The organism is Tropicimonas sp. IMCC6043 (assembly GCF_004146235.1).
Classification (GTDB): Bacteria; Pseudomonadota; Alphaproteobacteria; order Rhodobacterales; family Rhodobacteraceae; genus Tropicimonas.
Window position 1 is genome coordinate 1 of the sequence record NZ_SELO01000014.1, and the last position, 108,497, is coordinate 108,497.

111 protein-coding genes and 3 pseudogenes are annotated in these 108,497 nt (G+C 66.6%); 58 read left to right on the forward strand and 56 right to left on the reverse strand.

Annotation, left to right across the window (positions count from 1 at the left end; genetic code table 11):
• A pseudogene (locus tag EU800_RS28395) lies at positions 1 to 127 on the forward strand (IS481 family transposase); the annotation flags it as partial.
• A 151-nt stretch (positions 128 to 278) separates the two neighbouring features.
• Complete coding sequence (locus EU800_RS28400) at positions 279 to 611, forward strand: nuclear transport factor 2 family protein (RefSeq protein ID WP_129633254.1); 333 nt, start codon at positions 279 to 281, stop codon at positions 609 to 611.
• A 10-nt stretch (positions 612 to 621) separates the two neighbouring features.
• Here EU800_RS28400 and EU800_RS28405 read toward each other — a convergent pair.
• Positions 622 to 741, reverse strand: a pseudogene (locus EU800_RS28405) (hypothetical protein); the annotation flags it as partial.
• Positions 742 to 1,230: 489 nt separating this feature from the next.
• On the reverse strand, positions 1,231 to 3,030 hold the full coding sequence (lepA, locus tag EU800_RS28410) for a translation elongation factor 4 (protein ID WP_165354670.1): 1,800 nt from the start codon (positions 3,028 to 3,030) through the stop codon (positions 1,231 to 1,233).
• A gap of 251 nt (positions 3,031 to 3,281) precedes the next feature.
• Here lepA and EU800_RS28415 point away from each other — a divergent pair, with 251 nt between their 5' ends.
• The 6 genes from EU800_RS28415 (at position 3,282) to EU800_RS28440 (ending at position 6,999) form a co-directional block, all read left to right on the forward strand.
• Entirely contained in the window at positions 3,282 to 3,560 is a 279-nt protein-coding gene (locus EU800_RS28415; RefSeq protein ID WP_129633258.1) for an acylphosphatase, read from the forward strand.
• 200 nt (positions 3,561 to 3,760) lie between these two features.
• Positions 3,761 to 4,348, forward strand: coding sequence for an imidazoleglycerol-phosphate dehydratase HisB (hisB, locus tag EU800_RS28420; protein WP_129633260.1), 588 nt, complete (start codon positions 3,761 to 3,763; stop codon positions 4,346 to 4,348).
• Positions 4,348 to 4,989: an imidazole glycerol phosphate synthase subunit HisH gene (hisH, locus tag EU800_RS28425; RefSeq protein ID WP_129633262.1), complete on the forward strand. Its 642-nt coding sequence runs from the start codon at positions 4,348 to 4,350 to the stop codon at positions 4,987 to 4,989. The genes hisB and hisH overlap by 1 nt, the downstream gene beginning before the upstream one ends.
• A 120-nt stretch (positions 4,990 to 5,109) precedes the next feature.
• Complete coding sequence (gene hisA, locus EU800_RS28430) at positions 5,110 to 5,829, forward strand: 1-(5-phosphoribosyl)-5-[(5-phosphoribosylamino)methylideneamino]imidazole-4-carboxamide isomerase (RefSeq protein WP_129633264.1); 720 nt, start codon at positions 5,110 to 5,112, stop codon at positions 5,827 to 5,829.
• Positions 5,830 to 5,860: 31 nt separating this feature from the next.
• Complete coding sequence (gene hisF, locus EU800_RS28435) at positions 5,861 to 6,622, forward strand: imidazole glycerol phosphate synthase subunit HisF (protein WP_129633266.1); 762 nt, start codon at positions 5,861 to 5,863, stop codon at positions 6,620 to 6,622.
• Between the two features lie 62 nt (positions 6,623 to 6,684).
• Positions 6,685 to 6,999, forward strand: a complete 315-nt coding sequence (locus EU800_RS28440; RefSeq protein ID WP_129633268.1) for a phosphoribosyl-ATP diphosphatase — start codon at positions 6,685 to 6,687, stop codon at positions 6,997 to 6,999.
• A gap of 3 nt (positions 7,000 to 7,002) precedes the next feature.
• Here EU800_RS28440 and EU800_RS28445 read toward each other — a convergent pair whose 3' ends face one another.
• The 4 genes from EU800_RS28445 to EU800_RS28460 form a co-directional block, all read right to left on the reverse strand.
• Complete coding sequence (locus tag EU800_RS28445; protein ID WP_129633270.1) at positions 7,003 to 7,440, reverse strand: CoA-binding protein; 438 nt, start codon at positions 7,438 to 7,440, stop codon at positions 7,003 to 7,005.
• A gap of 200 nt (positions 7,441 to 7,640) precedes the next feature.
• Positions 7,641 to 7,907, reverse strand: coding sequence for a hypothetical protein (locus EU800_RS28450; protein ID WP_129633272.1), 267 nt, complete (start codon positions 7,905 to 7,907; stop codon positions 7,641 to 7,643).
• Between the two features lies 1 nt (position 7,908).
• Positions 7,909 to 8,697 carry a 23S rRNA (guanosine(2251)-2'-O)-methyltransferase RlmB gene (gene rlmB, locus EU800_RS28455; RefSeq protein WP_129633274.1) on the reverse strand — a complete coding sequence of 263 codons (789 nt, stop codon included), beginning with the start codon at positions 8,695 to 8,697 and terminating at the stop codon, positions 7,909 to 7,911.
• A gap of 64 nt (positions 8,698 to 8,761) precedes the next feature.
• Complete coding sequence (locus tag EU800_RS28460) at positions 8,762 to 9,367, reverse strand: hypothetical protein (protein WP_129633275.1); 606 nt, start codon at positions 9,365 to 9,367, stop codon at positions 8,762 to 8,764.
• A 110-nt stretch (positions 9,368 to 9,477) separates the two neighbouring features.
• Between EU800_RS28460 and EU800_RS28465 the strand changes: the two genes are divergently transcribed.
• Positions 9,478 to 10,347, forward strand: a complete 870-nt coding sequence (locus EU800_RS28465) for an S-methyl-5'-thioadenosine phosphorylase (protein WP_129633277.1) — start codon at positions 9,478 to 9,480, stop codon at positions 10,345 to 10,347.
• 16 nt (positions 10,348 to 10,363) lie between these two features.
• On the opposite strand, the gene EU800_RS28470 is transcribed toward EU800_RS28465, so the two are convergent.
• Positions 10,364 to 11,284, reverse strand: coding sequence for a bifunctional helix-turn-helix transcriptional regulator/GNAT family N-acetyltransferase (locus tag EU800_RS28470; protein WP_129633279.1), 921 nt, complete (start codon positions 11,282 to 11,284; stop codon positions 10,364 to 10,366).
• Between the two features lie 250 nt (positions 11,285 to 11,534).
• Between EU800_RS28470 and ffh the strand changes: the two genes are divergently transcribed.
• The 15 genes from ffh to EU800_RS28550 all read left to right on the forward strand — a co-directional run bounded on the left by ffh (position 11,535) and on the right by EU800_RS28550 (position 22,346).
• A complete protein-coding gene (gene ffh, locus EU800_RS28475; RefSeq protein WP_129633281.1) occupies positions 11,535 to 13,052 on the forward strand; it encodes a signal recognition particle protein in 1,518 nt (505 codons plus the stop codon).
• 4 nt (positions 13,053 to 13,056) lie between these two features.
• A complete protein-coding gene (locus tag EU800_RS28480; RefSeq protein WP_129633283.1) occupies positions 13,057 to 13,578 on the forward strand; it encodes a GNAT family N-acetyltransferase in 522 nt (173 codons plus the stop codon).
• 45 nt (positions 13,579 to 13,623) lie between these two features.
• The gene (locus tag EU800_RS28485; RefSeq protein WP_129633285.1) at positions 13,624 to 14,139 is read left to right on the forward strand and encodes a GNAT family N-acetyltransferase; all 516 of its coding nucleotides are present in this window, start codon (positions 13,624 to 13,626) and stop codon (positions 14,137 to 14,139) included.
• The gene (locus EU800_RS28490; RefSeq protein ID WP_129633287.1) at positions 14,136 to 14,669 is read left to right on the forward strand and encodes a GNAT family N-acetyltransferase; all 534 of its coding nucleotides are present in this window, start codon (positions 14,136 to 14,138) and stop codon (positions 14,667 to 14,669) included. Before EU800_RS28485 ends, EU800_RS28490 begins: the two co-directional genes overlap by 4 nt.
• Positions 14,666 to 15,760 carry a GNAT family N-acetyltransferase gene (locus tag EU800_RS29100; RefSeq protein WP_129633289.1) on the forward strand — a complete coding sequence of 365 codons (1,095 nt, stop codon included), beginning with the start codon at positions 14,666 to 14,668 and terminating at the stop codon, positions 15,758 to 15,760. Before EU800_RS28490 ends, EU800_RS29100 begins: the two co-directional genes overlap by 4 nt.
• Positions 15,761 to 15,908: 148 nt before the next feature.
• On the forward strand, positions 15,909 to 16,514 hold the full coding sequence (locus EU800_RS28505; RefSeq protein ID WP_129633291.1) for a GNAT family N-acetyltransferase: 606 nt from the start codon (positions 15,909 to 15,911) through the stop codon (positions 16,512 to 16,514).
• A complete protein-coding gene (locus EU800_RS28510; RefSeq protein ID WP_129633293.1) occupies positions 16,507 to 16,803 on the forward strand; it encodes a chorismate mutase in 297 nt (98 codons plus the stop codon). Before EU800_RS28505 ends, EU800_RS28510 begins: the two co-directional genes overlap by 8 nt.
• Positions 16,804 to 16,849: 46 nt before the next feature.
• A complete protein-coding gene (gene rpsP, locus EU800_RS28515) occupies positions 16,850 to 17,266 on the forward strand; it encodes a 30S ribosomal protein S16 (RefSeq protein ID WP_129633295.1) in 417 nt (138 codons plus the stop codon).
• Between the two features lie 163 nt (positions 17,267 to 17,429).
• Positions 17,430 to 17,936 (forward strand): ribosome maturation factor RimM, encoded by a 507-nt coding sequence (rimM, locus tag EU800_RS28520; RefSeq protein ID WP_129633297.1) that lies wholly within the window; start codon positions 17,430 to 17,432, stop codon positions 17,934 to 17,936.
• A complete protein-coding gene (locus EU800_RS28525; protein ID WP_129633299.1) occupies positions 17,933 to 18,862 on the forward strand; it encodes a hypothetical protein in 930 nt (309 codons plus the stop codon). The genes rimM and EU800_RS28525 overlap by 4 nt, the downstream gene beginning before the upstream one ends.
• Positions 18,855 to 19,685 carry a tRNA (guanosine(37)-N1)-methyltransferase TrmD gene (gene trmD, locus EU800_RS28530; RefSeq protein ID WP_129633301.1) on the forward strand — a complete coding sequence of 277 codons (831 nt, stop codon included), beginning with the start codon at positions 18,855 to 18,857 and terminating at the stop codon, positions 19,683 to 19,685. The genes EU800_RS28525 and trmD overlap by 8 nt, the downstream gene beginning before the upstream one ends.
• A 98-nt stretch (positions 19,686 to 19,783) precedes the next feature.
• A complete protein-coding gene (locus EU800_RS28535; RefSeq protein WP_129633303.1) occupies positions 19,784 to 20,257 on the forward strand; it encodes a DUF1203 domain-containing protein in 474 nt (157 codons plus the stop codon).
• 270 nt (positions 20,258 to 20,527) lie between these two features.
• A complete protein-coding gene (rplS, locus tag EU800_RS28540; protein ID WP_129633305.1) occupies positions 20,528 to 20,899 on the forward strand; it encodes a 50S ribosomal protein L19 in 372 nt (123 codons plus the stop codon).
• A gap of 11 nt (positions 20,900 to 20,910) precedes the next feature.
• The gene (gene rpmE, locus EU800_RS28545; RefSeq protein ID WP_129633307.1) at positions 20,911 to 21,132 is read left to right on the forward strand and encodes a 50S ribosomal protein L31; all 222 of its coding nucleotides are present in this window, start codon (positions 20,911 to 20,913) and stop codon (positions 21,130 to 21,132) included.
• Positions 21,133 to 21,305: 173 nt separating this feature from the next.
• Positions 21,306 to 22,346, forward strand: coding sequence for a M42 family metallopeptidase (locus EU800_RS28550; RefSeq protein WP_129633309.1), 1,041 nt, complete (start codon positions 21,306 to 21,308; stop codon positions 22,344 to 22,346).
• On the opposite strand, the gene EU800_RS28555 is transcribed toward EU800_RS28550, so the two are convergent.
• From EU800_RS28555 to EU800_RS28570, 4 genes are read right to left on the reverse strand one after another with little or no spacing between them, the layout of a single operon-like run.
• Positions 22,330 to 23,322 carry an FAD:protein FMN transferase gene (locus tag EU800_RS28555; protein ID WP_129633311.1) on the reverse strand — a complete coding sequence of 331 codons (993 nt, stop codon included), beginning with the start codon at positions 23,320 to 23,322 and terminating at the stop codon, positions 22,330 to 22,332. The genes EU800_RS28550 and EU800_RS28555 overlap by 17 nt on opposite strands.
• Complete coding sequence (locus EU800_RS28560; RefSeq protein ID WP_129633313.1) at positions 23,303 to 25,504, reverse strand: PepSY domain-containing protein; 2,202 nt, start codon at positions 25,502 to 25,504, stop codon at positions 23,303 to 23,305. The genes EU800_RS28555 and EU800_RS28560 overlap by 20 nt, the downstream gene beginning before the upstream one ends.
• Before the next feature lie 11 nt (positions 25,505 to 25,515).
• Positions 25,516 to 25,986 carry a DUF2271 domain-containing protein gene (locus tag EU800_RS28565; RefSeq protein WP_129633315.1) on the reverse strand — a complete coding sequence of 157 codons (471 nt, stop codon included), beginning with the start codon at positions 25,984 to 25,986 and terminating at the stop codon, positions 25,516 to 25,518.
• A gap of 39 nt (positions 25,987 to 26,025) precedes the next feature.
• Complete coding sequence (locus EU800_RS28570) at positions 26,026 to 26,421, reverse strand: hypothetical protein (protein ID WP_129633317.1); 396 nt, start codon at positions 26,419 to 26,421, stop codon at positions 26,026 to 26,028.
• A gap of 137 nt (positions 26,422 to 26,558) precedes the next feature.
• Between EU800_RS28570 and EU800_RS28575 the strand changes: the two genes are divergently transcribed.
• From EU800_RS28575 to EU800_RS28595, 5 genes are all read left to right on the forward strand, one after another.
• On the forward strand, positions 26,559 to 27,218 hold the full coding sequence (locus EU800_RS28575) for a response regulator transcription factor (RefSeq protein ID WP_129633319.1): 660 nt from the start codon (positions 26,559 to 26,561) through the stop codon (positions 27,216 to 27,218).
• Positions 27,215 to 28,612, forward strand: coding sequence for a HAMP domain-containing sensor histidine kinase (locus tag EU800_RS28580; RefSeq protein ID WP_129633321.1), 1,398 nt, complete (start codon positions 27,215 to 27,217; stop codon positions 28,610 to 28,612). Before EU800_RS28575 ends, EU800_RS28580 begins: the two co-directional genes overlap by 4 nt.
• 161 nt (positions 28,613 to 28,773) lie before the next feature.
• Positions 28,774 to 30,699 (forward strand): DUF3604 domain-containing protein, encoded by a 1,926-nt coding sequence (locus EU800_RS28585; RefSeq protein ID WP_129633323.1) that lies wholly within the window; start codon positions 28,774 to 28,776, stop codon positions 30,697 to 30,699.
• 124 nt (positions 30,700 to 30,823) lie between these two features.
• On the forward strand, positions 30,824 to 31,666 hold the full coding sequence (locus tag EU800_RS28590) for a peptidyl-prolyl cis-trans isomerase (protein WP_165354667.1): 843 nt from the start codon (positions 30,824 to 30,826) through the stop codon (positions 31,664 to 31,666).
• On the forward strand, positions 31,663 to 32,673 hold the full coding sequence (locus EU800_RS28595) for a HupE/UreJ family protein (RefSeq protein ID WP_129633327.1): 1,011 nt from the start codon (positions 31,663 to 31,665) through the stop codon (positions 32,671 to 32,673). The genes EU800_RS28590 and EU800_RS28595 overlap by 4 nt, the downstream gene beginning before the upstream one ends.
• Before the next feature lie 78 nt (positions 32,674 to 32,751).
• Here EU800_RS28595 and EU800_RS28600 read toward each other — a convergent pair whose 3' ends face one another.
• From EU800_RS28600 to EU800_RS28680, 17 genes are all read right to left on the reverse strand, one after another.
• Entirely contained in the window at positions 32,752 to 33,171 is a 420-nt protein-coding gene (locus EU800_RS28600; protein WP_129633329.1) for a DUF2160 domain-containing protein, read from the reverse strand.
• On the reverse strand, positions 33,171 to 33,968 hold the full coding sequence (locus EU800_RS28605) for a carbohydrate ABC transporter permease (protein WP_129633331.1): 798 nt from the start codon (positions 33,966 to 33,968) through the stop codon (positions 33,171 to 33,173). Before EU800_RS28605 ends, EU800_RS28600 begins: the two co-directional genes overlap by 1 nt.
• Positions 33,965 to 34,825 (reverse strand): carbohydrate ABC transporter permease, encoded by an 861-nt coding sequence (locus EU800_RS28610; protein WP_129633333.1) that lies wholly within the window; start codon positions 34,823 to 34,825, stop codon positions 33,965 to 33,967. The genes EU800_RS28605 and EU800_RS28610 overlap by 4 nt, the downstream gene beginning before the upstream one ends.
• Positions 34,822 to 35,901 (reverse strand): ABC transporter ATP-binding protein, encoded by a 1,080-nt coding sequence (locus EU800_RS28615; RefSeq protein ID WP_129633335.1) that lies wholly within the window; start codon positions 35,899 to 35,901, stop codon positions 34,822 to 34,824. The genes EU800_RS28610 and EU800_RS28615 overlap by 4 nt, the downstream gene beginning before the upstream one ends.
• The gene (locus EU800_RS28620; RefSeq protein WP_129633337.1) at positions 35,894 to 36,976 is read right to left on the reverse strand and encodes an ABC transporter ATP-binding protein; all 1,083 of its coding nucleotides are present in this window, start codon (positions 36,974 to 36,976) and stop codon (positions 35,894 to 35,896) included. The genes EU800_RS28615 and EU800_RS28620 overlap by 8 nt, the downstream gene beginning before the upstream one ends.
• A gap of 113 nt (positions 36,977 to 37,089) precedes the next feature.
• The gene (locus EU800_RS28625; protein WP_129633339.1) at positions 37,090 to 38,826 is read right to left on the reverse strand and encodes an ABC transporter substrate-binding protein; all 1,737 of its coding nucleotides are present in this window, start codon (positions 38,824 to 38,826) and stop codon (positions 37,090 to 37,092) included.
• Positions 38,827 to 38,975: 149 nt separating this feature from the next.
• Complete coding sequence (locus tag EU800_RS28630; RefSeq protein ID WP_242500575.1) at positions 38,976 to 39,851, reverse strand: DUF6206 family protein; 876 nt, start codon at positions 39,849 to 39,851, stop codon at positions 38,976 to 38,978.
• 127 nt (positions 39,852 to 39,978) lie between these two features.
• Entirely contained in the window at positions 39,979 to 40,344 is a 366-nt protein-coding gene (locus EU800_RS28635; protein WP_129633341.1) for a rhodanese-like domain-containing protein, read from the reverse strand.
• A gap of 229 nt (positions 40,345 to 40,573) precedes the next feature.
• Positions 40,574 to 41,401: an ABC transporter ATP-binding protein gene (locus EU800_RS28640; protein ID WP_129633343.1), complete on the reverse strand. Its 828-nt coding sequence runs from the start codon at positions 41,399 to 41,401 to the stop codon at positions 40,574 to 40,576.
• Between the two features lie 63 nt (positions 41,402 to 41,464).
• On the reverse strand, positions 41,465 to 42,751 hold the full coding sequence (locus EU800_RS28645; RefSeq protein WP_129633345.1) for an ABC transporter substrate-binding protein: 1,287 nt from the start codon (positions 42,749 to 42,751) through the stop codon (positions 41,465 to 41,467).
• A 191-nt stretch (positions 42,752 to 42,942) separates the two neighbouring features.
• Positions 42,943 to 44,019 carry a branched-chain amino acid ABC transporter permease gene (locus EU800_RS28650; protein ID WP_129633347.1) on the reverse strand — a complete coding sequence of 359 codons (1,077 nt, stop codon included), beginning with the start codon at positions 44,017 to 44,019 and terminating at the stop codon, positions 42,943 to 42,945.
• Entirely contained in the window at positions 44,019 to 44,285 is a 267-nt protein-coding gene (locus EU800_RS28655; protein WP_129633349.1) for a hypothetical protein, read from the reverse strand. Before EU800_RS28655 ends, EU800_RS28650 begins: the two co-directional genes overlap by 1 nt.
• 35 nt (positions 44,286 to 44,320) lie before the next feature.
• On the reverse strand, positions 44,321 to 45,280 hold the full coding sequence (locus EU800_RS28660) for a branched-chain amino acid ABC transporter permease (RefSeq protein WP_129633351.1): 960 nt from the start codon (positions 45,278 to 45,280) through the stop codon (positions 44,321 to 44,323).
• A 9-nt stretch (positions 45,281 to 45,289) separates the two neighbouring features.
• On the reverse strand, positions 45,290 to 46,105 hold the full coding sequence (locus EU800_RS28665; protein ID WP_129633353.1) for an ABC transporter ATP-binding protein: 816 nt from the start codon (positions 46,103 to 46,105) through the stop codon (positions 45,290 to 45,292).
• Entirely contained in the window at positions 46,102 to 48,036 is a 1,935-nt protein-coding gene (locus EU800_RS28670) for an AMP-binding protein (RefSeq protein ID WP_129633467.1), read from the reverse strand. Before EU800_RS28670 ends, EU800_RS28665 begins: the two co-directional genes overlap by 4 nt.
• A gap of 200 nt (positions 48,037 to 48,236) precedes the next feature.
• Positions 48,237 to 48,809 (reverse strand): L,D-transpeptidase, encoded by a 573-nt coding sequence (locus EU800_RS28675; protein ID WP_129633355.1) that lies wholly within the window; start codon positions 48,807 to 48,809, stop codon positions 48,237 to 48,239.
• A 138-nt stretch (positions 48,810 to 48,947) separates the two neighbouring features.
• Entirely contained in the window at positions 48,948 to 49,604 is a 657-nt protein-coding gene (locus EU800_RS28680; RefSeq protein WP_129633357.1) for a peroxiredoxin, read from the reverse strand.
• Positions 49,605 to 49,744: 140 nt separating this feature from the next.
• Here EU800_RS28680 and EU800_RS28685 point away from each other — a divergent pair, with 140 nt between their 5' ends.
• A complete protein-coding gene (locus tag EU800_RS28685) occupies positions 49,745 to 51,184 on the forward strand; it encodes an aldehyde dehydrogenase family protein (protein ID WP_129633359.1) in 1,440 nt (479 codons plus the stop codon).
• Between the two features lie 231 nt (positions 51,185 to 51,415).
• A complete protein-coding gene (locus tag EU800_RS28690; RefSeq protein WP_129633361.1) occupies positions 51,416 to 52,756 on the forward strand; it encodes a mechanosensitive ion channel family protein in 1,341 nt (446 codons plus the stop codon).
• 34 nt (positions 52,757 to 52,790) lie between these two features.
• On the opposite strand, the gene EU800_RS28695 is transcribed toward EU800_RS28690, so the two are convergent.
• The 4 genes from EU800_RS28695 to EU800_RS28710 are packed head-to-tail and all read right to left on the reverse strand — an operon-like array spanning position 52,791 to position 55,440.
• Positions 52,791 to 53,438, reverse strand: coding sequence for an RluA family pseudouridine synthase (locus tag EU800_RS28695; protein ID WP_129633363.1), 648 nt, complete (start codon positions 53,436 to 53,438; stop codon positions 52,791 to 52,793).
• A complete protein-coding gene (locus EU800_RS28700; protein ID WP_129633365.1) occupies positions 53,435 to 53,821 on the reverse strand; it encodes a GFA family protein in 387 nt (128 codons plus the stop codon). The genes EU800_RS28695 and EU800_RS28700 overlap by 4 nt, the downstream gene beginning before the upstream one ends.
• On the reverse strand, positions 53,811 to 54,269 hold the full coding sequence (locus EU800_RS28705) for a GAF domain-containing protein (protein WP_129633367.1): 459 nt from the start codon (positions 54,267 to 54,269) through the stop codon (positions 53,811 to 53,813). The genes EU800_RS28700 and EU800_RS28705 overlap by 11 nt, the downstream gene beginning before the upstream one ends.
• A 10-nt stretch (positions 54,270 to 54,279) precedes the next feature.
• Positions 54,280 to 55,440: an acetyl-CoA C-acyltransferase gene (locus EU800_RS28710; protein ID WP_129633369.1), complete on the reverse strand. Its 1,161-nt coding sequence runs from the start codon at positions 55,438 to 55,440 to the stop codon at positions 54,280 to 54,282.
• Positions 55,441 to 55,529: 89 nt separating this feature from the next.
• Between EU800_RS28710 and EU800_RS28715 the strand changes: the two genes are divergently transcribed.
• From EU800_RS28715 to EU800_RS28725, 3 genes are all read left to right on the forward strand, one after another.
• Positions 55,530 to 55,874 (forward strand): STAS domain-containing protein, encoded by a 345-nt coding sequence (locus tag EU800_RS28715; protein ID WP_129633371.1) that lies wholly within the window; start codon positions 55,530 to 55,532, stop codon positions 55,872 to 55,874.
• Positions 55,874 to 56,416 carry an ATP-binding protein gene (locus EU800_RS28720; protein ID WP_129633373.1) on the forward strand — a complete coding sequence of 181 codons (543 nt, stop codon included), beginning with the start codon at positions 55,874 to 55,876 and terminating at the stop codon, positions 56,414 to 56,416. The genes EU800_RS28715 and EU800_RS28720 overlap by 1 nt, the downstream gene beginning before the upstream one ends.
• Before the next feature lie 136 nt (positions 56,417 to 56,552).
• Positions 56,553 to 58,133 (forward strand): gamma-glutamyltransferase family protein, encoded by a 1,581-nt coding sequence (locus tag EU800_RS28725; protein ID WP_129633375.1) that lies wholly within the window; start codon positions 56,553 to 56,555, stop codon positions 58,131 to 58,133.
• A gap of 32 nt (positions 58,134 to 58,165) precedes the next feature.
• On the opposite strand, the gene hspQ is transcribed toward EU800_RS28725, so the two are convergent.
• Positions 58,166 to 58,492, reverse strand: a complete 327-nt coding sequence (gene hspQ, locus EU800_RS28730; protein WP_129633377.1) for a heat shock protein HspQ — start codon at positions 58,490 to 58,492, stop codon at positions 58,166 to 58,168.
• Between the two features lie 392 nt (positions 58,493 to 58,884).
• On the opposite strand from hspQ, the gene EU800_RS28735 reads away from it, so the two are divergent.
• On the forward strand, positions 58,885 to 59,466 hold the full coding sequence (locus EU800_RS28735; RefSeq protein ID WP_129633379.1) for a transglycosylase SLT domain-containing protein: 582 nt from the start codon (positions 58,885 to 58,887) through the stop codon (positions 59,464 to 59,466).
• A 10-nt stretch (positions 59,467 to 59,476) separates the two neighbouring features.
• On the opposite strand, the gene EU800_RS28740 is transcribed toward EU800_RS28735, so the two are convergent.
• The 4 genes from EU800_RS28740 to EU800_RS28755 all read right to left on the reverse strand — a co-directional run bounded on the left by EU800_RS28740 (position 59,477) and on the right by EU800_RS28755 (position 65,735).
• Positions 59,477 to 60,070: an outer membrane lipoprotein carrier protein LolA gene (locus tag EU800_RS28740; protein WP_129633469.1), complete on the reverse strand. Its 594-nt coding sequence runs from the start codon at positions 60,068 to 60,070 to the stop codon at positions 59,477 to 59,479.
• A 132-nt stretch (positions 60,071 to 60,202) separates the two neighbouring features.
• A complete protein-coding gene (locus EU800_RS28745) occupies positions 60,203 to 63,073 on the reverse strand; it encodes a DNA translocase FtsK (RefSeq protein WP_129633381.1) in 2,871 nt (956 codons plus the stop codon).
• A gap of 17 nt (positions 63,074 to 63,090) precedes the next feature.
• Positions 63,091 to 64,272 (reverse strand): aminotransferase class I/II-fold pyridoxal phosphate-dependent enzyme, encoded by a 1,182-nt coding sequence (locus tag EU800_RS28750; RefSeq protein ID WP_129633383.1) that lies wholly within the window; start codon positions 64,270 to 64,272, stop codon positions 63,091 to 63,093.
• Between the two features lie 134 nt (positions 64,273 to 64,406).
• Entirely contained in the window at positions 64,407 to 65,735 is a 1,329-nt protein-coding gene (locus EU800_RS28755) for an amidase (protein WP_129633385.1), read from the reverse strand.
• 89 nt (positions 65,736 to 65,824) lie between these two features.
• Here EU800_RS28755 and EU800_RS28760 point away from each other — a divergent pair, with 89 nt between their 5' ends.
• Positions 65,825 to 67,054, forward strand: coding sequence for a UbiH/UbiF/VisC/COQ6 family ubiquinone biosynthesis hydroxylase (locus tag EU800_RS28760; RefSeq protein ID WP_129633387.1), 1,230 nt, complete (start codon positions 65,825 to 65,827; stop codon positions 67,052 to 67,054).
• Positions 67,055 to 67,134: 80 nt separating this feature from the next.
• Here EU800_RS28760 and EU800_RS28765 read toward each other — a convergent pair whose 3' ends face one another.
• The 5 genes from EU800_RS28765 to EU800_RS28785 form a co-directional block, all read right to left on the reverse strand.
• Positions 67,135 to 67,323, reverse strand: a complete 189-nt coding sequence (locus EU800_RS28765; protein WP_129633389.1) for a Trm112 family protein — start codon at positions 67,321 to 67,323, stop codon at positions 67,135 to 67,137.
• Positions 67,320 to 67,958 carry an LON peptidase substrate-binding domain-containing protein gene (locus EU800_RS28770; RefSeq protein WP_129633391.1) on the reverse strand — a complete coding sequence of 213 codons (639 nt, stop codon included), beginning with the start codon at positions 67,956 to 67,958 and terminating at the stop codon, positions 67,320 to 67,322. The genes EU800_RS28765 and EU800_RS28770 overlap by 4 nt, the downstream gene beginning before the upstream one ends.
• Positions 67,959 to 67,984: 26 nt before the next feature.
• Positions 67,985 to 68,905 (reverse strand): tetratricopeptide repeat protein, encoded by a 921-nt coding sequence (locus tag EU800_RS28775; protein ID WP_129633393.1) that lies wholly within the window; start codon positions 68,903 to 68,905, stop codon positions 67,985 to 67,987.
• 70 nt (positions 68,906 to 68,975) lie between these two features.
• Positions 68,976 to 69,764, reverse strand: a complete 789-nt coding sequence (locus tag EU800_RS28780) for an exodeoxyribonuclease III (RefSeq protein WP_129633396.1) — start codon at positions 69,762 to 69,764, stop codon at positions 68,976 to 68,978.
• 320 nt (positions 69,765 to 70,084) lie between these two features.
• Complete coding sequence (locus EU800_RS28785; RefSeq protein WP_129633398.1) at positions 70,085 to 70,771, reverse strand: response regulator transcription factor; 687 nt, start codon at positions 70,769 to 70,771, stop codon at positions 70,085 to 70,087.
• Between the two features lie 164 nt (positions 70,772 to 70,935).
• Here EU800_RS28785 and ribA point away from each other — a divergent pair, with 164 nt between their 5' ends.
• Together ribA and EU800_RS28795 are read left to right on the forward strand one after the other, a co-directional pair.
• A complete protein-coding gene (gene ribA, locus EU800_RS28790) occupies positions 70,936 to 72,018 on the forward strand; it encodes a GTP cyclohydrolase II (protein WP_129633400.1) in 1,083 nt (360 codons plus the stop codon).
• Positions 72,015 to 72,509, forward strand: coding sequence for a L,D-transpeptidase (locus EU800_RS28795; RefSeq protein ID WP_129633402.1), 495 nt, complete (start codon positions 72,015 to 72,017; stop codon positions 72,507 to 72,509). Before ribA ends, EU800_RS28795 begins: the two co-directional genes overlap by 4 nt.
• A gap of 92 nt (positions 72,510 to 72,601) precedes the next feature.
• On the opposite strand, the gene EU800_RS28800 is transcribed toward EU800_RS28795, so the two are convergent.
• The 3 genes from EU800_RS28800 to EU800_RS28810 all read right to left on the reverse strand — a co-directional run bounded on the left by EU800_RS28800 (position 72,602) and on the right by EU800_RS28810 (position 75,968).
• Entirely contained in the window at positions 72,602 to 73,255 is a 654-nt protein-coding gene (locus tag EU800_RS28800; RefSeq protein ID WP_129633404.1) for a YggS family pyridoxal phosphate-dependent enzyme, read from the reverse strand.
• Positions 73,245 to 74,729, reverse strand: a complete 1,485-nt coding sequence (locus EU800_RS28805) for a sulfotransferase (protein WP_165354668.1) — start codon at positions 74,727 to 74,729, stop codon at positions 73,245 to 73,247. Before EU800_RS28805 ends, EU800_RS28800 begins: the two co-directional genes overlap by 11 nt.
• A 102-nt stretch (positions 74,730 to 74,831) precedes the next feature.
• Complete coding sequence (locus tag EU800_RS28810; RefSeq protein ID WP_129633407.1) at positions 74,832 to 75,968, reverse strand: porin; 1,137 nt, start codon at positions 75,966 to 75,968, stop codon at positions 74,832 to 74,834.
• A 252-nt stretch (positions 75,969 to 76,220) separates the two neighbouring features.
• Here EU800_RS28810 and EU800_RS28815 point away from each other — a divergent pair, with 252 nt between their 5' ends.
• From EU800_RS28815 to EU800_RS28845, 7 genes are all read left to right on the forward strand, one after another.
• A complete protein-coding gene (locus EU800_RS28815) occupies positions 76,221 to 76,715 on the forward strand; it encodes a DUF3576 domain-containing protein (protein WP_129633409.1) in 495 nt (164 codons plus the stop codon).
• Positions 76,716 to 76,796: 81 nt separating this feature from the next.
• A complete protein-coding gene (gene leuS / locus EU800_RS28820) occupies positions 76,797 to 79,547 on the forward strand; it encodes a leucine--tRNA ligase (RefSeq protein ID WP_129633411.1) in 2,751 nt (916 codons plus the stop codon).
• Entirely contained in the window at positions 79,534 to 80,034 is a 501-nt protein-coding gene (gene lptE, locus EU800_RS28825; RefSeq protein ID WP_129633413.1) for an LPS assembly lipoprotein LptE, read from the forward strand. The genes leuS and lptE overlap by 14 nt, the downstream gene beginning before the upstream one ends.
• Positions 80,031 to 81,062, forward strand: a complete 1,032-nt coding sequence (gene holA / locus EU800_RS28830; RefSeq protein WP_129633415.1) for a DNA polymerase III subunit delta — start codon at positions 80,031 to 80,033, stop codon at positions 81,060 to 81,062. Before lptE ends, holA begins: the two co-directional genes overlap by 4 nt.
• Positions 81,063 to 81,131: 69 nt before the next feature.
• A complete protein-coding gene (locus EU800_RS28835) occupies positions 81,132 to 81,737 on the forward strand; it encodes a glutathione S-transferase family protein (RefSeq protein ID WP_129633417.1) in 606 nt (201 codons plus the stop codon).
• 71 nt (positions 81,738 to 81,808) lie between these two features.
• A complete protein-coding gene (locus EU800_RS28840; RefSeq protein WP_129633419.1) occupies positions 81,809 to 82,438 on the forward strand; it encodes a ribonuclease HII in 630 nt (209 codons plus the stop codon).
• Positions 82,439 to 82,529: 91 nt separating this feature from the next.
• A complete protein-coding gene (locus EU800_RS28845; RefSeq protein ID WP_129633421.1) occupies positions 82,530 to 83,642 on the forward strand; it encodes a site-specific DNA-methyltransferase in 1,113 nt (370 codons plus the stop codon).
• A 168-nt stretch (positions 83,643 to 83,810) separates the two neighbouring features.
• On the opposite strand, the gene EU800_RS28850 is transcribed toward EU800_RS28845, so the two are convergent.
• Positions 83,811 to 85,013: a bifunctional 2-polyprenyl-6-hydroxyphenol methylase/3-demethylubiquinol 3-O-methyltransferase UbiG gene (locus EU800_RS28850; protein WP_129633423.1), complete on the reverse strand. Its 1,203-nt coding sequence runs from the start codon at positions 85,011 to 85,013 to the stop codon at positions 83,811 to 83,813.
• Positions 85,014 to 85,723: 710 nt separating this feature from the next.
• Positions 85,724 to 86,722: an A/G-specific adenine glycosylase gene (locus tag EU800_RS28855; RefSeq protein ID WP_129633471.1), complete on the reverse strand. Its 999-nt coding sequence runs from the start codon at positions 86,720 to 86,722 to the stop codon at positions 85,724 to 85,726.
• A gap of 151 nt (positions 86,723 to 86,873) precedes the next feature.
• On the opposite strand from EU800_RS28855, the gene EU800_RS28860 reads away from it, so the two are divergent.
• Positions 86,874 to 87,416, forward strand: a complete 543-nt coding sequence (locus EU800_RS28860) for a DUF721 domain-containing protein (protein WP_129633425.1) — start codon at positions 86,874 to 86,876, stop codon at positions 87,414 to 87,416.
• The gene (locus EU800_RS28865) at positions 87,413 to 88,066 is read left to right on the forward strand and encodes a DsbA family protein (RefSeq protein WP_129633427.1); all 654 of its coding nucleotides are present in this window, start codon (positions 87,413 to 87,415) and stop codon (positions 88,064 to 88,066) included. Before EU800_RS28860 ends, EU800_RS28865 begins: the two co-directional genes overlap by 4 nt.
• A gap of 55 nt (positions 88,067 to 88,121) precedes the next feature.
• Here EU800_RS28865 and EU800_RS28870 read toward each other — a convergent pair whose 3' ends face one another.
• Positions 88,122 to 89,351: a DNA methyltransferase gene (locus EU800_RS28870; protein ID WP_129633429.1), complete on the reverse strand. Its 1,230-nt coding sequence runs from the start codon at positions 89,349 to 89,351 to the stop codon at positions 88,122 to 88,124.
• A gap of 165 nt (positions 89,352 to 89,516) precedes the next feature.
• Between EU800_RS28870 and EU800_RS28875 the strand changes: the two genes are divergently transcribed.
• The 4 genes from EU800_RS28875 to EU800_RS28890 all read left to right on the forward strand — a co-directional run bounded on the left by EU800_RS28875 (position 89,517) and on the right by EU800_RS28890 (position 93,612).
• Positions 89,517 to 90,464 carry an ABC transporter permease gene (locus tag EU800_RS28875; RefSeq protein ID WP_129633431.1) on the forward strand — a complete coding sequence of 316 codons (948 nt, stop codon included), beginning with the start codon at positions 89,517 to 89,519 and terminating at the stop codon, positions 90,462 to 90,464.
• Positions 90,461 to 91,282, forward strand: coding sequence for an ABC transporter permease (locus EU800_RS28880; protein WP_242500577.1), 822 nt, complete (start codon positions 90,461 to 90,463; stop codon positions 91,280 to 91,282). The genes EU800_RS28875 and EU800_RS28880 overlap by 4 nt, the downstream gene beginning before the upstream one ends.
• Entirely contained in the window at positions 91,279 to 92,841 is a 1,563-nt protein-coding gene (locus EU800_RS28885; protein WP_242500578.1) for an ABC transporter ATP-binding protein, read from the forward strand. Before EU800_RS28880 ends, EU800_RS28885 begins: the two co-directional genes overlap by 4 nt.
• Positions 92,842 to 92,913: 72 nt before the next feature.
• On the forward strand, positions 92,914 to 93,612 hold the full coding sequence (locus EU800_RS28890) for a Crp/Fnr family transcriptional regulator (protein ID WP_129633436.1): 699 nt from the start codon (positions 92,914 to 92,916) through the stop codon (positions 93,610 to 93,612).
• Between the two features lie 34 nt (positions 93,613 to 93,646).
• Here EU800_RS28890 and EU800_RS28895 read toward each other — a convergent pair whose 3' ends face one another.
• From EU800_RS28895 to EU800_RS28910, 4 genes are all read right to left on the reverse strand, one after another.
• Entirely contained in the window at positions 93,647 to 95,617 is a 1,971-nt protein-coding gene (locus EU800_RS28895) for a VWA domain-containing protein (RefSeq protein ID WP_129633437.1), read from the reverse strand.
• Positions 95,614 to 96,147 (reverse strand): RNA polymerase sigma factor, encoded by a 534-nt coding sequence (locus EU800_RS28900; RefSeq protein WP_129633439.1) that lies wholly within the window; start codon positions 96,145 to 96,147, stop codon positions 95,614 to 95,616. The genes EU800_RS28895 and EU800_RS28900 overlap by 4 nt, the downstream gene beginning before the upstream one ends.
• A 170-nt stretch (positions 96,148 to 96,317) precedes the next feature.
• Positions 96,318 to 96,881, reverse strand: a complete 564-nt coding sequence (locus EU800_RS28905; protein ID WP_129633441.1) for a DUF1523 family protein — start codon at positions 96,879 to 96,881, stop codon at positions 96,318 to 96,320.
• A gap of 10 nt (positions 96,882 to 96,891) precedes the next feature.
• Positions 96,892 to 97,158 (reverse strand): hypothetical protein, encoded by a 267-nt coding sequence (locus EU800_RS28910; RefSeq protein ID WP_129633443.1) that lies wholly within the window; start codon positions 97,156 to 97,158, stop codon positions 96,892 to 96,894.
• Positions 97,159 to 97,311: 153 nt separating this feature from the next.
• Here EU800_RS28910 and EU800_RS28915 point away from each other — a divergent pair, with 153 nt between their 5' ends.
• From EU800_RS28915 to EU800_RS28925, 3 genes are all read left to right on the forward strand, one after another.
• Entirely contained in the window at positions 97,312 to 98,604 is a 1,293-nt protein-coding gene (locus tag EU800_RS28915; RefSeq protein ID WP_129633445.1) for an acetylornithine deacetylase/succinyl-diaminopimelate desuccinylase family protein, read from the forward strand.
• Between the two features lie 204 nt (positions 98,605 to 98,808).
• A complete protein-coding gene (locus tag EU800_RS28920; protein WP_242500579.1) occupies positions 98,809 to 100,410 on the forward strand; it encodes an MFS transporter in 1,602 nt (533 codons plus the stop codon).
• Between the two features lie 204 nt (positions 100,411 to 100,614).
• Entirely contained in the window at positions 100,615 to 101,217 is a 603-nt protein-coding gene (locus tag EU800_RS28925) for a sulfotransferase family protein (RefSeq protein ID WP_129633449.1), read from the forward strand.
• An 88-nt stretch (positions 101,218 to 101,305) separates the two neighbouring features.
• On the opposite strand, the gene purD is transcribed toward EU800_RS28925, so the two are convergent.
• Positions 101,306 to 102,577 carry a phosphoribosylamine--glycine ligase gene (purD, locus tag EU800_RS28930; RefSeq protein ID WP_129633451.1) on the reverse strand — a complete coding sequence of 424 codons (1,272 nt, stop codon included), beginning with the start codon at positions 102,575 to 102,577 and terminating at the stop codon, positions 101,306 to 101,308.
• 70 nt (positions 102,578 to 102,647) lie between these two features.
• Between purD and xseA the strand changes: the two genes are divergently transcribed.
• A complete protein-coding gene (xseA, locus tag EU800_RS28935) occupies positions 102,648 to 104,204 on the forward strand; it encodes an exodeoxyribonuclease VII large subunit (protein ID WP_129633453.1) in 1,557 nt (518 codons plus the stop codon).
• A 28-nt stretch (positions 104,205 to 104,232) separates the two neighbouring features.
• Here xseA and EU800_RS28940 read toward each other — a convergent pair whose 3' ends face one another.
• Positions 104,233 to 104,703, reverse strand: coding sequence for a hypothetical protein (locus EU800_RS28940; protein WP_242500580.1), 471 nt, complete (start codon positions 104,701 to 104,703; stop codon positions 104,233 to 104,235).
• Between the two features lie 104 nt (positions 104,704 to 104,807).
• Between EU800_RS28940 and ftsY the strand changes: the two genes are divergently transcribed.
• On the forward strand, positions 104,808 to 105,935 hold the full coding sequence (gene ftsY, locus EU800_RS28945; RefSeq protein WP_129633455.1) for a signal recognition particle-docking protein FtsY: 1,128 nt from the start codon (positions 104,808 to 104,810) through the stop codon (positions 105,933 to 105,935).
• Positions 105,936 to 106,170: 235 nt separating this feature from the next.
• On the opposite strand, the gene EU800_RS28950 is transcribed toward ftsY, so the two are convergent.
• Complete coding sequence (locus EU800_RS28950; RefSeq protein WP_129633457.1) at positions 106,171 to 106,662, reverse strand: MgtC/SapB family protein; 492 nt, start codon at positions 106,660 to 106,662, stop codon at positions 106,171 to 106,173.
• Between the two features lie 30 nt (positions 106,663 to 106,692).
• Between EU800_RS28950 and EU800_RS28955 the strand changes: the two genes are divergently transcribed.
• Positions 106,693 to 107,607: a DMT family transporter gene (locus EU800_RS28955; RefSeq protein ID WP_129633459.1), complete on the forward strand. Its 915-nt coding sequence runs from the start codon at positions 106,693 to 106,695 to the stop codon at positions 107,605 to 107,607.
• Between the two features lie 51 nt (positions 107,608 to 107,658).
• A complete protein-coding gene (locus EU800_RS28960) occupies positions 107,659 to 108,270 on the forward strand; it encodes an inner membrane-spanning protein YciB (protein WP_129633461.1) in 612 nt (203 codons plus the stop codon).
• Between the two features lie 105 nt (positions 108,271 to 108,375).
• Here EU800_RS28960 and EU800_RS28965 read toward each other — a convergent pair.
• Positions 108,376 to 108,497 (reverse strand): annotated as a pseudogene (locus EU800_RS28965) (IS5/IS1182 family transposase); the annotation flags it as partial.

The window sequence follows — 108,497 nt, forward strand, 5'->3', positions numbered from 1 at the left end:
CTTCGCCCGAAGGCTCAAGACCCTCAGCGGTCTCACGCCATACGAATACATCTGCAAGATCTGGACTTCAGAGCCAGACAGATTCAATGTCGATCCGATCCACCAAATGCCGGGACTGAACACCTAGGATCCGCGCCCGCGCCACGCGATACCGGCCCGGAACCGCTCCTTGCACGGGACGTCTCCCGAGACCCGGTAAAAAAGAATCCTTGCGGCAGCGAGGATATCGGAGTCATCGTTCCGTTTACTCTAGGGAAACTTTTGAACAGGAGCGAAAGATGGCAATCTTCGACGCAATGAACGAGGCTGTACAGAACAAGGACACGCAGGCCTATATCGACCTCTATGCGGACGACGCCGTCTTCGTGCGGCACCAAAGCGGAAAGTCGATGAGCAAGGCGGAATTTGCCGACATGATCGGCAAGATGATGGCCTCGGACAAGACGGTCATGCGCGAGCGGCGCAAGATCTACGAGAACGATGACATTCTCGTGGTCCATTCGGTCAACGACTATCCCGACGGGACGCGGGAAGCGGTGCTGATGGCCTGCATGCTGAAGGACGGCAAGATCACCCGGGTCGAGACCGGGGCGACACCACTGGAGAAGTGAAGAAGCGGCGTCAGGACTCCATCTTCAGCGCGGTGATGAAGGCTTCCTGAGGGATGTCCACCTGGATGGACTGGCGCATCCGCTTCTGGCCCCCCATCTGCTGTTCCAACAACTTTCTCTTCCGGGCGGCGTGGCGGCGCTTACTCGGATTGCCCGGCATCCCTTTGGCTAGCTGCTGAAAAGGATCTTGGACGGCCTCTCTGGTCGACCTGCGCCATGTCTACGACGGCATGTTTCCTTCAGTTCAACGAGAGAGATTCTGAAGGCACGGTTCTGGCGCTAATCGGCCTTGCCGAGTGAGTGCTTCGGCAGCCTGTTAAACCCCATCGTCGGATAGCCTCGTTCCGCCCGGCCGCAGGCCGGGCCGCGCCCGACCCTCCCCCCGGGAGGGCGCATGGTCGACGTCCCGCACCGAAGCAGCGATTTGCAGAGCGACGCCGCCTCGCACCGGTCGAGCGTTGCCTGCGCCCACCCAGGGTCGGGCGCGGCCCTTTGCGCTTTGATCGGGCGTTGGGAAGGGCGCGAGCTGAGACGGTGCGCTGCGCTTCGACGGTATTGGCACGCAATTGGCTGCGCCAATCGCTTTCGCCCACCTTCAAAAATGCAGAAAATGGACAGTCTAGCTGTCCATTTTCAAGGCATTTATGAACGCTTCCTGCGGAATATCTACTTTCCCGAACTGCCGCATCCGCTTCTTGCCGGCCTTTTGCTTCTCCAGAAGCTTCTTCTTCCGGGTGGCGTCGCCGCCATAGCATTTCGCCGTGACGTCCTTGCGCATCGCCGAGAGCGTCTCGCGGGCGATCACGCGGCCGCCGATGGCCGCCTGGATCGGGATCTTGAACATGTGGCGCGGGATCAGCTCCTTGAGCTTCTCGCACATGGCCCGGCCGCGCATCTCGGCGCGGTCGCGGTGGACCATCATCGACAGCGCGTCGACCGGCTCCTCGTTCACCAGCACCTGCATCTTGACGAGGTTGTCGGTGCGGTAGCCCGCGAGCTGGTAGTCGAAGCTGGCATAGCCCTTGGTGACGGATTTCAGCCGGTCGTGGAAATCGAAGACGACCTCGTTCAACGGCAGGTCGTAGACCACCATGGCGCGGGTACCGGCATAGGACAGGTCGAGCTGGACGCCGCGGCGGTCCTGGCAGAGCTTCAGAACGTCGCCCAGATACTCGTCCGGCACCATGATGGTCGCCTTGATGCGCGGCTCCTCGATATGGTCGATATCGGCGGGGTCGGGCATGTCCGCCGGGTTGTGCAGTTCGATCTGCGCGCCCGACCGCAGATGGATCTGGTAGATCACCGAAGGCGCGGTGGTGATGAGGTCGATATCGTATTCGCGTTCGATCCGGTCGCGCACGACTTCGAGATGCAGCAGGCCGAGGAAACCGCAGCGGAATCCGAAGCCGAGCGCGGCGGAGGTCTCCATCTCGTATGTGAAGGAGGCGTCGTTGAGGGCGAGCTTCTCGATCGCCGTGCGCAGGTCCTCGAACTCGGCATTGTCGACCGGGAAAAGGCCGCAGAAGACGACCGGCTGCGCCGGCTTGAAGCCCGGCAGCGGCGCCGCGCAGGGTTTCTTCTGATGCGTGATCGTGTCGCCGACGCGGGTGTCACGGACCTGCTTTATCGAGGCCGTGAGAACGCCGATCTCGCCCGGGCCGAGCTCGGCGATGTCCTGCATCTGCGGGCGCAGCACGGCGAGCTTGTCGACGCCGTATTTCGCGCCCGTCTGCATCATCAGGATATTGTCGCCCTTGCGGATGACCCCGTCCATCACGCGGATCATGACGACAACGCCAAGATAGGAATCATACCAACTGTCGACGAGCATCGCCTTGAGCGGCGCATCCCGGTCGCCCTTGGGCGCGGGCAGACGGGTGACGATGGCCTCCAGCACCTCGGGGATGCCGACGCCGGTCTTGGCGGAGATCAGGCAGGCATCGGAGGCGTCGATGCCGATCACGTCCTCGATCTGGGTGGCAATGCGCTCGGGCTCTGCCGCCGGCAGGTCGATCTTATTAAGGACGGTGACGATCTCGTGGTCGGCGTCGATGGCGGTATAAACATTGGCCAGCGTCTGAGCCTCGACGCCCTGCGTGGCATCGACCACCAAGAGCGATCCCTCGACCGCCCGCATCGAGCGGGAGACCTCGTAGGCGAAATCGACGTGGCCCGGCGTGTCGATAAGGTTCAGGATATAGGTCTGACCGTCCCGCGCGGGGTATTCGATGCGCACCGCGTTGGCCTTGATGGTGATGCCGCGCTCGCGCTCGATATCCATTGCGTCGAGCATCTGCTCCTTCATGTCGCGCTCGGCCACCGTTCCGGTGAGCTGGATCAACCGGTCGGCAAGGGTGGACTTGCCGTGGTCGATATGGGCGACGATGGAAAAATTGCGGATATGGGCGAGATCGGTCATGGCCGGCATATGAGGAGAATCCGGGCTCTGGTCAAGCAGGATCGGTGCAGGAAGCGCCGGGGCGCGGCGCGGCATCGGCGCCGTCCCGGCACGGGTTCCCGGAACCAGAATTTCAACGGGTTAGAGAAACGTTTCGAGGGGCTGTCGGGCCTGTCCCCGACCGGGAGGCGGAAGGCCGGGCGGCTTTGCGCACAAGATTGCCGTGTGCCAGGGTGGGTCGGGACGCCGGATGCGCAGGAAAGGAGACCGGAATGGCGGAACGGGTGACGATGGCGGTCCGGGTGCGCGGCCGGGTTCAGGGCGTGGGCTTTCGCGCCTGGACGGCGGCGGAGGCGCGAGGGCACGGGCTCGACGGCTGGGTCAGGAACGAGGCGGACGGCTCGGTCCGCGCGCTGGTTGCCGGGCCGCAGGATCGCGTGGCCCGCCTCCTCGTGGCGCTGGAACAGGGACCGCCTGCGGCGCGGGTGGCGTCGGTGGAAACCGAGGAAGCGGCAGAGGACGCGGGGTCGGGGTTCCGGGTGACGCGGTAAGGCGCGCTTTCAGGCAGGGCACCCCGGCCGTCTCACGGGCTGCCGTCCAGCCATGCCGGGTGACAGGGAAGGTGCCGGTCCTGCCCCCGTCGGGGCTTCCGCAGCGACGCATTCGCCACAACGCCCCGCGCAGCGTCTGCTTTCTCTTGGAACGGCAGGCCGGCGGCGCTATGGAACCCGGGTCAGACCGGAGGGACGGCATGCGCAAGGCGACACTCGAACGGGCCACGACCGAGACGAAGATCTCGGTCGAGATCGACCTGGATGGAACGGGGCGTTACGACGTCGCGACCGGGGTCGGCTTCTTCGACCATATGCTGGAACAGCTCGCCCGCCATTCGCTGATCGACATGGTGGTGCGCGCCGAGGGCGACCTGCATATCGACGATCACCATACCGTCGAGGACACCGGCATCGCGCTCGGCCAGGCGCTCGTCGCGGCTCTCGGCGACAAGCGCGGCATCCGCCGCTATGGATCCTGCATGTTGCCGATGGACGACGCGCTGGTCCGTGCCGCGCTCGACCTCTCGGCGCGGCCCTGGCTCGTCTTCAATGTGGAGTTCCCGAGCGCGAAAATCGGGACGTTCGACACCGAGCTGGTCCGCGAGTTCTTCCAGGCGCTCTCGACTCACGGCGGCATCACGCTCCACATCGACGCGCTGCACGGGCTCAACAGCCACCACATCACCGAGGCCGCCTTCAAGGCGGTGGCACGCAGCCTGCGCGAGGCGGTCGAGCCCGACCCGCGCAAGGCCGATGCGATTCCGTCCACCAAGGGGATGCTCTGATGCCACTGACGGTGGTGGTCGATTACGAGAGCGGCAACCTGCACTCGGCCGAGAAGGCCTTCCAGAGAATGGCGGCGGAGACGGGCGCGGGCGAGGTCATCGTCTCCGGCCGCCCCGAGGACGTGGCGCGCGCGGACCGCATCGTGCTGCCCGGCGACGGCGCCTTCCCGTCCTGCAAGGCGGCGCTGGAGGGGCATTCGGGGTTGCAGGAGGCGATAGAGGAGGCCGTTATCGGCCGCGGCCGGCCGTTCATGGGCATCTGCATCGGCATGCAGATGATGGCGAGCGTCGGCCGGGAATACCGCGATACGCCCGGTTTCGGCTGGATCGGCGGTGAGGTGGTCCTCATCGAACCCTCCGACCCGACGCTCAAAGTGCCGCATATGGGCTGGAACGACCTCGTGGTGACCGAACGGCACCCGGTGCTCGAGGGCATAGAAACCGGCGATCACGCCTATTTCGTCCATTCCTACCAGGTCCGGGTGGAGAACCCCGCCCATCGGTTGGCCCATGCCGATTATGGCGGCGAGGTCACCGCGATCATCGGTCGGGACACCGTGATCGGCACGCAGTTCCACCCCGAGAAGAGCCAACGGGCGGGGCTGCGGATGATCTCCAACTTCCTGACCTGGGCGCCCTGAAGACTTGGCGAAATCGGCATCCGGCTCCGTGTCGCGGCCGACACGGACGTCAGGTCACTTTGCATTCGTGCGCGCGCCGTGGCAGAGAACGGCGCGTGGGAGAAAGAAAGGACCGGAAGTATGATCCTCTACCCCGCCATCGACCTCAAGGACGGCCATTGCGTCCGGCTGCTCAAGGGCGACATGGAGAAGGCGACGATCTTTGGCGACGATCCCGCCGCACAGGCGCGACAGTTCGCCGAGGCCGGCTGCAAATGGCTGCATCTGGTGGATCTCAACGGCGCTTTCGCCGGTCGACCGGTCAATGCGGAGGCGGTCGAGGCGATCCTCAGAGCCGTCAAAGTGCCAGTGCAGCTCGGCGGCGGCATACGCGATATCGCCACGATCGAGATGTGGCTCGCGAAGGGCGTCTCCCGGGTGATCCTCGGCACCGTCGCGGTCGAAAACCCCGAACTCGTGCGCGAGGCGGCCTCGCTTTTCCCCGGCAAGGTGGCCGTCGGGCTCGACGCGCGAGGCGGCAAGGTGGCGACCCGCGGCTGGGCGGAGGAAACCAACATGACCGTCACCGCGCTTGCCGACCGGCTGGAGGATGCAGGGATCGCCGCGATCATCTATACCGACATCGACCGGGATGGTGCCATGCAGGGCCCCAACGTGGCCGCAACGGCGAAGCTGGCGCGCTCGACGACAATCCCGGTGATCGCCTCCGGCGGCGTCTCCTCGCTCAAGGACATCATCGCGCTGCGCGATGCCGCCGAGATCGCTGGCGTGATCTCGGGGCGGGCGCTTTATGACGGCGCGCTGGACCTAGGCGAGACGCTCTCCGCGCTGGCCGCCTGAGCCCGCGCCCGATCGAGGAACACAAGACAGCATGTTGAAAACCCGCATCATCCCCTGCCTCGACGTCAAGGAGGGCCGCGTCGTCAAGGGCGTCAACTTCGTCGACCTGATCGACGCAGGCGACCCGGTGGAGGCGGCCAAGGCCTATGATGCGGCCGGCGCCGACGAGCTCTGTTTCCTCGACATCAACGCCACGCATGAGAACCGCGGCACGATGTACGACCTCGCGACGCGGACGGCGGAGCAATGCTTCATGCCGCTGACCATCGGCGGCGGGGTGCGCTCGCCAGAGGACGTGCGCGCGCTGCTGCTCGCCGGCGCCGACAAGGTGAGCTTCAACTCCGCGGCGGTGGCCGACCCGGACGTGGTGGCGCGCTCGGCCGAGCGTTTCGGCAGCCAGTGCATCGTGGTGGCGATCGACGCCAAGACTGTCGCTCCGGGAAAGTGGGAGATCTTCACCCATGGCGGGCGTCGGCCGACCGGGATCGACGCGGTGGAGTTCGCGCGGACGGTGGTTGCCAAGGGGGCCGGCGAGATCCTTCTTACCTCGATGGATCGGGACGGCACGCGGGCCGGTTTCAATATCCCGCTGACCCGCGCGATCTCGGACGCTGTCCATGTTCCGGTGATCGCTTCGGGAGGGGTGGGCACGCTCGACCATCTCGTGGAGGGCGTGACCGAGGGCGGCGCAAGCGCGGTGCTCGCCGCCTCGATCTTTCATTTCGGGGATTTCACGATCCGCGAAGCCAAGGAGCACATGGACGCGGCGGGGATTCCGGTCCGGCTCGACTGAGGCCGAACGATGTCCGGTGGGCCAGTCCCGCGGGATATTTTCGAACAGAAGAAGAGGCAGGGATGAGCGCGATCGAGCGGCTTGCGGACGTGATAGAGGCGCGGAAAGGCGCCGATCCGGATTCGTCCTGGACGGCGAAGCTCCTGGCAAAGGGGCCCGAGAAATGCGCCGAGAAATTCGGCGAGGAGGCCGTCGAGGCGATCATCGAGGCGGTGAAGGGCGACAGGGCGCGGCTGACCGCGGAAGCGGCGGACGTGCTCTACCACTTGCTGGTCATGCTGGCGGCGCGCGATGTGCGCCTGGCCGATGTCGAGGCGGAACTGGCGCGGCGCGAGGGGACGTCCGGCATCGCGGAGAAGGCAGCGCGCCCGGAGTGAGGCTCAGGCGACCCGCCAGCCGGGCGGGAAGAGCCGCGGGATGTCGATCATTGGACAGCGGTTCTCGATGACATCAACGCCCTGCGCCCGTGCCAGAGCAGCGGCCTCGGCATTGGCAAGACCGAGTTGCATCCAGATCGTCCCAAGCCCCGGAAGATGTGCCAGTGCCGCGGCGACCGTGGCCGGAATCTCCTCGGAGCGGCGGAAGATGTCGACCATGTCGACTGGGTCGGTGATGTCGGAGAGGCTGGCGACCACGGTCTCGCCAAAGAGCGTCTGGCCCGCGAGGCCGGGATTGACGCCGATCACGCGATAGCCGCGGTCGACGAGGAAGCGCGAGACATAATGGCTGGGCCGCGTGGGATTGGCGGAGGCGCCGACGCAGGCAATGGTGCGGGTGCGCTCCAGGACGGCGCGCAAGGTCGGATCAGGATCGGTCATGTGCCTCGCATGCCCACAGTCTGGTCGAAAGAAAAGCGCCCGGACGAACCGGGCGCAAGTTGCGGAACGAGGGACAGTGCAGCGAGTTGCGTTGTTCCAAAACGTCAACTCATAACAAGGATGTAGGTCGAAAACCGCGATATCCAAGGGAATGTAATATAAGTGTGAACGAAACGGTAACACGGCGCGAGAGCAGAGCCTCAGTCGAAGAGGTCGCCGATCTCGTCGAGAATGTCTTCGAATAGTTTCCCAACCTTCTTCTTTCCGATTTTCTTCTTATATTTCTTTGGTTTGGAGATATTTTTCGAAGGGGATTTCCGGCCGGTCTTCTGCGGACGGAACGACTTAAGCTCGCTCAGCGGTGCACCGCAGGCAGCGCAGGCCAGTTCGTGCCGGCCCTGATCGAGGACCAACGCCGCACGGGTGCCGCAGTAGCAGCATGTCGCGACCTTGGTGTTGCGATACATCTCAGGCTCCGTCTTGCGTCTGTCTGGTTGCATATAGGGCGATCGCGGCAGCGTTGGAGACGTTGAGCGAGCCGAAACTGCCCGCCGCTTCGATTCGGACGAGCCCGTCGCAGGTATCCCGGGTGCGGGCACGCAGCCCCGGTCCTTCGGCGCCCATGACGAGGCCGAGCGGGCGGGCGGTGGCCCCGACGGCGGCCTCGGCGATGCCCTGGTCCGCCTCGCCGTCGAGACCGATGAGCCAGTAGCCCATCTCGCGCAGCTCCAGCATCGCGTCGGCGAGGTTGCGCACCCGCAGATAGGGTTGGCGCTCCAGCGCGCCCGATGCGGCCTTGGCCAGCGCCCCGGTCTCGGGGGCCGAGTGGCGCAGGGTTCCGATCACCGCGCGCGCGCCGAAGACTTCGGCCGAGCGCAGGATGGCGCCGACATTATGCGGGTCAGTGACCCGGTCGAGCAGCACAACGCGGGGCGCGCCCGGCCCCGGCGCGCAGAGATCTGCGAGCTTTCCCCAGTCGAGCGGACGGACTTCAAGGGCCGCGCCCTGGTGGACGGAGCCTTCGTCGAGCGGCACCGGGAACTTGCGCGCATCCGCGATCTCGGGGTCCATGCCACTTGCGCCTATGGCCTCCGCCAGCTTGTCGGCGGCATTCTTGGTCACAACGAGGCGCAGCCGCTCGCGGGCGGGGTTCTCCAGCGCGTCGCGCACCGCGTGCAGGCCGAACAGCCAGAGCGTTTCGGCGCTCGCGGCGCGTCTGGCACGTTCCTTTTCGACGACCCAGGCAGGTTTTTTCATATTCGCATCCTTCCGCCTCCCCCCCTGCCCGCGCATGGGCGAAATGGCAAGCCGGTCCGCGCGGTCAGCGGCCGGTACGGCGGACATAAAGATAGAGCAGGATGACCCAGTTGGTGAGAAAATGGATGGCGAGGCTGCCCAGGGTGACGAAGAGGATCCAGAGCGTTTCCGTCCCGCTCATCGCCACCCAGTCCGCGGCAATGGCCCGGAGCGCATAGCCCAGCGCCACGAGCGGCATGGCCCGGACCGCTTCGGCGTCTCGCGTGGCCCAGACAGACGGAAAGTGGTGGATGTCCTCCGGCCAGAAACGCAACACCGCAAGGATGCAGGCGGACATGGCGAGCAAGTAGACCGTGTAGCACTTCTGGACTGTCGCGGCGTCGGGCGAAAACAGCAGAGCGGCACAGAGGAATATCCCGAGCGTGTAGAGCGCCATCCAGCCGGAGAGGTCGTCGGGACGTAGCTCCTCCTTCAGGTTGAAGAGAACGTTCCGGACGATCAGCACGGCAAAGCCCGACGCTGCGGCAATGGGCAACGGCGCGAGGGGCCGACCGAGCAGCGTGCCCGTCCAGCCGCGGAAGACCAGGAACGTCACAAGTGTCACCAGGAACGGTGCCGCACCGATGGCTGTCGGGCGAGGCACGAGGGTGATCGTACGCAGGAACCACATGCGCTTTCCCTGCCGCGTCAATCCGGCGAAATTAGGGAAGCCGCGCGGCTTTCCTACCCCAATCGGGCGCAGTATGGTCCGGCCAGATCGGGCAGGGAATGGGTCGTGACATGGAGACGATGATCGGCGTGATCGGGGGCAGCGGACTCTATGGGTTCGACGGGCTGGAAGAGGCATGCTGGCAACAGGTCGATACGCCCTGGGGAGCGCCCTCGGACGAGATCCTGACCGGCATCGCGGGCGGCGTGAAAATGGCCTTCCTGCCCCGCCACGGCCGCGGCCATGTCCATTCGCCGACATCCGTCCCCTACCGCGCCAATATCGACGCGCTGAAGAGGCTCGGGGTAACGGACGTCGTCTCGGTCTCCGCCTGCGGCTCGTTCCGGGAGGAGATGGCGCCGGGACATTTCGTCATCGTCGATCAGTTCATCGACCGCACCTTTGCCCGCGAGAAGAGCTTCTTCGGTCCGGGCTGCGTGGCGCATGTGAGCCTGGCGCATCCGACCTGCGAACGGCTCGGGCAGGTCTGTTTCGACTCCGCGCAGGCGCAGGGCATCACTGTGCATCGCGGCGGCACCTATCTCGCGATGGAAGGGCCGCAATTCTCCACGCTCGCCGAATCAAAGCTCTATCGCGAGGTCTGGGGCTGCGACGTGATCGGCATGACCAACATGCCCGAGGCCAAGCTCGCCCGCGAGGCCGAACTCTGCTACGCCTCGGTCGCTATGGTCACCGATTACGACAGCTGGCATCCCGACCATGGCGAAGTCGACATCAGCGACATCATCCGGACGCTGACGGCCAATTCAGAGAACGCCGCCGGCATGATCGCCCGTCTGCCGGAAGCGCTCGCGGGCGCGCGCGCGCCCTGCCCGCATGGCTGCAACCGGGCGTTGGAATTCGCCATCATGACCTCTGAGGAAAAGCGCGATCCGGTGCTTGTCGACAAGCTCGGCGCGGTGGCGGGGCGGGTGCTCTAGTTCCGGAGCACCGAAGTCACAGGCGGAGTTCCCAGCTCTGGTCCACGGCATCGCGGCCGAACGCCCGGGCCGGCTTGCTGACCACCAGGCGGAAGCCGTTTCTTTCGTAGAGCCTGCAAGCGGATTCGAGCCCCTGTTGGGTCCAGAGAACCATCGTCTCGAAGCCCTGGGCACGCGCATGGCGGATGGCGGTGTCGACCAGCATCTGTCCGATTCCCTTTCCGCGCGCAAAGGGCTCCACCAGCATCAGCCTCAGGCGCGCGGTCGTGTCGTCTTCGCGCACCACGAACACGCTCCCGAGCCTCAGCCCCTCCGACTCGGCGATCCAGCCCTTCTCGGCCGGCTCCTCCCTGTTCGCAACGAAACCGGACAGGATGCCGGCCACGAGCGCCTCGAAGCTCATGTCGAAACCCTCGCTGGCGGCGTAGAGTTCGCCATGCCTCTTGATGATCCAGCCAATATCCCCGGTCTCGATCTCCCTGATCCGGACCTCGGCCTCGGGCGGCCAGGAGAGAACGCCCTCGATGGTGTTCATGGCCTCCAGTACCTGGTCGACCGTCGCGTCGGGCAGAGTCGCGATCATCTCCCCCACTGCCTCTGACGCCGTCCGGACCAGTCGCGCAAATGTCGTCCTGCCGTCTTCGGTGAGGCCGAGCAGGTTGACGCGCGCATCTCGCGGCGACGGAGTTCGCGTGATCAGGCCGCGCCGCTCCAGCTTCTTGATGACGCGGCTCATATACCCCTCGTCGAATCCGAGCACTCCGGCCAGCTCGCGGGCGCTCGTCCTCTCCCGGCTGCCGATCTCGAAGAGGAGCCTGGCGTTGGTCAGGCCGAGCCCGTCGAAGCTCACACGATCCAGCAACCCGATCCGGGTCGTGTAGAAGCGGTTGAATGCGCGAATGCGACCGATCTTGTCCATGGCGGGAATGACTGTCACGAATACTTGCTAAAGGCAAGTATTCTCATGACCCGCCAACGCCCGCCGAAGCGCGCGGATTTCTTGACAGCCCCGCGCGAGGGGCCTAAAGACCGCGGCGATACCCGGAAGTGCGAGCTTCCGGTCCCTCGGTCGCGAGGGATCGCCACCAGTCAGCGCGTTGCGCCCACTGGTGCGTTTGTCGTTTCGGAACCGGCTCCCTACATCGGGGCCAAGGGCAGCAACCAGGAGGCCGAAGGAGGGCCGGGGCATGTTCGAGACACTATCTGATCGCCTCTCCGGCGTGTTCGAGCGGCTGACGAAGCAGGGCGCGCTCTCCGAGGAAGACGTCAAGACCGCGCTGCGCGAGGTCCGCGTGGCGCTGCTGGAGGCGGACGTGTCGCTGCCTGTGGCGCGCGAGTTCATCAAGGCGGTTCAGGGCAAGGCCACCGGTCAGGCGGTGACCAGATCGGTCACACCGGGCCAGCAGGTGGTCAAGATCGTCCATGACGAGCTGGTGCATTTCCTCGCCGGCGACACCGAGACACCGGGCGAGCTCAAGATCGACAACCCGCCCGCGCCGATCCTGATGGTCGGCCTGCAGGGCTCGGGCAAGACGACGACCACCGCCAAGCTCGCCAAGCGACTCTCCGAACGGAGCGATAAGCGGGTGCTGATGGCCTCGCTCGACGTCAACCGCCCGGCGGCCATGGAGCAGCTCGAGATCCTCGGCCGGCAGGTCGGCGTCGACACGCTGCCGATCGTGAAGGGCCAGTCGCCGGTGGAGATCGCCAAGCGCGCGAAACAACAGGCGACGCTCGGCGGCTACGACGTCTACATGCTCGACACCGCCGGCCGGCTCTCGATCGACGAGGCGCTGATGTCCGAGGTCGAGGCGGTGCGCGACGCCACATCGCCGCGCGAGACGCTGCTGGTGGTCGACGGCCTCACCGGCCAGGACGCCGTGCACACGGCGGAAAATTTCGACCAGCGGATCGGCATTTCCGGCGTTGTGCTCACCCGGATGGACGGCGACGGCCGCGGCGGCGCGGCGCTCTCGATGCGCTTCGTGACCGGCCAGCCAATCAAGTTCGTCGGCCTCGGCGAAAAGATGGACGCGCTCGAGGAGTTCCACCCCGAGCGGATCGCCGGCCGCATCCTCGGCATGGGCGACATCGTCTCCCTCGTCGAAAAGGCGCAGGAAACGCTCGAGATCGAGCAGGCCGAGCGCATGATGAAGCGCTTCCAGAAGGGTCAGTTCAACATGAACGACCTTCGGAGCCAGCTCGAACAGATGCTCAAGATGGGCGGGATCGAGGGCGTGATGGGCATGATGCCCGGCATGGCCAAGATGAAGAACCAGGTCGCCGAGGCGGGGTTCGACGATTCCATCCTGCGCCGGCAAATCGCACTCATCCAGTCGATGACCAAGAAGGAGCGCGCCGCGCCGCAGATCCTTCAGGCGAGCCGCAAGAAGCGGATCGCCCAGGGCGCGGGGCTCGAGGTCAGCGAGCTGAACAAGCTTCTGAAACAGCACCGCCAGATGGCGGACATGATGAAGAAGATGGGCAAGAAGGGCCTGCTGAAACAGGCCATGGGCTCGATGTTCGGCAAGGGCGGCGGGATGCCCAAGGATCTCGGCGACATGAACCCTGCCGACATGGAAAAGGCCGCCAAGGCGCTCGGCAAGCTGCCGGGCGGCATGGGCGGCATGGGAGGCGGCGGCCTGCCCGGCCTCGGTGGCGGAGCATTGCCGCCGGGCCTCGCCGGCTTCGGGAAGAAGAAGTAGAGCCATGCGCACGCCCGTTCTCGAAACCGCCCGCCTGTTCCTGCGCCGCCCGACCCGCTCGGATCTTGGCACCGTCTTTGCCCGGCTGAAGGCCGGCGACCGGCATGTCGCGAGCGCGGCCCTCGCCGGAGAAGGCGCACTGGCCCAGGCGGTGATGATCGCCTGTCATTGGGACCTCAGCGGCACCGGCCTCTTCGCGGTGCTGCCCAAGGGAAGCGACGCGCCGATCGGGCTCACGGGCCCCTGGAAGGCCACCGGCTGGGCGCAGCCCGAGTTGGGCTTCCTGTTCCACGACACACCCGATGCCGACACGCTGGCGCCCGAGGCGCTGCGATGTGCCCGAGGCTATAGCGAAGCGGTGATCGGCTGGCGCGAGATCACCACCCTTGTCCGCAGCGAAGACCGTCGCGCGGCGGCGCTTCTCCGTGCCAGCGGTGCAATCGCCGACCCGTTCGGCGACGCACCGGAGGGCGCGCTGAGCTTCTGCCACCCGGTCCGCAGCAGCGACCGGAGACGCGCGGCGTGACAGGCCGCAGCCGTCATAACACCCGCGATGCGGGAGGGACGCGCCATGGCTGACGCGCCCGTGCTCACCACCGAGCGGCTCGTTCTGCGCGCCCAGCGGATGGAGGATTTCGAGCCTTTTGCCGCCATGCTCGCCTCCGAGCGCGCCGTCTACATGGGCGGCCCCTGCTCGCGCCGCAAAGCCTGGCTGTGGTTCGCTGCCGACACCGGGTCCTGGGCGCTGCGAAATCTCGGCGGCTGGAGCGTCGAACGGCGCGAGGATGGCGCTGTGGTCGGCCAGGTCGCCGTCAACCAGCCGGATTTCTACCCCGAGGTCGAGATAGGCTGGATGCTCTACCCCGCCTACCTGCGCAGCGGCTACGCGCTGGAGGCCGCAACAGCGGCGCGGAACTGGGCCTTCGGCCCACGCGGGCTCGACACGCTGGTGAGCTATATCGATCCGCCCAATGCCCGCTCGATCCATCTCGCCGAACGCCTCGGGGCAGTTCGCGACGATGAAGCCGCGCGGCCGGACTCGAACGATCTCGTCTATCGCCACCCGGATCCCGGAGGCAGTGCATGAACCGGATCCATGTCGATGTCCCCGTGCTCGAGACGGAACGCCTGTGCCTGCGGGCGCCGCGGCCCGAAGACTACGCAGGGTTTCGGGATTACTACGCCTCGGAAAGGTCCATCTACACCGGCGGCCCGCTCGGCGAGCGCGACGCCTGGCGCGGTTTCGCAGGCCAGCTTGGTCACTGGGTGATTCATGGCTACGGGATGTGGACGATCACCTTGCGTGGCGACACGGTTCCGCTGGGCTTCGCGGGACTGTGGAACCCGGGGACATGGCCCGAGGCGGAAATCGGCTGGAGCCTCTACGAGGGCGCCGAAGGCCGCGGGATCGCGTTCGAGGCCGCGAGGGCCGCGCTCGGCCATATCTTCGGACCGCTCGGCTGGGAGACCGTGGTCAGCTATATCCACAGGGACAATGCCCGCTCTATCACGCTGGCCGAACGCCTCGGCGCAACTCGCGACGACAGCGCGGCGCGCCCGGCCCACGCCCCGGACTGCCTGGTCTACCGCCACCCCCGCCCGGGAGGCGCCGCATGATCGAACGGCTCGAGACCGACCGGCTCATCCTGCGCCGCCCGACGCCCGAGGATGCGCAGGCCTATATCGCCTACTACGCCTCCGACTGGCGCGCCACGCATGGCCCGGTGATGCAGGCAAGCGGCGCACGGCGGCGCTATCAGCGCATCCTCGCCCATTGGGAGAAGAACGGCTACGGCCGCTTCGTGATCGAGCGAAAGGGAGAGGACGGCGCCCTCGGCCTCGCCGGGCCGCACTGGCCGGATTCCTACCCCGAGGCCGAACTGACGGGCCAGCTCTGGACCCGCGATGCAACCGGCAAGGGATACGGCGTGGAAGCTGTGATCGCCGCGCGCAGCCATGCCTACACGGCCCTCGGCTGGACATCGGCCGTCACCTATGTCCATTCAGAGAACCACCTTGCGGTCAGAATGGCGCGCAAGCTGGGTGCGCGGATCGACGCCTCGGTGCATGCCCCTGCCGCGCTCTACGGCCACGACGCCTGGCGCCACCCCTCGCCGGAGGAGCTCTCCTCCACCGGCGTTCACCACCCCGTGCGCCGCAGCCGCATCGCCCGGCCGCGCAAGCCCGCCGCACCGGTGCTCACGACGCCGCGGCTCACGCTGCGGCCCTACCGCTTCGAGGATTTCGAACCCGTCGCTGCCTTCCTTGCCTCCGACCGCGCCCGGCCGATGCACGGGCCCTATTCGCGCGAGGCCGCCTGGGCCTGGTTCACCAACAACGTCGCCCAGTGGTCGCTCTTCGGCTATGGGGGGCTGATGATCGAGGCGCAGGGGCGCACGGTCGGTCAGGTGTCGATCAATTCCGGACTGGCGTTTCCCGAACCGGAACTCGGCTGGTTCCTCTTCGACGGCAACGAAGGCCAGGGCTTTGCCACCGAGGCGGCTCGCGCTTTGCGCGACTTCGCCTACGAGAGCGCCGGGCTGGAAACGCTGGTGAGTTATTGCACACCGGAGAACGCCGCCTCGATCGCACTGGCCGAGCGCCTTGGTGCGACCCTGGACCCTGAGGCTCCGCGCCCGGCCCCTTCGGTTGTCGTCTATCGCCATCCGGCGGCGGATGCCGATGGCAGCCCGGAGGCCTATGCATGAGACGACGTCTTTGCACCCCCCTGCAGGTCCCTTCGAAGAGACGTGCCAAAGAGGCTCGAGTTTCCTTTGCCGCCTGGAACGTTTCGCCGACCGCTCTCGCCGACGCGAGTGTCCCCCATGTCTATCGCCACGGGAAGGGAGTCGCCTGATGGGCCATCGCGACATCCCCGTCCTCTCTTCCGAACGCCTCGTCCTGCGCGGGCCGGAACCGGACGACTACCCGAATTTCCGCTCCACCTTCTCCTCCTACCGCTCGCGCTTCATGGGGGGGCCGCTCAACGCCTACGAGATCTGGATGCTCTACGCCGCCGAGATCGGCCATTGGGAGATCCGCGGTTTCGGCATGTGGATGATCCACCTGCGTGAGACCGACCAGACGCTCGGCATGGCCGGCGGCTGGTTCCCGCCCAAATGGCCCGAGCGCGAGATCGCCTGGTTCATCTGGCCGGAGGTCACCGGTCATGGCTACGCGCTGGAAGCCACCCATCTGGCGCGCAAGTATTTCTACGAGAAGGCCGGCTGGGACACCGCCGTTTCCTATCTCGACCCGAAGGACCTCGACTCCATCCGGCTGGCCGAACGGCTCGGCGCGGTCAAGGACAAGGACGCCGCCTCGGTCGATGGCAACGACGTCGTCTATCGCCATCCGAGCCCGGCGCGGCTCCGCGACGGTCAGCTCCGCGACGGCATCGAGTTCGAGATCCGCTCCTATTACGACCCGCTGTTCAAGCCGAAAGGATACGCCATTGACTGACGCAGCAGCCAAGGCCGCGGCGCTCCTCAAGGAGCACCGCGCGAGCATCGACAGGCTCGACGCGATCCTCGTCTACACGCTCGCCGAGCGTTTTGCCCATACCCAGGCGGTGGGCAAGCTCAAGGCGGCGCACGACCTTCCGCCGTCCGATCCCGCGCGCGAGGCGCAGCAGATCGAACGTCTCGAAGATCTGGCGAAAGAGGCCGACCTGGATCCCGATTTCGCCAAGGCCTTCCTGAATTTCGTCATTCAGGAGGTCATCCGACACCACAGGAAACACCAGGAATGACGACCGGACACCCGGTCCAATCACAGCCATTCAAAGGAGAAACACAATGGCCATGAAAATCCGACTCGCCCGTGGCGGTTCCAAGAAACGCCCCTTCTACTCGATCGTCGCCGCCGACAGCCGCATGGCCCGCGACGGCCGCTTCATCGAGAAGCTGGGCTCCTACAACCCGCTTCTGCCGAAGGATTCGGAAGATCGCGTGAAGATGAACATGGAGCGCGTGCAATACTGGCTCGACCAGGGCGCCCAGCCGACCGACCGGATCACCCGCTTCCTCGAGGCCGCGGGCGTGAAGGAGAAGACCGAGCGCTCGAACCCGAACAAGGCGAAGCCGGGCAAGAAAGCCACCGAGCGCGCCGAGGAGAAGGCTGCCAAGGCTGCCGCTGCCGCCGAGGCCGAGGCTGCGGCCGCGGACGAACCCGAGGCGCCCGCCGAGGAAGCCGAAGAGGCGTCGGCCGAGTAATCGGCCGGCCCGCGCGGCATGATCCGGCTGGCGATATGGGGCCTGCTCTTCGGGGCCGGCCTCTGGTGGGGCATCAGGTTGCATGGCATCGTCATGGACGACCGCTGTCTCGATGCCGGCGGCCGGATCTCTGACCGCGGGATATGCCTGGGAGTGAGCGAGGATGGCTGATCGCGTCTGCGTCGGTGCCATCGCCGGCGCCTTCGGTGTCGCGGGGGAGGTGCGGCTGAAGAGCTTCTGCGCCAATCCCGACGACATCGCCTCCTATGGGGCGCTCTACACCGAGGATGGTGATCGGTCCTTTACCGTGACCATCTCCCGACCGGTCAAGAACGGCCTCGCGGCGCGCCTTTCGGGCATCGCCACGAAGGAACAGGCGGATGCGCTCCGGGGCATCCGCCTGATGGCCGACCGCGCACGCATGCCCGACCTGCCCGAGGACGAGTTCTACCATGCCGACCTGATCGGGTTGGAGGTGCGCGACACCGGCGGCGCGCTTCTCGGCCATGTTCGCGCGGTGCAGGAATTCGGCGCCGGCGACATGCTGGAGGTTCACGGCCCCGGCCTCAAAACCACGGTGCTCCTGCCCTTCACCCGCGAAGCGGTGCCCACCGTCGACATCGCCGCCGGCCGCATCGTCGCCGACCCGCCCGAGGGGCTTTTCGAATGAGGCGTGAGGGCCTCTGGCTCGCCAGCGCGCTCTTCTATGCCGCGCCGGTCGGGGCGGGGCTCTCTGGTGCGAGCTATTTCGCGGCGCTGCCCTTTGCGGCCCTGTTCCTGCTCTGGGTCCTCGTGATGCGCGCCGAGCCGTTTCGGGACGGCGCGGCCTTCGTGTTGCCGACCCTCGTGCTGCATGTCGCCTTGGCCTCGATGCTCCTCGGCTTCGGACAGTTGCTGCGTGCCCTTCTCGGTGTCGAGGCGCAGTCCAGGCTCTCGCCCTGGCTGGCAATGGGACTCGGCGGGGTCGCGCTCGGGCGCCTTCTCTGGCAGCCGAAGAAGGAAGCGGAGATCGAGTTTTTGATCGAGATCGCCCTGAAGAAGCTCAACGATTTCGCCGACGATGCCGAGGAGATCCTCGAGCAGGAGCCGGACCTCCCGCTCAGCCACCCGACCGAGGCGGAGGCCGCGGCGCTGGCGCAGGCGATTGGCAAGCTGGATGCGCTTGCGCCGGAGGGGGCGCCGGAGGCCGCGTTGCGCAGGTATCTGCGCCCGCTCGAACGGGAAGTGCGGGCGCATGTCCTCCTCGATGCGGTGCTCGCCCGCGCCGAGGCCAGCGGCACGCGGCGGGACCGGCAGGCGGCGCTCCTGCTGGCCACAAACGGCCCGCTCGCCTGGTCCGAGCTGGGCCGGCGACGGGTCGCCGCGGTCTTTGACCTGATCGTGGCGGCGGCCGACGTGCCAGAGCTTGCCCGGTTTCTGACCCGGGCTCCGGACCTGCTCGCGGCGTATCCCGCGACCGTGCAGGACTTCCCCGCCGTGCCGCGGCTCCTAGACATCGCTGACCAGATCGAGGCATCCGAACCCGACCTCGCGGAGGCGCTTGTGCAGCTGGCGCATGATATCGAGGATCTTGGGCGGGAGCCGGAAGATGGTTGAGCGTGCAAAATCCCATGGGCGGCTGTCGATCCGCCCGAGCCTCGTGCCACGCGACCTGATGGACGAGACGACCGAGCTTGCCGGCGCCTGGCGGGCGACGATCATCACGCTCTTCCCCGACGCATTTCCCGGCGTGCTGGGGGAATCGCTCACCGGCAAGGCACTGAATGACGGGCTCTGGGCGCTGCGGACGATCGACCTGCGACGCTTCGGCGAGGGCCGGCACCGCAATGTCGACGACACGCCGACCGGCGGCGGCGCCGGCATGGTGCTCCGCCCGGACGTGGTGGCGCGCGCTCTCGACGAGGCGGCGCGCGGCACGCCGGTCGACCGGGCGCATTGGCCCGTGGTCTATCTCTCGCCGCGGGGGCGGCGTTTCGACCAGGCAACCGCGCGGGCCTGGGCCGCGGCCGAGGGCGTGACGCTGCTCTGCGGCCGTTTCGAGGGCGTCGACCAGCGGGTGCTCGACGCTTATGGGGTCGAAGAGGTGAGTCTCGGCGATTTCGTCCTTACCGGAGGCGAGATCGCGGCACAGGCGATGATCGACGCCGTGGTGCGGCTCCTTCCCGGTGTGCTCGGCAATCAGGCCTCGACCGAGGAGGAAAGCTTCTCCGAGGGCCTGCTGGAGCATCCGCAATACACGCGCCCGAACGACTGGCAGGGTCGGCAAGCGCCGGAGGTGCTGCTCTCGGGACACCATGCCCGGATCTCCGAATGGCGCCACGCTCAGGCAAGGGCGCTAACGCGGGAGCGGCGGCCGGACCTCTGGAAAGCCTGGTGCACGGCGCACGGAATCGACCCCGAGAGCGGCGAACCCGGCTGACGAGCCCCTCGCGCACAGGCTGAAACCGCAGGAAGCGGGTCGCGCCGGCGGGCACGCCGCGGCTATCCGTTCACCGAACAGATGCCGAGGAATATCCCATGCCTTTCCAGATCCAGGCCCTGCCCATGACCCCCTTTCTCCCGCTTGTCGGAGCTTCCGACGCGGAACTCGCGGCGCGGAATGGCCGCCGCGTCGTCGCCGAGAGCGACTCCGGCTACCCCTGCCGTGTGAGCCTGCGGGACGCCGCGGCCGGCGAGACGCTCCTGCTGGTGAATTTCGAGCATCTGCCGGGCGCCTCGCCCTTTCGCGCCTCCCACGCGATCTTTGTCCGCGAGGCGGCGGTTGAGGCCAGCCCGGCGCCAGGAGACATCCCCGCTTCCATTGCTTCGCGCCTCCTGTCGGTTCGCGGATTCGACGCGGCGGATATGCTGCAGGACGCCGATGTCGTGGAGGGAGCGGCGCTTGCCGAGCGTCTCGAACGGATGTTCGCCGCCCCCGAGATCGACTACATCCACGTTCATTACGCGAAGCAGGGCTGCTTTGCCGCGAAGGTCACGCGCACGGAGGGATGACCGCATCCGCGAGGCTTGCAAAGCAGGGACGGCTGGCCTAAACAGCGCCATCCCGAGCGGGCGACCGACTCGGGTGGTTTCGTTTTGACGCCGGATCGAACGGGCGGGCCTTCTTCGGCCCCTACCCGCCGGCGCCCGAAACGCGGCCACGAAAGGAAAGACGACCTGACCTCCGGCGGGCGCAGATGCGGACCCGATGAAGACCAGGAGCTCCGGGGCGGCGCAAACACTTTGCGGAGCAACCGCAAGCAGTCACAAGGAGCGTTTCAGATGGATCTGATCGCGGAACTGGAGGCCGAACAGATCGCCTCCCTCGGGAAGGAAATTCCCGATTTCAAGGCCGGCGACACGGTGCGCGTCGGCTACAAGGTCACCGAGGGCACGCGGAGCCGGGTGCAGGCCTATGAAGGCGTCTGCATTTCGCGCAAGAACGGGTCCGGCATCGCCGGTTCTTTCACTGTCCGCAAGATCTCCTTCGGCGAAGGCGTGGAGCGTGTGTTCCCGCTCTACTCGACCAATATCGAAAGCATCACCGTCGTGCGCCGCGGTCGCGTCCGCCGCGCCAAGCTCTATTACCTGCGCTCGCGCCGCGGCAAGTCGGCCCGGATTGCGGAAGACAGCACCTACAAGCCGAAGTCGTAAGGAGCGCCGCGATGAAAAAGAACCTGCATCCCGAGTACCACCTCATCGACGTCAAGCTGACCGATGGCACGGTGGTCCAGATGAAATCGACCTGGGGCAAGGAAGGCGACCAGCTGTCGCTCGACATCGACCCCTCCGTCCACCCCGCCTGGACCGGCGGCTCGACCAAGCTGATGGACAGCGGCGGCCGGGTGTCGAAGTTCAAGAAAAAATACGAGGGCCTTGGCTTCTGAGCCACGGATCCTTGACGGAACGAAGCGCCGCCCCTCGGGGCGGCGTTTTCGTTTCGGGGGCCAGCCGGAGGGAGAAAGGGCCGGAGTGCGACAGGCGGCATTTGGCGATTCAACGACCGCCGCAAATGCTGTAGAGCGGAGGCCGACATGCATTGCCTGAAGTGGATCACGCCATGAATATCGACCTTCTCAAACGCCTTTGCGAAACGCCCGGCGTGCCCGGCCACGAGCACCGCGTGCGCGAGTTGATCCTAGCGGAGACCGAGGGCCTCTTCGACCATGTCGAAACCGACCCGATGGGCTCGCTTCTCTGCCGACGCGACGCGCGCGGCGGCGCGGCGGCGCCGCTCAAGGTCATGCTGCTCTGCCACATGGACGAGATCGGTTTTCTCGTGAGTCACATCACCAAGGAAGGCTTCCTGCACGTCCAGCCGGTCGGCGGCTTCGACCCGCGCACGCTCTTCGCCCGAAGGGTGCTGGTCTGCACCGAGGCGGGCGACCTGCCCGGCGTGATGAACGCCTCCGGGCCGGGCGTGCACATCACCAAGCCCGACGACCGAAAGAAGGTCCCCGACACGCACGAGTTCATCGTCGACATCGGGCTCGGCGCCGCGGCGGCCGAGCGGGTGAAGATCGGCGACATGGTGGTGATGGACGAGCCCTTTGTGGAAATGGGCGAGAAATGCGTCTCCAAGGCGCTGGACAATCGCGTCGCCTGCTGGCTCGGGATCGAGGCCATGCGCGGCCTCGGCGAGGCCGCCAACGCGGCCGAGATCCACGTCGCCTTTACCGCGCAGGAAGAGGTCGGCCTCCGGGGCGCACGCACCGCCGCCTTCCGGGTGCAGCCCGATATCGGGCTCGGCGTCGACACGACGCTGGCCTGCGACACCCCCGGCGTGCCGGAACAGGATCGGACCACCGAGCAGGGCAAGGGATTCGGCCTGCATGTCCGCGACAGTTCCTTCATCGCCGATACCGGGCTGGTTGCCGAGATCGACGCCCTAGCCCGCGCCGAGGGTATCCCGTTCCAGCGCACCATGCTGCGCTCGGGCGGACAGGACGGCGCGGCGGCACAACAGGCCGCTGCCGGCGCCCGTGCTGTGGGGATCGTCGTCGGCACGCGCTACATCCACACGATCTGCGAGATGATCGACCTGCGCGACCTTGCGGCGGCGCGCGACATCCTCGTCGCCTATCTCAAGCAGGCGGGGTAACGGCGGCAGGTCGTTCAGGCTGCCCGAACGCCGCAAAGACCGGACCGGTGCGCGTCTGCGCGAGCTGCGCTCCGTCCCGGTCGAGAAACAGCACGGAGAGGCCGAGGCGCTGCGCCAGTTCGGAGCCACGGTCGCGGCCGAGCACCATCATCGCCGTTGCCCAGGCATCGGCCAGAAGGCAGGTCGGCGCGACCACCGTGACCGAAGCCGGGCTGTCGGCCAGCGGCGCGCCGCGGGCAGGATCCATGGTGTGTGACCATCGCCGGCCGCCAAGGTCGATCCAGTGCCGATAGTCGCCCGAGGTGGCGACGGCGGCGTCGCCGAGGGTCAGGACCGAATGCGCGGCACGATGGCCATGGTCGGGTCGTTCCACGCCGATGCACCACGGCGCGCCGCCCGGTTGCGACCCGAGCGCACGGAGCTCACCGTCGATCGAGAGGAGCGCATGCGCGATGCCGAAGCTGCATGCGGTCTCGGTCAGCCGGTCCACGCCAAAGCCCTTGGCGATCCCGCCTAGGTCGAGCACCAGCGGCGCGTGCTTGCGGGCTCGGCCCCGGGCTATGTCGATCTCCAGCACCTCATAGGTCGGGCGGCGCGGCGCGTGCAGCGCGGCGCGGATCCGGTCCTCCGCCGCCTCGGCCGCGCCGAACCCCCAGGCCCGGACCGCATCGCCCAGCCCCATGTCGAAGGCTCCGCCCGATGCGCGGCCGATCGCGAGCCCGGCGTCGAGGACGGTGAGAAGACCGGCCGGTCCGTCGACCCACCGGCCGGTCTCGGCGCGGTTCAGCCGCATCAGGTCGCTGTCCTCCGACCAGGTCGACATCTGGCGGTCAACATCGCCGACAGCAGCCGCCAACGCCGCCCGGAGTCGGGCCGGTTCGAGATCTGGTGCGGCATAGACAATCGCAGACCAGCGCGTGCCCATCGTCGGACCGTTGAGCGCGTGGCGGACGAGATCAGTAGACATCTTCGACATACCTTCCCTGCGCCTTGAGGGCGATCGGTCCGAGATTGGATGGGGCAAGGATATCCTCGAGCGCGGCGGCAACGCCCGCGGCCATGTCGCGGCCGCCACAGACCATGATCCGTGCGCCATCGGCAATCCGCCGGCGCAGGGCGTCGGCATCCCGGCGCAGCGCGTCCTGAACGTAGGAACGATCCACGCTGCGGGAGAAGGCTGTCACGACCGAGCTGAGCTTGCCCTCCTTCTGCCAGCGGTGGAGATCCTCGCCATAGAGCAGGTCGCTGGACCTGTCGCGGGCGCCGAAATAGAGGTGCATCGGCCGGCGCGCGGTATTGGCGCGGGCAAAGCCCGCCAGCGGGCCGATCCCGGTGCCCGCGCCAATCAGGATCAGCGGCGCTTTGTCCTCGACCGGGTGGAACCCGGCATTCCGGCGCAGGAAGGCGCGGATCGTCTCGCCCGGCTCCAGCGCGGTCAACTGACCGGAGCAGAGGTCGCCCGGATGCCTGCGCACGCAGATCTCGATGAACCCGTCGGTGCTGCCGGAGGCGAGCGAGTAGTAGCGCGGCACCGTGTCGCCTTCGGGAATGACGCCGATAAGATCGCCGGCCTGGAACCGCGCAAAGCCGCGTCCCGTCAGACGGGCCCAGAACGAGCAGCGCGGCAACGCGAAACGCAGGATCGCGGTGGGCGCCTGCACCGCCTCGCCATAGTCGCGACGCGACAGGAGCGGCAGCAGGACACCGCGCGTCTCGGCGGCCTCGCCGTCGAGCGGCAACGCGACCCCGAGGGCCTCGGCAAGCGTGGCGCCCCAGCGGGCAAAGTCCTCGTGCGATTGCCTGTCCACGCGGCCGAGCGGCATCATCTCGCGCCGGCCGGCCGCGCGGACCGCGCTCCGGACCTGCTCGGTGAAGGCGCAGAAGCGTGGAAAGGCGCTGTCACCGAAGCCCAGGATCGCAACCGGGGCGGCGGGTGGCCGTGGCAAAGCGTCGAGCCGATTGAGGAAGCCCCGGGCCGAGGCCGGTGCGTCGCCATCGCCGGAGGTCGCGGCGAAGATCAGGATACGGGTGGCGCGGAGGTAGCGTTCAGGCGCGAAGTCCGACATGGCGGCGACATGGGTGGCGCTGCCGGTCCCGGTCAGCGCCTTGCGCAGCGAGTCGGCGAAGCCCCAGGTGGTGCCGCCCTCGGAACCGACGAGGAGGATCGTGTCGGCCTCTTCCGCGGTAACCCGGACCTTTCTGCCTCTCGGCAGCAGCGACCGGCCGGATTGCAGCAACCAACCTGTCAGCGACAGAACCGGAACGCTCAATGCGCAGAGCCCGAGGACCATGCCGAGCCAAGCCGCGCCCTCGCCTTTATGCAGCATCTGGATCGTGTCGGAGACCCGGTCGAGCCGCGTTTTCCCGGCCCATGCCAGCAGCGCGCCGCTGCCTTGGTCGACGTAGCCGATGCCGGCTGTAGTCTCGATGGTGAAGACATCGCGCAGGTCCCCGATCCGGGGCAGGGTCAGCGCGCGAAGATCCGCCAGCTGGATCTCCTTCAGTGCCGTCAGCATGGCCGGAGAGACCCCGCCCACACCGCTCACCGGAGGCAGCGCCGGTAGTGCGCCACCATGCGGAACAAGGCCGGTATAGCCGGCGAAGAGCCAGAGCCCGGTGAGCGCCGAGAGCAGGAGGCCGATCCCGGCTGCGCGCGCAATCTCGAGATGCAGCCGCTGTGGCAACGGCCCTTTCAGCGGTCCGAAGAGCCGGCGCCAGCCGCCCATCCGGCGCGCGGCGAGCAGGAAGCCGGAGACCGAAAGGATCACCATGAAGAGGCTGACAAGCGCCACGGCGATCCGGCCCGCGTCCCCGGCGAAGAACGCGCGGTGCATGTCGACGAACCAGCTTTCCACCGGTGAGCGGACAAGCGGGGCAAGGATCGTCCCATTCGCCGGGTCGATGACCCATTGCGACGCGGTGCCGTCGTCATAGGCGTAGGCGGTGATCCGGCCCGAGGGCGCGCGCCGGATCTGTTCCAGGCCCGGCACCACATTCTGAACCTGCGCGACGAAGCTGCCGACATCGGTCACCGGAGTGGCCGGCGTCGACACCGCCTCTGCTGCCGGATAGAGCGAAAGGACGGCACCGCTCAGCGCCGTGACGGAGACCAGCAGGGCGAGGACGAGCCCTGCCCAACGGTGCAGCGGACGGATCATCGGCCCCTCCCCTACATGTCGTAGCTGAACTGGGAGATGTAGGTCCGGCCCGTCACGAGCTGGCCGGCGCCGTCCGTGGTCAACGGCACCACGATCTCGGAGGGGCTGTTGCGCATGTCCTCGACCGAAGCGTCGATATGCAGCTCGTACCCGGCATCGAACAGCGCGTCGGCAAGATCGAAGCTCACCGTAAGGGTCTTGCCGGACCCGACGCTGGCTCCGGTGATCCCGTTCACCTCTGCCGTATTGCCGCCGGTGGCGCGGTACCAGTCGGTGAGGCTTTCGTAATACTTGGCTTTCGGACCGGCCATCCACAGCGAGCCAACATAAGCCCCTCCGGCGTCTGTGACGTAGTAGGCCAGATAGGCCCCGTTACCACCGTACTCGTTCAGCGTCGTGGTAAATGCCACGTCCCTGGCCAGGGCAATGCCGGGCGCGGTAAGCGCGGTGGTCAGCGCAAGGGCGGCAAGTAGCGTCTTCATTGTCTGGTATCTCCTTTGGTCGGAATGGTCTTGGCGGGTTCAGTTCGTCTGCACCCTCGGCGCCGTATCGCTGTTGAAGAGGCCGTTGGTGGGCGGTGGCGTGGTGCCCGCCCGCGCCGGGCCGGCGCCGCCGCGACGATAGTCGTCGTCGTCATCATCTTCATCGTCGTGATCGTCGTCCCAGAAGCGGCCGAAGAACCAGCCATGGTCGTGGACGTCCCTCTCGCGATGGCCGTGCCGCTCGCCATGTCCATGCGTCCCGGAGCGTTTCCACGCGTCCCCGTCGGCGGGCGCGCTGGCAGAGGTGGTGGCACAGGGCGCGACCGCGGCCTGATCGCCCAATGGTTGACCTGTTACCGGGCTCTGCGCCTGAGCCGAGGCGCTCAGGGTCGTGACGGCAAGTGTTGCAAGAAGCAGTCTTGGAAGGGTCGGCATGTGAGTCTCCTGCGTGATCTGATGCCCACTGGATCGCCTCCCTTCCTGATCGCTTCCTGACGAGGCCGCGGAAATCGCGTCAGCTTCCCGTAAGGTTTCGGGCGCATTAGGGTGCCCGAGGAAATCCGGAGCCACGCATGCGCATCCTGTTGATCGAAGACGACACGGTTCTCGGGGCCGCGGTCCATGACCAGCTCAAGGCGGACGGACATTCCGCCGACTGGGCCACACGGCTCGACATGGCGCAGGACGCACTGGCCGTCGGCCCGTTCGAACTCGTGCTGCTGGACCTGATGCTGCCCGACGGGCGCGGCATCCCATTTCTCAGGGTCATGCGGGCGCGGGGCGACGTCACGCCGGTGATCATCCTGACCGCGCTCGACCAGGTGTCGGACCGGATCGAGGGGCTGAACGCGGGGGCGGACGACTACATGGTCAAACCCTTCGACCTCTCCGAACTGTCGGCGCGCATCGGTTCGGTGGCGCGGCGCTATGCCGGCAATCCGAATCCACTCGTTCATGTCGGCCCGCTTGAGATCGACCTTGCCGCCCGAACGATCCGGCGCGAGGGCAGGCCCGTCGTGCTGACCGCCCGGGAATGGGCACTGTTCGAGGCGCTCGTCCAGGCTCCGAGCCAGGTGCTGTCCAAAGGTCAGCTCGAGGAACATCTCTACAGCTTCGACGACAGTATCGAGAGCAATACGATCGAGGCGCATGTGAGCCGCCTGCGCAAGAAACTCGGCCGCACGGCGATCGAGACCGAGCGCGGGCTCGGCTACCGGCTGGGTCGGTCATGACAGGGCCGCGCTCGCTCCAGCTTCGGCTCGCGCTCGCGATCGGGCTGGCGGTCACCCTGCTGTGGCTCGCTGCGGCCGGTGTCACGGCGCACCGGCTGCGGCACGAACTGGACGCGGAATTCGACGGCGCGCTGCGCGACACGGCGCACCGTCTGCTGCTGCTGACCGGACGCGAGGAGAGCAACTTTCGCGTCCGCACGCATGGCCACGAGCGGGATGACCGGTCCGACCATGACGACGATTTCGACGACGACGATGAAGCCAGCAAGGAGGATGCGGGCAAGGCGCTTTCCGGCGACGCCTACAGCTATCTCATCCGCGACGAGTCCGGAGCGGTCATAGTGGCCTCCGAGGGCGCCGACCCGGCCGATTTCCCGCCTTTCGAGCACGAAGGCTTCCTCCGCACCGGCGACCGAACCCTCTTCTACGACCGCGCCCGACGTGGCGACACGGTCCTGACCATCGCCGTGTCCGAGCCCAGCTCGCGCCGCACCATGGTCGCCGGCGAGATCGCGGTGAGCCTGAGCCTGCCGTTGCTGCTGGTGATCCCGCTGAGCCTCGTGGCCATCTTCCTCGTGGTCAGGCACAGCCTGGCGCCGATGCGACAATTGCGCGACGACCTTGGCCAGCGGAGCGCCAATAACCTCGCCCCGCTCGACGATCGCGGCCTCCCGGCCGAGCTGACGCCCATCGTCGGCAGCCTCAACGCCCTCCTCGCGCGGCTCGGCGGTGCCTTCGAGGCCGAGCGCAGCTTTGCCGCCAACGCGGCGCACGAGTTGCGCACGCCGGTGGCCGGCGCCATCGCCCAGGCGCAGCGACTGAAGGCCGAGACGGAGGATGCCGCGGCGGCGGCACGCGCGGGCGAGATTGAAACCACGCTGAAGCGGCTGAACAACCTGTCGGAGAAACTCATGCAACTGGCCCGCGCCGAAGGCGCGCGGCTGCGCACTGGACAGCCGACCGACCTGCGCCCGGTCCTGCGCATGATCGTCGACGATTTCGAACGGCTCGGCGCCTCCGGGCGAATGGAGACAAGCCTCGTAGAGCGACCGGTCCTGTCGGATCTCGACCCGGACGCTTTCGGGATCCTCTCCCGGAACCTGATCGAGAACGCGCTGAAGCACGGCGCTCCCGGCGAGCCGGTTGCCGTCTCGCTGTCGGACCGTGCGGTCCTCACGGTCTCGAACCACGGCGCTGTCATCCCGCCCGACGCGCTCGAGCGGCTGACCACCCGGTTCACCCGCGCCAATGGCAAGGTCGGCGGCAGCGGGCTCGGCCTCGCCATTGTTCGAATCATCGCGGACAGGGCCGATGCGACACTCGAATTTCATTCGCCCGTGCCGGGCGGTCCGGACGGCCTTGAGGTGCGCGTGTCCTTTCCCTCTGCCGGATAGGCGCGCGCCGCGACGGGACGTGACGCTGTCGGCAATCAGAGGGGCAGGATCGGCGGCCCGAAACCCGCTTGGCGGACTCGCAATCCATGTTACCCTTTCGCTACGGAATGCGGGCTGGTCGCACACAGGGCCGCTGATCCGAGCCGAACAGGGAGGCCACCATGATCCGTCGCATCTCTGTCGCCGCAATCCTCGCAAGTCTTGCGATGCCTGCGGCGGCACAGTTTCACCCCAACCCCGAAACGCTCGAAGGGCTCTATCCGGGCCGGGCCTATTCGCCCTATGCCAGCCGGGGCTTTCCGAGCCGGGTGTTCTGGGGCGACACGCACCTGCACACGGGCTATTCAATGGATGCCGGGCTCTTCGGCAACACCACCGGGCATGACACCGCGTATCGCTTTGCGCGCGGCGAGGAAGTTACTGCTGCTTCCGGTCAACCGGTCAAGCTCTCGCGGCCGCTGGACTGGCTGGTGCTGGCCGACCATTCCGACGGCATGGGCATGATCTTCGACCTGCAGAAGGGTACGCAGAACATTCTCGCCTCCGAACAGGGACGGCGCTGGCACGATGCGATGGTGGCCGGCGGCGAAGAATCCGCCATGGCGGCGCTGGACCTCATCACCAATTTCTCGCAAGGCACGATGGACGAGGCCCTGCTTCTCGACTACTCGCCCGGCTCGCCGATCTATTCCTCGATCTGGGACACGGTGGTCGCCAAGGCCGAGGAGTACAACGATCCGGGCAGTTTTACGGCCTTCATCGGCTATGAATGGACCGCGCTGGTCGCGGGCAACAACCTGCACCGGAACGTGGTCTACCGCGACAACGGAGACAGGGCGCTGATGATGGAGCCGATGGTCACGCAGGCGCCGGTTGGCTCGACAGACCCGCTGGATCTCTACGCGTGGCTGGAAACCTTCGAGGAGAAGACCGGCGGCAACGTCTTCGCGCTTGCGCACAACGGCAACCTGTCGAACGGGATTATGTTCCCGACCGAGGCGCAATATACCGGCGCGCCGATCGACGAAAACTATGTGCAACTGCGCGCGAAATGGGAGCCGCTCTACGAATACACCCAGATCAAGGGCGACGGCGAGGCCCACCCCTACCTCTCGCCCGAGGACCCGTTCGCGAATTACGAGACCTGGGATGTCGGCAACCTGGACCTGACCCAGGCCAAGACGCCGGAAATGCTCAAGCACGAATACGCCCGCGAAGCGCTCAAGCAGGGCATGGCGCTGGAGACGAAGCTTGGCACAAACCCCTACAAGTTCGGGGCGGTGGGCTCGACCGATAGCCACACTTCGCTGGCGACGGCGGATTCCGACAACTATTTCGGCAAGGCCACCAATGCCGAACCCTCGCCGACCCGGATGATGCATCCCTTCACCAAGACCGATATCGGCGCCTTCGAGGGCTATCAGCTCGTGGCGTCCGGCTATACCGGCGTCTGGGCCGAAGAGAACACCCGCGCATCGCTCTGGGACGCAATGGCCCGCCGCGAGACCTATGCCACCACCGGCCCACGGATGATGGTGCGCTTCTTCGGTGGATGGGATTTCACCGAAAACGACCTGCGGAGCCGGCAGCCCGCCTTTGCCGGCTATGAACGCGGCGTGCCGATGGGCGGAGACCTGCGCCCGGCTCCGGACGGGGCGGCTGCCCCCACCTTCATGGCCTATGCGCTGCGGGATCCGATCGGCGCCAATCTGGACCGCATCCAGATCGTGAAGGGCTGGTTGGATGCCGACGGCGAGTTGCATGAGCAGGTCTACAACGTCGCCTGGTCCGAGGGCCGCGAGCCAGATGCCGACGGCGCACTGCCGCCGGTCGGCAACACCGTCGACCTGGAGGCGGCGGGATATCTCAACACCATCGGCGCCGCCGAACTGGCCGCGGTCTGGACCGACCCGGATTTCGACCCCGCCGAGAAGGCGTTCTACTACGTCCGGGTACTCGAGATCCCGACGCCACGCTGGGTGGTCTACGACGCGGTGCGCTTCGGCGTCGAGATCCCCGAGGGCGCAGAGACCACGCATCAGGAACGCGCCTATACCTCGTCGATCTGGTACACGCCCGAAGGCTGAACCGCCGGGTTTCGTCCCACCCCGCTTCACCGGCCGGGCCGCTGCCTTCAAGGTGCGGCCCGGCCCTTGACGTCGGCGAGCAAGCGTCGGAACCATGGGAGCTATTCAGTCCGAGGCGCCCTGCATGCGACTTTTTCGAGAACCGCTCTTTCACTTCTTCCTGCTCGGACTGGCGATCTTTGGCTGGTACGCCTGGATCAACCCAACGGAACCCTCCGCCGGCGACGCCGGCACCATCGTCCTCGACACAAGCGATGCCGAGCGGCTGGCCGCGCAATTCCGCGCGACCTGGCAGCGCCCGCCTACGGAGGCAGAGCTCGCCGGCCTTTTGCAGGCGCTGGTGCGGGAGGAAGTGCTGGTGCGGGAGGCCCGTTCGCTCGGACTCGACCGCGGCGACGGTGTGGTGCGCAATCGGCTGGCCCAGAAAATGGAGTTCCTGACCAGCTCCGTCGCCAGCGCGATGCAGCCGGAGGACGAAGTGCTTCGGAAACATCTGGAGCGCTATCCGGAACGGTTCACGGCGCCCGGCCGGCTGGCTCTCGAACAGGTCTATCTCGGCGAGGCGCCCGGCCCCGGGAACATGTCAACCGCGCTCGGCGCGCTCCGGGACGGCGCCGACCCGGCGGAGATCGGCATGCGCAGCCTGTTGCCCGCAACGGTGCCGCTGTCGCCTGCGCCGGCCGTCGAGGCGATCTTCGGCGGCGGTTTCGCCGAGGCGCTGGACGCGCAACCCCAGGGCGAATGGTCCGGCCCAATCGGTTCGGCCTATGGCGCGCATCTGGTGCGTGTCACCAACCGAACCGCGCCACTGCTGCCGCCCTTCGACGAGATCCGCGACCGGGTGCTGCTCGACTGGCGCCGGGAGATGACGGAGGAACTCGCCCGCAGCCGCTACGAAGCACTTGTAGCGCAATATGAGGTGATCCTGCCGGACCTCTCCGAGCTACCGGACGGAACTGTCAGATGATCCTGCGCCGCGCCGCCCTCGCCCTTCTCCTGCTTCTGGGCTCGCTTGCCGAGGTATCCGGCCACGCTCTTCAGCCCGGCTATCTCGACCTGCGGCAGCTCACGGCAGACACCTGGCAGGTGTTCTGGCGCAAGCCGGATGTCAATGGCGCACCGATGGCGATCGACGCCGCGCTGCCTGACAGCTGCATGCCGGCTGTCGGTCCCGACCCCGCTTTCGACGGGTCGGCCTGGGTCTCGGCCTGGGTCGCAGACTGCCCCGGCGGACTCGGCGGGCGCGAGATCGCCATTCCCGGGCTCGAGCTTCAGCGCACGGACGTGCTGGTGCGCCTTCAGCCGCACGACCGCAGCGCGACGACGCAACGGCTCACCCCCGAGGCGCCGAGCCATGTCCTGCCAGAAACCCCCAGTACCTGGGGCGTGTTCCAGAGCTATTTCCGGCTCGGTTTCGCCCATATCCTAGAGGGGCTCGACCACCTGCTCTTCGTGTTTGCGCTTATCATCCTGGTGCGCGACCGCTGGCGGCTGATCGGCGCGATCACCGCTTTCACCGTGGCGCATTCGATCACGCTGGCATTGGCGGCACTTGGCCGGATCTCGGTTCCTGGCCCGCCGGTGGAGGCGACAATAGCCCTCTCGATCGTTTTTCTGGCGGTGGAGATCCTCAAGCACGAGGACGGGGCACTCCGTCTCTCGGAGCGAGCCCCCTGGCTGGTTTCCTTCGCCTTCGGCCTGCTGCACGGGCTGGGATTTGCCGGGGCGCTGACCGAGATCGGCCTGCCCGAGGGCGAGATCCCGGCCGCGCTGCTGGCGTTCAATCTCGGTGTCGAGGGCGGCCAGCTCGCCTTTGTCGCCGCTGTGCTCGCTGCCGGTGCCGCGCTCCGGCTGGCCGTTCCGCGGGTCCTTGCGCAGGCCCGCAGGGCGCATTCCGCCGGCAGCATGCTCACCGGCTACGCGATCGGCGGCACCGCCACATACTGGCTCGTGCAGCGGGTGATTGCGTTCTGAACCGCCACAGGGAACGGATCGCCTCCGATCCGCCGGCCCGGTGCCCATTCGCTCATTCCCGCAGTTGCCAAAGACGCGTCAGACTTTCCAGAAGCAGAAGGCGATCCAGGCGATGGCAATTCCCAGCGGCACCCAGAGCGGCGTTCCGATGAGCCCGAGCCAGGCCAGGAAGACATAGGCCGACCCGAGGAGGCTCATGAACAGCCGATCGCCCCGCGTCGTGGTGAGCCCGAGTATGCCGTCCCGCTCCGCGCCGCCCGGCCAGCGCCATTCCAGCAGCGCCATGATGCCGATGCTGCCGAAGATGAAGACGAAGAAGGCGAGCGTGGCGCGCGTCCAGGCCATCCAGAATCCGGAGAAGATCGGCTCCGTCCACCATTTCGCCCAGGAGAAGACCTCGGCCTGTTGCGCGCCGACATTTCCCCAGCCTGATTGCTGGGCAAGCGCGGCAACGGGGATCGGCAGCAGAGCGAGGGCGGGGTAGAGCAGGCGACGCATCACACCCTCCCGAGGGCGAAGCCCTTGGCGATGTAGTTGCGCACGAAATAGATGACGATCGCGCCGGGGATGATGGTCAGCACACCGGCCGCCGCGAGAAGTCCGAGCTCGTAGCCCGCGCTCGAGGCGGTGCGCGTCATCACCGCCGCGATCGGCTTGGCGTAGACGGCGGTCAGCGTCTTGGCCAGCAGCAGCTCCACCCAGGAGAACATGAAGAGGAAGAAGGCGGTCACGCCGATGCCCGCCTTGATGGTCGGCACGAAGATCGTGGTGAAGAAGCGCGGGAAGGAATAGCCGTCGACAAAGGCGGTCTCGTCGAGCTCCTTGGGGATGCCCGACATGAAGCCCTCGAGGATCCACACCGCCAGCGGGATGTTGAAGAGGCAATGCGCCAGCGCCACCGCGAGATAGGTGTCGAACAGCCCGACCGCCGAGTACAGCTGGAAGAACGGCAGCGCGAAGACCGCGACCGGGGCCATGCGGTTGGTCAGCAGCCAGAAGAACAGGTGCTTGTCGCCCATGAAGCTGTAGCGCGAGAAGGCATAGGCCGCCGGCAGCGCGGCGGCGAGCGAAATCACCGTGTTGAGCGTGACGTAGGAGATCGAGTTGAAGTAGCCCCAGTACCAGGTTGGATCGGTGAAGATGACCCGGTAATTGTCGAGCGTCCAGACCTGCGGGAAGAGCGAGAAGCCCCCGAGGATCTCGTTGGTGGTCTTGAAGCTCATCGCCACCAGCCAGTAGATCGGTAGCATCAGGAACAGGATGTAGAGGATCGGAACCAGGCTGCGGGCTTTCATTGCTCGTCCCTCGTCATGATGGTGTAGAAGAGCCAGGACACCAGAAGGGTGAAGGCAAAGTAGATCAGCGACATCGCCGCCGCCGGGCCAAGATCGAACTGCCCGAGCGCCACCTTCACGAGGTCGATGGAGAGGAAGGTGGTGGAATTGCCGGGGCCGCCGCCGGTCAGCACGAAGGGCTCGGTGTAGATGTTGAAGCTGTCCATGAAGCGCAGAAGGATCGCGATGGTCAGCACGCGTTTCATCTTCGGCAGCTGGATGTGCCGGAACACCGCCCAGCCCGACGCCGCGTCGATCTTCGCCGCCTGGTAATAGGCATCCGGGATCGAGATCAGCCCGGCATAGGCCAGCAGCACCACCAGCGAGGTCCAGTGCCAAACATCCATAACGATCACGGTGACCCAGGCGGCGAGAGGGCTCTGGGTCATGTTGTAGTCGATGCCGACGACATTGTTCAGGAAATAGCCGAGAAGGCCGATATCGGGCAGGGTGAAGATGTTCCACATCGCGCCGACGACGTTCCAGGGGATCAAGAGCGGCAGCGACATGAGCACAAGGCAGACCGGCACCCAGAAGCCCTTGCGCGGCATCGTGAGTGCGATGGCGACGCCGAGCGGCACCTCGATGATGAGGATCGTCGCGGTGAACAGCACCTGCCGGCCGAGCGCGGCGTGGAAACGCTCGGATCGCAGCACGTCTTCGAACCAGCCGAGCCCGTGCCAGAAGAAGAGGTTGTCCCCGAAGGTCTCCTGCACCGAATAGTTGACCACCGTCATCAACGGCACCAGCGCGTTGAAGGCGACGAGGATCAGCACCGGCAGGACGAAGAGCCATCCGCGCTGGTTCTGGGTCTTCATGTCGTTGACTCCTGCATTGCCAGCCATCCGTCGGCATAGACGCGGGTGTGGGCCGGGTTGAAGACGAGGTGGATCTCGCTTCCCGGCTCGGGCGCCGCGCCGTCGATGATGGCGCTGACCGGGACGTCGCCCGCCATCGCGTCGAGAACGGTGTGCCGGCCGATATCGGCCGCCTTGCGCACCCGGGCCGGAATGCCCGTGGCGCCGAGCGAGACGAATTCGGGCCGGATGCCGATCTCGGTCCGCGCGCCCGCCGGGGCCGCCGGCGTGCCGGCGGTCTCCACCGTGACGCCCTGGAACGTGGCGCGCCCGCCGTCCATCTCGCAGGGCAGAATGTTCATTCCCGGCGAGCCGATGAAATGGCCGACGAAGGTGTGTCGGGGGCATTCGAACAGGTCCACCGGAGTGCCGATCTGCACGATTTCGCCATCCTGCATCACCACCACCTGGTCCGCGAAGGTGAGCGCCTCGGTCTGGTCATGGGTGACGTAGATCATCGTCACGCCGATCTTCTGGTGCAGTTCCTTGACCTTGGAACGTAGTTTCCACTTCTGCGCCGGGTCGATGACCGTCAGCGGCTCGTCGAACATGATCACGTTGACGTCGTTGCGCACCAGCCCGCGGCCCATCGAGATCTTCTGCTTGTCGTCGGGGCCAAGGCCGGAGGCGCGCGTGCGCAGCCGGTTCGAGAGGTCGAGTATCTCAGCGATCTCGCGCACCCGGGCGTCGACCTGATCCTCCGGCACGCCGCGGTTGCGCAGCGGGAACGCGAGGTTGTTGTAGACCGACATGGTGTCGTAGATCACCGGGAACTGGAACACCTGCGCGATGTTGCGTCGGTCCGGCGGCTCGTCGGTGACGTCGCGCTCGTCGAAGAGAACGCGGCCCTCGCTCGGCGTCAGCAGGCCCGAGATGATATTCAGGAGTGTGGTCTTGCCGCAGCCGGACGGTCCCAGCAGCGCATAGGCGCCGCCATCCTTCCATTCGAGATCCATGCGTTTGAGCGCGAAGTCGTCGTCTCCCGCGGGCGCGTCGAGATAGCTGTGGCGGAGGCTGTCGAGCGTGATCTTAGCCATGGGCACTCCCCCGCGCGGCAAGCTGCCCATCGCGTGCGAAATAGAAGCATTCCGCCGGCACCATGTGGAACTCATGGGTCTGGCCGACAAAGAACTGGGTCACGCCGGGGCTCTGGGAGACCCAGACCCGGTCGGCGATGGAGAAATGTGCGACGCTCTCCGAGCCGGAGAGCTCGGTGATCCGCACCGTGCCGGTGATCGGGACCGCGGCCGCGGCGGGGGCTACGGGCGTAACGTGATGCGGGCGGATTCCGACGACATACTCGCCGTCGGACAGCCCGGCGGCCTCTCCCTCGACCGGCCAGTCGAGCGCCGTGCCGAGATGCATTCGGTCGCCGCGCTTTTCCACCGGCGCGATATTGATCGGCGGGTCGGAGAAGACCTGCGCCGAGTGCAGGTCGGCCGGGGCGCGGTAGATTTCCGCCGTCGAGCCGAACTGGGTCACCCGACCCTCATACATCAGCGCGGTGTTGCCACCGAGAAGCAGCGCCTCGGTGGGCTCCGAGGTGGCGTAGACGATCACGGTACCGCGCCCGGCGAGAAGCTCGGGAAGCTGCTCGCGCAGCTCCTCACGCAGCTTGTAGTCGAGATTGGCGAGCGGCTCGTCGAGAAAGATCGCAGTGCTCTCCTTGACGATCGCTCGCGCGAGCGCGGTGCGTTGCTGCTGGCCGCCCGAGAGTTCCTGCGGGCGGCGGTGCAGCATCGGGCGCAACTGGAGGATGTCGGCCGCCGCCTCGACACGGCCGGCGATCTCTGACGTTGGGACGCCGGATACCTTCAGTGGCGACGCGATGTTCTCGAAGACGGTCATGTGCGGGTAGTTGACGAAGAACTGGTGCACCAGCGAGATGTTCCGCTTCTGCGGGCTGCGGCCGGTCACGTCCTGACCATCCACCCGGATCGAACCGCGGGTCGGCCGCTCGAGCCCGGCCATCAGGCGGATGAGCGTGCTCTTTCCGGCGCCGGTCGCTCCAAGCAGGATGTTGAAGGAACCGACCTCGAGCCGGAGCGTCGTCGGATAGATATGCATGTCTGCGCCGACACGCAGAGACAGGTCCGTCAGTTCCAGTGTCATCCAAGTTCCCGATGCAGTTCGGAGCCGCAGCCGAATGGCGCTTCGCGGCGCCCGTCAGGGAAACCGGGGCGCCGCAACGCCCCGGTCCGGTTCAGATCAACTCCGGAGAGCGATCAGTTCGCTTGCCATTGCTTGATGAGATCCTCGTAGGCGATCGTCTCGCCCTGCGGTTTCTCGTTCTCGAGCTTGGCCTTGGCACCGCCCTTGCCGATCCATTCGGACGGGTCCTTGGGCTCGTTGAGCCGCGGGCCACAGCCACCGTAGACATTGGCCGCCTCGTCCGCCTGCTGCATCCGCGCCATGGTGATGTCCATCTCCTCGGCGAGGCGGTCCATCGCCTGCTGCGGAGTGAAGGTGCCGGCGTTCACGTCGCCGATCTGCTGCCACCAGATCTGCGCCAGCTTCGGATAGTCGGGCACGTTGATCCCCGTCGGCGTCCAGACCACCCGGTCCGGCGAACGGTAGAATTCCACCAGGCCGCCAAGCTTCGGCGCCCGCTCGGTGAAGCTCTCGTCATTGACCGAGCTGTTGCGGATGAAGGTCAGGCCGACATGGCTCTTCTTGGTGTCGACCGTTTTCGACGTCACGAACTGGGCGTAAAGCCAGGCGGCCTTGGCGCGGTCCATCGGCGTCGATTTCAGGAAGGTCCAGGAACCCACGTCCTGATATCCGACCTTCATGCCCTCTTCCCAATAGGGGCCGTGCGGCGACGGGGCCATTTTCCAGAGCGGCATTCCGTCTTCGTCGACCGTGTTGTTGCCGGCCGAACGCGGTGCGACCACGTCCGGAACGAAAGCGGTGTACCAGAAGATCTGCTGGGCCACGTTGCCCTGTGCGAGGGCCGGAAGCGACTGGTAGAAGTCATAGGAGGCGGCGCCCGGCGGGGCGTACTTCCGCAGCCATTCGTCCCATTTGCGAATCGCATATACCGCCGCCGGCCCGTTCGTCGCGCCGCCGCGGCTCACCGAGGCGCCGACCGGGTTGCAGGTTCCTTCCTCCATGCGGATGCCCCATTCGTCGATCGGGACACCGTTCGGCAGGCCCTTGGAGCCCGCGCCGGCCATCGACAGCCAGGCGTCCGTCATCCGCCAGCCGAGGTCGGGCGCGCGCTTGCCATAGTCCATGTGGCCGTAGATCTGAACGCCGTCGATCTCCTTCACGTCCTCGGTGAAGAACTCGGCGATGTCCTCGTAGGCCGACCAGTTGATCGGAACGCCGAGATCGTAGCCGTATTTCTCCTTGAAGGCGGCCTGAAGATCCTCGCGGTCGAACCAATCCTTGCGGAACCAGTAGAGGTTCGCGAATTGCTGGTCGGGCAACTGATAGATCTTGCCGTCCGGACCGGTCGTGAACTGGATGCCGATGAAATCGTCGAGATCGAGCGTCGGGCTCGTCACGTCGGACCAGTCGCCTTCCATCATGTCGCTGAGCGGGTAAGCCTGCTGCAGGCGCGCGTGGGTGCCGATCAGGTCGCTGTCGTTGACATAGCCGTCATAAAGGTTGCGGTTGGTCTGCATCTGCGTCTGGACCGCCTGCACCACCTCGCCCTCGCCGAGGATCTGGTGGTTCACCTTGATCCCGGTGATCTCCTCGAACGCCTTGGTCAGGACCTCGGACTCGTAGGTATGCGTCGGCACACCCTCCGAAAGCACGTTGATCTCCATGCCGGCATAGGGCGCGGCGGCGTCGATGAACCATTGCATCTCTGCTTTCTGTTCGTCGACGGAGATCGCCGAGGGCTGGAATTCCTCGTTGATCCATTTCTCCGCTGCGGCCATGTCTGCATGCGCAACCGGCGCGCCAAGCGTCAGCGCAAAGGCTGACGTGGCGGATAGAAGTGTCTTCCGCATAGTGTTCCTCCCTTGGATAGCCGCGTTCGTTGGCGGCTGGGAAGATGTTGGTCTGCGAAATGACGTTGTGTCAACAGGACGCTCACGCCGCGCTGCCGCGTCCGATGCGGCGGGCTTTCCGCGCGCTGGCCAATCGTCCAGGCGCGGCGTCAGCGCGTGTTGGGCGCGCCCTGCATGCCGAGCAGATTGCGCACCGTCGTCCAGTAGCCCGGCAGTCGCGGCGGCTCGGAGAGCTCGGCCTCGATGGTCTCGGGGGGGATCGCCATCCGGCTGGCCGCAAACTCGCGGCCCCAGACGAGGAAATCCTCGCTGTCTTCGGGCCGCAGCCGGCAGGCGCTGCCGACAAGGCCGACCAGTGTGTCCATCGGGACATACCATTCGTTCTGGATGCCCTCGATGCGCCGGCGCAGGAGAGGCGCCGCGGCGCGCAGCCAGCGGTTCGACGAGAAGTCGACCAGCACCTTGCCCATCTCCGCATGCGAATAGCCGATGAGCGGCGGGAAGGTGTCGAAGAACACACCCTCGCCATCGACCACCGCAAGGTTCCGGATCGATGGATGGAAACCGACGCGCTCGGGGCGGCCCTGGGCAAAGGACCAGAACCGGGCGATCACCTCGCCCGCGGCCTGCATCACCTCCAGAGCCTCCGGCAGCGGTGAGCCAATCATAAGGGCGCGCATCATCGTCTCCGGTTCGAGCGCCTGCTGCACGATCACCGGCACCCGGCTGCCCTCGACCGGCACAAGGAGAAACCGCGTCTCCGGCACCCGGACGCCGCTCGCGTGCAGGAAATCCAGATAGGCGTCATGGGCCCGGGCAAGCCGGTCGAGCTCGGCACCGGCAGCGCCGCGATAGACCTTGATGACCTTGTCGGAAAAGATTCCCGAGGGCGGCCGGTAGGGCTCGCAGAAATACCCCAGGCGCGACACTTTCTGACCGCGCGCCGTCTCGCCGGAGGCGAGCATGGCGGTCAGCGCGTCGGTCCAGGCCTGGGTCTTTGGGGCGGATTGCGGAGTCGGAACCATGGGCGTTGCCTCATCGCGGAGCTTGCCCTCCGGTCCCTACAGGCTCCCGCGCAGGACGTTCAAGCCGAAACACCGGGCACGGCTCGACCAAAGCTTTCGATCGCTGTGGAGCAACGAAGGCGGCCGCTCAGCGCTCCAGCTTGCCACCGGCGTTCGCCCAGGCGTTCAGGCCGCCGAGATCGAACACCGACTCGTGGCCAAACTTGCGGAACATCTTCCCTGCCATGCCGGAGCGCGCGCCCGAGGCACAATAAAGGATCACCGCCCGCCCGTTCTTCAGCGCCGGTTCGCAGGCCGGGCTCGCCGGATCGGCACGCCGGGCGAGGTCACCCATGGGCAGGTTGATCGCGCCCTTCGCGCGCCCGCCCGCGAATTCATTGGCCTCGCGCACATCCACCAGGACCGCCTTGCCGTTCTTCACCATCGTGATCGCTTCGACCGGGTCGATCCGGTCTGCGCCCGGGGCGAAGGGGTTGAACATCGTCAGGAACATCTGTCTCGCCTTTGCATTCCGTTTCGCGCATATATCGCGCTTCTTCCGCAAAGTTCAATGGTCCGCGCAGGTGATTAGGGTTGCACAACCTGCAAAGCATGCGGCAGGCGCGTGTTACGATCACGGACCCGCCCTGCAGCCACCCCTGCTCTCAACAAAAAAGGGGCCGCATCCCGAAGGACGCGGCCCGCGTCCGGCGGCCGGGCCTCCCCTCCCGGCCGGCCGGACCTCAGCTCAGCCAGCGTTTGCGGCGCCGGTAGGAGCGAACGTCCCGGAAGCTCTTGCGACCCTGATCGCTCATGCCGAGGTAGAATTCCTTCACGTCGGGATTCTCGCGCAACTCCGCGGCCGGCCCGTCCATTACCACCCGGCCGCTCTCGAGGATATAGCCGAAATGGGCGAAGCGCAGCGCCACGTTGGTGTTCTGCTCGGCCAGCAGGAAGCTCACGCCCTCGCCCTCGTTCACGGCCTTTACGATCTCGAAGATCTGCTCGACGAGCTGCGGCGCAAGGCCCATCGAGGGCTCGTCGAGCAGGATCGTCTCGGGCCGGCTCATCAACGCCCGGCCGATGGCGCACATCTGCTGCTCGCCGCCCGAGGTATAGCCGGCCTGGCTCTTCCGCCGCTCCTTCAGCCGCGGGAAGTAGCTGTAGACCATCTCGAGGTCGGCCTCGATTGCCCCCTTGCCGTCGGTCCGCGTGTAGGCGCCCGTGCGCAGGTTGTCCTCGACGGTGAGATGCTCGAAGCAATGCCGCCCTTCCATCACCTGGATGACGCCCTTCCGCACGAGCCGCGCGGGGTCGAGATTCTGCACCGCCTCGCCCTTGTATTTTACCGATCCCTTGGTGACCTCGCCGCGTTCGGACCGCAGAAGGTTCGAGATCGCTTTGAGCGTCGTCGTCTTTCCCGCCCCGTTGCCCCCCAGAAGCGCCGTGATGCCGCCCTGCGGCACCGAGAGCGAAACGCCCTTCAGCACGAGGATGACATGGTTGTAGATCACCTCGATATTGTTGACCTCGAGGAGCAACTCCGGGGCATCGGCGGCGGAATCGGGCATCGTGACCTCGCGTGTGTTCTGTCGCGCCGACAACCGTGCTGGCTGCCGGCGCGCGCATGGGGCCTATTCGCAGCTCTCGTTCACCGGCCAGGGCGCGTTGGCCTCGGCATATTCAGCTGCCTTTTCTTCCTCGAGCGGGGTGATGAAGGAGGCATCGGCAGCCAGCAGGTCGGAAGCCTGAACGAACTTCTCGCCGTCCCATTCCAGCATCCATGCGCCAGAGTGGCCGGTGTGGTTGGAGCAGGAGGTCGAGAAGGGCGGGACCATGCCGGTCATGCCAAGTTCCTCCAGCCGTTCGGCGGTGATGTTCAGGTTCTCCAGTCCGTCACGCAACTGCGCGGCAGTGATCTCGGTCACGCCATGCATTTCCTGCGCCGCACGGATGGCCTCGGCGAGCATCATCGAGATCACCAGGCCGCGCTGGTAGAAGACCGAGTTGAGGTCCTCCTGCTGGCTGAGGCCCGCGTCGACGACATATTCCTTGATATCGGCCATCAGCGGCGCGTCGGGCTGCGGCATCGACCAGGAGATCGACTTGTAGCCCTTGCCGTCCTGCCCGACCTGTTTGAGGTCCTCGTCATGCCCGGCCCACCAGACGCCGATGAAGTTCTCCATCGGGAACTTGGTCTTCACGGCCTCGGTGATGGCGCCGGCATTCATCGCGCCCCAGCCCCACATGACCACGTTATCGGGCCGCTCGCGGCGGATCTGCAGCCATTGCGCGGACTGGTTCTGCATTTCCTTGAGGCCGACCGGGATCGGCACGAGCTCGAAATCGTAGGCCTCCGCCATCGCCTCCAGAACGGGCAGCGGCTCCTTGCCGAAGGGGTGATCGAGATGCAGCAGGACGATCTTCTTGCCCTTCAGGCTCTCCATGTCGCCATCGGCGATATACTGCATGATCATCGAGGCCGCGTCCCAGTAGGAGGCGGGCGGATTGAAGGCCCACTGGAAGACCTTGCCGTTGGCCATCGGCGAGAAGCCGTAGCCGGGGGCAAGGATCGGGATCATGTCGACATTGGTCTTCGGCAGGACCTGGAGCGTGATGCCGGTCGACCAGGGCTGGGTGACGACCGCCTCGGCCTTGGTCCGCTCGTAGCATTCCACGCCCTTCTCGGTGGAGTAGCCCGTCTCGCATTCCTCGAAATCGATCATCGCGCCGCCGATGCCGCCATCGCGGGCGTTCAGCATGGTCATGTAGTCCGCCTGGCCGTTCATGATCGGGATGCCGGTGGCGGCGAAGGGGCCGGTCCGGTAGCTGAGATTGGGCGTGTAGATCCCCTCGGCGGTTGCGGCGCTGCCTGCGAGGCCGATTGCGGCGGCGAGCGCCAGCCTGGTCAATGTCTTCATGTTTCTCCTCCCTGATGAAACTGGTTGACGGTTGTGGTTGGAAGGGGATGTCCCCCTTTCGAATTATTCTGGTTGGTTCATTGGATCGGTGCGCCCATTTTCGATGTCAGGCCCGCGCCGCGCGCGACCTCCCCCAAGGGAGGGCGCGGCGCTCATCTCTTTGTTTCGGCGGGGCGCCATCGCGCGTCTCCTCAATGCGGGAATGGCCAGATGATCAGCTTCTCGCGAATGAGCCGCCAGAGCTGGTTCAGCCCGTGCGGTTCGACCACGAGAAAGAAGATGATGAGCGTTCCGACGATCATGATGTTGAGATGCTCGACCAGCGCCGAGTCGATCTCGATCCCGATCGCCCGCGGCACCGTGTTGAGCACCACCGGCAGGCCGACGATCAGGATCGCGCCGAGGTAATTTCCCAGGACAGATCCGAGCCCCCCGATGATGGCGATGAAGAGCACGCGGAAGGAGAGCGGAATGTCGAAGAGGTTCGGCTCCGCCGCGCCCCGCCACATGAAGACGAAAAGCGCCCCCGCCACGCCCACCACGTAGGAGGAAACGGCAAAGGCGGTGAGCTTGGAGCGCATCAGGTCGATGCCGATGAGCTCCGCGGCGATGTCCATGTCGCGCGTCGCCTTCCAGGTGCGGCCGAGCGTGCCGCGGGTGAGGTTGATGCAGATCCAGGTAAGGAGGCAGGTGATGCCGAGGACAAGGTAATATTGCGTCATCGAACTGGCCTGGGGGCCGGCGACATAGAGGCCGAACATGTCGAGATTGGGCACTTGGATCGCACCCGAGGAATTGAAATTGTAGAGCCAGGCCCATTTCTCGAAGAGCCAGACGAGGAAGAACTGCGCCGCGAGTGTCGCGATGGCGAGGTAGAAGCCCTTGATCCGCAGGCTGGGAATGCCGAAGAGAACGCCGACGCCGGCCGAGAACACTCCCGACATAAGGATCGCCACGACCGGGTTCAGCCAGGGCATCAGCGTGATGAGCTTGTAGCAGGCATAGGCGCCGACCCCCATGAAGGCACCGGTACCGAGCGAGAGCTGGCCGGCAAAGCCGGTCAGGATGTTGAGCCCGAGCGCGGCCAGCGAATAGATCAGGATTGGCGTCAGGATCGTCTGGAAGGTGAATTCGCTCGCGGTCAGCGGGAAGATCACCCAGGCACAGAGAAGGATGACCCCGAGCAGGAATGCATCCTGCCGGATCGGGAACAGCGCCTGATCGGCCCGGTAGGAGGTCTTGAACTGGCCTGCGGTGCGGTACAGCATCAGGCCCCGTCCCCGTTCTCGGCGTATTTCTCGGGCTCGCGGTACTGCTCGGGAACCGCCTGTTTCGGCTTCTCGGCATAGCCGGTGCGCTCGCTGAACCGCACCAGCCAGAGATAGGCCCAGATGCCAGCGGCCGCGCCGAGGATCGCGAGAACCATCGCGACCACCAGCCGGCCGGACTCGCCAACACTGGTGAGCGCGAGGTAGCCGAAGGCCCAGAAGCCGGACCATGCGACCACGTTCAGGATTGCGACGAGCTTTGCCAATTCAGTGTCCTCTCAACTTGCCCTGCCACACGGGCTCACACCCTCTCGATGATCTTCTCGCCGAAGAGCCCTTGCGGCCGGAACAGCAGCACGAGGAGCGCCAGCACATAGGCGAACCAGCTCTCGGTGTTTCCTCCGAGAAGCGGACCGCCCCAGTAGATTTCGAATAGCTTCTCCAGCATACCGATCATCAGCCCACCGATGATCGCGCCGGAGATCGACTCGAGCCCGCCCAGCATGAGGACGGGAAGCGCCTTGTAAGCGATCACCTCGAGCGCGAAGGAAACGCCGGCGCGAGAGCCCCAGGCGATGCCCGTCACCAGCGCGATGATCCCGGCGATGAACCAGACAAGCACCCAGATCGTCTGGAGCGAGATGCCGACCGAGAGCGCCGCCTGGTGGTCGTCGCCGAGCGCGCGAATGGCCCGGCCCATCCGGGTCTTTCCCAGGAAGAGCAACAGCGCAAGCACAAGCGCCGCCGCCACCAGAACCACGGTGATGTCGCCATGTTGCAGGATCAGGAGCCCGCCCCAGGGTTCGAGGACCGTGTCGCCGGTGGGGATGCCGAGTTCCTCGGTGATCATCACCTTGTTTTCGCCGCCGAAGATGATTTCGCCCGCGCCGATCAGGAAGAGCGTGATGCCGATCGTCGCCATGAAGAGGATGATGTCCGGCTGGCCGACAAGCGGACGCAGCACCGCCCGCTCGATCGCGACCGCGAGGCCGAACATCACCACCAGCGTCAACGCCACTGCGATCCAGGCCGGCACGCCCTTCTCGTGAAGGCCGACCATTGTCAGCGCGGCGAAGACGACCATGATGCCCTGGGCGAAGTTGAGGATCCGGCTCGAACGGAAGATCAGAACGAAGCCGAGCGCGATCAGCGCGTAGAGCACGCCGGAGACCAGCCCCTCCCAGAGCACCTGCAACAGGAAGTCGGGCGCCGCGACCATATCGGCGAAGGGCGCCACGAAGATCTCATTCAAAAGCTCCATCCTGCCTCCTCAGCCATGCGCCACGCCCAGATAGGCGTCGATCACGTCCTGGTCGTTGCGCACCTCGTCGGGCGTGCCGTCGCCGATCTTGCGACCGTAATCCATCACCACCACCCGGTCGGAGAGATCCATCACCACGCCCATGTCGTGCTCGATCAGGGCGATTGTAGTGCCGAACTCGTCATTCACATCGAGGATGAAGCGGGACATGTCCTCCTTCTCCTCGACATTCATCCCCGCCATCGGCTCGTCGAGCAGCAGGAGCGACGGTTCGGCTGCCAGCGCGCGGGCGAGCTCGACGCGCTTCTTCAGCCCGTAGGGCAGCCGTCCGACCGGCGTCCTCCGGATCGCCTGGATCTCGAGGAAGTCGATGATCTTCTCGACCTGCTCGCGGTTGTAGATCTCCTCCCGCTCCGCCTTGCCCCACCACAGCGCCTGCTGCCAGAACGAGGCATGCATATGGGTCAGCCGCCCGGTCATCACGTTGTCGAGCACGCTCATTCCTTCAAAGAGCGCAATGTTCTGGAATGTGCGGCCGACACCCATGCGGGCGACCTCATAGGGCTTCATCGCCGGGCGCGGCGCGCCCTTGTACCAGACCTCGCCCTCCTGGGGATGGTAGAAACCGGAAATGATGTTCAGCATCGAGGACTTTCCGGCGCCGTTCGGCCCGATGATGGCACGGATCTCGCCCTCGCGGATATCGAAGGAGATGTCCCTGATCGCCTCCACGCCGCCGAAGCGCAGGGTGATGTTCTTCATCTCCATCAGCACGCCGCCGATGGTCCGGCCGTCCGTGGTGGTATAGGGCTCGTAGGCGGTCATGCGGCGGCCACCTCGTGATGGCGCGGCGTCACGGTCGCGGCATCGACCAGCTTCAGCGTGGCCCTGATCCTGCCCTTCCGCCCGTCCTCGTACGTCACCTCGGTCTCGGTCTGGACGCTGTCCGACCCGTCATAGAGCGCCTCGATAAGGTCGGCATATTTCTCCGCGATGATGCCGCGGCGCACTTTCCGCGTCCGGGTCATCTCTCCGTCGTCGGCGTCGAGCTCCTTATGCAACACCAGGAAGCGGTGGATCTGGCAGGCCGAAAGCATGTCGTCCTGCGCCACAGAGCGGTTGACCTCCTCGACATGCGCCTTGATCGTCTCGAGCACGCGCGGGTGGCCGGCGAGTTCCTGATAGGACGCATAGGCGATGTTGTTGCGCTCGGCCCAGTTGCCGACGGCGGTGAGGTCGATATTGATAAAGGCGGTGCAGGTCTCGCGGCCATTTCCGAAGACCACCGCCTCCAGGATGTCGGGATAGAACTTCAGCTTGTTCTCGACATATTTGGGCGCGAACATGTGCCCGTCGGCCATCTTGCCCACGTCCTTTGCGCGGTCGATGATCCGCAGGTGGCCGGTGTCCTCCTCGAAGAAGCCGGCATCGCCCGTTGCGACCCAGCCCGCTTCATCCTTGGTCGAAGCGGTGCTTTCGGGGTTCTTGTAATATTCAACGAAAGTGCCGGGCGAGCGGTAGAAGATCTCGCCGCTGTCGCCGATCCTGATCTCCACGCCCGGCGATGTCACACCCACGGTATCGGCGCGGACCTCGTGGTCGGGCTGCTGGGCGATGAACACGCTGGCCTCGGTCTGGCCGTAGAGCTGCTTCAGGTTGATTCCCAGTGAGCGGTAGAAATCGAAGATCTCCGGCCCGATCGCCTCGCCCGCGGTGTAGCCGACGCGCACGCGGGAGAAGCCGAGCGTGTTCTTCAGCGGCCCGTAGATCGCGATTTCGCCCATCGCATAGCGCAGCCGGTCGACGAGGCCCACCTTCCTGCCGTCGAGGATCGCCGGGCCGACGCGGCGGGCGAGGTCCATGAAGTGGCGGAAGAGCCAGCGCTTGACGGTCCCGGCATCTTCCATGCGGATCATCACGCTGGTGAGCTGGCTCTCGAAGACCCTGGGTGGAGCGAAGTAATAGGTCGGCGCGATCTCCTTGAGATCGCTCATCATCGTGTCGGCGCTCTCGGGGCAGTTGACGCAGAAGCCGTTCCAGAGCGCCTGCCCCATCGAGAAGATGAAGTCGCCCACCCACGCCATCGGCAGATAGGCGAGGATCTCCTCCCGCGGCCCGAGCCGGTCGAACTCGCTCGAGTTCTTCGCGGTCTCGATGATGTTGCGGTTGCTGAGCACCACGCCTTTCGGCTTACCGGTGGTGCCCGAGGTATAGAGCATCACGCAGGTCGAGTCGTAGTCGAGCTCCGCCTCGCGCAGAGCCAGCTCGTGCTCGTGGCGGTAGTGCGACGCCCGGCCCTCCTCCCGGATGTCATGCAGCCAGTTCAGGTGCTCGTGGTCGTATTTCCGCATGCCACGCTTGTCGTGGTAGAGCACGTGGTCGATCTGGTGCAGCTGGTCCTGGATGTCGATCACCTTGTCGACCTGCTCCTGGTCGCCGCAGACGACGAAGCGCGCGCCGCAATGGCCGAGCACATAGGCCATCTCCTCGGCCACCGCGTCCTGGTAGAGCGGCACCGGAATGGCGCCGCACATCTGCGCGGCGACCATCGCCCAGTAATGGTCGGGACGGTTGCGGCCAATGATGGCGACATGGTCTCCCCGCGCCATGCCGAGCGCGAGAAAGCCGAATGCCAGCCACTCGATCTCCCGAAGCGCCTCCGACCAGGTCCAGCTCTGCCAGATGCCGTATTCCTTCTCCCGGTAGGCCGGGCGGTCGGCGAATGCCCGCGCATTTCGGCGCAGGAGTGCCGGCATGGAACACAGATCGCCCGTGGGCGTCGCCGTCGCGGTCAAGTGATGTCCTCCCCTGGCGTCCCTCGGACGCCGCAGCCTTCGCAGCTTTGCAGGGAGTATAGGACGGTGGCACGGCGGTTCGTCAAATATTTTATGAACGCACGTTCAAATAATCGTCGCCGCATCGCGGCGCGCGCATCCTTCGCAAATGCAGAGAATTCTCAGTCGCGCGGGTAGTGGATGGTGACCTTGGTGCCGACGGGAACGCGCGGGTAGAGGTCGATCACCGCCTCGTTGGTGAGACGGATGCAGCCAGAGGAGACAGAGCTGCCGATGGTCCAGGGCTGCGGCGTGCCGTGGATGCGGTAGCGCGTGTCGCGGCCACCCCGGTAAAGATAGAGCGCCCGGGCGCCGAGCGGGTTCTCGGGCCCGCCGGGCAACCCGCCGGCCCATTTGGCATAGACCTGCGGCTCGCGGCGGATCATGTTCGCGGTCGGCGTCCAGCTCGGCCACTCGGCCTTTCGCCCGACCGTGGCACTACCTTTCAGGTTGCGCCCCTCCTCGCCAATCGCAACGCCATAGCGGATCGCGCGCTCCGGCTCGAGGATGAAATAGAGGAAATACCGTCCGAGCTCGACATGGATCGTTCCGGGCTGAAACTGCGGGCGGACCTTTACGATCTTGGGCTGGAACTGTTTGTCCAGCCTGAACTCGCTCCCGGTCGCAGCCCGTGCGAGGCCTGGAGCGGCGAGCCCCGTAGACAGGCCGGCGAAGAAAGCTCTGCGCGAAATCATGTTGCCTCCGAATGCCTTGCGGGACGTCGTGTTGGGCCAGCCTGCCACGGGGACGCTCCCGAAACAACTGCCCGGCGGCAAAAATGGCAGAAGCCCCGCCCGGTGGCGAGGCTCCTGCACAATGAACCGCCGCAGCGATCAGGCCGGAGAGCGAGTGGTCCGCAGATAGGGAAGCTTGACGTTTATCTCGCCAAAGGTCTCGCGTGCCGCGTCATCGTCGAGCGACAACGAGACGATCACGTCCTGGCCCATCGTCCAGTTGGCCGGCGTGGCGATCGGCGTCTGGCTGGTTGCCTGAAGCGCGTCGAGCGCACGCAGAACCTCGGCAAAGTTCCGGCCGACCGACATCGGGTAGGTCATCGACAGTTTCAGCTTCTTGTCCGGGCCGATGATGAAGACGACACGCACCGAGGCGCTGTCCGCCGCGGTCCGGCCATCCGGCAGGTAAGCCTCGGCCGGCAGCATGTCGAGCGCCTTGGAGATTTCGAGATCGTCATCGGCAATGATCGGAAAGGAGACCTCCGCGCCTGCGAACGTCTCGATATCGCCGATCCACTTCATGTGCTCGTCCACGGTATCGACCGAAAGGCCGATCACCTTGGTGTTGCGCGCGGCCCATTCCTCGGTGAGCTGCGCCACGGCACCGAATTCGGTGGTGCAGACCGGGGTAAAATCCTTCGGGTGCGAGAACAGGATCGCCCAGCTGTCGCCGATCCAGTCGTGGAACGAGGCAATCTCGCCCTGGCTGGTTTTGAGTTTCAGGTCGGGGAAGGTGTCGTTGATACGAAGACCCATGATTTGGCTCCTGAGAGTTGGACTTAGGCGCGTTCCAGAATTTAGATAGATTCTAAACCGGCTCTCTCATGCCCCATCTTGCGGCTGCGTTCAAGCAGTGACACTGTCCGCCAAATTTTGCATCTTTGAAGGAGCCGAACATGATCGAGAAACGCCAATTCTTCATCGGCGGCGCCTGGGTTGACCCCGCAACGCCGCGCGATTTTCCGGTAATCGATCCCTCCACCGAGGAAGAGGTCGCCGTGATCTCACTGGGAAGCCAGGCCGATACCGATGCCGCCGTCGCTGCGGCCAATGCCGCGTTCCCGGCCTGGTCGGAGACGGCGCCTGCCGAACGCATCGCGCTGGTGGAGCGGATTCTCGAGGTCTACAACGCCCGCGCCGAGGAGATGGCGCAGGCGATGACGCTGGAGATGGGCGCGCCGCTCGACCTCTCGCGCAAGAGCCAGGTCAACTCGGGCCGTAGCCACATCAAGGGCTTTCTGGAGGCGGCGAAGGGTTTCGAGTTCATCCGGCCGCTGAACGACCATTCGCCCAATGACCGGATCCTCTACGATCCGATCGGCACGGTGGCGATGATCACGCCCTGGAACTGGCCGATGAACCAGGTGTCGCTCAAGGTCATCCCGGCGCTGCTCGCCGGCTGCACGATGGTGCTGAAACCGTCCGAGATCGCGCCGCTTTCCTCGATCCTCTGGAGCGAGATCCTCGAGGAGGCGGGCGTGCCTGCTGGCGTCTACAACATGGTCAACGGCGACGGGCCTGGCGTCGGCAACCAGCTCTCCAGCCATCCCGGCATCGACATGGTGAGCTTTACCGGCTCGACCCGTGCCGGAATCGCGATCTCCAAGGCGGCCGCCGACACGATCAAGCGCGTGAGTCTCGAACTCGGCGGCAAGGGGGCGAACCTGATCTTCGCGGATTCCGACGCCGACGCAGTCAGGCGCGGCGTCAAGGACATGATGCAGAACACCGGTCAGTCCTGCAACGCGCCGTCGCGCATGCTTGTCGAGCGCCGGATCTATGACGAGGCGGTCGAGATAGCCCGCGAGGCCGCCGAGGCGACGGCGGTGGCGAATGCGCATGAGGAGGGCCCGCATATCGGCCCGCTGGTGAGCCAGGCACAATGGGACAAGGTGCAGGGCCTGATCGAGACAGGTATCGCCGAGGGTGCGCGGCTCGTCGCCGGCGGCCCGGGGCGGCCCGAGGGCCTGAACCGGGGGTATTTCGCACGGCCGACGGTTTTTGCCGACGTGACCAGCGACATGACCATCGCGCGGGAGGAAATTTTCGGCCCGGTGCTCTCGATGATGCCCTTCGACACCGAAGAGGAGGCCGTGCGCATTGCCAACGACACGGTCTACGGGCTGACCAACTACGCGCAGACGCAGGATCCCGACCGGCTTCGCCGTCTCGCCCGCAGCCTGCAGTCGGGCATGGTCGAGTTCAACGGAGAGGACCGTTCGCGCGGGGCGCCCTTCGGCGGCATCAAGCAGTCGGGCAACGGCCGCGAGGGTGGCCTCTTCGGCCTGGAGGATTTCCTGGAGGTCAAGGCTGTGGGCGGCTACCCGGCGGCGTAGAACCGCTTGTCCTGCTATCGGCGCAGAGCGCCAATTGAACAGGAGTGCCTCGTGCCTGTGGCGGCGACAGAGCGTCTCTGTCGCGCCGGTCCGGAATGCGTTCCGAAGGGTCCACGCGGATCCCGGACGGCGGCGATCGGGGCGGGGCGCTCCGGCACCTCGGGAAAGCTGAGATTTGATTTTGCGAGCGTCTTGGCTAGGTTGCCGTTTGACGGTCCTTTGGGAGTAGCCATGCAATCAACAGCCAAATCCTTCTCGCCAGGTCGTGCCGGCCTCCGACTCGCAGCGCTTCTGCTTGCGTTGACAACCGTGTTTGCACCGCCGGTGACGGCTCAGGAGGAAGCACCGGCGGACCAGGTGGTTGCCGAGACGGAAGGCGATGCCGGCCCCGCCTTTCCGGCGGGTCTCGACGATCCGGGCATCGACCTCGAAGAGCTCGAGCTTCGGCTCATCCCCCTGACCGCCGACGAGCTCTCTGCCCTCGCGAAGCGCTGGCAGGAGATCGTTCAGGAACAGACCACTGAAGTCATCGACGCCACAATCGCGGCCAGAAGCAGCGACACAGGGCCGACGCAGGAGGATACCGACAGCATCGTTAGCCTGTCGGAACTGCGCGGTCAGGGGTTCAACCGGTTTTCTGCGGTCGTACGCAACCTCGAAAAGAAGGGCGGAGACGAGGCCGAGGTGGCGAAGTATCGCGCCTATCGCAGCGCGATCCTCCTCGAGGAGAAGCAACGCGCGGACTGGAGCACCCTCGTCCGGCAGACCGTGAACTGGGCCCGATCGTCCGATGGCGGGATCAAGGTCGCGCGCAATGTCGGTGTGGTCCTGCTGTCGCTGGTGGCCCTGTTTCTTGTCGCACGTATCGTTCGGGGCTATGCGCGCCGCGCCCTGGAGCGTGTGCCGGACCTGTCTCGCCTGTTGCAGGCGTTTCTGGCGATGGTGGCCTACTGGATCACGGTCGCGATCGGGCTGATGGTGGTCCTGGCGGCGCTCGGCATCGACATCACCCCGCTCTTCGCGGTCGTGGGCGGCGCCTCCTTCATCCTCGCCTTCGCCATGCAGGACACGCTCGGCAACCTCGCCGCGGGGCTGATGATCATGTTCAACCGACCCTTCGACGAGGGCGACTACATCACCGCTGCGGGCACCGCGGGCACCGTCAAGTCGGTCTCCATCGTCTCAACCACGGTGACCACGCCAGACAACCAGGTCATCGTCGTTCCGAACGCGAAGGTCTGGGGCGACGTCATCACCAATGCCACGGCATCGGACCGGCGTCGGGTCGACCTCGTCTTCGGCATCGACTACGCGGACGATCCGGACAAGGCGATCGAGATCATCCTCGAGGAGGCGCGTGCGGACGGCCGCGTTCTGGACGACCCGGAGCCCTGGGTGCGCGTGACCAATCTCGGTAGCAGTTCGGTCGACCTCACCGCGCGGCTCTGGTGCAATGCAAGCGACTACTGGGAGCTGAAATTTGCCCTGACCCGGGCGGTCAAGCTCGCGTTCGACCGGAACGGGATCTCGATTCCCTACCCGCACAGCGTCGAGATCCACAAGCAGGCCTGACAGCCGCGTGGCGTTGCGGAACGCATGGCAGCGCCTAGAACGGGCAGGCCGCCTCGAACTGCATCACCGCTCCGCCCTCCGGATGCCGGAGGTTCAATCGCTCCGAATGCAGCATCAGCCGCGGCGCCGCCCGGGCCGGACCCTCCGCATAGAGCGGGTCGCCGAGGATCGGGTGGCCGATCTCGGCCATGTGGACCCGGAGCTGGTGGCTGCGCCCGGTCTCGGGCAGAAGCTCGACCCGCGTTTCCCCTGCGCCGCGCTCCCGTACTCGCCAGCGCGTCCGCGCCGGCCGGCCGCGGTCGACATCCACCCTCTGTTTGGGCCTGTTGGGCCAGTCGGCTGCGAGCGGAAAGTCGATGACTCCCTCCTCCGCGTCCATCCGCCCGAAGACCCGGGCGACATATCCCTTCGACAGGTGCCGCCGCTCGAACTGAAGCCCGAGATGCCGCTGCGCCGCGCGTGTCCGCGCGAAGACCATCACGCCCGACGTGTCGCGGTCCAGCCGGTGGACCAGGAGCGTGCCCGGATAGGCCACCTCAAGCCGCGCGAGCAGGCAATCGGCCAGTTGCGGCCCCTTGCCCGGAACCGAGAGCAGGCCCGTGGGCTTGTCCACAACCAGAAGCTGTGCATCGAGATGCAGCACCACGAGAGGCGCCGTCGGAGGGGCGTAGGGCTCGTTCACGGCGATCGCGGCACGCCGTCCTCGCCGATCTCGTAATAATCGCCCTTGTCGTCGCAAAAGATGTGTTTCTCGATCCGGAGGTCCGTCGGCGCATCGAGCGCCCCGAGCGAGAAGGACAGCATTTCCGACCCCGACTCGTTCCAGAACAGGAAGGACCCGCAGCGCGGGCAGAACCCGCGCGTGGCGATCTCGCTGGCGGCGTACCATTGCACGTTGCCCCGGATGTCGATCGCCGCCCGCGGCGCCAGCGCCGAAGCCCAGAGATGGCCGCTCTGCCGCCGGCACTGACCGCAATGGCAGATCGAGGCGCCCGAGACGGGGCCATGGACTGTGAAATTCACCGCGCCGCAGAGGCAGTGGCCGTGCCGCGTTTCATCCGACATTCGCAAACACTTTCTCGAGGATCGTTCCCAGCCCCGCAGCATCCACCGGCGTGAAGGCCGCGGGGAGGTCGCTGTCGATATCGAGCACGGCGATCAGCGTCCCGGTCCGGTCACGGACCGGCAGGACGATCTCGGAGCGCGTCGAACTGGCACAGGCGATATGGCCGGGGAAGGCGTCGACATCTTCGACCAGCTGCACCTCGCCGGTCCGCGCCGCCGCGCCGCAGACGCCGCGGTCAAAGGGGATGGTGAGGCAGCCATGCCCGCCTTGATACGGCCCGATCTTCAGGAGCCCCGGCGCCACGACCCGATAGAAACCGGTCCAGTCGAACCGCGCGTCGGCGTGATGGATTTCGCAGGCGAGCGTTGCCATGAGCGCCAGCGCGTCGGTCTCGCCCTCCGACAGCGCCAGAACCCGCGCTTCCAGATCCGCATAATCGAGCCGCATCGTTTTCCTCCTATGGCCGCTCGATGGCAATGGCCGTGCCTTCGCCTCCGCCGATACAGATCGCCGCCACGCCACGCTTCAGGCCGTGCCGTTCCAGCGCGTGCAGCAGTGTGACCAGAATACGTGCGCCCGAGGCGCCGATCGGATGGCCAAGTGCGCAGGCGCCGCCATGGATGTTCATCCTCTCGCGCGGCACCGACATCTCGCGCATGAAGGCCATGGGCACAACCGCGAAAGCCTCGTTGACCTCCCATAGGTCGACATCGCCGACAGACCAGCCGGTCCGGTCGAGCAGCTTGCGCGCCGCCGGTGCCGGAGCGGTGGTGAACCATCCCGGCGCCTGGGCGTGGCTCGCATGGCCGAGGATTCGCGCGCGTACAGGTAGGCCGGCATCCTCCGCCGCCAATACCAGCGCTGCCGCGCCATCAGAGATCGAGGAGGAATTGGCCGCCGTCACGCTGCCGCCGTCACGAAAGGCTGGCTTCAGTTGCGGGATCCTGTCCGGCCGCGCCTTGGCCGGCTGTTCGTCCTCGGAGAAGACGGTGTCGCCCTTGCGTCCGCGCACCTTCACCGGGACGATCTCCGCCGAGAGGGCCCCGCTCCGCTGTGCCTCCAGAGCGTTCGAGAGCGACGCCAGCGCATAGGCGTCCTGGTCCGCGCGGGTGAAACCGAAATGATCCGCGCAGTCCTCGGCGAAACTGCCCATCAGCCGCCCGGTGTCATAGGCATCCTCGAGCCCGTCGAGGAACATCGAGTCCTGGACGACCTGGTGGCCGATCCGCGCGCCCGCGCGCATTTTCGGCAGCAGGTAGGGCGCGTTGGTCATGCTCTCCATGCCGCCCGCCACCATCACCCGCGCCTGCCCGAGCGCGATCCGGTCATAGGCCAGCATCGCCGCCGCCATCCCCGAGCCGCACATCTTGTTGAGCGTCGTCGCCGGCACCGACGCGTCCAGTCCGGCGCCGAAGCCCGCCTGCCGCGCCGGCGCCTGCCCCTGCCCGGCCGGCAACACGCAGCCCATGACGAGCTCCTCCGCACCCGCCGTGCGCGCATTCTCCAGCGCTCCGCGAATTGCCACCGCGCCCAGCTCATGCGCTGTCAGCGGCGCGAATGCCCCTTGGAACCCGCCCATCGGCGTGCGCACCGCGCCGGCTATAACCACTTGGTTCATGATCTTCTCCCTCTGCCCGACGACACATACCGAATGGTAAGGTTTTTCGTCCAGTTTGACCGGCGTCCGGAATGGTCAGGAGGCACGCTATGGAGTTCGAAACGACCCGCCAGGGTGGCATCCTGCGGATCAACGTTCTGGCCGAACGCATTGATGCCGCCTGCGCGATCGAGTTCAAGGACCGGATCCGGGAGCTTTGCGGGGAGGAGCCGCCCCGGGTGATCCTGGACATGCAGAGGGTCGACTTTCTCGATTCCTCCGGCCTCGGCGCCGTCGTCGCGGTGATGAAGATCCTCGGCAAGGACCGTTCGCTCGAACTGGCCGGGCTGAGCACCAAGGTCTCCAAAGTGTTCCGGCTGACACGGATGGACTCGGTCTTCAAGATCCACCCTTCGGCCGCAGCGGTCATGAAATCGAACGCCAGCGCCGCGTGATGAAACCAGATCGTGCCCCCCGCGGTGTCCCCAGCCGGAAGGATCCTGCCGATGCGGCCGGTTCGAAAAGCCGGACCAGCGACGGCAGAGACACGCCGCCCCCCCAACCTGCCCGAAGCCTGAGCCGGAGCATCGAGTCGACGCCGCGTGACGTCCGCCGGGCACTGAAAACCATTTCCGGCGAACTCGCGTTGCAGGGAATTGGCGAAACGGATCGCGAGGCGATCGAGGTCGTGCTTGCCGAGTGCATGAACAATGTCGTGGAACACGCCTTCGGGGAGACGCCGGGCAGACGGTTCGACTTGCGCCTGCATATCGCCGACGACCAACTCTTCTGCCGGGTGGAGGACCGAGGCAAGCCGATGCCCGGTCTCGCCCCGCCCGCGGGACGATTGCCGGATCTCCCGGTGAGACTCGAGGACCTGCCCGAGGGCGGTTTCGGTTGGTTCCTGATAAGGGAGTTGACGTGTGATTTGCGCTATTGCCGGCGGGATGACCGAAACAGCCTGACGTTCCAGATTCCGCTCGGCCGCTGCGACTGACACCGCCGCGGCATGGGGTCCTCGAATTGCCCCGCCACCGGATCAGGCCGAGCGCGGCCGCGGCGGCCGGACGCACCTCCTAGCGGCTGGACGAACTCCTCTTCCCTGCGCAGGATGCCGGCGAAAGGAGAAGACAATGCGCGATTTTCACAGGCCCGGCCGCTCTACTGTCCATGCCGAGCGCGGGCTCTGCGCCACGTCTCACCCGCTGGCCGCGATGGTGGCCGTCGATATCCTGCGGCAGGGCGGCAACGCCGTCGACGCGGCCATCGCGGCCGCAGTCCTGCTGGGCTTCTGCGAGCCGCAGATGACCGGGATCGGCGGCGATTGCTTCGCCCTTGTGAGCCCCACACCCGAATCCGATCCGGTCGCGCTTAACGGCTCGGGCCGTGCGCCGATGGCGCTCGACGCCGAGAGGCTGCGCGGCGCAGGGCACAGGCGCATGCCGGTCGAGGGAGCAACGGCGGTCACGATCCCCGGAGCGGTCGCGGGCTTCGCCGCGCTCTCCGAACGTTTCGGCCGGCTCGGGCTCGCCGCGAGTCTTGCGCCTGCCATCGACTACGCCGAGGCGGGCGTGCCGGTCGCGCCCCGCGTCGCCTTCGACTGGGCGGACGGAGCGTCGCATCTGCAAGGCGCTGCGCGCCGGTATTTCCTCAAGGACGGCGCACCGCTCCGAGTCGGCGATGTGTTTCGCGCGCCGGAACAGGCCGATGTGCTCCGTGCAATTGCGGAGCGAGGACCGGCGGCATTTTACGAGGGCGCTATTGCGCAGGACATGGTCGCCGCGCTGAAGGCGGCCGGCGGCTGCCACGAAGAGGCGGATTTCGCCCGCTGCCGCGCCGATTGGGGCCAACCGATCCGGGGGCAGTATCGGGGCACCGAGGTGCTTGAGCATCCGCCCAACGGTCAGGGCGCGGTGGCGCTGCTCATGTTGCAGATGCTGGAGGCATTCGATGTCGAGTCGCTGGACCCACTGGGCGCCGACCGCGTCGAGCTCGAGGCGGGCATCGCGCGCCTCGCCTATGACGCCCGCAACCGCCTGCTTGCCGATCCGGACGCCATGGCGGACCCCGGCGCTCTTCACGATCCTGCCCTCGCCGCCGAGCTCGTCGCCAAACTGGATCGCAGCGCCGTTCCGGCCGGAATACGGAGCCACACTCATGCCAGCCACCGCGACACCGTGCTCGTGACTGTCGTCGATCGCGACCGCATGGCGGTCTCGCTCATCTATTCCATTTTCAACGAGTTCGGGTCCGGTGTCGCCTGCGAGCGCCATGGCATTCTTTTCCACAACCGCGGTGCCGGGTTCTCTCTGGAGCCGGGCCACCCGAACGAGGCCGGCCCCGGCAAACGCCCGATGCACACGATCCTCCCCGGCCTGCTGCGACGCGACGGCCGCACGCTGATGCCGTTCGGCGTGATGGGCGGCCAGTTCCAGCCCACAGGCCACATGCGGCTGATCTCGAACATGATCGATTTCGGCATGGACCTGCAGGAGGCCATCGACGCCCCGCGCTCATTTGCCTTCGACGGCGAGCTGCGCCTCGAGCGTGGCTATCCGCCGGCGGTGCACGTGGAGCTCGAACGTCGCGGCCATCGCGTCGTGATCCCGCCGGACGCTCTCGGCGGCGCCCAGGCGATCCTCTTTGACTCCGAGACCGGCCTGCTCATAGGCGCCTCAGATCCGCGCAAAGACGGGATCGCGCTCGGGTATTGAGATCGCTCAGGAAAGGAAGTCTACGGCGCGCGTCAGTTCAGTTGGAAATGCAGCGGGTAGACGCCGTCTTCGAACTCGCCGAAAAGATCCGGAAGGTCGGGATGATCCACCGGCTCGCCGGAGTTATCGGGTACAAGGTTCTGTTCGGAGACGTAGGCGACGTAGTAGCTCTGATCGTTTTCCGCCAGAAGGTGGTAGAACGGCTGCTCCTTCTCGGGGCGCGCGTCCTCGGGAATCGAGTCGTACCACTCCTCGCTATTGGAGAACATCGCGTCGACATCAAACACCACGCCCCGGAAGGGATGCTTCCGGTGCCGGACGACCTGTCCGAGATGGTATTTGGCATGACTCTTAAACATAGTTCGTAGTCCCCACCTCCCCTGAGTAAGCCTTCGACAGGCGCGTGTCCATGCTATGGGGCGGAAAACATGGGAAACAGACTGTGAACCAAGGTCCGACAGTGCTCGAAATCGTCGTACCCAATTCCGACATCGGTCCTGCGAAGGCGCGCGCCGGCAGCCGAACCCGCCGCACGGCAGGACGGACGAAATGAGGGGTGCGCGGCTCGGTCCGTCTGGTCATCGAATTGATGCGTCCGACCAGTGCAATCCTGTCGCGAACGCATGCATTTCCCGTCCAGATGACGGCTTTTTGCTTCCATTGTTGGCGGTTTGACATTTCCTCGCGGCCGGATTTGCCCTAAAGTCGGACGCAATAACGAGCAGTGAAAAAACAATGATTGGACAGGCGGATGACCCGGATATTCTGCGCCCTGTGCCTTGTCGCGGCCCTCGCCGGTTGCGGCGGCGGCAAGCATTCCCCCAGAAACCTCGACAATGCCTGCAGCATCGTCGACCAGCGCCCGAATTACCTGCGGGCGATGAAATCCACCGAGCGCAAATGGGGCGTTCCGGTGCCGGTGCAGATGGCAATCATCCACCAGGAAAGCAAGTTCGACGGCGACGCGCGCACACCCTATCAATGGTCGCTCGGCGTGATCCCGATGGGGCGGCAAAGCTCGGCCTATGGCTATAGCCAGGCGCTCGACGGCACTTGGGACCACTACCGCGACGAGACCCGAAATCGCGGCGCCAAGCGGGACAATATCCGCGACGCCACCGATTTCATGGGCTGGTACATGAACAAGACCAAAGAGAAGCTCGGCATTCCGCTCTCGGATGCGCGCGACCAGTATCTCGCCTATCACGATGGCTGGACCGGCTACAGCCGCGGCACCTACCGTTCCAAGAGCTGGCTCCTGACGGTCTCGGCGAATGTCGGTGCCCGCGCGGAACTCTACGAGCAGCAGCTGCGGTCCTGCGGCAAGATCTGAGGACCGTTCGCTACTGCCGCCGCGCTTCCTCGTGGCGGATGTTGAAGAGGCTGGGCTGGAGCGTCACGCCCTTGGCCAGCTCTCCCAGCACGACCGTGGTCTGGTCGCCGCCGCCGTCGGTGATCACCCACTGGCGGAGCTCGATCGGATTGGCTGTGAAAACGAGACGGATGTTGCCGTATTCGGGATGCTCCGGGTCCTGGGCGATAACGGTCGTGGTTTTGCCGTCGCTCTGATGACCGACGACCATGGAGCGCCGCGCGAGGTTCACGTTTCTCTCGAGGATCAGGTTCAGCGGCGTCTGACTGAGCGGAAACTGCTCGGCCGAACTGTTCGACTTGCCGTCGAAGATCGCCACCGTACCGCCGCCGGCCATCACGAGCGAATTCTCCGGCGGGTTGTATTCGAAGCGGATCCGTCCCGGGCGCTTTATGTAGAGCCGGCCCGTCGAGATCGTGCCGTCGGCGTTGATCTGGGTGAACTCCCCCGACGCCGTCTGGAAAGAGTTGAGATAGCCCGAAATGGCGTTGAGCGAAAGCTTCTCCGCCATCGCCGGAGCGGCGAGCAGCAGCACGGCCGCGAGGGACATCAGGATCTTGCGCATCATGTGATCTGAGTAGGGGCTGGCCACGCGGCTGACCAGTGGCAAAACCATCAAACAGCCGTGACCGGCGGTGGTCCGCCACAGCGTATCACGCGTCGTGTTGCGCAGGTCGTCGCGGCAATCCGCCCGTGCTTAGCTCTGTTCCGGAACGAGGATCTCTCGCTTGCCGACATGGTTCGACGCGCTGACGAGTCCCTCTTCCTCCATCTGCTCCACCAAGCGCGCCGCCTTGTTATAGCCGATCGCGAGCTTACGCTGGATGTAGGAGGTCGAGCACTTGCGGTCCCGGATGACGATCTGCACCGCCTGGTCGTAGAGCGCGTCCTCGCCGTCGGTGTTGCCGCCGAGGCCGAGCACGAGGTCTATGTCGCTTTCGGCATCCTCGTCCGGGCCCTCGACCACGCCGCCGACATAGGAGGGCGGGCCGAAGGCCTTGAGGTGGGTCACGATCTCCTCGACCTCCTCGTCGGAGACGAACGGGCCATGCACGCGGGTGAGCTTGCCGCCGCCGGCCATGTAAAGCATGTCGCCCATGCCGAGGAGCTGTTCGGCGCCCATCTCGCCCAGGATCGTCCGGCTGTCGATCTTGGAGGTCACCTGGAAGGAGATCCGGGTCGGGAAGTTCGCCTTGATCGTGCCGGTGATGACGTCGACCGATGGACGCTGTGTTGCCATGATCAGGTGGATGCCCGACGCTCGCGCCATCTGCGCAAGCCGCTGGATGCAGGCCTCGATCTCCTTGCCCGCGACCATCATCAGGTCGGCCATCTCGTCGACCACGACGACGATGAAGGGCAGAAGCTCGGGAGCGAATTCCTCGGTCTCGAAGACCGGTTCACCCGTCTCGTCGTCGAAACCGGTCTGTACGGTGCGCGAGAACATCTCGCCCCTGGCGAGGGCCTCGCGGACCCGGCCGTTATAGCCCTCGATGTTGCGCACGCCCATCTTGGACATCTTCCGGTAGCGATCCTCCATCTCGCCGACGACCCATTTCAGCGCCACCACAGCCTTCTTGGGGTCGGTGACGACGGGCGAGAGCAGGTGCGGGATGCCGTCATAGACGGAGAGTTCCAGCATTTTCGGGTCGATCATGATCAGCCGACATTCCTCGGGGCTGAGCCGATAGAGCAGCGAAACGATCATCGTATTGATGGCGACCGACTTGCCCGATCCGGTGGTGCCGGCGATGAGCAGGTGGGGCATCTTGGCGAGGTTGGCCACGATAGGCGCGCCCCCAATATCCTTGCCGAGCGCCAGCGGCAGCGGCATGGAGCTGTCGCCGAACTCGCGCGCCGAGAGGATCTCGCGCAGGACCACCTTCTCGCGGTTGGCATTGGGCAGTTCGATGCCGATGACCGAGCGGCCCGGAACCGTAGAGACCCGCGCCGAGAGGGCGGACATCGAGCGGGCGATGTCGTCGGCAAGGCCGATCACGCGGCTGGCCTTGAGGCCCGGGGCGGGCTCGAGCTCATACATCGTGACCACCGGGCCGGGACGGACCGAGACGATCTCACCCTTTACGCCGTAGTCGTCGAGCACGTTCTCGAGCATCCGGGCGTTCTCCTCGAGCGCCTCGTCGGAGAGGACGTGGCGCGTGATCGAGGCAGGGTTGGTCAGCAGCGACAGTGGCGGTGCCTCGTAGACCTCGGCCTCGACTGGCTCGAAGGCGAGCGCGGGCTGCGCCTCGGCCTGCGCCTGGCGCGAGGGTTTGGGCACACCCCGTACCGGATGCTGCACCATCGGCTTGGGGTCCTCGGCCGGACCGGATGCGGCACGCGGCAGGATGCGCGGGGAGACCAGCGGGCCGGTGTCGCCGCTTTCCGGCATCGCCGCGGCTGTCGGCGAAGCGGAGAGCGGATGTTGCAAGGCCGAAACCGGAATCGGCGGCATGTCGTCGATCTCGGCCATCGGCGCCGGCGGAACGGCGCCGGGAACCTTGAGGATCAGCGGATCGGGCTTGCGCTTGCGGACCACCGGCGGTTCGGTGCGGCCGACTTGCGGCTGCGGGCGCGCCGTGGCGTTGCGGGCGCGAAGCTTGATCGCATCGGCGATGCGGGCCTTGATCCGGTCCTCGCTCGGCGCTTCCAGGTCATCCAACGCCTCGGCCATCTCCGAAACTGCGGCGGGATCCACGATCTCGGGTTCGGGCGCACGGCGCACCAGGGTCGACACCGAGGAGAACAGACCTCCGGGCCGGGACGTCCGGGCGGGCGGAACGGGCTCGGCACGGCGCGCGGTCAGCGGCGGCTCGAGAACCGCCGCCTCCTCGGCCGCCGCGGCACGGGCCTCTGCGCGGCGGGCGCGGTGCGCGCTGCCCCTCTCCGCGGCGCCGCGGGCCACCGCGCTCGCGCCGGAGAGACCACGGCCGAACAGCCTCAGCAGCCCGTCATAGAGCAGGACGATGCCGACGACGAGGAAGCGGAGGACGCGGCGCAGCTCCTGCGGCGTGAAGCCTGTGACGTAAGCGAGGAGAACCAGCGCGCCGAGGAAGATCGGCAGAGAAATAAGTCGCACGCCGAAACTCGCGGAAATCGGCAGGATGTTCAGCAGCGCGCCAAGCACGGTATCGCCGAACAGCCCGCCGAGGCCGAAACTGTGGCCCCAGGACTCGGGTGGCGCGATCGAGGAGGCAAAGACCGCGACGGCCGCAACGGCGACAGGGGCGAAGAGGATGCGGCCGAGCGCGCGCTCGGCGCCCTGATGGGCGATGAGCCGGAGCCCCCAGGCCAGCGTCAGCGCCGCCAGCACCCAGGCGCCGAAACCGACGACAATGAAGAGCGGCGCTGCGACCGAGGCGCCGAAACGGCCGAGCATGTTCTGCACCGGCGCGTCGGAGACCGAGAAATACGAAGGATCCTGCGGCGCGTAGCTTGCCAGCATCGCCCCGATGCCGACCGCAGTCAGCAGCAATGCGACGCCGATCAGTTCGCGGCCGCGCTTCTCGATCGCTTCCTGCATGCTCGCATCCAGGAGAGGGTCGCGCTGTCGGGTCTGAAATGCCATTCGCTCTGTCGTCCTTGTTACTTGAAGAGGCCGTCGCGGAGCCGCGTCAACCCGCGCCGCACCTCGTCCAGATCCGCCACCATGGCGACACGGATGAACCCCGCGCCGGGATTCCCGTCGCCCGCATCGCGTCCGAGATAGGCGCCCGGAAGGACCCGGACGCCGGATGCGCCGTAAAGCTTGCGCGCTGCCGCCTCGCCATCTTCGACGGGCAACCAGAGAAAGAACCCGCCCTCGGGGCCGGCATAGCCCGGCACGCCTTCGAAGATCCGGTCGGCGAGGCGGTATTTCTCCTGGTAGAGTTCAAGCGACGCCGCAACATGCGTCTCGTCGGCCCAGACGCGCTCGGCCACGCGCTGGAGCGGCAATGGGAGCGGCGCTCCGGCATAGGCGCGGAGCTGACGGATGCGCGCGAGGCTGGTCGGACCGCCGGCGACGAAGCCCGAACGCAGGCCCGGCAGGTTGGACCGCTTGGAAAGCGAGTGGAAGATCACCACCCGCTCGGGGTCCGCGCCACGGTCCGAGGCAACTTGGAGCGCGCCGACGGGCGGGGTGTCGCGGTAGATCTCGGAATAGCATTCGTCGGCGAAGATCCTGAAATCGTGCCGCTCCGCGAGATCCAGCAGGCGCATCCAGTAGGCCCGGTCGGCCACCGCGCCTTGCGGGTTCGAGGGCGAGCAGACATAGGCGATGGCGACCCGGTCGAGCAGCTCGGGCGGAAGCGCAGCATAATCGGGCAGGAAGCCGGTCTCGGCGGCCGCCGGAACATAGACCGGCTCCGCAGCGACGCTCAGTGCGGCCACCGCATAGACCTGGTAAAACGGGTTCGGCACCAGCACCACGGGCGCACGCCCATGCTTCTGTTCCGGACAGAGGGCGATCGCGGCGCCGAAGAGCCCCTCGCGCGTGCCGTTCAGCGCCATGACCTGGGTTTCAGGATCGATCCGGACGTCGTAGCGGCGCGCGACCCAGTTGGAGATGGCGGCACGCAGCTCCGGTGTTCCATCATTCGGCGGGTATTTGGCGAAACCCGAGACATTGTCCGCCAGCACCTCGGCCACGAAGTCCGGCATGGCATGGCGCGGCTCGCCGATAGTCATGTCAATGACATCGCCTCCCGGCTCGATATCGGCCAGGAGCGTCCGCAGCCGCGGAAACGCGTATTCGGGAAGGTCCGCAAACCTCTCTGGGAACGTCATGCGCTCGGTTTCTGTACTGCCTCAGGACACGGGGTCATACCGCCCCGTTTGCCAGCAGAGTAGCCAGTGACGGCGCCCGGGTCCAGAAAATGTCGCAAGACTCCCCGGGGCTTGTGGCATTTGCGCCAGAGCGCTCAGGGGAGCGCCGCCTCGGCCGCCGCGCCGAGCCGGAGAAGCGCCTCCTCGCGCATCGGCGGGGCGAGGAAACTGACGCCGGTGCCGGGATGACCGGTCGGCAGAGTCAGGCCGCAGAGCCCGAGAAGATTGCCGATGCGCGTGTTGCGCAGGGCAAGGAGGTTCTCGGCGTTGAAGAACGCGACATCGGCTCCGACCTCGGCGATTTTCGGGGGCAGGCTCGGCACGGTCGGCACCAACACCGCGTCGAATCCGGCGGTCTCGGCGAGATAGCGAGCGCGCAGATCCTCTAGCTCCTCCCATGCGGCGACATAGTCGGGCCCGGAAACCTCGAGGCCACCCTGGAAGCGTTGCAGGATCGCCGGATACATCAGCTCCGGTTGCGCCTCGATCGCGTCCTTCCAGGTGCCGTAGGCCTCGGGTGCGTAGAGCAACGGGGACAACGCCAGCGCCTCGGCGACGACCGGCAGCTTCCGGCGTTCGATCACCGCTCCAGCGCTGGCGAGCCGCTCGACGGCGCTCTCGAAACCGGCGAGCGGCTCGGCGCGGATCTCCTCGAGCGCGACGGTCTCGAGCACCATGAGACGCCTGCCGGCGAGCGTTGCGCCGGTCAGGTCGGCCGGTTTGCCACCCTCGAGCACGGCGAGCAGCAGCGCGGCATCCTCGACGCTGCGGCTGAGCGGGCCGATCGTGTCGAAACGCGGACAGAGCGGCACGATCCCCTGGAGAGACAGCCGGCCATGGCTGGTCTTGAGGCCGACGAGATCGTTCCAGGCCGCCGGCAGGCGCACCGACCCGCCGGTATCCGAGCCGATCGCCGCGGGGGCGAGACCGTAGGCCACCGAGGTCGCCGCGCCCGAGGACGAGCCGCCGGACACCGCCTCGGGATCGTTCACGCAGGGCGGCGAGGCGGTGACCGGGTTGAACCCGAGGCCGGAAAAAGCGAGCTCGCTCATATGGGTCTTGCCGAGGCAGACGAGGCCGGCGGCAGTGGCGTTGCGCAGCATCTCCGCATCGGCGCCGGGCACGCGCCCCTTGAGCAACGCGCTGCCAGCCTCGGTCTCGATGCCGGCGGTGTCGACGAGGTCCTTCCAGCTCACCGGCACACCGTCGAGCGCGCCGCGGCGCCCTCCGCTCTGCGCACGGGCACGCGCCGCCATCGCCTCGTCGAGCGCCCGCTGCCGCGTCGGACGGACGTAGATCCGGTCGCCATAGGGATGCGTGTCGATCGCCTCGAGAAAGGCTTCGGCCAGAGCCACCGGGTCGATCCGCAGATCCCCGATCCCGCGCCCCAGCTCGGCTGCGCTCATCTTCAGCCACGCATCCATCTCCGCCTCCCGGAAAAACTCGCCTGCGCGGACCGTAGCGGCGGACCAGCGCATGGACAATCCCGCAGCGGGGCGTATGTCTGACGGCGATGAAACATGATTGCGATATCCTGATCGTCGGCGGCGGGCTCAATGGTCCGGCGCTGGCGCTTGCGGCGGCCCAGGCGGGCCTCTCCTCCATCGTCGTCGACCGGCTGAGTGTCGCGGCGCGCAGCGATACCGGGTTCGACGGGCGCAGCTATGCGCTGGCGCTCGCCTCGCAGCGCCTGCTGGCCGCCATCGGCATCTGGGAGCGCGTCGCGAACGAAGCACAGCCGATCCTGCATATCGTGACCAGCGACGGGCGGGCCGGAGAAGGCCCGGTCTGGCCCTTCGCGATGCATTTCGACAATGGCGAGATCGACGAAGGCGCCATGGGCTTCATGCTCGAAGACCGCTACCTGCGCCAGGCGCTTCTCGATGCCATCGAAGCGAACCCGCTGGTGACCACGCGCTCCGGTGAGGATGTCATCGCGCAGGAGATCACGCCGGAATCGGCGCGGATCACGCTGGCCTCCGGCGAAAGCCTGACCGGTGCGCTGCTGGTCGGCGCGGACGGACGCACGTCCGGCGTGTGCCGGCGCGCGGGCATCCGGCGAACCGGATGGGACTACGGGCAGACCGCGCTGGTCTGCGCCGTCGAGCACGAGCTGCCGCATGGCGGCACGGCGCACCAGTTCTTCATGCCGTCCGGGCCTCTGGCGATCCTGCCGTTGCCCGGCAACCGCAGTTCCATCGTCTGGAGCGAGGCCACCGAGACCGCCGAGCGGATCGCCGCGCTGGACGATGCGGGCTTCCTCGAAGCCTTGCGCCCGCGCTTCGGCGATTTCCTGGGGGACATCCGGCTGGCGGGCGCGCGCTTCAGCTACCCGCTCAACCTGACCATGGCGAACCGGATTGTCGGGGAAAGGCTGGCGTTGATCGGGGATGCGGCGCAAGGCGTGCACCCGATCGCCGGCCAGGGCTTCAACCAGGGGCTCGTGGATGTTGCAACGCTCGTCCAGGTGCTGGCAGAAGCGCGGCGGCGTGGCGAGGATATCGGTTCGTCGCTCGTCCTGGAACGCCACCGCGCCTGGCGCAGCTTCGACCGGAGCGCCCTCGCCCTCGGCATGGACACCGTCAACCGGCTCTTTTCAAACGACAATCCGCTGCTTCGGCTCGGCCGCGACATCGGCATGGCGGCGATCGACCGGATGCCTGGCCTGCGCCGCGCCTTCATCCGCGAAGCCGCGGGCGTCACTGGCGATATCCCGAACCTGCTGAAGGGCCGGCCCGCCTGAACCCGCGCCCCCGGACTGGCACTGGCGGTCCTACAAGAGCGCGGGGCAAGCACCTCTGCGCGCCTCGGAGGCCGCGCCAGTCAGTCGAGCTTTCGCGCCTCGTCCACCAGCAGGATCGGAATGCCGTTGCGGATCGGATAGGCCAGCCGCGCGACGCGGGAGATGAGCTCCTGGTGCTCCGCGTCATAGTGCAGGGTTGTGCGGGTCTGCGGACAGACCAGCGCCTCGAGCATCCTGCGATCGTGAAGCGGCGTCGGCGCCTCGGTCATTGCATCACCTCAGAGCCGTCCTCGCCGGAATGGAGCGAGAACTCCATCAGCGCTGTCAGCGTCTCGCGCCGGTCCGATAGGCTCGGCGCTTCCAGCAGCGCCTGCTTGTCGCCCACGTCGAAAGGCAGCAGCATCGACAGCGAATTGATCATCAGTTCGTCATCGGCCTCCTTGATACTGTCCCAGTCGGTCGAGAGACCGCGAATCTCGAAGAACCGCGCCAGAAGCTCCAGAAAGGCGGTGCGATGGAAGCTCGGGTCCCGTTCCTGGGTGCCGAGATCGCGGGCGAAACCGGACCAGTCGACATCGGCGCGAATGTAAGGCGTGAAACCCTCGACCTCGGCGCGCAACCGGAATCGGGAGATTCCGGTGAGCGTGATCATGTATCGACCGTCCTCGGTTTCCGAGAAGCCGGTGACGCGGCCGGCACAGCCGATCGCGTTGAGCCCTGCCCCTTGCCCCTCGCGCGGCTGGATCATGCCGATCAGCCGGTGCGATGTCTTCAGCGTGTCGTCGAGCATCGCAAGATAGCGCGGCTCGAAGATATGCAGCGGCAAACGGGCGCGCGGCAGGAGCAGCGCACCGGGAAGGGGAAAGACCGGAATCCGCTCCGGCAGGTCAGCCTCGGTGATCATAACGCCAAGGTAGCGGGATTACCGCGTCAGGCAAATATCAGCGAACTGAGCTTGCGTCGGCCGTTGAGGACCACCGGGTCTGTCGGCTTCAGAGCCTCGAAAATGGTCAGGAGCTGCGCCTTGGCCGCGCCGTCCTTCCACTCGCGATCGCGGCGGAAGAGTTCCAGCAGTTCGGCGACGGCCTCCTCGGTCTTGCCAGAGGCATGCAGCGCCGTGGCGAGGTCGAGACGCGCCTGGTGGTTGCCCGGGTCCGCCTCGACGGCGGCGCGCAGATCGGTCAGCGGGCCGGCATCGGCTGCCTGGCGCGCGAGGCCGAGTTGGGCGCGGGCGGCCTCCACTTCCGGCTTTCCAACGAGTTCTGCCGAGGCGCTGTCGAGGAAGGCCTGCGCCTTGTCGAGCTCGCCAAGCGCGATATGAGCGCGGACCATGCCGCCGAAGGCCGCTGCATTGGTCGGCTCCTCGCCGAGCACCGCCGCGAAAGTCTGCGCGGCATCGACGACGGCGCCCTCGGCCAACATGGCCTCAGCCGCCTCGAGCGCTTCACTGAGACCGCCATCGCCTGCGAGCGCGGCGATGCGGCTGACGAATTCGTTCACGGCGCTCTGCGGTTGCGCGCCCTGGAACATTTGCGCGACCTGGCCCTGGTAGAAGGCGACGACCGTCGGGATCGATTGCAGCGGCAGGCCCTGCTGTGCCAGCATCTGGGCCAGGCGCTGGTTCTGATCGACATCGATCTTGACCATCTTCACCTTGCCCTTCGCAGCCGTCACCGCCTGTTCGAGGATCGGACCGAGCGTCCGGCAGGGCGCGCACCAGGTCGCCCAGAAATCGACGATGACCGGCACCTCCTGAGAGGCGTCGATAACGTCTGCCATGAAGGTCTCTTCGGTGCCGTCCTTGATCAGGCCGGCGGCGGGTTGGGACGGGCTCTGGCCGAATTCAAGCATCGGTGGCTCCTGTTGTCATGGGTTGGGCGATAGATGGCCCATGCGGCAGCCCCTTGCAAGGGGCCGCGGGTCAGAGGTCGAATCGCGCCAGAACCGGGGCATGGTCCGACGGTTTCTCCCAGCCGCGCGCCTGCCGAAGGATCCGGCTCGAATGCGCTGCGCCGGCGATGTCGGGCGTCGCCCAGACATGGTCGAGCCGGCGGCCCTTGTCGGCCGCGTCCCAGTCGCGCGCCCGATAGGACCACCAGGAATAGAGCTTGCCCTCGGGAATGTCGGCGCGGGTCACGTCGACCCATCCGCCTGCCTCTTGAGTCTCGGCGAGGCGCTCGACCTCGACGGGTGTGTGGCTCACCACCTTCAGGAGCTGTTTGTGGCTCCAGACGTCGTCCTCGCGCGGCGCGATGTTCAGGTCGCCCACAAGGATCGCCCGTTCGGGCCGGTGCTCGCGGAACCAGTCGCGCATTCCGGCAAGGTAGTCGAGCTTCTGGCCGAATTTCTCGTTCACCTCGCGGTCCGGCACGTCACCGCCGGCAGGCACGTAGAAATTGTGCAGCACGACGCCGTTCTCGAGACGCGCCGCCACATGCCGGGCATGGCCGAGATCGGCGAAATCCTTGTCGCCCAGGTCTTCGATGGGATGCCTGGACAGGATCGCGACGCCGTTATAGCCCTTCTGCCCGCGCGCGATCATGTAGGGATAGCCGAGATTTGCGAAGATCTCCGCCGGGATTTTCTCCACCGGGCTCTTGCATTCCTGCAGGCAGAGGATGTCCGGTCCCTCCTCGCGCAGGAATTGCGCCACGAGCGGCGCACGCAGGCGCACCGAGTTGATGTTCCAGGTGGCGAGGGAAAAGGGCATGGGCGGGCTCCGGCTGATTTCGCCCTCCCCTACCCCGTTTGCGCGACGCATCCAAGCGCATGGAACGTGCCGGAGGAGGATGACGGAACGCCGGGTCGAGGCGGCCGCATACACGGCTCTTCGATGGAGAGACGGCTGGCGCGACCCTGCCTGCACGCGTCACGTCGTTGCCCTGTCACCACGCGGATGAAAAAAGCCCGGGCATAAAGCCCGGGCCAGTCCAACAGGGAGGTTGCCACGCCATAACCCCGACGCGACCAGGGGAGTGTAACCGGGAAATGGTTGCCACATCCCTTCATAACCGGCGGATGTGTCGCATTTTAGGCAACAAGACGGTATCCACCCGATTCGGTGACGAGCAGCCGAGCGTTCGACGGGTCCGGCTCGATCTTCTGGCGCAGGCGATAGATATGGGTTTCCAGCGTGTGCGTCGTCACACCGGCATTGTAGCCCCAGACCTCGTGCAGAAGCACGTCGCGCGCCACCACGCCCTCGGTGGCGCGGTAGAGGAACTTGAGGATGTTGGTTTCCTTTTCGGTCAGCCGGATCTTCCGCTCGTCCTCGGTGATCAGCATCTTCATCGCCGGCTTGAACATGTAGGGGCCGAGCTGGAACACGGCGTCTTCGGATTGCTCGTGCTGGCGAAGCTGGGCGCGGATGCGCGCGAGCAGGACCGGGAACTTGAAGGGCTTGGTAACATAGTCGTTCGCGCCGGCATCGAGGCCGAGAATCGTGTCGGCGTCGCTGTCGTGCCCCGTCAGCATCAGCACCGGGCACTTCACGCCCTGCTTGCGCATCAGGCGGCAGAGCTCGCGCCCGTCTGTATCGGGCAGCCCGACATCGAGGATGACGAGGTCGAAGACCCCGGCCTTGACCTTCTCCATCGCCTCGTGCCCGTCCCCGGCCTCGAAGACGTCGAAATCCTCCGTCATCACGAGCTGCTCGCTCAATGCCTCGCGCAGGTCCGATTCGTCATCGACGAGTAGAATCTTTTTCAGATTTGCCATTCGGTTTTCTCCTGTGTCTTCAGGCGCAAATGCGGGTGCGTCACGGTTTCGACAAGAAATGCTGCAATCCGATCACGTCGTTGTGTCGAGACAGCGGGATTTGTTTCAGCTTCCGAGCCGAGCCCCGCCGTGCTATCGCGCCTCATCCGATCCCGCGAGGCCCGATGCCGCTCTCACCGACCCCCGCCGAACGCCGCGCCCGTGCCCGCGCCGATCTGCGCATGGGGCTGCCGGTCTGCCTGACCCAGGGCGGCGCGGCGGCCCTGGTGGCAGCGGTCGAAACGCTGGGGCCGGTGCGCTTCGAACAGCTCACGGCAGGCGGTGCGGCGGTGATGGTGGTCACCGCGCGCCGCGCCGAGACGCTCAAGGCACGCGCCTATGACGGGGACCTGGCCCGGATCGAACTCCCTCCCGGAGCGAGCCTTGGATGGGCGCAGGCGGTGGCCGATCCGGTGGACGATCTTTCCGAGCCGATGAAGGGCCCCTTCCGGACCGCGCGCGGCGGCGACGTCGCGCTCCACCGCGCCGGCATCGCGCTGGCAAAGGAGGCGCGGCTTCTGCCGGCGGTCCTGTTTCATCCATGGGAGAGTGCCCAGGCCGCGCGGGCCGAGGGGCTGACGGTCCTCGACCTTGCCACCGACCTGCCACGCGAGGAGGGCGCGCGCTATTCGCATGTCGTCTCGGCGCGGCTGCCGATGGCGCTGGCCGAAGCCGGACGGCTCCACATCTTCCGCCCCGACGACGGGGCCGAGGAGCATTACGCGGTCGAGATCGGCCAGCCCGACCGCGCAGCGCCGGTGCTGGCGCGGTTGCATTCGGCCTGTTTCACCGGCGATCTGCTCGGCTCGCTGAAATGCGATTGCGGGCCGCAGTTGCGCGGTGCGTTGAAGGAGATGGGCGAGGCGGGGGCCGGCGTGCTGCTTTATCTCAACCAGGAGGGCCGGGGCATCGGGCTCGCCAACAAGATGCGCGCCTATGCGTTGCAAGACCAAGGGTTCGACACCGTCGAGGCGAACCACCGGCTGGGCTTCGAGGATGACGAGCGCGACTTCCGGATCGGCGCAGCGCTGCTGCGGGAGATGGGGTTTGGCGCGGTGCGGCTGATGACCAACAACCCCGCCAAGATCGAGATGATGCGGGCGCAGGGGATCGAGGTCACCGAGCGGGTGCCGCTGAAGGTCGGTCACAACGAGATCAACGCTGGGTACCTTGCCACCAAGGCGGCCAAGTCGGGGCATCTGCTATGACGCCGGAAGAGCTCGTTTTGACCCCGCGCGGGTTGCTGTTCCTCAACCGGCGGTTCCCCGTGGCCATCGGTCGCGGCGGGCTCCGTTCCGACAAGCGCGAAGGCGACGGCGCGACGCCGCGGGGGGTGCATCATGTCGCCGGCCTTTACTACCGTCCCGACCGCGTCGCGCCGCCGGCGCCCTGGGCCGTGCCGATCGGGCCGGGCGATCTCTGGTCGGACGATCCGGCCGATCCCGACTACAATACACATGTCCGCCGGCCGCATGGCTTTGGCCACGAGCTTCTGCGGCGGGCCGACCGACTCTATGACATCGTGCTCACGACCGACTGGAACTGGCCGGACGCGGTGCCGGGCCGCGGCTCGGCGATCTTCCTGCATGCCTGGCGCAAGCCGCGCCACCCAACCGAGGGCTGTATCGCACTGCGCCGCGACCATCTTGCCTGGATCGCGGCACGGGCTGCGCCGGGCACATCAATCCGTGTTCCCTGACAAAACGGGCCGGACCCGAAAACCGCATTCCAGGACCGAGAGTTGCCCCAAACGGACCCGCTGCAGTGTCGCCCGCGCGATCCGTTCAGCCGTCAGCCGTAGTCGCGCTCGCCGAAAATCGCCGAGCCGACCCGGACATGCGTGGCGCCGAGCGCAATGGCGCGCTCGAAATCCCCGCTCATTCCCATGGAGAGCCCGGACAACCCGTTGCGCTCTGCGAGTTTCGCCAGCAATGCGAAATGCAGCGACGGCTCCTCCTCAACCGGCGGGATGCACATCAGCCCCTCGAGCGGCAGGTCGAGCGCGCGCACCTCGGCAACGAACGCGTCGAGATCATCCGGCAACACGCCCGCCTTCTGCGGCTCCTCGCCGGTGTTGACCTGAATGAAGAGCGGCGGACAGGCGCCGCGCTCCTGCGCGAGCCGCGCCAGTGTGGTGGCGAGCTTCGGCCGGTCGAGCGTGTGGATCACATCGAAGAGCTCCAGCGCCGCCCGCGCCTTGTTGGTCTGCAACGGGCCGATCAGGTGCAGTTCGACATCCGTAAACCGCTCGCGCAGCTCCGCCCACTTGCCCTGTGCTTCCTGCACCCGGTTCTCGCCATAGACCCGGTGCCCCTCCGCGAGGGTCGCCACGACCCGCTCCAGCGGCTGCACCTTCGACACCGCGATCAGCGTCACCGCCCCCGCGGGCCGGTTCGCCTCCTGCTCCGCCGCGGCGACGCGGGACCGAATCTCCTCAAGCGCCATCGAGCTCAACTCCTTCGCGTTCAAGCGCCGCAACAAGCGGCGCGAGGTCCTTCTCATAAGTCCGCCAAAGCGCCGAGGAACTGCGGTAGATCGGCTGCCGGACCTGGGCAACCGACAGCGTCCGGACCGGCCCCTTGCTCTTGTGGAACTCGAGGCAGGCATCCTCCCAGTCAAGCCCGACCGCCGCGATCAACGCCCGAGTCTGCTGTTCGGGGTCGGCCACGAGATCCTCGTAGCGGATTTCGTGAAAGCCACCGGGCAGGGCGCCGCGCCAGAAATCGAGCATTTTCAGAAAGGTGGCATAGTAGGCGGCGAGATCCTCGAGGTCATACGCGTAGCGATGCGTGCCCTGGGCGAACATGTTCTTGTAGATTGAATAGAGGCCGTCGCGCGGATCGCGCCGCACGACCACGAAGCGGGCCGAGGGTATTGCCTGTTTCAGCAGGCCCATCACCAGGTGCGACTGGATCGACTTGTCGGTGATCGCGCGGCCGAACTCATGCGTGCCGCGGAGCGCCGCTTCGTAGTCGGCGCCGAGCTGCGCGATACGCGCCGCATCGAGCTCCGACATCGCCCGGAAGCTGCCATCCGGTTTGCGGATCGCGCCATAGCTGAGTTGCAGCGCATAGCGCATCTCGCCGCCGCCTGTCACCTGGGAATGACTGGCCAGGATCTGTTCGACCAGCGTCGTGCCGGACCGCGGCAGGCCGGTGACGAAGATCGGGGTGAATCCGGGCCCCTCCGGCCTAGTCGGCGTGAAATCGTGGCCCGCGAAGGCCGCGATCAGCCGGTCGACCTCGTCCCGGCGCTCGGAGACATCGTATCCGTAGGCTTTCTTCATCGCCGCGTTCGCCGGCCGCAGGTAGCGGAAGACCGCGTCGTGGCGCTTGCTGTCCTCCATCGCCTTGGCCATGGCGAACTCGATCTGGACTCGCGCGGTCCGCGTCAGTTTCGGATTCGCGAGCGCCTTCTTCATCCGCCCGATCAATGGATCCGTCGCGGCGATCTTCCGGTTTGCAACGAGCATCCGGTACGGCTCGCCCCTGAGCGGGTCGAGCTTAAGCGCCTGTTGCAGTTCTGCCTCCGCCGCATCGAAATCGCCCGCGAGCTGGAGCACCAGCGCCTTCTCGACGCGGTAGCTGGGATTCTTTGGTGCGGCGGCGATGAGCGGGTCATAGACAGCCGTCGCTGCGTCGAACTGACCCTGCGCGGCCAGAAGCTCCCCAAGTGCCGACAAGATCGCCGGTTCAGTCGGCCGCACCGCGCGCGCATGTTCGAGATGACTGATGGCTGCATCGATCCGACCCTGCTGCCGGGCGATTCGGGCGAGCTGGAAATGGGCTTCGGCCAGCGACGGCGTCGCGGCAACCAGCCGCTCCAAAAGCGTCTGCGCCTCGGCGAGTCGGCCGGCCTTCTGCAGGGCCAGTGCCTTGGTGAAATCCTGCTTGATCCTGGCGCTGTCGAGCGGAAGCATACGGCCCTCTCCGGTTCCTGTGCTCCCTGCTATCATTCGCGGCGCCAAAAAGAAAAGAGCGGGCAAGTGCCCGCTCTTCCCTGAATTCGCTCTGATCGGAGATCAGAAGGACATCGACAGACCGAAGGAGAAGGTGTCGAAGTCGGACTTCAGCTTGCCGCCGGCCGGGCCGGACAGGTCGACCTGGGACCAGCCGTAGCCGGCCAGGATCGAGAGACCGCCACCGAGGTCGTAGCCAGCAGCAGCACCCCAACCGGTGGTGTCGAGCTCGCCGCCACCATCGTATTCGAAGTTGTGCTCACCGTAGTTGGCGTGGATCGAGAACGCGTCGAAGGCGTAGCCCGCGCCGACACCCCAGTAGGAGCCCTTGTCGAGGTTGTCGCCGCTCCAGTCGGAGTAGATACCGCCGAAGGAGAAGCCGTTGTCCATCTGGTAGCCGCCGGAGATGGCCCAGACCGAGGTGTTCTCGCCGAGGGCAACGGTAATTTGGTCAGCAGTGGCGCTGTTCCGGTCGTAGCCGAAGATCTGCTCGAGTTCGTCGATCTGATCCTGGTCCAGATCGGCGATCTGCTCGGCGAGGTCCTGAACCTGCAGGTCGGTCAGACCGAAGGAGACGGCGCCGAAATCGGCTTGCTGGTAACCGATGCCGCCCATCAGGGTGCCCGGGCCAACCTGACCGGAGTATTTGGCACCGATCGCCCAGTTGTAGTCGAAGCGGTCTTCGTCGGCTTGATCGAGAGCGAAGTCGGACCTGTCGTCCTGCTCGATGGACACCGCGAAGCCGAAGTCTTCGTAGGTGTAGTCGTAGCGGAGGATCTGGCCGTCATAGGTGCCGTCGAGCCAAACGTCCTGCCAGCCCCAGTGAGCGGTTTCAGAGTCGTCGATCGAGCCCGGGTCACCCCAGGTGTCGAGGCCCTGGATCGCCCAGTCGAGAGCGCCGTCGGTGTCACCCAGGGTGACGGTGCCGAACTCGCCGGACAGGAAGATGTCCACGCCCTGGTTGTTGAAGTTGGAGCCAAGCCCGCCAGCCTCGTCGAGGTCGACATTGGCACCGAACGTCAGACCGTTGTCGGTTTCACCGGACATGGTGAAGTCGACGTCGACGTCCTGGAAGAACTGGGTGGTGATGTCGCTGCCACCGGCAACGCCCATCTCGGCCCAGCCGGAGACGGTAACTTCAGCAGCCGCGGCGCCGGCGAAGGCGACCAGGGCGGTCGAAGTGAGAAGAACCTTTTTCATCGTTTTCCCTCGTGTATCTCAAGAGTTCACCACAACTCGGGGACCGAATGGACGTGAGTCCGAATTGGGTATGAGCAAGTGTCTCGCTCCACAGCGGTTCGATTGCAAGGCGGTGTTGGGAGGAGCAATCCGGGTGCCGGGATTTGGTGCAGCTTTGCCACAGTGGCGGAACTCCGCCTCGCCTCTAAAGGCTTGTGAGCCTGCCATCGCTCGGATAGAGAAGCGAAAAGAGCGTTTGGAGGGGCAGAGGGCATGACCTTCGCACGACTGGTTCGGATCGGCTCCGCGGTGAGTCTGGTGGCGTATCTTTCCGCTTGCGGGGGATTCGGCATCTCCGGCGATGTCGATCCCAATAACCTGCCCGACGAATACAACCCGAAGCTCGACGAGAACTTCAACGAGCGCGAGACGATCTGGGATCTGTTTACCAATGTCGACGATCCCAACATCACGCTCCGCGTCAACCGCTACCTCTGGGTCGCCTCGCTCGACATCCTGAACTTCCTGCCGATCCAGCGGGTGGACCCGTTCTCCGGCGTCATCGTTACAGGGTACGGCACGCCGCCGGGCGGCGGGCGCGCCTATCGTGCGACCGTCTATATCACCGATCCGGCGCTCGACGCGCGCTCGCTCAAGGTGGCGATCTCCACCAATTCGGGCCCGGCCGATGCCGACACCGTCCGTGCCGTCGAGGACGCGATCCTCAACCGGGCGCGGCAGCTGCGCATCCAGCAACTCGCCCTCTGAGGCAACGCCCGGGCTGGACGCTGGCGGGTCGCGCGCTTATCACGGCGCGCAACGATGCATTTCCGCTAGCCGAGGTACGCGATGTCCCGCCTGATCCCGTCCGAGATCGAACCGAAATGGCAAGCCGCCTGGGACGAGGCCGGCATCTTCCGGGCGAAGCGCGATCCCGCGCGGCCGAAATACTACGTCCTCGAGATGTTCCCCTACCCGTCGGGCCGAATCCATATCGGGCATGTCCGCAACTACACCATGGGCGACGTCATCGCGCGCTACAAATCCTCCTGCGGATTCAGCGTGCTGCACCCGATGGGCTGGGACGCCTTCGGGATGCCGGCAGAGAATGCCGCGATGGCGTCGGGCGGCCACCCGAAGGACTGGACCTATTCCAACATCGCCGACATGCGCGGCCAGATGAAGCCGCTTGGCCTGTCGATCGACTGGTCGCGCGAATTCGCCACCTGCGACCTGGAATACTACGCTCAGCAGCAGCGCATGTTCATCGACATGCTGGAGGCCGGGCTGATCTATCGCAAGAACGCGGTGGTCAACTGGGACCCGGTCGACATGACGGTGCTGGCCAACGAGCAGGTGGAGAACGGGCGCGGCTGGCGCTCGGGCGCGCTGGTCGAGCGCAAGGAACTCACCCAGTGGTTCTTCAAGATCTCGGATTTCTCCGAGGAGCTTCTTGAGGCGCTGGACGGTCTGGACAACTGGCCCGAGAAGGTCCGGCTGATGCAGGCCAACTGGATCGGCAAGAGCCGCGGCCTGCAATTCGGGTTCGAGACCGTCGACGCGCCGGACGGCTTTGACCGGATCGAGGTCTACACCACCCGCCCCGACACGCTGATGGGCGCGAGCTTCCTCGGCATCTCGCCGGACCATCCGCTGGCCAGGGCGCTGGAAGCGGAGAACCCCGACATCGCCGCCTTCTGCGCCGAGTGCCGCCGCATGGGCACCTCAGAAGAAGAGCTCGAGACGGCGGAGAAGAAGGGAATCGACACCGGCCTTACGGTGCGCCACCCGCTCGACCCGAGCTGGGAACTGCCGATCTGGATCGCCAACTTTATCCTGATGGATTACGGCACCGGCGCGATCTTCGGCAGCGCCGGGCATGACGCGCGCGACCTCGAATTCGCGCGTAAATACGGGCTCCCGGTCGTGCCGACCTTCGAGCCCGTCGAGACACCAGAGGATTTCGTCCCTGCGGACGCCGGCGGCGATGTCTACCTGCCGCCGAAAAGCGAGAAGGTCCGCTTCATCAAGGGATTCGCGGGCGAGGAGATCCAAACCGGCGACGAGGCCATCGCCGCCGCCATCTCGTTCTTCGAGGAGAAGGGGCTCGGCACAGGAGTCACGAAGTTCCGCCTGCGCGACTGGGGTCTCTCTCGCCAGCGCTACTGGGGCTGCCCGATCCCCGTCGTGCATTGCGAAAGCTGCGGCGTGGTGCCGGAGAAGCGCGAGAACCTGCCGGTGGAGCTGCCCTATGACGAGGACGGCAAGCCGATCGACTTCTCCGTCCCCGGCAACCCGCTCGACCGGCATCCTTCCTGGCGCGACGTGCCCTGCCCTGCCTGCGGCAAGCCGGCCGGGCGCGAGACCGACACGATGGACACCTTCGTCGATTCGTCGTGGTATTTCGCCCGCTTCACCGCGCCCCATGCCGAAACGCCGACCGTGGCCGAAGAGGCCGACTATTGGATGAACGTCGACCAGTATATTGGCGGCATCGAGCACGCGATCCTGCACCTGCTCTATTCGCGCTTCTACGCTCGCGCCATGCACCTGACCGGCCACCTGCCCGCGAAGTGCAAGGAGCCCTTCGAGGCCCTTTTCACTCAAGGCATGGTGACGCATTCGATCTACCGGCTCGATGACCAACGTATTGCGACCGGCGTTCAGGTAATCGGCACTGAATCAGATGCCGAACTCGAGGAATACACTAAGACTGAGGCGACCCGGATTAACTACTTGTTTCCTGAAGAAATCTTGGAGTTCTCGGATGAGTTCGGAGTAAAGAAGGCACTTCTCCGCCAAGTTCTGGAAAGGGATGGGGTCGATCCATCGAACAGTCAGGCGCTCAGCGAGGCGTGGCACCGTGAGTTTGATCAACGGCGGGAAGTGAAAATTATCCCCTCCGCCAAGATGTCGAAATCCAAAAAGAACGTTGTCGACCCGGTCGACATCGTCCGGAAATACGGCGCCGACACCGCGCGCTGGTTCGTAATGTCCGACAGCCCGCCGGAGCGCGACGTGGAATGGACAGCCGCCGGCGCCGAGGCTGCTTTCAAACATCTCGGCCGGGTCTACCGGATGGCCCATGACCTTCGGGAAGCCGGCGCGCCCGACGGCGGCGCGGAGGATGTCGCTCTGGAAAAAGCGACGCACCGGGCGATTGCCGACGTGACCGCGGGGATCGAGGGCTTTGCCTTCAACACCTCCATCGCCAAGCTCTACGCCTTCACCAATACCATCGCCAAGTCACAGGCGAGCGCCGGGGCGAAGGCGCAGGCGATGCGCGTCATGGCGCAGCTCCTGTCGCCGATGACGCCGCACCTGGCCGAAGAGGTCTGGTCGCTGCTCGGCGGCGCCGGGCTGGTGGCGCGGGCCGCCTGGCCCGAGGCGGACCCGGCGATGCTGGTCGAGGACACCGTCATCCTGCCGATCCAGATCAACGGCAAGCGGCGCGGCGAGATCGAGGTCGCCAAGGAGGCCGACAAGGCCACGGTCGAGGCGCTGGTCCTGGCCCATGACGCGGTGGTCCGCGCACTTGACGGAAGCCAGCCCAAGAAACTCATCGTGGTGCCGGGGCGGATCGCGAATGTGGTCGTCTGATCGCAGAACCCTGCTTGCCGGCCTCTCGGCATGCCTCCTCGCCACGGGCTGCGGCTTTACGCCGGTCTACGCGCCGGGCGGAGTGGGCGAGCGCCTGCGCGGTCAGGTCCAGGCCGCGGCGCCGTGGGATCCGCGAGGCTACTATTTCGTCGAGCGTTTTGAGGAGCGCCTTGGGCGGGCCGGCGACGCCGCACCGTATCAACTCAACCACGTCACGACGATCGCGGTCGAGTCGCTCGCGGTCACGCCGACGAACGAAACCTACCGCTACAACCTCGTGGGCGAGCTTGAATTCAGTGTCGTGGACCGGTCGACCGGCGCGGTCCTGACCAGCGGCACCGAGAGCAACTTCACCAGCTACTCGGCAATCGGCACCACGGTGGCCACGCGCGCGTCGCAGAAGGATGCCGAGCGGCGGCTGATGTTCATCCTGGCCGACCAGGTCGCCACCCGGCTGGTCGCCACCGCCGGAACCTGGCTGCCGTGAAACTCTCTTCCCGCGACGCCAACGCCTTCTTCGCGAAGCCGGATGTGCGACGTGCGGGGCTGCTGATCTATGGCGCCGACGCGATGCGGGTGGCGCTCCGGCGGCAGGACCTCGTGGCGGCGCTGATCGGACCCGAGGGCGACAGCGAAATGCGACTCACTCGGATGCAGGCGGCCGAGCTGCGCCGCGACGGCGCGGCGCTGACCGACGAGGTCAAGGCGACGGGCTTCTTCCCCGGCCAGCGCGTGGTGCTGGTCGAGGAGGCCGGCGACGCTCAGAGCGCGGCGATTGCCGCGGCGCTCGACGACTGGTCGGAGGGCGACGCGATGATCGTCGTCACGGCCGGAACGCTGGCTGCCCGCTCGAAGCTGCGCAAGCTTTTCGAGGACCATTCCAACGCGCTCGCCGCGGCGATCTACGACGATCCGCCAAGCCGCGCGGAGATCGAGGCCGAACTGAAACGCGCCGGTCTTGCCCGGATCGATCCGGCCGCAATGGGCGATCTCGAGGCGCTTGCCCGTGCGCTCGACCCCGGCGATTTCCGCCAGACGCTGGAGAAGATCTCGCTCTACAAACGCGGCGATTCCGAGCCGTTGACGAGCGGAGAGATCGCAGCACTCGCGCCCGCGACCATCGAGGCCGCGGTGGACGACGTGCTGCACGCCGTCGCCGAGGGGCGTGACGGCGATATCGGCCCGCTGATGCAGAAGCTCGGCGGCCAGGGCGAGACGCCGGTCTACCTCACCATCGCCGCGCTGCGCCATTTCCGCGCGCTGCACGCCGCGGCCGCTGATCCCAAGGGCCCCGCCGCCGGCATCGCCCGCCAGCGCCCGCCGGTCTTCGGACCACGCCGCGACCGGATGATTCGCCAGGCCCAGGGATGGAGCCCCGACCGGCTCGACCGCGCGCTCTCGACGCTCATCGACACCGATCTCGCACTGCGCTCAGCCGGGCAGACGGCACCGCAGATGGCGCTGGTGGAACGTGCCTTCCTGCGGCTGGCGCATCTGAAAACCCGCGGCCGCTGATACCCGGTCTTCCGGCTTTACCCTCCATCCCGCCCGTGCCAGCCTTGGAGCATCTGGGGAGGACCATCCATGTATACCGTGATCGGAAGCTCGAAGAGTCGCACTTTGCGTGTCCTCTGGATGCTGGAAGAGTTGGGGCTGGAATACGAACATGTGCCGTCGCCGCCCCGTTCGCCCGATGTCGTGGCGATGAACCCGACGGGCAAGGTGCCGGTGCTCGTGGTCGACAACACGCCGATCACCGATTCCACCGCCATTCTCACCTATCTCGCCGATTGCCACGGAAAGCTCACATATCCCGCCGGCACGCTGGAACGCGCGCGGCAGGACAGTCTGACGCAATTCCTGCTCGACGAGTTCGACGCCGCGCTCTGGATGGCGGCGCGGCATTCCTTCGTGCTGCCCGAAGAGCTGCGGGAAAGCGCGATCAAGAAGAGCCTGAAGTGGGAGTTCGAGCGCAGCCAGACGGCGCTCGCTGCCCGGATGGGCGAAGGGCCGTTCCTGATGGGCGAGGTGATGACGGTGCCCGACATCATCCTCACCCATTGCGGAAACTGGGCGCAGATCGCGCGTTTCCCGATCACCGAGCCCGGGCTGCGCGGCTATCTCGGCCGGATGTTGGCCCGCCCAGCACTGAAACGGGCGATGCGGAGCGAGCGGCGCTCGGTGGGGTAATGGTCCGCCGGGCGCGAGTGGCGCGCCAGATCCCGCTTGCATCACGGCGCCGCCTGCGCTTGACCCGTTCCATGACACCCGACCTCTCGCTCGAACTTGCTGCCAGGGCGGCCGGCCACCGGATCATTGCCGGGGTCGACGAGGTCGGACGCGGCCCGCTTGCCGGCCCCGTGACGGCCGCCGCCGTCATCCTCGATGCGGCCGACATCCCGCCGGGTCTGAACGATTCCAAGAAGCTCACCGCCAGGCGACGCGAGGCGCTGGCCCTCGAGATCACCGCCCGCGCCGAGGTCGCCATCGTGCATGTCGGTATCGAGGAGATCGACCAGCTCAACATCCTTCGCGCCTCCCATCTCGCGATGGAACGCGCGCTTGCGGAACTCCGCCCCGCGCCGGATCTCGCCCTGATCGACGGCAACCTGCTGCCGCGAGCGCTGCCCTGCTCCGGTCGCGCCGTGGTCCGGGGCGACGCGACCTGCCTCTCGATCGCCGCCGCCTCGATTGTCGCCAAGGTGGCGCGCGACCGCCTGATGGTGGATTTGGCGCAACAGCACCCCGGCTATGGTTGGGAGCGCAACGCCGGCTATCCGACAAAAGAGCATCACCTGGCGCTTCGAGATCTTGGCGTGACCCCACACCATAGACGTTCCTTCGCTCCGGTGCGCAATATCTTGTATCAAGGGGTTTCTTCAAGCCCTTGATTCAAAAAAGAATTTGACCACGAATCACCTTTGACTCAAACTGCCCTCAACACGACGTCCGAAATAAACGGGACGCGGGGACGAGGCAGACATGACCAAGACGACCACCAAGGCGGCGCAGGCAGCGCTGCCGCTGAACACGATCCTTGCCGGCGATTGCGTCGAGGAAATGAGGGCGCTTCCGGAGGGCTCCATCGACCTCATCTTTGCCGACCCACCCTACAATCTCCAGCTCAAGGGCAACCTCCACCGCCCAGACAATTCGCTGGTCGACGCGGTCGACGACGCCTGGGACAGTTTCGCCTCCTTCGCGGCCTATGACCGTTTCACCGCCGCTTGGCTGGCCGAGGCGCGCCGCTTGCTGAAGCCCGACGGCGCGATCTGGGTGATCGGGTCCTATCACAACATCTTCCGCGTCGGTGCGAAGCTTCAGGACGCAGGCTTCTGGATCCTCAATGACGTCGTCTGGCGCAAGTCGAACCCGATGCCGAATTTCCGCGGCAAGCGCCTCACCAACGCACATGAGACGATGATCTGGGCCGGCAAGTCCGAGGCCAGCAGATACACTTTCAACTACGAGGCGTTGAAGGCGCTGAACGAAGGCGTGCAGATGCGGTCGGACTGGGTCTTGCCGATCTGCAATGGCGGCGAGCGGCTGAAGGATGCCAATGGCGACAAGGCGCATCCGACACAGAAGCCCGAGAGCCTCCTGCACAGGGTTCTGATCGGCACGACAAATCCCGGCGACGTGGTGCTCGATCCGTTCTTCGGCACAGGCACGACCGGCGCAGTGGCCAAGATGCTGGGTCGCGATTTCATCGGCATCGAGCGCGAGGCGAGCTATCGCAAGGTAGCCGAGGACCGGATCGCCCGGACCCATAGGCTCGACCGGGAAGCGCTGACGGTCACTACGTCGAAGCGCGCCGAGCCGCGCGTGCCGTTCGGCCAGTTGGTGGAACGCGGCATGCTGCGGCCGGGCGAGGTGCTCACTAGTCCCGCCGGCAAGGCGGCCAAAGTGCGCGCCGACGGAACGCTCATTGCCAAGGACACCAAGGGCTCGATTCACCAGGTCGGCGCCGCGCTTGAGGGGGCGCCCTCGTGCAACGGCTGGCTCTACTGGCATTTTAAGCGCGACGGCAAGCCGGTTCCGATCGACGTGCTGCGCCAGCAGATCCGCGCCGAGATGGCCGCCCGCCCCAACTGAAACCAGGAAATCACACGCGTTACCGCCGGTGCCTGTAGCCTGACATGGACGGCACCATGACTGCCCCGCCCCCTAAGGGCGGGGCCTTTTCGTCCGGGACGCGGCACGCGCGTTGGCTAGTCGGACCGGGAAGAACCGGCACGTTGCCCCTGCCTGCATGGTCCCAATTCAGACCGGAAGCCGGGAATAGTGCAGGATACCCCAGCCGCTCAGTGCCCGGTCGACCTCCGACCAGAGCGCCCCGAAACCGACCGGATCGAGTCGCGCGCGCGCCGCAATTGCCGACAGCGGCGTGCGGCCGTCGACCGTGGCGACCAGCGGCGCCGCCTTCTTCGGGATCTGCATCCGGACCGCCTCGCTGGCCAGCGTCACGCGGACCTGTCCCTTCGCGGCAATTGCTTTCGCCAGCGCCGGACCGGCCACGCCCTTCAGATGTGGCACTATCGAGAGGTCGCGCGGGCGGGCGTTCGCCTCTCCCGCGCGGTCGGGCCAGGTCGCGTAGGCGATGTGAACCTTGATCGTTCCTCGGAGGTTTTCGGCCAGTTGCATCGTCGCAACCGGCCCAAGATCCGGCGCGAGCCCGTCCGGCAGATAGGGGGACGGATCGTATTGCGCCGGCGGCACCATGGCGACGCAGGCGAGGCCGGCCCGGTCCAGGGCGGCGTGCAGCTCGGTCACTGTATAGGGGCGGTCGCGTCCATGCAGCAGCAGGTCGAGAAACCCCGCGTCGCTCGCCATATGATCGACGAGATGCGGGTTGCGCTTGAACGGATGACCGTCGGGCACCCGCTCGAGGATCTGCCGGGCCGCCGCGATGGCGTCCTTCGGGGACAGGCCGTCGGTGACGGCGTTCAACGCGTCCTGCAGCGGATAGACGCCGGCACGGCCATGCGGGGCATAGACCATCAGCCCGATCCCGCCGCCCGGCGCGAGCGACGCGGCGAGCGCGTCGAAGCCGGCCTGTGGATCGGGCAGGTGGTGCAGCACGCCGCAGCAGTCGATATAGTCGAATGTCCCGTGATGATTCGCGTTCAGCAAGCTATCGGTGTGAAACCGGATGCCCTTCAGGCCCCGCGCGGCGACCCGCGCCTCGGCGACCTCGCGCGCCTTGGCGGAGAGGTCGAGATAGGTGATCTCGTGCGGGACGCCCGCCCGGGTCAGGATTTGCGCCAGCTGCACGAGCCCGTCGCCGGTTCCGCCGCCGGCAACGAGAATGGAGGTCCCTGCCGCCCAGTCCCGCTTGCCGCCAAAGAGGTGGTGGTCGAGCTCGACCGGGAAAGAGGGGGAGCCGACGATCAGCCGGCGCGTCTCTTCGGCCGGGTCGCGGTCGGGATAGGGATAGTCCTCGTATTGGCGCTGCACCTTGTCCATGCGCGCCAGTTGCCGTTCCGGTCCGGCTGGATGCAAGGGCTTTCTGGCGCGGCGTCGGGTTGGTGGCCCGCTTGCAGAATGTCCAATCCGCGATCTCGGGATAGAACTGCCGCCGCCAGATCGGTGGGATCATGGGAAAGAAGGCCCGAAGCAGATACCCAACCGGAACGCCCGGTAATGCCAAAGGGAAAATCGATGGGTGATGCCACGGAAGTCCCTTTCGGGCGAGCATCTCGCGCTCTGCACGAAAGGCGGAGAGGACGCATGCCGGCAGCGCACGGAAGAAATTGCGGTGAAACCCCTCTTTGAAACACGCGGTAACCGTTTCGCGCGGCGTGCCGGCCAGGATCGGAAGCCAGATCCGGGTAGAGAGCCGATACCAGACGAGTTGACCGTCGGTCGTTGCGGGATCGGCGTTGTCCTCGTTGAGTCCGGTCAGCGCGTCGAGAAGCGAGAACATCCCCCGGGAGAAGATCGGTGGAGCGAAGACGAACACGCCGCTACAGGTCGCCGCGAGACAGGCAAGCGGGACCATCGGGAGCGAGAGCCAGAAGGGCGCGGCCCTGGAGATGTGAGCAACCTGCGGCGCGGGGACCGTTCTCGGCGCTTTCGGTGGTCAGGGACGCAGGGACGCAGGGACGCAGGGACGCAGGGACGCAGGGACGCAGGGACGCAGGGACGCAGGGACGCTACGCCGTTCGGCAGCGGGATCAACGCGCCGCCAACGCCGGTTCGGCAAGGGTCCAGACCTTTCGCATCAAGGTTGGCAGCGATGCCGGCGAAAAATCCGCATTGTCCACGAATTCGCCACGCCGCGCGGCGGCTCCCCGCGGCACCTCGGCGACCCGCAGCGCGAGGCGGAGGTGGAAATGCGTGAAGGTATGGCGGACCTCTTCGGACACTGCGCGCCAGTCGGCGGCGAGCGGCGGGGCCTCTGAGGGGTCCGTTCCCCAATCGCTCCCGGGCCAGCCGAGCATGCCGCCCAGCAGGCCCCGCGGCGGCCTCCGCTCGAGCAGGAGCGCACCGTCGTCGCGCCGGGCGACATAGGCATAGCCGTAGCGCACCGGCTTGGGCCGCTTCGCCACTTTCGCCGGCAACTCCGCAGCGATGCCCGCCGCGCGCGCGGCGCAGGGACCGACCAGCGGGCAGATACCGCAGGCCGGAGCGCCCGGCGTGCAGATCGTCGCGCCGAGATCCATCATCGCCTGGGCGTGGTCGCCCGGTCGATTTGCCGGTGTCAGCCGCGCGGCCAGCAAGGTCAGCTCCGGCTTGGCCGCGGGCAGCGGCGTTCGCACTGCGAAGAGGCGAGAGACGACACGCTCGACATTGCCGTCGACCACCGTTTCGGGCCGGTCGAAGGCGATCGCGGCGATCGCGGCGGCGGTATAGGGACCGATGCCGGGCAAGGCCAGCAGCGCCTCGCGGCTGTCCGGGAAGCGTCCGCCGTGACCCTCCGCAACCACGCGCGCGCATTTCACGAGGTTTCGGGCACGGGCGTAATAGCCAAGCCCGGCCCATTCGGCCATCACCGCTGAATCTTCGGCCTCAGCAAGCGCCGCGACATCCGGCCAAAGAGCGGTGAAGCGGAGAAACTTGTCCCGCACCGCAGCAACCGTGGTCTGTTGCAGCATGACCTCTGACAGCCAGACCCGATAGGGGTCCGGCCGCTCCCCGGCACGGCGCGCAGACGGACCGACACGCCAGGGCATGGCGCGGGCATGGCGGTCATACCAGTCAAGGAGCGCCGCGCCGGCGGCGGCGATGTCGCTGTCACGCAATCTTTATGTCCCCTCGATGCGAAGCTCTGGCCCCCGTCGCCGAGTGGGGTAGAATAGCGCCGAACAGAGGGAAAGCCAGAGCGTGACGACATCGAAGGACAGTGAGACGCCCCGGCGCAAGCGCGGGTTCGAACGGACCTCGCGCATTCTCGCGCAGCGCATCCGCAAGGCGTCGGAAACCCGCGGATTCTCGGAGTCCCGGGTGCTGACCCATTGGGCCGAGATCGTTGGCGAGGCAGTCGCCGCCGTCGCCCGGCCTGTCTCTGTCAGCTACTCCAAGGGCGGCTTCGGTGCGACGCTGACATTGCTGACCACCGGGGCGCAGGGGCCGATGCTGCAGATGCAGGAGCCGAAACTGCGCGAGAAGATCAACGCCGTCTACGGTTACAACGCCATCTCCCGCATCCGTTTCACCCAGACCGCACCGACCGGGTTCGCCGAAGGCCAGGCGGCTTTCGCCCCGGCGGCTGTTACGACCCGGCCCGCACTTGAACCCGCCACCCGCCGTGGCGCGGCGAACCTCGCCGAGGGCGTGAACGACGACGCATTGCGCCGCGCGCTCGAGGCGCTCGGAGCAGAAATCCTCAACAGATCGAAAAAGACCGAACCGGAGACCCCCCTATGAAGCGTTATCTGACCGCGGCGGCCTTTGCCGCCATCGCCGCCGCCGGAACCGGCTACTGGATGAGCCAGCAAGCCAGCGGGCCGGTGTCGATGCCGACTCTGGTCGGCGCAGCCGAGGCATCCGAGAGCCAGACCATCACCGAGATGACGCTCGGGGATCCGGACGCGAAGGTGCATGTGATCGAATATGCCTCCTTCACCTGCCCGCATTGCGCGAATTTCGAACAGTCGGTGTTGCCTGAAATCCGGCGGAACTACATCGACGAAGGCAAGATCCGCTTCACCTTCCGGGACGTCTATTTCGACCGCTACGGGCTATGGGCCTCGATGGTCGCCCGCTGCGATCCGATGCGGTATTTCGGCGTGCAGAACCTGCTCTTCGAGGACATTTCGGGCTGGGCTGGCGGCGAGCCGGCGCAGGTCGCCGACAACCTGCGTAAGATCGGCCGCAAGGCGGGGCTGACCGACGACCAGGTCAACGCCTGCCTGCAGGATGCCGACAAGGCGCAGGAACTCGTGGCATGGTGGGAAGCCAATTCGGAGGAACACGGCATCAATTCGACGCCGAGCTTCATCATCGACGGCGAGAAATATTCCAACATGCCCTACGAGGATTTCGCCAAGATCCTCGACGAGAAACTGGCGGAATAACGAAGCCGCATTGCCTGGTACCGGGCCCCGTGTCCGCGCGGGGTCCGGTGCGGTGTCATATCCGCCGCAGGAGGACGATGCGGTTGCTGTTCGTTCCCTTGGACCCGTTCGCGACGCCCCAGCAATTCGCGGTCTTGGTGAAGTCCTGATCGTTCACCATCACGCCCAGGCGCTCGAAAGGCAGCCCTTCCGCAGCGCGCCAGACGAGCCTTTCGAGCAGCACCCGACCACTGCGCACCTCGCCAACCTCGAAGGCGACGTGGCCGCCGGATCGCAGGATCCGGGCCTGTTCCCCGAGCACCGACGCCACCATGTCCGTCCAGGCCTCCTCCGTCCGGTGCATGTCGATCGCCACCCTGTCCGGGTCGATCCCGGCGAACCAGCATCGAAGCCAGTTGTCGGCGGCATAGTGCACGATGTCGAGAAAGGGCGGCGAGGTCACCACGAGGTCGACCGAGCCGTCCGCAATCTGCGGCGTTCGCGAAGCGTGTCCGGTCAGCAACCGGCTCCCGACCGCAGCGGCGGCGCTGCCGTCGCGCAGGAGGGAGCGGGTCTTCCGGGCGATGATCCGGGCCACGTCGCGTTTTGGCGGCGACTGGCGCAGCCGCTCGTTGATCCGGAGTTGTGAACGGATCGAGACGGCCTGGTTCGGTGGCATCGAGCGCCCCGAGAAGAACCCCGACGAATGGCCTGAGAGCCGACCGAGCGCGACCATCCGGATCCAGTCCGCCACCGGGTCGACCTCGGTGGACCCGAGCGGCGCCCGTGCCGCGAGCCAGGCCCGCAACGCCTCGAGCCTGCGAAGTGTCGTCGGATGGTAGAATGCCAGAAGATCCGTGCGTCCGATCCTGCCGCCAGACCAGTCGATGGTCTCGAGCGCCGCCATGACATCCCCGAGGGACACCGACGCAAGACGCGGACGCGTGAGGAGGACCGAGAGCGGGTTGATATCGTTCCCTAAGGCGCGCCGCCCCATCAGCGCCGCCTGAACCGGGGTCGTGCCGCGCCCCATGAAAGGGTCATGGACCGTATCGCCCGCACGCGTCAGCCGCGCGATGAAGAACTCGGGCAGCTGCGCCTTGAAGCAGGCGCGGTAGGAGATCTCGTGGATCGCGTGCGATTTTCGCTGAGCCGACGTCCAGAACTCGTTGACGAAATAGCGGATACCGTCGACGTCTTCGACATCGGTCGCCCGCCCGAACCCCGCGAAATCCCGGATCTCCGCGACGAGGTCGGCCGTCGCAACCGGATGGCCGGAGGACTCGAGGGAAGAAGCCCGGTTCATGCGATGTCTGGCGGTTCCTGGAGCTGCCGTCATGCCCTCCCGATAGCGCGCCGGAACCTGTTCCGGCAAGCCGTCTCGCCGCCGCCGGTCACGGACCGCCGGTCCCGTGCGGGTCCGTCCGCCTTCGCACTGGCGCCCGGTATCGACGGCGGCTAGGCTCCGGCCATGCTTCGCTACGCCGCCACGCGCCTGATCTCGCTCACCTTGTCGCTCGTCGCGGCGAGCCTGGTGATCTTCGCCGTGGTCGAGGTGATCCCCGGCGACCCGGCCGCCTACATGCTGGGGCTGAACGCCGCGCCCGAGGCGGTCGCGGCGCTGCGCGAGGATCTCGGCCTCTCCGGCGGGCTGGTCGAACGCTACCTGACTTGGGCGGGGGGCATGCTCACCGGCGATTTCGGCACCTCCTATACCTATCGCGTCCCGGTGGCCGACCTCGTCGCCGCGCGGCTCTGGATCTCGCTGCCGCTTGCGCTCTACGCGCTCGCCCTCTCGACGCTGCTCGCGCTGCCCGTCGGCATGCTCGCGGCCGCCCGCCGCGGCCGCGTCACCGACTACGGCATCATGGGCTTCACCCAGCTCGGCATCGCCGTGCCGAATTTCTGGTTCGCCATGTTGCTCGTCGTTCTGCTCGCGATCACATACCCTATCTTCCCCGCCGGCGGCTTCCCCGGCTGGGATGCCGGAATCCTGCCAGCGCTTCGCGCGCTCACCCTGCCGGCGGTCGCCCTCGCGCTGCCGCAGGCCTCGATCCTCGCCCGTGTCATGCGCTCGGCGCTGATCGAAACGCTCAGCCAGGACTATATCCGCACCGCCCGCGCCAAGGGCCTCACCGAGGGCCAGGCGATCCGCAACCACGGCATGCGCAACGCGCTCATTCCGGTGCTCACCATCATCGGCCTGCAATTCTCCTTCCTGCTCGCCGGCGCGATTATCATCGAAAAGGTCTTCTTCCTGCCCGGGCTCGGCCTGCTGATCTTCCAGGGCATCACCCAGCGCGACCTCGTGGTGGTCGAATCGGTGGTCATGCTGCTGGTCTTCGCCGTCATCCTCGTCACCTTCCTCGTGGATCTCGCCTACGCGCTGGTCGACCCCCGTCTGAGGCATGCGCGATGAGGCTTCCGGTCCAGCTGCTTCTCGGCGCCCTACTCTTCGGCCTCTTCCTCGCGGCGGCCCTGCTCTCGCTGGTCTGGACACCACATGCGGTGACCCAGCTCGACATCGCCGCGAAACTCGCCCTGCCCGGCCACGGCCACCCGCTCGGCACGGATCACCTCGGGCGCGACATGGTCTCGATGCTGATGGCCGGCGCGCGCACCTCGATCGCCGTGGCGCTTCTCGCCGTTGGCATCGGCATCGCGCTCGGCGTGCCGCTGGGGCTCACCGCCGCCGCCCGCCGCGGATCGCTTCTCGACGAGATCATCATGCGCGGCAACGACCTGATCTTTGCCTTCCCCTCGCTCGTGATCGCCATCCTCATCACCGCCGTCTTCGGCCCCTCGGCGGTCAACGCCATCCTCGCCATCGGCATTTTCAACGTGCCCGTCTTCGCCCGTGTCGCCCGCGGCGCGGCGCTCACCATCTGGCCGCGCGAGTTCATTCTCGCGGCCCGCGTCGCCGGCAAGGGACGCGCGCGGATCTCGGCCGAGCACATCCTGCCCAACATCGCCAGCCTCCTCGTCGTGCAGGGCACAATCCAGTTCTCCATGGGCATCCTCGCCGAAGCGGGCCTCTCCTATGTCGGCCTCGGCGCGCAGCCGCCGACCCCCTCGTGGGGCCGCATGCTCGCCGACGCCCAGACCTTTATCTACGCCAACCCGCGCCTCGCGGTCCTTCCCGGCCTCGCCATCGTGCTGACCGTGCTCGGGCTCAACCTGATGGGCGACGGGCTCCGCGACTTTCTCGACCCGCGGCTTCGGAGGGCCGTCCGGTGATCGGTATAGAGCGCCTTTCGGTCGTGCTCGGCGGCGTCCCTGTGCTGCGCGACGTCTCGCTCGCCATTCCACCCGGCAGGACGCTGGGGCTGGTGGGCGAGAGCGGATCGGGCAAGTCGATGACGGCCTTCTCGGTGATGCGCCTCTTGCCGCAGGGCGCGCGGGTGACGGGGGAGATCACGCTCGAGAGCCGCTCGCTCGCGTCCCTTTCCGAACGGCAGATGTGCGCGGTCCGCGGCGCCGAGATCGGCATGATCTTTCAGGAGCCGATGACCGCGCTCAACCCGGTCCGGACGATCGGCGACCAGGTTGCCGAAACGCTCCTCGTGCATGGCGCGGCCACCCGGTCCGAGGCGCAGGGCGTCGCCCGGGAACGGCTCGCCCGGGTCGGCCTTTCGCCCGACCGGTTTCCGCTCGACCGCTACCCGCACGAGCTTTCCGGCGGCCAGCGCCAGCGGGTCTGCATCGCGCTCGCCATCGCGCTTCGCCCCAAGCTGCTGATCGCCGACGAGCCCACCACGGCGCTCGACGTGACCACCCAGGCGCAGATCCTGGCACTCCTGCGCGAGCTGGTGCGCGAGGAGGGAATGTCCTGCCTCTTCATCACCCACGACCTCGCTGTGGTCGCCGAGATGGCCGACGAAATCGCGGTGATGCAGGCAGGCGGGGTGGTCGAACAGGGGCCGACCGGAACGGTCCTGCGCGAGAAGCGCCACCCCTATACGCGCGCGCTCTTCGAGGCGTCCGGGCACCAGCCCGCGCGGACGACCAGGGTCGAGGACGCGCCGCTGCTCGAGGTTCGCGGAGCGGTCCGCGACTACGCGCTGAAGCGGGTGCGGTTCTTCGGTCCGCGCCCCGCCTTCCGGGCGGTGGACGGGGTGAGCTTCGCGCTCCGGCGCGGCGAGAGCCTCGGGCTCGTGGGCGAATCCGGCTGCGGCAAGTCCACCCTCACCCGCGCCATCCTCGGGCTCGAGCCCCTGCAGGGCGGCGAGATCCGGCTCGACGGCGCGCCGGTCTCGCCCGACATGCCGCCCGAGTTGCGCCGCCGCATGCAGGTCGTGTTTCAGGACCCCTACGGCTCGTTCAACCCGCGCCACCGCGTCTCGCGCCTGCTGACCGAGCCGTTCCACCTGACCGGTCAGCCGCCCGACCTCGACAACCGCATCGCCGAGGCGCTGGAGAATGTGGGCCTCACCGCATCGGATGCCGAGAAATTCCCGCACGAGTTCTCCGGCGGCCAGCGCCAGCGCATCGCCATCGCGCGCGCCCTGATCGCGCGGCCGGAGCTGATCGTGCTGGACGAAGCGGTCTCGGCGCTCGATGTCCGCGTCAGGGCTCAGATCCTCGACCTGCTCGCGGACCTGCAGGCACGGTTCGCCTTAAGCTATCTCTTCATCGCGCATGACCTGAGCGTGGTGCGCTCGGTGACCGACCGGGTCATGGTGATGCGCGTGGGCAGGATCGTGGAGGAGGGCGAGACCGAGGCGGTATTCTCCGCACCGCAGGACGGCTACACGCGCGCACTCCTGAAAGCGGCGCCGGTCCTGCCTGCTGCCTGAACGCGGCGCGGAAGCTATTCAGCCGCTCGGTTCTGTGCTTTTCTCAAGGTCCTGACTCCCAAGGGAAACCCGATGGAACTGACGATCGACTCCGCATTCTCGACCGGTGGGCTTGTCGGGCACTTCTCTTATCTGCTGCTCGTCGTCTCGATGCTGATGCGGAAGATGATCTACCTGCGCTTGCTGGTGATCGCCTCGTCGCTGGTGGCCATCGCCTATGTCCTGATCTGGCTGAAGGACCCGGTCGGCATCTTCTGGGAAAGCCTGCTGGTCACCGTCAATATCGGTCAACTGGCGGTGATCTGGTATCATTCCGTCGTCGGGCAGTTCACGGAAGAGGAACGCCTGCTCACCGAAGTGCAACTTGGAATCGCCGAGCCGGCGCTCCGGCGGCGACTGCTCTCCTGTGGCGTCTGGTGCGACGAGCCGGTCGGAACCGAGCTGACCCGGGAGGGAACCACTCCGTCGCATCTGGTCTATCTCGCTGCTGGACAAGCGCAGATCTTCCGGGATGGCCACAGCGTGGCCAAATGCGGCGCGGGCAATTTCGTCGGAGAGATGTCACTGTTCCAGCGCGACCACCAGGCCAACGCGAGCGCCGTCGTCTCCGCGCCGGCCCGCTGCTGGAAGATCTCGCACGAGCGCATTCGGCACCTGCGCGACACGCATCCCGAGCTGGCGCGCGCCATCGACGTCGGGCTGGCGCGGGACATGCGCCGCAAGATCGAGACGGGAAATGCCTCCCGCGTCACGGAGACCGCGGGAGGCTAATTGTGCCCGGCCGGACCGTCCCCGGCCCTTGGGCTCAGTTCGCGAGGTTGCCAGCCAGCCGCATCAACCGTACGGCCTCGGCACGGTAGCCGAACGGGTCCGCGCCCCGGGCGCCGTTAGCCAGGTCCGCAGCCTCCGCATAGCCCCAGTCGCCGGTATGGACCGAGCCGCGGAGCAGTTCACCGAATCCGGCTACGGCGGTCGCAAAGCGGGTCTCGACCGAGGCCGCCGAGGGCTCCGCCGGAATCGGCAATTCGATCAGCCGGCTCTCGCTCCCGCCCGGCGCCTTGTAGCGGATCCTCAGGAAGGCAAGTTCGCCGGTCCCGCCATCCGCCGTCTCGGCCGACTGGTAGCGCAGCGGCGCGTTCAGCACCGCGGGCGAGCCCACCGGCGTCACCTCGTAGAGCGCCGTCACCTGGTGGCCCGCGCCGATCTCGCCCGCATCCACCTTGTCATTGGCGAAATCTTCGCGCCGAAGTGCCCGGGTTTCGTAACCGATCAGCCGGTATTCAGCGACCTCCGCCGGGTTGAACTCGACCTGGATCTTCACGTCCTGCGCAATCGGGAAGAGCTGGCCCGTAAGCTGGTCCACCAGCACCTTCTGCGCCTCGGCGATCGTGTCGATATAGGCCGCCTGTCCGTTGCCGACCTGGGCCAGCGCCTGCATCGTCGCATCGTCGAGATTGCCGCGGCCGAAGCCGAGCACCGACAGGAAGGCGCCCGACTCGCGACGAGCGGCAATGAACTCCTCCAGCGCCTGCGGATCGTGGATACCGACGTTGAAGTCGCCGTCCGTGGCCAGAAGGATCCGGGAGACCTCGCCGTCCTCCTGCATGCTTTCGGCCAGCGCATAGGCCTGTTCGAGCCCTGCCTGCCCGGCGGTCGAGCCGCCCGCCTCGAGCCGGTCGAGCGCTGCGAGGATCGTCGCCCGCTCGCCGGCCGGCGTCGGCGCCAGAACCTCGCCGGCACTTCCGGCATAGGCGACCATGGCGACCTGATCCTCGGGGCGCAGCTCACCCAGCATCAGCCGCAGCGACTGTTTCAGCAGAGGCAGCTTGTTCGCATCCTGCATCGAGCCGGACGTGTCTATCAGGAAGACGAGGTTGAGCGGCGGGCGATCAGAAACGGCCGGCATCTCGCCCTGGAGCGCGATCTGCAAAATCTGGGTGTCCGGATTCCACGGCGTCGGGCTGAGGCTGACGCTCGGCGCGAAGGGCGCGCCGCCGAGAGCGGGGGCCGGATAGTCATAGGGGAAGTAGTTCACCATCTCCTCGATCCGTACCGCGTCGCGGCCAGGCAGAACGCCGGCCATCAGCGAGGAGCGGATCACCGACCACGAGGCGGTGTCGACATCGACCGAGAAGGTCGAGACCGGTTGATCGGCCACCGCTGTGACACCGGATGCCTCCTCGTTGGCGAAAGCCTCGGTGTCTGGCGCGTCCGGCAGTGCGGCGACCATGTCCATCGGCGGTGGCGCGGCGGCGAGTTCGCTCATCGCGAAGCCCTCTTGCCCGGCAGGCGCGGCGCGTTTCGCCAGCATCGGCGCGCGCGTCTCCATGGCCGGGGCCGGCTCGGCCATCGGCGCGACCTCGAGCGCAGCCCCCCCCATCGGCCCGTCAGAGAGCAGGATCTCGTCGGCCTCGACGGCCTCCTCCTGCTCCAGTACCGGCTCGGGAAGCACCGGCTTGGGCGCGGGGCCGAAGGCAGCGTCCTGCGGCAAGATGATCAGAACGGCGAGGCCGGCGGTCACCAGCCCGGTCGTGGCCGCGAGCCCGGCGCGGCTTGTCATGGCGTGAAACATCGAAATCCCTCCATCAATCAGGCGCGCCCCGAGCGGGCGGCTGTGAGAGGGACGCACGAGCGCAGGCGATCCTTGGGGGATCGCCGACTTTTCCGCGTCGAAAGCCGCCATCGCTGCGGAGACGGTCGCGGCTTTCCGCTCCGGGTCCGGCGCGGGATCGGCCGCCTTCAGGGCGGCGCGCAGGGTCTCGAGATCATCGGTCATCGTTCTTCCTCCGCGAGGGCGCGCAGAGCCTTCTTCACCTCCGACATGCGCCAGGCGACAGTGCCCTCGGATATGCCGAGAACGCGCGCCGCCTCGGCCTGCGTGAGCTCTTCGGCGAGGATCAGCACGGCTGTCTCGCGCAGATCCGGCTTGAGGCGCGACATCGCCTGCTCCAGCCAGCCGACGGCTTCCTGCGTTTCCGCGTCGGCCGCACGGCGGGCGATTTCCCAGTCGCCCCACCCGTCCGCGGCTTTCGCGTGGCTCGCAACGCGGCGACGGCGGTCATGCGCGGCGTTGACGGCGACGCGATAGAGCCAGGTGGTGAAGCGGGCCTCGCCCCGGAAACTCGCGAGCTTGGCCGGTAACGCGAGGCAGATATCCTGCGTCAGGTCCTCGGCCTCCGCCCGCTGCCCGATCAGGCGAAAGGCGAAGGCGAAGAGCCGGTCGTAGTGCCGCGCGAGCAGCGCCGCAAAGGCATCGCGGTCACCGCCAGCGGCGGCGCGGGCCAGGGCTTCGTCATCAGTGGTCATGCGCATCTTGCCCAGTCAGACGGGCGCGGGCCGACGATCCTTGGAGGACCAGCCGAAAAAACGGCCCGCGGCACAGACCTGCGCCGGCACAGCCAATCTTCCGTCGGGCATTTCCGCAGGGGACGCGCGCCCATGCACCCGGGCAGCCGGACGCAGGGTCCGGACCTGCCTCACTCCCCATCCAGGATCGGATCCTTCCGGTTGTCCCAGAACCGCCGCCAGCGCGACCAGATCGCCAGCCAGACGCAGCCCAGCAGCACGAGAATGGTGATCGAGACCCAGGGGATGATCCGCACATCCGGCCCATCCACCGGCTTCACGCTGATCGCGTTGGGATAGATCGAGGCGAAGGGGATACGCCAGCCGTATTTCTTCATCGCCACCCATTTCGGCGCGTCCTCGGTCGACTTCATGTCGGTCGCATGCGCCTGAAGGTTCGAGGTGTTGAACTTGAAATAGGGCGGCCAGCCCCAGCCAGTGTCCTCGTTGCGATAGACGATCACGTCGCCATTCGGCCGGAAGGCCTGGATGAAGAAGATGTCGCGTCCGGTGACTTCGGTAGATTCCCCAGTGTTCGAATTGGCCCAGAAGAGCGAGTTGTCGCCGAAATCCACCCGTTTCTCGTATGTGTCAGTGATCCGGACCACGTCATTGCGCGGCAGCGTGTACCACAGAAAGGCGCCGATCACGGCCAGGATCAGGAGCCAGAGTGTCCAGCGAATATAGAACCACATGCCTGTGTCCTCAGTTGAAATTCGTGAGATAGATGATGGTGCCGATCAGCAGGATCGGCACGACATAGACCCCCAGGATGAGCTTTCGGCGAAGCGAATGGTCGTATTCCTCGAGGCCCTCCCGGATGAACGCGTCGCGGTCGCCCTCGCCGATCTCCTCGTCCCACTCCCGCTCGAGCTTGTCGCGGCGCTCGGCACGGGAATAGAGAGAAAGGCTGACATAGATCACGCTCAGCACGACGAAAAGGATCAGCAACAATCTGGCTAGCGCGGCCATGGGCACTCCGGGTCAGGGCGCCGAGGCGCCCGGGTCCTGAGCCCCGTGATAGCCCGGACCGGGGCCGAGCGCGACGGCAAATTGCGCCGCCCAGCCATCCGGTCGCAGCCAGCGGCCATTGCGGGCGCCGCGGCGGCGGCCTAGCTTCGCTCCATGGCAAGCGACATTGACAGGCGACTCGCCGAGGCGGTTGAGTCGCGCCGCGCGTCCCTGATCGCGCTTACTCAGGATCTGATCCGGATTCCGACGCTGAATCCGCCCGGCCGGAACTACCGCGAGATATGTGAGTATCTCGACCGGCGGCTCTCGGCATCGGGGTTCCAGATCGAGCTGGTGCGGGCGGAAGGCGCGCTGGCCGACAGCGACCGTTACCCGCGCTGGAACATCGTCGCCCGGCGCGACGGGCGCACGAGCGGCGACTGCGTGCATTTCAATTCGCATCACGACGTGGTCGAGGTCGGCAATGGCTGGACCTACGACCCGTTCGGCGGCGAATTGCATGACGGGCGCATCTATGGTCGCGGCGCCTGTGACATGAAGGGCGGGCTGGCGGCCTCGATCATCGCCGCCGAAGCCTTCACCCGCACCTTTCCGGATTTTTCCGGCGCGGTGGAGATCTCGGCGACGGCGGACGAGGAATCCGGCGGCTTCGGCGGCGTGGCCCATCTCGCACGCGAGGGCTGGTTTGACCCCTCGCGGGTCCAGCATGTCATCATCCCCGAACCGCTCAACAAGGACCGGATCTGCCTCGGACACCGCGGCGTCTGGTGGGCGGAGATCGAGACGAAGGGCCGGATCGCGCATGGCTCGATGCCCTTCCTCGGCGATTGCGCGGTGCGCCACATGGGAGCGGTTCTGGCCGAGATGGAGGCGACGCTCTTTCCGCTTCTGGCCACCAAGCGCACCGAGATGCCGGTTGTGCCCGAGGGCGCGAAGCAATCGACGCTCAACATCAACGCCATTCACGGCGGCGAACCGGTGCAGGAGGAAGGCTATACCGGCCTGCCCGCGCCCTGCGTGCCCGACCGTTGCCGGATCACCATCGACCGCCGCTTCCTCATCGAGGAGGAGATCGGCGAGGTGAAGGCAGAGGTGAAGCGGCTTCTGGAGAAGGTGAAATCCGAGCGGCCGAGCTTCCGCTACGAAATCCGCGATCTCTTCGAGGTGCAGCCGACGATGACGCCGGAGGGCGCGCCGGTCGTCCGCTCGGTCGCCCGGGCGATCGAGAAGGTGCTGGCGCGGGCGCCCGACTATGTCGTCAGCCCGGGCACTTACGACCAGAAGCATATCGACCGGATCGGCCGGCTGAAGAACTGCATTGCCTACGGGCCGGGGATTCTCGACCTCGCGCATCAGCCCGACGAGTGGGTCGGCGTGGACGACATGGTCGACAGCGCCAAGGTGATGGCGCTGACGCTCGGAGAACTCCTGCTGCCCGGGCAGTAAGGTCGGCGGGCCGGTTCTCACCGGAGTCACCTCGCAGCATACTGGCCGGCGCGAGGATGGCGTGCCGCCGGGCCGACTTTGCCTGGCGCTTGCCCAAGAGCTTGCCATCGCTCCGGAAACAGGCTTCACATGACAGACGGTCCGGACGCAGCTTTGCTGGCCCGGCCCCGCGACAGACCCACCCGCAGACCGGAGACCCGCGCCTTGCCCGGCAGTACCTTCGCGCCCTTCGCCTATCGGACCTACCGACTCCTCTGGATCGCCGCGCTGGCCTCCAATCTCGGCGGGCTGATCCAGAATGTCGGCGCCGGGTGGCTGATGACCTCGTTGACCGACAGTCCGGTGATGGTGGCGATGGTGCAAGGCTCGGTAACGTTGCCGCTGGCCGTGCTGTCGCTGCTCGGCGGCGTCTTCGCCGACAATTTCGAGCGCCGCAACGTGATGATGGCGGCGCAGGCCTTCATGCTGACGGTGTCTGGCCTGCTGGCCGCGCTGAGCTGGGGCGGGATGCTCGGGCCCTGGGGGCTGCTCGCCTTCACCTTTGCCATCGGCTGCGGCGGCGCGATCCACCTGCCGTCCTGGCAGGCGTCGGTCCCGGACCTGGTGCCCCGCGAGCACCTGCCACAGGCGGTGATGCTGAACGGCATGGGGTTCAACCTGATGCGCTCGGCCGGGCCGGCTCTGGGCGGCGTGATCGTGGCGCTGTTCGGCGCGCCCGCAGCCTTCGTGCTCAACACGATCACCTATCTTCCGGTAATCGCCGTCCTGCACGGCTGGCGGCCCGAACGCGCGCCCGACCCGCTGCCGCGGGAGCCGATCGGCTCGGCGCTGCGCGCCGGGATGCGCTATGCCTCGCTGTCGGCCGACCACCTGCGGATCATGTTCCGCGCCGCCGTCTTCGGGATGTCGGCGGTCTCGGTGCTGGCGATCATGCCGCTGGTGGCACGCGAGAGCCTCGGCGGCACCGCCGTCACCTTCGGGGCGCTGCTCGCGAGCTTCGGCCTCGGCGCGGTCTGCGCCGCGCTGGTTATGCGCCGCCTGCGCGACGCCCTTGCCACCGAGACCATCGTCCGGATGGCCTTCGTCACCATGGCGGTCGGCCTCGTGGCGCTCGGCAAGGCCGGCGCTGTGTGGCAAGCCGGGCTGGCGGCCTGTGCCTGCGGCATGGCCTGGCAGAGTTCGATGGCGCTCTTCAACGTGTCCATCCAGCTTGCGACCCCCCGTTGGGTGCTCGGACGGATCATGTCCCTTCTCCAGGTCTTCACCTTTACCGGCATGACGCTCGGAAGCTATGTCTGGGGGCGTCTTGCCAGCGAGACCGGCATCTCCACCGCGCTCGACATCTCCGCCGGCCTCTGCCTGGTCGGCGCGGTGCTGGGCCTGGTGCTCTACCTGCCCGCCGAGTCCAACCACGACCTCGCCCCGCACGGCCATTTCACGCCGCCCCGGCCGACTCTCGACATCACGATGAACAGCGGACCGATCAAGGTCTCGGTGGAATACCTGATCCCGGAAGACCGCACCGAGGCCTTCCTCGAGGCGATGCAGCGGCGACGGGTGATCCGGCTCCGCGACGGGGCGCATAGCTGGTCGCTCTACCGCGACTTGACCGCGCCCGCGCTCTGGCACGAGACCTACCGCGTGCCGACATGGGCGGCCTATCTGCGCCACATGGCGCGGCGCACGGCGGCCGACCATGCGAACTACCGCGACCTGCTCGAGCTCCATACCGGCGAGACCCCACCGCAGGCGCGGCGCTGGATCGAGCGGCCGGCTGAACCGACCGTGCGCCCGCCACGGATCTAGGACACCGGCTCACCGGACGAACTTTTGGAACGGTCGGCGGGGGGGGCCGGCGTCCGCCTCCGAGCCTTCATTTCCGTAGGGGCAACGATATTCGTTGCGTGCTGGCAATCCCCCATGTGACACTCCGGAAACTCGGACGGATGTCCCGGCCGGCGGGAACTCCCAAGTCTCTCTCAGGGCCGAATTTTTCAAAGAGGATTCAACATGACACTTGAGGTCATCGGCGCGGGATATGGCCGGACCGGCACGGATTCCATGCGCGAGGCGCTGAACATCCTCGGCTTCGGCCCGTGCCATCACATGTTCGAAGTGACGAACAACCCGGTCATGAAATCGCGCTGGCGAACGTTCATGACCGACGGGGTTGCCGATTGGGACGCGCTGTTCGAAGGCTACCGCTCCTGCGTCGACTGGCCGGCAGTCCACTACTGGCGCGACCTCCTCGCGCGCTACCCGGACGCGCGGGTCATCCTGACCGAGCGCGACGCCGAGGGATGGTGGAAAAGCTTCGAGTCCACCTTGCTAAAATACGTTCAAACGACCGAGGACCATGAATCGGTCGGCTACCGGATCATGCAGAAGGCATTTGGGAACCGCGTCGGCGATCGCGACCACATGATTGCCGCCTACCGGGCCCATGTCGCGGACGTCATCGATAAGGTGCCCGAAGACCGCCTCCTGACACATCACCCGGGCGACGGCTGGGAGCCGCTTTGCGCGTTCCTCGGCGTCGACATCCCGGACGAGCCCTATCCCTTCCGGAACACGACCTCGGCGGTCATCGAGACGCTGGGCCTGAACAAATAGCGCCCGGGGAAGCGGATCGGCCAAGTGGGCCTGCCGCGCTGCCCGACTTTGGTCCGCACGACGTTGGATCGGCGATTTCTTCGGCCTTCTACGCCGCTCCGAGCGCCCGCCAGCCGATGTCGCGCCGATAGAATCCCTCCGGCCAGTCCACCGCCTCGGCGAGCGCATAGGCCCTCTCGCGTGCCTCCGCGAGGCTGCGCCCTCGCGCCGTGGCGTTGAGCACCCGCCCGCCGCTCGCGGTGACCTTCCCGTCGACCTCGGCGGTGCCGGCGTGGAACATCATCTCCCAACTGGTTTCCGGCAGCCCCTCAAGCCCGCCGATCACGGAGCCCTTGGCGTACTCCCCCGGATAGCCCTTTGTCGCGAGCACCACAGTCATCGCGTGATCTTCGGCCCAATTCACCTGCCGCTCCGCGAGCCGTCCCTCGGCCGCGGCGAGCATCAGGTCCAGCGCTTGCGCCCCGAGCCGCATCATCAGCGCCTGGCACTCCGGATCGCCGAAACGGACATTGTATTCGACGAGCCGCGGCGCGCCGTCCCGGATCATCAGCCCGGCATAGAGCACCCCGCGATAGGGCGTGCCGCGCCGCGCCATCTCGGCAATCGTCGGCCGGATGATCTGCGCCAGCGCCGCCTCGGTCACCTCCGGCGTCATCACCGGCGCGGGCGAATAAGCGCCCATGCCGCCGGTATTCGGCCCTGTGTCGCCTTCGCCCACCCGCTTGTGGTCCTGCGCCGTGCCCATCGGCAGGACCGTCTCGCCATCGCAGAGCACGAAGAAGCTTGCCTCCTCGCCCTCCATGAACTCCTCGATCACCACTTCCGCGCCGGCCGCTCCGAAACCGCCGCCGAGAATCTCGTCCACCGCTGCCAGCGCCTCGGCTTCCGTCATCGCCACGATCACGCCCTTGCCCGCGGCGAGCCCGTCCGCCTTGACCACGATCGGAGCGCCCTGGGCGCGGATATAGTCCTTCGCGGGCGCCGCAGCGTCGAAGCGCGCCCAGGCCGCGGTCGGCGCGCCGGCGGCGTCGCAAACTTCCTTGGTGAAACGCTTGGAGGCTTCGAGCCGCGCCGCCGCCTGGGATGGCCCGAAGACCGGGATGCCGGCCTCTGCGAGCCTGTCCGCCACACCCGCGGCCAGCGGCGCCTCCGGACCGATCACCACGAAATCGATGCTCTCGGCTTCCGCGAATTCCACCACCGCGCCGCCGTCGCAGATGTCGAACTGCGCACATTCGGCAATCTGCGCGATCCCGGCATTGCCGGGCGCGACGACCAGCCGGTCGCATTTCGGGTTCTGCAGGATCGCCCAGGCCAGGGCATGTTCGCGGCCGCCGCCGCCCAATATCAGGATGTTCATAATGCCCTCCGCTTGGCCTTCGTCGGCTCGCGTTCTAGAGTCGCTGCCGACCCGATACAAGCGAGCCAAGATGTCCGACCTGATCGACGACGAGTCCGACGGCCCCGGCCCGGGCTCAAACGCCCCCGAATTCACCGTCTCGGAAATCTCCGGCGCGGTGAAGAAGACGCTCGAAGGCGCCTTCGGCCGGATCCGCGTGCGCGGCGAGGTGGGGCGTGTCTTCAAGGCGCGCTCGGGACATCTCTATTACGACATCAAGGACGAGCGGAACGTGCTTGCCTGCACCACCTGGAAGGGCCAGGTCTCGGGCCTTTCCGTGTTGCCCGAAGAGGGGATGGAGGTGATCGTCTCCGGCCGGCTCACCGCCTTCGGAGCGCAGTCGAAATACAATCTCAACGCCGAGCAGGTCGAACCCGCCGGCGCCGGCGCGCTGATGGCGATGCTGGAGAAGCGCAAGCAGCAGCTTCAGGCGGAGGGGCTCTTCGACGCGGCGCGGAAGCGTCCGCTGCCCTTCCTGCCCGAGGTGATCGGCGTGGTGACCTCGCCCTCCGGCGCGGTCATCCGCGACATCCTGCACCGGCTGCGCGACCGGTTTCCGCGCAAGGTTCTGGTCTGGCCTGTCGCTGTGCAGGGCCGCGACTGTGCACCCCAGGTCGCCGCCGCCATCGAGGGGTTCAACCGTCTCACGCCCGGCGGCGCACTGCCGCGGCCGGACGTGTTGATCGTCGCGCGCGGCGGCGGGTCGATCGAGGATCTCTGGGGCTTCAACGAGGAGATCGTCGCCCGCGCGGCGGCGGCCTCCGCGATCCCGCTGATCTCGGCGGTGGGCCACGAGACGGATACCACGCTCATCGACTACGTGTCCGACCGCCGCGCGCCGACGCCGAGTGCCGCCGCCGAGATCGCCGTGCCGGTGCGGCTCGATCTTCTGGCGCAGCTGGACGGCCAGGCGGCCCGGCTCTCCGGCGCGCTGGCCCGCTTCATGCAGCGGCGCGACGAGAGGCTCCGCGACCTCGCACGCGCCCTGCCCCGCGCCGAGAGCCTGCTCGCCGGACCGCGCCAGCGCCTCGACCACGCCGCCGACCGTCTGCCGATGGCGTTACGGAGCGGGCTCGACCGTCGCCGCGCCCGCTTCGCCGAGGCCAGCGCACCGCTGCGTCCGCAATTGCTGATGCAGCGCCTGCGCGGGCTCTCCGAACGACTGTCGCTCCGCAGCGCGCGGCTCGGCCCGCTGTTGGAGCGGCGGAGCGCGGATGCGCGCAAGGACCTCGACAGGCTGCGCGCGCGCTTCGCCGCAACGCCATTCCACCGGGAGCAGGCCCGCCGGCAGGATCGGCTGGCGCGCAGCGCGGAGCGCATCCTGGTGGCCCAGGACGCGATTCTGAAACGCCGCGCCGAACGCCTCGCCGCGCTTGAACGTATCCTGCGGAGCCTCGACTACGAGGAGATACTCCGCCGCGGCTTTGCCGTGGTGCGGGGCGACGGCGCGGTTGTTACCACGAAAGCCGCCGCCGAGACGGCGCGCAGCCTCGAGCTTCAGTTCGCCGACGGACGACTCACCATCGGCGCCCCGGCCCGTGGCGCGAAGTCTCGGCCTGCGCCGCCCGATCAGGGCTCTCTTTTCTGACTGCCGTCACCGCTGCCCAGCCAAGGTGTCAGACACCGACATCCGGCCCAAGGCATATGAATTCCTCGTCCGCCTCGCCGGCCTCGTAGAGCTCCGTGCCGTCCTGCCGCCCTTCGAAGAGCGCGCTGAGACCCGCGCCATTGGCGAAGAATGTCCAGCATTGCGGCGTCGCGACGCCTTCGTAGACGAAACAGATGAACTCGCCCTGCTGGTACCAGTGGCCGTCCTTGCACTTGCCGTCCAGAAAGGTCCAGACCACGCGGCGGCCGGGCTTGTACCGCTCCGCACCATAGGCTTCGCCCTCGGAAAAAAACATCAGCGTGCGACCCTGGGTGAGACGGTCGAAATCCTCCGCCGAGAGCGGCGTCTGGGCCGAGGCCGTGGCGGCGGTGACGGCGAAGGCGGCGAGAAAGGCAAGGCGGTGCATGGCGGCTCCGGTGCGGTTCTGCGCGACCATGGCAGATCGCGCCGTCTCGCTCCAGTCACCTCCGCGTGTCACGGCCAAAGCCCGCGCAGGCGTCCATCCGGCCGGATCGGCATCGCCGGGCTTCCAAATCCCGGCGCCAGCGATTAGGTGGGACCGAGTCCCAACGGAATGACCCAATGGCGTTTTTCAGCAAACTCAAGGACCGGCTGTTCAAATCCTCCACCAAGCTCGAGGAGGGGCTGGACGCCATCGTGCAGGACGGCGGCGCGCAGGACACCCCGGAGGCCACGCCAGACCCCGTCCCACAACCCGAAGCCGATCCTCACCCCGCACCGCAGCCCGATCACGCGCCGCAGCGCGAGACAACCCCGCCGCCACCTGCCGCCGCGGCGCAGCCAGAGGCGGAACCCGGCCCTCGCCCCGGGCTTGTCGGACGGCTCCTGGGGCGCCGCGAGAGCGGGGAAGTGCTGCGCCGGGAGCTCGACGACGACATGCTCGAACAGCTCGAGGAGCTGCTGATCGCCTCGGACATGGGCGTCGACACGGCGCTCAGGGTAACCGCGAATATGGCCGAGGGCCGGTTCGGCAAGCGGCTTTCGCGCGCCGAGATCCAGGCGCTGCTCGCCGCCGAGGTTGCTCGCATCATGGAGCCGGTGGCCCGGCCGATGCCGATCTACCCGAAGCGGCCGCAGGTCGTGCTGGTGGTCGGCGTGAACGGCTCCGGGAAGACCACCACGATCGGCAAGCTCGCGAGCCAGTTCCGCGCCGCGGGCAAGCAGGTGGTGATCGCCGCCGGCGACACGTTCCGCGCCGCGGCGGTCGAACAGCTCCAGATCTGGGGCGAACGCGCCGGCGTGCCGGTTCTGACCGCTCCAGAGGGCTCGGACCCGGCCAGCCTCGCCTTCGACGCGATGGAACAGGCACAGCGCGACGGCGCGGACCTGCTGATGATCGACACCGCCGGACGGCTGCAGAACCGCGCCGACCTGATGGAGGAACTGGCCAAAATCGTCCGGGTGATCCGCAAGAAGGACCCCGACGCGCCGCACAACACGCTTCTGGTGCTCGACGCGACGACCGGACAGAACGCCCTTTCCCAGGTCGAGACCTTCCAGAAGCTGGCGGACGTCACCGGACTCGTGATGACCAAGCTCGACGGCACCGCCCGCGGCGGCGTTCTGGTGGCGCTGGCCGACCGTTTCGGCCTGCCGATCCATGCCATCGGCGTCGGCGAGCAGATCGACGACCTGCAGCCCTTTGACCCCGAGGAATTCGCCGCCGCCCTGACGGGGGCGGAGGAATAGGCGCGACACGGGCAGACGGAAAAGGAAACCCCCGGCCGGGACCGGGGGCTTCGAAGCCGCTGAAATGCCTTCCTACAAAACGGTATCGGCGTGGGGACCCCACTCACGTCGCTTCCCGGAACGCGCACTCACACAGGGTGCAGGCAGACCAAAAGCCGTTCCGGGATCGTCGCTTCGCCGGCCCCTCGGGCGGAGCGTATCCGGCATTTGCAACAGCAAGATGACAGTGCCCCACTCAAGATTCCGGATCGCGCCCTTCGAGACGTGCGAGCGGCCCCAGCACCATAACCGCGATCAGCGTTGCCATCGCCCCCAGACCCGAATTTCCGACCCCCACCGCGAGGCCGACGGCGCCGGAGAGCCACATTCCCGCGGCAGTCGTCAGCCCCCTCACGCGCGCCCGGGTGATGATGATCGTGCCCGCGCCGAGGAAGGCCACGCCGCTGGTGATCGCTTCGACAAGCCGCAACGGGTCCACCCGGACCTCCGCCGCGGCTGGGTCCTGGATGGCGACGACATCCCTCGTCACGAGCGCGAAGGTGCATGCGGCGAGAGAAACCAGCATGTTGGTGCGCATGCCTGCGGATTTGTGCTTGATCTCCCGCTCGAAACCGATGATCGCGCCAAACAGGCAAGCTAGGGCGAGGCGGGCCAACGCGAGGCGCCAGTCGAGATGGGCGAACGAGGAGGTGAATTCCGCGCCGAGGAGATCGATGAAATCGAGCATGAGCAGTCAACGTAACATGAAGCGGCACTGATGGTCACCAGTCTCGCCGAATGGATCCAGTCCCTCGAGGGCACCGAGGCCGGCGCGCGGCTGGCCACGATTCTCGCGCTCTCCGCGGCGCTGCTGCACGCCATTTTCGGCGCGTTGCAGAAGGGCCGGCACGACCCCTGGCTCTCGCGCGGCGCCATCGACGCCTGGCTCTTCCTGCTCTCTGCCCCGATCGCGCTGTTCGCCGTGCCCTGGCCCGCGGGAGGCGAATGGCTCATCCTCGCCGGCGCGATGATCATCCATTTCACCTACAAGGTCGGCATGGCGCTGGCCTATTCGCGCGGCGCCTTCACCGTGGTTTACCCGGTGGTCCGCGGCTCCGGCCCGCTCTTCACGGTCTTCGGCGCCTGGCTCATCTTCGGCGAGACTTTCTCGGCCATCCAGTGGCTTGGCGTGCTGGTCCTCGTCACCGGCATCTTCGGCCTCGCCGTCTACAACCTGATCCATGTCGAGATCGATCGCGAGACCCTTGTCCCCGCCCTCTGGCTGGCGCTTGCCACCGGCGCCACTGTCGCGCTCTACACGACCTACGACGCTTTCGGCATCCGCACCACACCAGACCCCTTCACCTTCCTTGCCTGGTTCTTCTTTCTCACCGCCATGGACATGCCGGTGATCGCCGCGCTGCGCTGGCGCAATCTGCGCTTCCGGCCGCCGCCCTGGCCACTGGCCTGGCGCGGCCTTGCCGGCGCCTTCGTCGCCTGGGGCAGTTTCGGCTCGGTGATGCTGGCCACGCGGCTCGACAAGGTCGGCGAGGCGGCGGTGCTGCGCGAGACCTCGACAGTGTTTGCCGCACTGATCGGATGGCTGGTGTTGCGCGAGAGCGTCGGGCCACGCCGCCTTGCCCTGATGTGCACGATCGCGCTCGGCGCCGTGATCGTGGAGCTTGGCGGTTGACAGGGACGCAAAAAACGGGTGGACCCGGATCAGGTGTTTCTGGAGCGACGAATGGACGAGAAGAAGATCAACCCGGTGCTGAAGCAGCTCCTCGAGCTGGGGCCGACCATCGCCTTCTTCATCGCCTACATGAAGATGCGCGATCAGAGCTACGCCATCGGCGGCACCGAGTATGACGGGTTCATCGTCGCGGCCGCGGCGTTCGTCCCGGTGCTGCTCGTCGCCATGGGCATCCTCTGGCGGCTGACCGGAAAACTCTCCCGTATCCAGGTGATCACAGCGATTCTCGTCATCGTCTTCGGCGGGCTGACCGTCTGGTTCAACGACGAGACCTTTTTCAAGATGAAGACGACCATCGTCTACGGCCTTTTTGCTGGCATGCTCGGGATCGGCCTGCTGCAGGGCAAGAGCTATCTCGCCTGGGTGCTGGGCGACGCGATGCCGATGGCCGAGGAGGGCTGGATGAAGCTCACCCGCCGCCTGACCTTCGGCTTCGCCGCGCTGGCCGTTGCAAACGAAGTCGTCTGGCGCACGATGTCGACCGATGCCTGGGTGAAGATCGAGACCTTCGGTTTCCCAATCGCGCTCTTTCTCTTCATCTCGGCGCAGGTCTTCTCGCTTCAGAAATACATGGAGCCAGAGGCCGACGAACCGGCGGAATAGGCGCGGGCGGTGCGGCGCGCGAGAGCCCAGACTTGCTCTATTCGGCGCTCACGATGAACGACTGGAGAGCTGTCCAGAGCAGGACTTGGTTTCTAGGGTGAGGACTCATTTAGGCAGCCAGAAGATGACGATGGCTGCGATGCAGATGGCCGACAGGAACAGGTCTCCGCATCTGTCGTAGCGGGTCGCGATGCGCCGCCAATCTTTCAAGCGTGCAAAGGCATTCT

Coding starts and splice junctions, on each gene's coding strand:
- EU800_RS28400 (WP_129633254.1), top strand. CDS start 279: ATGGCAATCTTCGACGCAATGAACGAGGCTGTACAGAACAAGGACACG.
- lepA (WP_165354670.1), bottom strand. CDS start 3,030: ATGACCGATCTCGCCCATATCCGCAATTTTTCCATCGTCGCCCATATC.
- EU800_RS28415 (WP_129633258.1), top strand. CDS start 3,282: ATGGCGGAACGGGTGACGATGGCGGTCCGGGTGCGCGGCCGGGTTCAG.
- hisB (WP_129633260.1), top strand. CDS start 3,761: ATGCGCAAGGCGACACTCGAACGGGCCACGACCGAGACGAAGATCTCG.
- hisH (WP_129633262.1), top strand. CDS start 4,348: ATGCCACTGACGGTGGTGGTCGATTACGAGAGCGGCAACCTGCACTCG.
- hisA (WP_129633264.1), top strand. CDS start 5,110: ATGATCCTCTACCCCGCCATCGACCTCAAGGACGGCCATTGCGTCCGG.
- hisF (WP_129633266.1), top strand. CDS start 5,861: ATGTTGAAAACCCGCATCATCCCCTGCCTCGACGTCAAGGAGGGCCGC.
- EU800_RS28440 (WP_129633268.1), top strand. CDS start 6,685: ATGAGCGCGATCGAGCGGCTTGCGGACGTGATAGAGGCGCGGAAAGGC.
- EU800_RS28445 (WP_129633270.1), bottom strand. CDS start 7,440: ATGACCGATCCTGATCCGACCTTGCGCGCCGTCCTGGAGCGCACCCGC.
- EU800_RS28450 (WP_129633272.1), bottom strand. CDS start 7,907: ATGTATCGCAACACCAAGGTCGCGACATGCTGCTACTGCGGCACCCGT.
- rlmB (WP_129633274.1), bottom strand. CDS start 8,697: ATGAAAAAACCTGCCTGGGTCGTCGAAAAGGAACGTGCCAGACGCGCC.
- EU800_RS28460 (WP_129633275.1), bottom strand. CDS start 9,367: ATGTGGTTCCTGCGTACGATCACCCTCGTGCCTCGCCCGACAGCCATC.
- EU800_RS28465 (WP_129633277.1), top strand. CDS start 9,478: ATGGAGACGATGATCGGCGTGATCGGGGGCAGCGGACTCTATGGGTTC.
- ffh (WP_129633281.1), top strand. CDS start 11,535: ATGTTCGAGACACTATCTGATCGCCTCTCCGGCGTGTTCGAGCGGCTG.
- EU800_RS28480 (WP_129633283.1), top strand. CDS start 13,057: ATGCGCACGCCCGTTCTCGAAACCGCCCGCCTGTTCCTGCGCCGCCCG.
- EU800_RS28485 (WP_129633285.1), top strand. CDS start 13,624: ATGGCTGACGCGCCCGTGCTCACCACCGAGCGGCTCGTTCTGCGCGCC.
- EU800_RS28490 (WP_129633287.1), top strand. CDS start 14,136: ATGAACCGGATCCATGTCGATGTCCCCGTGCTCGAGACGGAACGCCTG.
- EU800_RS29100 (WP_129633289.1), top strand. CDS start 14,666: ATGATCGAACGGCTCGAGACCGACCGGCTCATCCTGCGCCGCCCGACG.
- EU800_RS28505 (WP_129633291.1), top strand. CDS start 15,909: ATGGGCCATCGCGACATCCCCGTCCTCTCTTCCGAACGCCTCGTCCTG.
- rpsP (WP_129633295.1), top strand. CDS start 16,850: ATGGCCATGAAAATCCGACTCGCCCGTGGCGGTTCCAAGAAACGCCCC.
- rimM (WP_129633297.1), top strand. CDS start 17,430: ATGGCTGATCGCGTCTGCGTCGGTGCCATCGCCGGCGCCTTCGGTGTC.
- EU800_RS28525 (WP_129633299.1), top strand. CDS start 17,933: ATGAGGCGTGAGGGCCTCTGGCTCGCCAGCGCGCTCTTCTATGCCGCG.
- trmD (WP_129633301.1), top strand. CDS start 18,855: ATGGTTGAGCGTGCAAAATCCCATGGGCGGCTGTCGATCCGCCCGAGC.
- EU800_RS28535 (WP_129633303.1), top strand. CDS start 19,784: ATGCCTTTCCAGATCCAGGCCCTGCCCATGACCCCCTTTCTCCCGCTT.
- rplS (WP_129633305.1), top strand. CDS start 20,528: ATGGATCTGATCGCGGAACTGGAGGCCGAACAGATCGCCTCCCTCGGG.
- rpmE (WP_129633307.1), top strand. CDS start 20,911: ATGAAAAAGAACCTGCATCCCGAGTACCACCTCATCGACGTCAAGCTG.
- EU800_RS28550 (WP_129633309.1), top strand. CDS start 21,306: ATGAATATCGACCTTCTCAAACGCCTTTGCGAAACGCCCGGCGTGCCC.
- EU800_RS28555 (WP_129633311.1), bottom strand. CDS start 23,322: ATGTCGAAGATGTCTACTGATCTCGTCCGCCACGCGCTCAACGGTCCG.
- EU800_RS28560 (WP_129633313.1), bottom strand. CDS start 25,504: ATGATCCGTCCGCTGCACCGTTGGGCAGGGCTCGTCCTCGCCCTGCTG.
- EU800_RS28565 (WP_129633315.1), bottom strand. CDS start 25,986: ATGAAGACGCTACTTGCCGCCCTTGCGCTGACCACCGCGCTTACCGCG.
- EU800_RS28570 (WP_129633317.1), bottom strand. CDS start 26,421: ATGCCGACCCTTCCAAGACTGCTTCTTGCAACACTTGCCGTCACGACC.
- EU800_RS28575 (WP_129633319.1), top strand. CDS start 26,559: ATGCGCATCCTGTTGATCGAAGACGACACGGTTCTCGGGGCCGCGGTC.
- EU800_RS28580 (WP_129633321.1), top strand. CDS start 27,215: ATGACAGGGCCGCGCTCGCTCCAGCTTCGGCTCGCGCTCGCGATCGGG.
- EU800_RS28585 (WP_129633323.1), top strand. CDS start 28,774: ATGATCCGTCGCATCTCTGTCGCCGCAATCCTCGCAAGTCTTGCGATG.
- EU800_RS28590 (WP_165354667.1), top strand. CDS start 30,824: ATGCGACTTTTTCGAGAACCGCTCTTTCACTTCTTCCTGCTCGGACTG.
- EU800_RS28595 (WP_129633327.1), top strand. CDS start 31,663: ATGATCCTGCGCCGCGCCGCCCTCGCCCTTCTCCTGCTTCTGGGCTCG.
- EU800_RS28600 (WP_129633329.1), bottom strand. CDS start 33,171: ATGCGTCGCCTGCTCTACCCCGCCCTCGCTCTGCTGCCGATCCCCGTT.
- EU800_RS28605 (WP_129633331.1), bottom strand. CDS start 33,968: ATGAAAGCCCGCAGCCTGGTTCCGATCCTCTACATCCTGTTCCTGATG.
- EU800_RS28610 (WP_129633333.1), bottom strand. CDS start 34,825: ATGAAGACCCAGAACCAGCGCGGATGGCTCTTCGTCCTGCCGGTGCTG.
- EU800_RS28615 (WP_129633335.1), bottom strand. CDS start 35,901: ATGGCTAAGATCACGCTCGACAGCCTCCGCCACAGCTATCTCGACGCG.
- EU800_RS28620 (WP_129633337.1), bottom strand. CDS start 36,976: ATGACACTGGAACTGACGGACCTGTCTCTGCGTGTCGGCGCAGACATG.
- EU800_RS28625 (WP_129633339.1), bottom strand. CDS start 38,826: ATGCGGAAGACACTTCTATCCGCCACGTCAGCCTTTGCGCTGACGCTT.
- EU800_RS28630 (WP_242500575.1), bottom strand. CDS start 39,851: ATGGTTCCGACTCCGCAATCCGCCCCAAAGACCCAGGCCTGGACCGAC.
- EU800_RS28635 (WP_129633341.1), bottom strand. CDS start 40,344: ATGTTCCTGACGATGTTCAACCCCTTCGCCCCGGGCGCAGACCGGATC.
- EU800_RS28640 (WP_129633343.1), bottom strand. CDS start 41,401: ATGCCCGATTCCGCCGCCGATGCCCCGGAGTTGCTCCTCGAGGTCAAC.
- EU800_RS28645 (WP_129633345.1), bottom strand. CDS start 42,751: ATGAAGACATTGACCAGGCTGGCGCTCGCCGCCGCAATCGGCCTCGCA.
- EU800_RS28650 (WP_129633347.1), bottom strand. CDS start 44,019: ATGCTGTACCGCACCGCAGGCCAGTTCAAGACCTCCTACCGGGCCGAT.
- EU800_RS28660 (WP_129633351.1), bottom strand. CDS start 45,280: ATGGAGCTTTTGAATGAGATCTTCGTGGCGCCCTTCGCCGATATGGTC.
- EU800_RS28665 (WP_129633353.1), bottom strand. CDS start 46,105: ATGACCGCCTACGAGCCCTATACCACCACGGACGGCCGGACCATCGGC.
- EU800_RS28670 (WP_129633467.1), bottom strand. CDS start 48,036: ATGCCGGCACTCCTGCGCCGAAATGCGCGGGCATTCGCCGACCGCCCG.
- EU800_RS28675 (WP_129633355.1), bottom strand. CDS start 48,809: ATGATTTCGCGCAGAGCTTTCTTCGCCGGCCTGTCTACGGGGCTCGCC.
- EU800_RS28680 (WP_129633357.1), bottom strand. CDS start 49,604: ATGGGTCTTCGTATCAACGACACCTTCCCCGACCTGAAACTCAAAACC.
- EU800_RS28685 (WP_129633359.1), top strand. CDS start 49,745: ATGATCGAGAAACGCCAATTCTTCATCGGCGGCGCCTGGGTTGACCCC.
- EU800_RS28690 (WP_129633361.1), top strand. CDS start 51,416: ATGCAATCAACAGCCAAATCCTTCTCGCCAGGTCGTGCCGGCCTCCGA.
- EU800_RS28700 (WP_129633365.1), bottom strand. CDS start 53,821: ATGTCGGATGAAACGCGGCACGGCCACTGCCTCTGCGGCGCGGTGAAT.
- EU800_RS28705 (WP_129633367.1), bottom strand. CDS start 54,269: ATGCGGCTCGATTATGCGGATCTGGAAGCGCGGGTTCTGGCGCTGTCG.
- EU800_RS28710 (WP_129633369.1), bottom strand. CDS start 55,440: ATGAACCAAGTGGTTATAGCCGGCGCGGTGCGCACGCCGATGGGCGGG.
- EU800_RS28715 (WP_129633371.1), top strand. CDS start 55,530: ATGGAGTTCGAAACGACCCGCCAGGGTGGCATCCTGCGGATCAACGTT.
- EU800_RS28720 (WP_129633373.1), top strand. CDS start 55,874: ATGAAACCAGATCGTGCCCCCCGCGGTGTCCCCAGCCGGAAGGATCCT.
- EU800_RS28725 (WP_129633375.1), top strand. CDS start 56,553: ATGCGCGATTTTCACAGGCCCGGCCGCTCTACTGTCCATGCCGAGCGC.
- hspQ (WP_129633377.1), bottom strand. CDS start 58,492: ATGTTTAAGAGTCATGCCAAATACCATCTCGGACAGGTCGTCCGGCAC.
- EU800_RS28735 (WP_129633379.1), top strand. CDS start 58,885: ATGACCCGGATATTCTGCGCCCTGTGCCTTGTCGCGGCCCTCGCCGGT.
- EU800_RS28740 (WP_129633469.1), bottom strand. CDS start 60,070: ATGCGCAAGATCCTGATGTCCCTCGCGGCCGTGCTGCTGCTCGCCGCT.
- EU800_RS28745 (WP_129633381.1), bottom strand. CDS start 63,073: ATGGCATTTCAGACCCGACAGCGCGACCCTCTCCTGGATGCGAGCATG.
- EU800_RS28750 (WP_129633383.1), bottom strand. CDS start 64,272: ATGACGTTCCCAGAGAGGTTTGCGGACCTTCCCGAATACGCGTTTCCG.
- EU800_RS28755 (WP_129633385.1), bottom strand. CDS start 65,735: ATGGATGCGTGGCTGAAGATGAGCGCAGCCGAGCTGGGGCGCGGGATC.
- EU800_RS28760 (WP_129633387.1), top strand. CDS start 65,825: ATGAAACATGATTGCGATATCCTGATCGTCGGCGGCGGGCTCAATGGT.
- EU800_RS28765 (WP_129633389.1), bottom strand. CDS start 67,323: ATGACCGAGGCGCCGACGCCGCTTCACGATCGCAGGATGCTCGAGGCG.
- EU800_RS28770 (WP_129633391.1), bottom strand. CDS start 67,958: ATGATCACCGAGGCTGACCTGCCGGAGCGGATTCCGGTCTTTCCCCTT.
- EU800_RS28775 (WP_129633393.1), bottom strand. CDS start 68,905: ATGCTTGAATTCGGCCAGAGCCCGTCCCAACCCGCCGCCGGCCTGATC.
- EU800_RS28780 (WP_129633396.1), bottom strand. CDS start 69,764: ATGCCCTTTTCCCTCGCCACCTGGAACATCAACTCGGTGCGCCTGCGT.
- EU800_RS28785 (WP_129633398.1), bottom strand. CDS start 70,771: ATGGCAAATCTGAAAAAGATTCTACTCGTCGATGACGAATCGGACCTG.
- ribA (WP_129633400.1), top strand. CDS start 70,936: ATGCCGCTCTCACCGACCCCCGCCGAACGCCGCGCCCGTGCCCGCGCC.
- EU800_RS28795 (WP_129633402.1), top strand. CDS start 72,015: ATGACGCCGGAAGAGCTCGTTTTGACCCCGCGCGGGTTGCTGTTCCTC.
- EU800_RS28800 (WP_129633404.1), bottom strand. CDS start 73,255: ATGGCGCTTGAGGAGATTCGGTCCCGCGTCGCCGCGGCGGAGCAGGAG.
- EU800_RS28805 (WP_165354668.1), bottom strand. CDS start 74,729: ATGCTTCCGCTCGACAGCGCCAGGATCAAGCAGGATTTCACCAAGGCA.
- EU800_RS28810 (WP_129633407.1), bottom strand. CDS start 75,968: ATGAAAAAGGTTCTTCTCACTTCGACCGCCCTGGTCGCCTTCGCCGGC.
- EU800_RS28815 (WP_129633409.1), top strand. CDS start 76,221: ATGACCTTCGCACGACTGGTTCGGATCGGCTCCGCGGTGAGTCTGGTG.
- leuS (WP_129633411.1), top strand. CDS start 76,797: ATGTCCCGCCTGATCCCGTCCGAGATCGAACCGAAATGGCAAGCCGCC.
- lptE (WP_129633413.1), top strand. CDS start 79,534: ATGTGGTCGTCTGATCGCAGAACCCTGCTTGCCGGCCTCTCGGCATGC.
- EU800_RS28835 (WP_129633417.1), top strand. CDS start 81,132: ATGTATACCGTGATCGGAAGCTCGAAGAGTCGCACTTTGCGTGTCCTC.
- EU800_RS28840 (WP_129633419.1), top strand. CDS start 81,809: ATGACACCCGACCTCTCGCTCGAACTTGCTGCCAGGGCGGCCGGCCAC.
- EU800_RS28845 (WP_129633421.1), top strand. CDS start 82,530: ATGACCAAGACGACCACCAAGGCGGCGCAGGCAGCGCTGCCGCTGAAC.
- EU800_RS28850 (WP_129633423.1), bottom strand. CDS start 85,013: ATGGACAAGGTGCAGCGCCAATACGAGGACTATCCCTATCCCGACCGC.
- EU800_RS28855 (WP_129633471.1), bottom strand. CDS start 86,722: ATGCCCTGGCGTGTCGGTCCGTCTGCGCGCCGTGCCGGGGAGCGGCCG.
- EU800_RS28865 (WP_129633427.1), top strand. CDS start 87,413: ATGAAGCGTTATCTGACCGCGGCGGCCTTTGCCGCCATCGCCGCCGCC.
- EU800_RS28870 (WP_129633429.1), bottom strand. CDS start 89,351: ATGAACCGGGCTTCTTCCCTCGAGTCCTCCGGCCATCCGGTTGCGACG.
- EU800_RS28875 (WP_129633431.1), top strand. CDS start 89,517: ATGCTTCGCTACGCCGCCACGCGCCTGATCTCGCTCACCTTGTCGCTC.
- EU800_RS28880 (WP_242500577.1), top strand. CDS start 90,461: ATGAGGCTTCCGGTCCAGCTGCTTCTCGGCGCCCTACTCTTCGGCCTC.
- EU800_RS28890 (WP_129633436.1), top strand. CDS start 92,914: ATGGAACTGACGATCGACTCCGCATTCTCGACCGGTGGGCTTGTCGGG.
- EU800_RS28895 (WP_129633437.1), bottom strand. CDS start 95,617: ATGACCGATGATCTCGAGACCCTGCGCGCCGCCCTGAAGGCGGCCGAT.
- EU800_RS28900 (WP_129633439.1), bottom strand. CDS start 96,147: ATGACCACTGATGACGAAGCCCTGGCCCGCGCCGCCGCTGGCGGTGAC.
- EU800_RS28905 (WP_129633441.1), bottom strand. CDS start 96,881: ATGTGGTTCTATATTCGCTGGACACTCTGGCTCCTGATCCTGGCCGTG.
- EU800_RS28910 (WP_129633443.1), bottom strand. CDS start 97,158: ATGGCCGCGCTAGCCAGATTGTTGCTGATCCTTTTCGTCGTGCTGAGC.
- EU800_RS28915 (WP_129633445.1), top strand. CDS start 97,312: ATGGCAAGCGACATTGACAGGCGACTCGCCGAGGCGGTTGAGTCGCGC.
- EU800_RS28925 (WP_129633449.1), top strand. CDS start 100,615: ATGACACTTGAGGTCATCGGCGCGGGATATGGCCGGACCGGCACGGAT.
- purD (WP_129633451.1), bottom strand. CDS start 102,577: ATGAACATCCTGATATTGGGCGGCGGCGGCCGCGAACATGCCCTGGCC.
- xseA (WP_129633453.1), top strand. CDS start 102,648: ATGTCCGACCTGATCGACGACGAGTCCGACGGCCCCGGCCCGGGCTCA.
- ftsY (WP_129633455.1), top strand. CDS start 104,808: ATGGCGTTTTTCAGCAAACTCAAGGACCGGCTGTTCAAATCCTCCACC.
- EU800_RS28950 (WP_129633457.1), bottom strand. CDS start 106,662: ATGCTCGATTTCATCGATCTCCTCGGCGCGGAATTCACCTCCTCGTTC.
- EU800_RS28955 (WP_129633459.1), top strand. CDS start 106,693: ATGGTCACCAGTCTCGCCGAATGGATCCAGTCCCTCGAGGGCACCGAG.
- EU800_RS28960 (WP_129633461.1), top strand. CDS start 107,659: ATGGACGAGAAGAAGATCAACCCGGTGCTGAAGCAGCTCCTCGAGCTG.